93 protein-coding genes are annotated in these 107,514 nt (G+C 44.5%); 36 read left to right on the top strand and 57 right to left on the bottom strand.

What is annotated here, in order from left to right; genetic code table 11:
• Positions 1 to 64 precede the first annotated feature (64 nt).
• Both menA and RTJ53_RS09780 read right to left on the bottom strand, forming a co-directional pair.
• Positions 65 to 997 carry a 1,4-dihydroxy-2-naphthoate octaprenyltransferase gene (gene menA, locus RTJ53_RS09785; RefSeq protein ID WP_312276791.1) on the bottom strand — a complete coding sequence of 311 codons (933 nt, stop codon included), beginning with the start codon at positions 995 to 997 and terminating at the stop codon, positions 65 to 67.
• Positions 998 to 1,081: 84 nt separating this feature from the next.
• Positions 1,082 to 3,631, bottom strand: a complete 2,550-nt coding sequence (locus RTJ53_RS09780; protein WP_312276790.1) for a Tex family protein — start codon at positions 3,629 to 3,631, stop codon at positions 1,082 to 1,084.
• Positions 3,632 to 4,197: 566 nt separating this feature from the next.
• On the opposite strand from RTJ53_RS09780, the gene ompR reads away from it, so the two are divergent.
• Together ompR and RTJ53_RS09770 are read left to right on the top strand one after the other, a co-directional pair.
• Positions 4,198 to 4,971 carry an osmolarity response regulator transcription factor OmpR gene (gene ompR, locus RTJ53_RS09775; protein ID WP_007117331.1) on the top strand — a complete coding sequence of 258 codons (774 nt, stop codon included), beginning with the start codon at positions 4,198 to 4,200 and terminating at the stop codon, positions 4,969 to 4,971.
• A gap of 86 nt (positions 4,972 to 5,057) precedes the next feature.
• Complete coding sequence (locus tag RTJ53_RS09770) at positions 5,058 to 6,140, top strand: CobW family GTP-binding protein (RefSeq protein ID WP_312276789.1); 1,083 nt, start codon at positions 5,058 to 5,060, stop codon at positions 6,138 to 6,140.
• Positions 6,141 to 6,208: 68 nt separating this feature from the next.
• On the opposite strand, the gene RTJ53_RS09765 is transcribed toward RTJ53_RS09770, so the two are convergent.
• Positions 6,209 to 7,006, bottom strand: coding sequence for an NRDE family protein (locus RTJ53_RS09765; RefSeq protein WP_312276788.1), 798 nt, complete (start codon positions 7,004 to 7,006; stop codon positions 6,209 to 6,211).
• A 184-nt stretch (positions 7,007 to 7,190) separates the two neighbouring features.
• Here RTJ53_RS09765 and RTJ53_RS09760 point away from each other — a divergent pair, with 184 nt between their 5' ends.
• Positions 7,191 to 7,925 carry a glycosyltransferase gene (locus tag RTJ53_RS09760; RefSeq protein ID WP_312276787.1) on the top strand — a complete coding sequence of 245 codons (735 nt, stop codon included), beginning with the start codon at positions 7,191 to 7,193 and terminating at the stop codon, positions 7,923 to 7,925.
• Positions 7,926 to 7,977: 52 nt separating this feature from the next.
• On the opposite strand, the gene RTJ53_RS09755 is transcribed toward RTJ53_RS09760, so the two are convergent.
• Entirely contained in the window at positions 7,978 to 8,799 is an 822-nt protein-coding gene (locus RTJ53_RS09755) for an enoyl-CoA hydratase/isomerase family protein (protein WP_312276786.1), read from the bottom strand.
• Positions 8,800 to 9,053: 254 nt separating this feature from the next.
• Between RTJ53_RS09755 and RTJ53_RS09750 the strand changes: the two genes are divergently transcribed.
• From RTJ53_RS09750 to RTJ53_RS09720, 7 genes are all read left to right on the top strand, one after another.
• Positions 9,054 to 9,572 carry a GbsR/MarR family transcriptional regulator gene (locus RTJ53_RS09750; RefSeq protein WP_312276785.1) on the top strand — a complete coding sequence of 173 codons (519 nt, stop codon included), beginning with the start codon at positions 9,054 to 9,056 and terminating at the stop codon, positions 9,570 to 9,572.
• A gap of 22 nt (positions 9,573 to 9,594) precedes the next feature.
• A complete protein-coding gene (locus RTJ53_RS09745; protein WP_312276784.1) occupies positions 9,595 to 10,059 on the top strand; it encodes a hypothetical protein in 465 nt (154 codons plus the stop codon).
• Between the two features lie 45 nt (positions 10,060 to 10,104).
• Positions 10,105 to 11,055, top strand: a complete 951-nt coding sequence (locus tag RTJ53_RS09740) for a TIGR01777 family oxidoreductase (RefSeq protein ID WP_312276783.1) — start codon at positions 10,105 to 10,107, stop codon at positions 11,053 to 11,055.
• A gap of 18 nt (positions 11,056 to 11,073) precedes the next feature.
• Entirely contained in the window at positions 11,074 to 11,505 is a 432-nt protein-coding gene (locus RTJ53_RS09735) for a thiol-disulfide oxidoreductase DCC family protein (protein WP_309594169.1), read from the top strand.
• A gap of 4 nt (positions 11,506 to 11,509) precedes the next feature.
• Entirely contained in the window at positions 11,510 to 11,914 is a 405-nt protein-coding gene (locus RTJ53_RS09730) for a thiol-disulfide oxidoreductase DCC family protein (protein WP_312276782.1), read from the top strand.
• 491 nt (positions 11,915 to 12,405) lie between these two features.
• Positions 12,406 to 12,726 (top strand): DUF485 domain-containing protein, encoded by a 321-nt coding sequence (locus RTJ53_RS09725; RefSeq protein ID WP_312276781.1) that lies wholly within the window; start codon positions 12,406 to 12,408, stop codon positions 12,724 to 12,726.
• 187 nt (positions 12,727 to 12,913) lie between these two features.
• Positions 12,914 to 14,566: a cation acetate symporter gene (locus tag RTJ53_RS09720; protein WP_312276795.1), complete on the top strand. Its 1,653-nt coding sequence runs from the start codon at positions 12,914 to 12,916 to the stop codon at positions 14,564 to 14,566.
• A gap of 77 nt (positions 14,567 to 14,643) precedes the next feature.
• Here the strand turns inward: RTJ53_RS09720 and RTJ53_RS09715 are convergent, their stop codons facing one another.
• Positions 14,644 to 15,663: a 5'-nucleotidase gene (locus tag RTJ53_RS09715; RefSeq protein WP_312276780.1), complete on the bottom strand. Its 1,020-nt coding sequence runs from the start codon at positions 15,661 to 15,663 to the stop codon at positions 14,644 to 14,646.
• A gap of 465 nt (positions 15,664 to 16,128) precedes the next feature.
• Between RTJ53_RS09715 and thrS the strand changes: the two genes are divergently transcribed.
• Both thrS and infC read left to right on the top strand, forming a co-directional pair.
• Entirely contained in the window at positions 16,129 to 18,057 is a 1,929-nt protein-coding gene (gene thrS, locus RTJ53_RS09710) for a threonine--tRNA ligase (protein WP_312276779.1), read from the top strand.
• Between the two features lie 35 nt (positions 18,058 to 18,092).
• Positions 18,093 to 18,590, top strand: coding sequence for a translation initiation factor IF-3 (gene infC, locus RTJ53_RS09705; RefSeq protein WP_172460503.1), 498 nt, complete (start codon positions 18,093 to 18,095; stop codon positions 18,588 to 18,590).
• Positions 18,591 to 18,669: 79 nt separating this feature from the next.
• On the opposite strand, the gene RTJ53_RS09700 is transcribed toward infC, so the two are convergent.
• The gene (locus RTJ53_RS09700) at positions 18,670 to 18,954 is read right to left on the bottom strand and encodes a GNAT family N-acetyltransferase (protein WP_128680523.1); all 285 of its coding nucleotides are present in this window, start codon (positions 18,952 to 18,954) and stop codon (positions 18,670 to 18,672) included.
• 286 nt (positions 18,955 to 19,240) lie between these two features.
• Here RTJ53_RS09700 and ettA point away from each other — a divergent pair, with 286 nt between their 5' ends.
• Positions 19,241 to 20,902: an energy-dependent translational throttle protein EttA gene (gene ettA, locus RTJ53_RS09695; protein ID WP_312276778.1), complete on the top strand. Its 1,662-nt coding sequence runs from the start codon at positions 19,241 to 19,243 to the stop codon at positions 20,900 to 20,902.
• 202 nt (positions 20,903 to 21,104) lie between these two features.
• On the opposite strand, the gene RTJ53_RS09690 is transcribed toward ettA, so the two are convergent.
• The 3 genes from RTJ53_RS09690 to serA all read right to left on the bottom strand — a co-directional run bounded on the left by RTJ53_RS09690 (position 21,105) and on the right by serA (position 23,214).
• Entirely contained in the window at positions 21,105 to 21,638 is a 534-nt protein-coding gene (locus tag RTJ53_RS09690; RefSeq protein ID WP_312276777.1) for a hypothetical protein, read from the bottom strand.
• Between the two features lie 23 nt (positions 21,639 to 21,661).
• Positions 21,662 to 21,796 carry an HAD hydrolase family protein gene (locus RTJ53_RS09685; protein ID WP_409418157.1) on the bottom strand — a complete coding sequence of 45 codons (135 nt, stop codon included), beginning with the start codon at positions 21,794 to 21,796 and terminating at the stop codon, positions 21,662 to 21,664.
• Positions 21,797 to 21,981: 185 nt separating this feature from the next.
• The gene (gene serA, locus RTJ53_RS09680) at positions 21,982 to 23,214 is read right to left on the bottom strand and encodes a phosphoglycerate dehydrogenase (RefSeq protein WP_312276775.1); all 1,233 of its coding nucleotides are present in this window, start codon (positions 23,212 to 23,214) and stop codon (positions 21,982 to 21,984) included.
• A 218-nt stretch (positions 23,215 to 23,432) separates the two neighbouring features.
• Here serA and RTJ53_RS09675 point away from each other — a divergent pair, with 218 nt between their 5' ends.
• The gene (locus RTJ53_RS09675; RefSeq protein ID WP_260856488.1) at positions 23,433 to 24,842 is read left to right on the top strand and encodes an FAD-binding oxidoreductase; all 1,410 of its coding nucleotides are present in this window, start codon (positions 23,433 to 23,435) and stop codon (positions 24,840 to 24,842) included.
• Between the two features lie 70 nt (positions 24,843 to 24,912).
• Here RTJ53_RS09675 and RTJ53_RS09670 read toward each other — a convergent pair whose 3' ends face one another.
• From RTJ53_RS09670 to purL, 9 genes are all read right to left on the bottom strand, one after another.
• Positions 24,913 to 25,563 carry an LOG family protein gene (locus RTJ53_RS09670; protein WP_312276774.1) on the bottom strand — a complete coding sequence of 217 codons (651 nt, stop codon included), beginning with the start codon at positions 25,561 to 25,563 and terminating at the stop codon, positions 24,913 to 24,915.
• 255 nt (positions 25,564 to 25,818) lie between these two features.
• Entirely contained in the window at positions 25,819 to 27,078 is a 1,260-nt protein-coding gene (locus tag RTJ53_RS09665) for a tetratricopeptide repeat protein (protein WP_312276773.1), read from the bottom strand.
• A 50-nt stretch (positions 27,079 to 27,128) separates the two neighbouring features.
• On the bottom strand, positions 27,129 to 29,519 hold the full coding sequence (locus tag RTJ53_RS09660) for an ATP-binding protein (RefSeq protein ID WP_312276772.1): 2,391 nt from the start codon (positions 29,517 to 29,519) through the stop codon (positions 27,129 to 27,131).
• Positions 29,520 to 29,850: 331 nt separating this feature from the next.
• The gene (locus RTJ53_RS09655) at positions 29,851 to 30,444 is read right to left on the bottom strand and encodes a TPM domain-containing protein (protein WP_409418155.1); all 594 of its coding nucleotides are present in this window, start codon (positions 30,442 to 30,444) and stop codon (positions 29,851 to 29,853) included.
• Positions 30,445 to 30,549: 105 nt separating this feature from the next.
• On the bottom strand, positions 30,550 to 31,848 hold the full coding sequence (locus RTJ53_RS09650; protein ID WP_312276771.1) for a TPM domain-containing protein: 1,299 nt from the start codon (positions 31,846 to 31,848) through the stop codon (positions 30,550 to 30,552).
• Positions 31,849 to 32,039: 191 nt separating this feature from the next.
• On the bottom strand, positions 32,040 to 32,765 hold the full coding sequence (locus RTJ53_RS09645) for a LemA family protein (RefSeq protein WP_312177173.1): 726 nt from the start codon (positions 32,763 to 32,765) through the stop codon (positions 32,040 to 32,042).
• A 243-nt stretch (positions 32,766 to 33,008) separates the two neighbouring features.
• Complete coding sequence (locus RTJ53_RS09640) at positions 33,009 to 33,659, bottom strand: YceI family protein (protein WP_312276770.1); 651 nt, start codon at positions 33,657 to 33,659, stop codon at positions 33,009 to 33,011.
• 178 nt (positions 33,660 to 33,837) lie between these two features.
• Complete coding sequence (locus tag RTJ53_RS09635) at positions 33,838 to 34,533, bottom strand: YceI family protein (protein ID WP_239741363.1); 696 nt, start codon at positions 34,531 to 34,533, stop codon at positions 33,838 to 33,840.
• 263 nt (positions 34,534 to 34,796) lie between these two features.
• Positions 34,797 to 38,792 carry a phosphoribosylformylglycinamidine synthase gene (gene purL, locus RTJ53_RS09630; RefSeq protein ID WP_312276769.1) on the bottom strand — a complete coding sequence of 1,332 codons (3,996 nt, stop codon included), beginning with the start codon at positions 38,790 to 38,792 and terminating at the stop codon, positions 34,797 to 34,799.
• 349 nt (positions 38,793 to 39,141) lie between these two features.
• Here purL and RTJ53_RS09625 point away from each other — a divergent pair, with 349 nt between their 5' ends.
• Positions 39,142 to 39,648, top strand: coding sequence for a pyridoxamine 5'-phosphate oxidase family protein (locus tag RTJ53_RS09625; RefSeq protein ID WP_312276768.1), 507 nt, complete (start codon positions 39,142 to 39,144; stop codon positions 39,646 to 39,648).
• Positions 39,649 to 39,773: 125 nt separating this feature from the next.
• On the opposite strand, the gene pgsA is transcribed toward RTJ53_RS09625, so the two are convergent.
• On the bottom strand, positions 39,774 to 40,448 hold the full coding sequence (pgsA, locus tag RTJ53_RS09620) for a CDP-diacylglycerol--glycerol-3-phosphate 3-phosphatidyltransferase (protein ID WP_312276767.1): 675 nt from the start codon (positions 40,446 to 40,448) through the stop codon (positions 39,774 to 39,776).
• Between the two features lie 802 nt (positions 40,449 to 41,250).
• Here pgsA and RTJ53_RS09615 point away from each other — a divergent pair.
• The 5 genes from RTJ53_RS09615 to RTJ53_RS09595 are packed head-to-tail and all read left to right on the top strand — an operon-like array spanning position 41,251 to position 45,579.
• Positions 41,251 to 42,060 carry an ABC transporter substrate-binding protein gene (locus RTJ53_RS09615; RefSeq protein ID WP_312276766.1) on the top strand — a complete coding sequence of 270 codons (810 nt, stop codon included), beginning with the start codon at positions 41,251 to 41,253 and terminating at the stop codon, positions 42,058 to 42,060.
• A 53-nt stretch (positions 42,061 to 42,113) separates the two neighbouring features.
• Positions 42,114 to 44,237 (top strand): ATP-binding protein, encoded by a 2,124-nt coding sequence (locus RTJ53_RS09610; RefSeq protein WP_312276765.1) that lies wholly within the window; start codon positions 42,114 to 42,116, stop codon positions 44,235 to 44,237.
• Positions 44,238 to 44,280: 43 nt separating this feature from the next.
• Complete coding sequence (locus RTJ53_RS09605) at positions 44,281 to 44,643, top strand: response regulator (protein ID WP_224053192.1); 363 nt, start codon at positions 44,281 to 44,283, stop codon at positions 44,641 to 44,643.
• Between the two features lies 1 nt (position 44,644).
• Positions 44,645 to 45,091 (top strand): chemotaxis protein CheX, encoded by a 447-nt coding sequence (locus tag RTJ53_RS09600; RefSeq protein ID WP_312276764.1) that lies wholly within the window; start codon positions 44,645 to 44,647, stop codon positions 45,089 to 45,091.
• A gap of 41 nt (positions 45,092 to 45,132) precedes the next feature.
• Positions 45,133 to 45,579: a chemotaxis protein CheX gene (locus tag RTJ53_RS09595; protein WP_224053191.1), complete on the top strand. Its 447-nt coding sequence runs from the start codon at positions 45,133 to 45,135 to the stop codon at positions 45,577 to 45,579.
• A gap of 259 nt (positions 45,580 to 45,838) precedes the next feature.
• Here the strand turns inward: RTJ53_RS09595 and RTJ53_RS09590 are convergent, their stop codons facing one another.
• The 11 genes from RTJ53_RS09590 to RTJ53_RS09540 form a co-directional block, all read right to left on the bottom strand.
• The gene (locus RTJ53_RS09590) at positions 45,839 to 46,576 is read right to left on the bottom strand and encodes a sulfite exporter TauE/SafE family protein (protein WP_312276763.1); all 738 of its coding nucleotides are present in this window, start codon (positions 46,574 to 46,576) and stop codon (positions 45,839 to 45,841) included.
• A gap of 42 nt (positions 46,577 to 46,618) precedes the next feature.
• On the bottom strand, positions 46,619 to 47,110 hold the full coding sequence (locus RTJ53_RS09585) for a molybdenum cofactor biosynthesis protein MoaE (RefSeq protein ID WP_312276762.1): 492 nt from the start codon (positions 47,108 to 47,110) through the stop codon (positions 46,619 to 46,621).
• A 37-nt stretch (positions 47,111 to 47,147) separates the two neighbouring features.
• The gene (moaD, locus tag RTJ53_RS09580) at positions 47,148 to 47,411 is read right to left on the bottom strand and encodes a molybdopterin converting factor subunit 1 (protein ID WP_050325208.1); all 264 of its coding nucleotides are present in this window, start codon (positions 47,409 to 47,411) and stop codon (positions 47,148 to 47,150) included.
• Entirely contained in the window at positions 47,398 to 47,895 is a 498-nt protein-coding gene (gene moaC, locus RTJ53_RS09575; RefSeq protein ID WP_312276761.1) for a cyclic pyranopterin monophosphate synthase MoaC, read from the bottom strand. Before moaC ends, moaD begins: the two co-directional genes overlap by 14 nt.
• 128 nt (positions 47,896 to 48,023) lie before the next feature.
• Entirely contained in the window at positions 48,024 to 49,028 is a 1,005-nt protein-coding gene (gene moaA, locus RTJ53_RS09570; RefSeq protein ID WP_312276760.1) for a GTP 3',8-cyclase MoaA, read from the bottom strand.
• A gap of 2 nt (positions 49,029 to 49,030) precedes the next feature.
• Positions 49,031 to 50,317 carry a molybdopterin molybdotransferase MoeA gene (locus RTJ53_RS09565; protein WP_312276794.1) on the bottom strand — a complete coding sequence of 429 codons (1,287 nt, stop codon included), beginning with the start codon at positions 50,315 to 50,317 and terminating at the stop codon, positions 49,031 to 49,033.
• 7 nt (positions 50,318 to 50,324) lie between these two features.
• Positions 50,325 to 51,014, bottom strand: a complete 690-nt coding sequence (locus RTJ53_RS09560) for a nucleotidyltransferase family protein (protein WP_312276759.1) — start codon at positions 51,012 to 51,014, stop codon at positions 50,325 to 50,327.
• Positions 50,998 to 52,092 carry an XdhC family protein gene (locus RTJ53_RS09555; RefSeq protein WP_312276758.1) on the bottom strand — a complete coding sequence of 365 codons (1,095 nt, stop codon included), beginning with the start codon at positions 52,090 to 52,092 and terminating at the stop codon, positions 50,998 to 51,000. The genes RTJ53_RS09560 and RTJ53_RS09555 overlap by 17 nt, the downstream gene beginning before the upstream one ends.
• Before the next feature lie 21 nt (positions 52,093 to 52,113).
• A complete protein-coding gene (locus RTJ53_RS09550; protein ID WP_312276757.1) occupies positions 52,114 to 54,537 on the bottom strand; it encodes a molybdopterin cofactor-binding domain-containing protein in 2,424 nt (807 codons plus the stop codon).
• Complete coding sequence (locus RTJ53_RS09545) at positions 54,534 to 55,577, bottom strand: FAD binding domain-containing protein (RefSeq protein ID WP_312276756.1); 1,044 nt, start codon at positions 55,575 to 55,577, stop codon at positions 54,534 to 54,536. The genes RTJ53_RS09550 and RTJ53_RS09545 overlap by 4 nt, the downstream gene beginning before the upstream one ends.
• Positions 55,574 to 56,179, bottom strand: coding sequence for a 2Fe-2S iron-sulfur cluster-binding protein (locus RTJ53_RS09540; RefSeq protein WP_312276755.1), 606 nt, complete (start codon positions 56,177 to 56,179; stop codon positions 55,574 to 55,576). The genes RTJ53_RS09545 and RTJ53_RS09540 overlap by 4 nt, the downstream gene beginning before the upstream one ends.
• 792 nt (positions 56,180 to 56,971) lie before the next feature.
• Here RTJ53_RS09540 and RTJ53_RS09535 point away from each other — a divergent pair.
• The 3 genes from RTJ53_RS09535 to RTJ53_RS09525 all read left to right on the top strand — a co-directional run bounded on the left by RTJ53_RS09535 (position 56,972) and on the right by RTJ53_RS09525 (position 60,611).
• Positions 56,972 to 58,336, top strand: coding sequence for a diaminobutyrate--2-oxoglutarate transaminase (locus tag RTJ53_RS09535; protein WP_144918652.1), 1,365 nt, complete (start codon positions 56,972 to 56,974; stop codon positions 58,334 to 58,336).
• A gap of 83 nt (positions 58,337 to 58,419) precedes the next feature.
• Complete coding sequence (locus tag RTJ53_RS09530) at positions 58,420 to 58,989, top strand: nucleotidyltransferase family protein (protein ID WP_312276754.1); 570 nt, start codon at positions 58,420 to 58,422, stop codon at positions 58,987 to 58,989.
• Positions 58,990 to 59,066: 77 nt separating this feature from the next.
• Positions 59,067 to 60,611, top strand: a complete 1,545-nt coding sequence (locus tag RTJ53_RS09525) for a pyridoxal phosphate-dependent decarboxylase family protein (RefSeq protein ID WP_312276753.1) — start codon at positions 59,067 to 59,069, stop codon at positions 60,609 to 60,611.
• 51 nt (positions 60,612 to 60,662) lie between these two features.
• Here RTJ53_RS09525 and RTJ53_RS09520 read toward each other — a convergent pair whose 3' ends face one another.
• From RTJ53_RS09520 to RTJ53_RS09500, 5 genes are all read right to left on the bottom strand, one after another.
• Positions 60,663 to 62,108 (bottom strand): L-serine ammonia-lyase, encoded by a 1,446-nt coding sequence (locus RTJ53_RS09520; RefSeq protein ID WP_312276752.1) that lies wholly within the window; start codon positions 62,106 to 62,108, stop codon positions 60,663 to 60,665.
• Between the two features lie 193 nt (positions 62,109 to 62,301).
• The gene (locus RTJ53_RS09515) at positions 62,302 to 63,489 is read right to left on the bottom strand and encodes an ABC transporter permease (RefSeq protein WP_312276751.1); all 1,188 of its coding nucleotides are present in this window, start codon (positions 63,487 to 63,489) and stop codon (positions 62,302 to 62,304) included.
• Positions 63,489 to 64,913, bottom strand: coding sequence for an ABC transporter permease (locus RTJ53_RS09510; RefSeq protein ID WP_312276750.1), 1,425 nt, complete (start codon positions 64,911 to 64,913; stop codon positions 63,489 to 63,491). Before RTJ53_RS09510 ends, RTJ53_RS09515 begins: the two co-directional genes overlap by 1 nt.
• Positions 64,914 to 64,921: 8 nt before the next feature.
• Positions 64,922 to 66,133 carry an HlyD family secretion protein gene (locus RTJ53_RS09505; RefSeq protein WP_312276749.1) on the bottom strand — a complete coding sequence of 404 codons (1,212 nt, stop codon included), beginning with the start codon at positions 66,131 to 66,133 and terminating at the stop codon, positions 64,922 to 64,924.
• A 46-nt stretch (positions 66,134 to 66,179) separates the two neighbouring features.
• Entirely contained in the window at positions 66,180 to 68,177 is a 1,998-nt protein-coding gene (locus RTJ53_RS09500) for a TolC family protein (protein ID WP_312276748.1), read from the bottom strand.
• A gap of 554 nt (positions 68,178 to 68,731) precedes the next feature.
• On the opposite strand from RTJ53_RS09500, the gene RTJ53_RS09495 reads away from it, so the two are divergent.
• Positions 68,732 to 70,015 (top strand): replication-associated recombination protein A, encoded by a 1,284-nt coding sequence (locus RTJ53_RS09495; RefSeq protein ID WP_312276793.1) that lies wholly within the window; start codon positions 68,732 to 68,734, stop codon positions 70,013 to 70,015.
• 24 nt (positions 70,016 to 70,039) lie between these two features.
• Here RTJ53_RS09495 and RTJ53_RS09490 read toward each other — a convergent pair whose 3' ends face one another.
• Complete coding sequence (locus tag RTJ53_RS09490; protein WP_312276747.1) at positions 70,040 to 70,693, bottom strand: BLUF domain-containing protein; 654 nt, start codon at positions 70,691 to 70,693, stop codon at positions 70,040 to 70,042.
• Positions 70,694 to 71,139: 446 nt separating this feature from the next.
• Here RTJ53_RS09490 and ribBA point away from each other — a divergent pair, with 446 nt between their 5' ends.
• On the top strand, positions 71,140 to 72,252 hold the full coding sequence (gene ribBA / locus RTJ53_RS09485; protein ID WP_309594135.1) for a bifunctional 3,4-dihydroxy-2-butanone-4-phosphate synthase/GTP cyclohydrolase II: 1,113 nt from the start codon (positions 71,140 to 71,142) through the stop codon (positions 72,250 to 72,252).
• A gap of 84 nt (positions 72,253 to 72,336) precedes the next feature.
• Here ribBA and RTJ53_RS09480 read toward each other — a convergent pair whose 3' ends face one another.
• On the bottom strand, positions 72,337 to 72,810 hold the full coding sequence (locus RTJ53_RS09480; protein WP_312276746.1) for an acyl-CoA thioesterase: 474 nt from the start codon (positions 72,808 to 72,810) through the stop codon (positions 72,337 to 72,339).
• A gap of 51 nt (positions 72,811 to 72,861) precedes the next feature.
• A complete protein-coding gene (locus tag RTJ53_RS09475) occupies positions 72,862 to 73,839 on the bottom strand; it encodes an acyl-CoA thioesterase (RefSeq protein ID WP_312276745.1) in 978 nt (325 codons plus the stop codon).
• Between the two features lie 184 nt (positions 73,840 to 74,023).
• On the opposite strand from RTJ53_RS09475, the gene plsB reads away from it, so the two are divergent.
• Entirely contained in the window at positions 74,024 to 76,759 is a 2,736-nt protein-coding gene (gene plsB / locus RTJ53_RS09470) for a glycerol-3-phosphate 1-O-acyltransferase PlsB (protein ID WP_312276744.1), read from the top strand.
• A gap of 60 nt (positions 76,760 to 76,819) precedes the next feature.
• On the opposite strand, the gene RTJ53_RS09465 is transcribed toward plsB, so the two are convergent.
• Positions 76,820 to 77,545, bottom strand: coding sequence for an SPOR domain-containing protein (locus tag RTJ53_RS09465; protein ID WP_312276743.1), 726 nt, complete (start codon positions 77,543 to 77,545; stop codon positions 76,820 to 76,822).
• A gap of 62 nt (positions 77,546 to 77,607) precedes the next feature.
• A complete protein-coding gene (gene argS, locus RTJ53_RS09460) occupies positions 77,608 to 79,425 on the bottom strand; it encodes an arginine--tRNA ligase (protein WP_312276742.1) in 1,818 nt (605 codons plus the stop codon).
• A gap of 266 nt (positions 79,426 to 79,691) precedes the next feature.
• Here argS and RTJ53_RS09455 point away from each other — a divergent pair, with 266 nt between their 5' ends.
• Positions 79,692 to 79,910, top strand: a complete 219-nt coding sequence (locus RTJ53_RS09455) for a DUF2788 domain-containing protein (protein WP_007117392.1) — start codon at positions 79,692 to 79,694, stop codon at positions 79,908 to 79,910.
• Between the two features lie 79 nt (positions 79,911 to 79,989).
• Here RTJ53_RS09455 and cmoB read toward each other — a convergent pair whose 3' ends face one another.
• Together cmoB and cmoA are read right to left on the bottom strand one after the other, a co-directional pair.
• Positions 79,990 to 81,042, bottom strand: coding sequence for a tRNA 5-methoxyuridine(34)/uridine 5-oxyacetic acid(34) synthase CmoB (gene cmoB, locus RTJ53_RS09450; protein ID WP_312276741.1), 1,053 nt, complete (start codon positions 81,040 to 81,042; stop codon positions 79,990 to 79,992).
• Between the two features lie 48 nt (positions 81,043 to 81,090).
• On the bottom strand, positions 81,091 to 81,864 hold the full coding sequence (gene cmoA, locus RTJ53_RS09445; protein ID WP_312276740.1) for a carboxy-S-adenosyl-L-methionine synthase CmoA: 774 nt from the start codon (positions 81,862 to 81,864) through the stop codon (positions 81,091 to 81,093).
• Positions 81,865 to 82,118: 254 nt separating this feature from the next.
• On the opposite strand from cmoA, the gene msrA reads away from it, so the two are divergent.
• Both msrA and RTJ53_RS09435 read left to right on the top strand, forming a co-directional pair.
• A complete protein-coding gene (gene msrA / locus RTJ53_RS09440; RefSeq protein ID WP_312276739.1) occupies positions 82,119 to 82,649 on the top strand; it encodes a peptide-methionine (S)-S-oxide reductase MsrA in 531 nt (176 codons plus the stop codon).
• A 267-nt stretch (positions 82,650 to 82,916) separates the two neighbouring features.
• Positions 82,917 to 84,302: a lytic murein transglycosylase gene (locus tag RTJ53_RS09435; RefSeq protein WP_312276738.1), complete on the top strand. Its 1,386-nt coding sequence runs from the start codon at positions 82,917 to 82,919 to the stop codon at positions 84,300 to 84,302.
• Positions 84,303 to 84,417: 115 nt separating this feature from the next.
• Here RTJ53_RS09435 and RTJ53_RS09430 read toward each other — a convergent pair whose 3' ends face one another.
• From RTJ53_RS09430 to RTJ53_RS09415, 4 genes are all read right to left on the bottom strand, one after another.
• Positions 84,418 to 84,678, bottom strand: a complete 261-nt coding sequence (locus RTJ53_RS09430) for a hypothetical protein (protein ID WP_007115866.1) — start codon at positions 84,676 to 84,678, stop codon at positions 84,418 to 84,420.
• A 186-nt stretch (positions 84,679 to 84,864) separates the two neighbouring features.
• Positions 84,865 to 85,872 carry a DUF4062 domain-containing protein gene (locus RTJ53_RS09425; RefSeq protein ID WP_312276737.1) on the bottom strand — a complete coding sequence of 336 codons (1,008 nt, stop codon included), beginning with the start codon at positions 85,870 to 85,872 and terminating at the stop codon, positions 84,865 to 84,867.
• Positions 85,873 to 86,000: 128 nt separating this feature from the next.
• The gene (murI, locus tag RTJ53_RS09420) at positions 86,001 to 86,870 is read right to left on the bottom strand and encodes a glutamate racemase (protein ID WP_312276736.1); all 870 of its coding nucleotides are present in this window, start codon (positions 86,868 to 86,870) and stop codon (positions 86,001 to 86,003) included.
• Between the two features lie 189 nt (positions 86,871 to 87,059).
• A complete protein-coding gene (locus RTJ53_RS09415; protein ID WP_312276735.1) occupies positions 87,060 to 87,773 on the bottom strand; it encodes a DUF1285 domain-containing protein in 714 nt (237 codons plus the stop codon).
• 551 nt (positions 87,774 to 88,324) lie between these two features.
• On the opposite strand from RTJ53_RS09415, the gene RTJ53_RS09410 reads away from it, so the two are divergent.
• Positions 88,325 to 89,986, top strand: a complete 1,662-nt coding sequence (locus RTJ53_RS09410) for an electron transfer flavoprotein-ubiquinone oxidoreductase (protein ID WP_312276734.1) — start codon at positions 88,325 to 88,327, stop codon at positions 89,984 to 89,986.
• A gap of 60 nt (positions 89,987 to 90,046) precedes the next feature.
• Here the strand turns inward: RTJ53_RS09410 and RTJ53_RS09405 are convergent, their stop codons facing one another.
• From RTJ53_RS09405 to recG, 3 genes are all read right to left on the bottom strand, one after another.
• Positions 90,047 to 91,864, bottom strand: coding sequence for an alkaline phosphatase D family protein (locus tag RTJ53_RS09405; RefSeq protein WP_312276733.1), 1,818 nt, complete (start codon positions 91,862 to 91,864; stop codon positions 90,047 to 90,049).
• A gap of 265 nt (positions 91,865 to 92,129) precedes the next feature.
• Positions 92,130 to 92,309 carry a hypothetical protein gene (locus RTJ53_RS09400; protein WP_036592470.1) on the bottom strand — a complete coding sequence of 60 codons (180 nt, stop codon included), beginning with the start codon at positions 92,307 to 92,309 and terminating at the stop codon, positions 92,130 to 92,132.
• Positions 92,310 to 92,529: 220 nt separating this feature from the next.
• The gene (gene recG / locus RTJ53_RS09395) at positions 92,530 to 94,698 is read right to left on the bottom strand and encodes an ATP-dependent DNA helicase RecG (protein ID WP_312276732.1); all 2,169 of its coding nucleotides are present in this window, start codon (positions 94,696 to 94,698) and stop codon (positions 92,530 to 92,532) included.
• Positions 94,699 to 94,964: 266 nt separating this feature from the next.
• On the opposite strand from recG, the gene vapB reads away from it, so the two are divergent.
• Genes vapB through RTJ53_RS09380 form a run of 3 tightly spaced genes read left to right on the top strand, consistent with a single transcriptional unit; the run spans position 94,965 to position 96,508 of the window.
• Positions 94,965 to 95,201: a type II toxin-antitoxin system VapB family antitoxin gene (gene vapB, locus RTJ53_RS09390; protein ID WP_312276731.1), complete on the top strand. Its 237-nt coding sequence runs from the start codon at positions 94,965 to 94,967 to the stop codon at positions 95,199 to 95,201.
• Positions 95,202 to 95,218: 17 nt separating this feature from the next.
• Positions 95,219 to 95,620 (top strand): type II toxin-antitoxin system tRNA(fMet)-specific endonuclease VapC, encoded by a 402-nt coding sequence (vapC, locus tag RTJ53_RS09385; RefSeq protein ID WP_312276730.1) that lies wholly within the window; start codon positions 95,219 to 95,221, stop codon positions 95,618 to 95,620.
• Positions 95,621 to 95,623: 3 nt separating this feature from the next.
• Complete coding sequence (locus RTJ53_RS09380; RefSeq protein ID WP_312276729.1) at positions 95,624 to 96,508, top strand: patatin-like phospholipase family protein; 885 nt, start codon at positions 95,624 to 95,626, stop codon at positions 96,506 to 96,508.
• A 95-nt stretch (positions 96,509 to 96,603) separates the two neighbouring features.
• On the opposite strand, the gene RTJ53_RS09375 is transcribed toward RTJ53_RS09380, so the two are convergent.
• On the bottom strand, positions 96,604 to 97,137 hold the full coding sequence (locus RTJ53_RS09375; protein WP_312276728.1) for a hypothetical protein: 534 nt from the start codon (positions 97,135 to 97,137) through the stop codon (positions 96,604 to 96,606).
• A gap of 501 nt (positions 97,138 to 97,638) precedes the next feature.
• Between RTJ53_RS09375 and argA the strand changes: the two genes are divergently transcribed.
• Entirely contained in the window at positions 97,639 to 98,997 is a 1,359-nt protein-coding gene (argA, locus tag RTJ53_RS09370) for an amino-acid N-acetyltransferase (RefSeq protein ID WP_312276792.1), read from the top strand.
• A gap of 94 nt (positions 98,998 to 99,091) precedes the next feature.
• On the opposite strand, the gene RTJ53_RS09365 is transcribed toward argA, so the two are convergent.
• From RTJ53_RS09365 to RTJ53_RS09335, 7 genes are all read right to left on the bottom strand, one after another.
• Complete coding sequence (locus RTJ53_RS09365) at positions 99,092 to 99,835, bottom strand: BamJ family beta-barrel-assembly machinery protein (RefSeq protein WP_409418156.1); 744 nt, start codon at positions 99,833 to 99,835, stop codon at positions 99,092 to 99,094.
• A 151-nt stretch (positions 99,836 to 99,986) separates the two neighbouring features.
• Positions 99,987 to 100,832, bottom strand: a complete 846-nt coding sequence (locus RTJ53_RS09360) for a BamJ family beta-barrel-assembly machinery protein (protein WP_312276726.1) — start codon at positions 100,830 to 100,832, stop codon at positions 99,987 to 99,989.
• A 362-nt stretch (positions 100,833 to 101,194) separates the two neighbouring features.
• Positions 101,195 to 101,830 carry a lysophospholipid acyltransferase family protein gene (locus RTJ53_RS09355; protein WP_312276725.1) on the bottom strand — a complete coding sequence of 212 codons (636 nt, stop codon included), beginning with the start codon at positions 101,828 to 101,830 and terminating at the stop codon, positions 101,195 to 101,197.
• Positions 101,831 to 101,931: 101 nt separating this feature from the next.
• Positions 101,932 to 102,270, bottom strand: coding sequence for a YnfA family protein (locus tag RTJ53_RS09350; protein WP_312276724.1), 339 nt, complete (start codon positions 102,268 to 102,270; stop codon positions 101,932 to 101,934).
• Between the two features lie 27 nt (positions 102,271 to 102,297).
• Entirely contained in the window at positions 102,298 to 103,254 is a 957-nt protein-coding gene (locus RTJ53_RS09345) for a hypothetical protein (protein ID WP_312276723.1), read from the bottom strand.
• 3 nt (positions 103,255 to 103,257) lie between these two features.
• The gene (parE, locus tag RTJ53_RS09340) at positions 103,258 to 105,147 is read right to left on the bottom strand and encodes a DNA topoisomerase IV subunit B (RefSeq protein WP_312276722.1); all 1,890 of its coding nucleotides are present in this window, start codon (positions 105,145 to 105,147) and stop codon (positions 103,258 to 103,260) included.
• Between the two features lie 119 nt (positions 105,148 to 105,266).
• Positions 105,267 to 105,896, bottom strand: a complete 630-nt coding sequence (locus RTJ53_RS09335) for a YqiA/YcfP family alpha/beta fold hydrolase (RefSeq protein WP_312276721.1) — start codon at positions 105,894 to 105,896, stop codon at positions 105,267 to 105,269.
• Positions 105,897 to 106,130: 234 nt separating this feature from the next.
• On the opposite strand from RTJ53_RS09335, the gene RTJ53_RS09330 reads away from it, so the two are divergent.
• Positions 106,131 to 106,442: a DUF1289 domain-containing protein gene (locus RTJ53_RS09330; RefSeq protein ID WP_312276720.1), complete on the top strand. Its 312-nt coding sequence runs from the start codon at positions 106,131 to 106,133 to the stop codon at positions 106,440 to 106,442.
• A gap of 46 nt (positions 106,443 to 106,488) precedes the next feature.
• A complete protein-coding gene (locus RTJ53_RS09325; RefSeq protein WP_312276719.1) occupies positions 106,489 to 107,475 on the top strand; it encodes a putative bifunctional lysylphosphatidylglycerol flippase/synthetase in 987 nt (328 codons plus the stop codon).
• Positions 107,476 to 107,514: the final 39 nt, after the last annotated feature.

The raw sequence follows: 107,514 nt of genomic DNA, 5'->3' as shown, positions 1-107,514 counted from the left end.
GTGCGTATTATACGCTTTTCTTTCCCCCTGTCAATACTAATGGGAAAAGTTTTTTCATTTATTTTCAAATTATTTTTTTATAGTTAAAGATAAGAATGCTTAAACTCATCAACACACTGGTCGCTAGGGTAATTAAGATAATTTTGGCTAGCTCTGGCGCTAGTGCGTTTGAGGGGATATTTTCATCACTATAATGACGAACCATTTTAAGATGTTTGGCAATCGGAGAGACTAGAACAAGTAGGCTTAATAGATAAAAATTTTGTCGCAAGGTCACAAAGGTAATGAGTAAAAAGTAAGCACCCAACAACATGAACCGATACAGATGGCTCATGCTTTCTTTACCTAAGGTGGTAGCAAGGGTATTTTTACCAGCGCCTGTATCCGTGTCAAAATCCCGCATATTGTTAATCATCAATACGCAAGTGCATAGCAGGCCGATCACCACCGCAGCAATAATATCCATCACGCGGATAAATTGTGTTTGTAGGTACACGCCCCCTAGTACATTAACTAAGCCGAAGAATAAAAATACTACTATTTCGCCTTTCGCATTGTACCCATAGGGGTTTTTACCCATGGTATAGGTCACTGCGGCGATAATGGCGATGATGCCCAATGCTAAGAAGGTAAAAAAATCAGTCAGACTGTTAAAGCTCAGCCAAAGTAAGCCAATACCGCAGCCAAAAATAAACAGTGCCCAACTTATTATTAATTTCTTGAGTGTCTTGGGGTTGATTGTCCCTTGAGCAGTCTGTCTGTCGAGTCGATGGGCATCCGTACCCCGTATACCATCGCCATAGTCGTTGGCTAAATTGGATAAAATCTGTAAGCCTAAGGCAACCCATATACTTAGCAAAAAGATTTGCCAGTTTTTGCTGTTGAAGCTACCAATACGCGAGTATGCCAACGCATTGGCTACTATAATGCCAGCCACCGCTAATGGATAAGTGCGTGGGCGAGTCGCTTGCCAAAATGCTTGTAAAAAATTGACCATCACTCACTCGAAACCTTGTATCACCAATCCCAACATCTAAATGGATTTAGCCATTTAGATGCACGTTTACCAATGATGCGGGGTTTATGTTGATTTTTTTAGACCTGCTTGCGCCAACAACGCACCTAAGCTACCGATTTTTTGCGGTTTGTCGGCTGTTTGGTTTCGCGGCTTAGCGGCTTTATCACTACGTTGGGCTTTGCCCGAATGTTTGGCTGATTTACCGCCGCGCTCGGTAGGGTCTGCGTGTTTTTTCGCCGTACCATCCACTGATTGGTTGGTATTTTTTGCTTTACTAGCGGGTGCTTTTTCAGCAGGTTTGGCTGCCATTGGGGTGTCTGACTTCATGCTAAAGCCCACGCGTTTACGCTCTGCATCCACTGAAATCACGCGAACGGTGACGATATCACCTGGTTTAACATGATTTAACGGATCGGCGATAAATTCGTTACCCATCTCTGAGATATGTACCAAGCCATCTTGATGGACGCCAACATCAACAAAACAACCAAAACTTGTCACATTGGTGACCACGCCTTCAAGCGTCATGCCTTCGGTTAAATCGTTGATGCTATTGACATCGTCACGGAACTTTGCTGTTTTAAAGCTCGGTCTTGGATCGTGTGCTGGTTTGGCTAATTCTTGTTTGATGGCAGCGGCTTTCAGCGTTGCTTGCTCGGCATCGTTAACCTCATCGTTTGCGGCAGCGATAAGTGAAGCGATCAGATTGTTAAGCGCTGACTCGTCGCCTAGCACATCGTTGAGGTTGTTGTCGGTTGACGCCAGCCATTGTTTGACCATCTCGTAGTTTTCTGGGTGTAACCCTGTCGCATCTAACGGCTCATCACCGCCACGAATGCGTAAAAAACCTGCCGCTTGTTCAAAAGTTTTGGCACCCAATCTTGGCACGTTTTTGAGCTGTTCACGGTTGGCAAAGGCGCCATGTTCGTTCCGGTAATTGACAATTTGCTGTGCTACATTGACATTGAGACCTGCGATATAAGACAAAATTGCAGGACTTGCGGTATTGACATCTACGCCCACCGCATTCACACAGTCTTGCGTGACTTTGGTTAAACTATCAGCCAGCTGCGTTTGGTTGACGTCATGCTGATATTGCCCCACGCCAATGGCTTTGGGATCGACTTTAACCAGCTCAGACAAGGGATCTTGCAAACGACGTGCAATCGATACCGCCCCACGAATGGATACATCGAGCTCTTGTAATTCTTGCGATGCCAGTTCGCTGGCTGAGTACACAGACGCACCAGATTCATTGACCACCACAGGCACGGCTTTGATATCCCCGTTTCCTTGAGCGCTGTTTTCTGCCAAAATTTCTTTGATTAAGGCATCTGTCTCACGGCTAGCAGTACCATTACCAATGGCGATTAAATGCACATGGTGGTTTTTGAGTAAATCTGCAATGGTTTGTTTGGCTTCATCGACCTTATTGTCTGGGGCAAATGGATACACTGTTGCAATCGCAAAACTATCATCGCTGTTTTTGGCAACATGACCTAGGCTATCAACCACAGCCATTTTGACCCCATGACGGATACCCGGATCGACGCCTAAAATCGTTTTTTGACCCGCTGGCGCTGCCATTAATAAATGCTGTAAATTGTTTGCAAATACGTCAATTGCTGCGGATTCAGCCGTTAAGCGTTTTTCTGTGAGCAAACGATGCTCAATATGCGGACGCCATTTGTCCAACCACAGTTTTTTGCCCAGTGACAATAAAAACTGTTGACGGTCACTAGGCTCGGCTGCCGTTAAGTTAAATGCGTGATTAATTTGCTGGGTAAATGGTGCATCATCGCCTTCAATCGCAATTGTCAGTACGTTGTCTTGGCGACCGCGTAGCATCGCTAATAATCGATGATTGGGTAGACGCGCCAAGCTTTCAGCATGGTCAAAATAGTCTTTGTATTTTTCGCCGACTTCCCGCTTTTCTTCGCCTACTAGACGGCTATGAATTTGGGCGATTTTCCCAAAGCCGACGCGCAGTTTGTCTAGTAGATCAAGCTGCTGTGTCCACTCATCGATAATAATGGCACCAATACCTGATAGCTGTTTTTCTTTATCTTCAAAAATTGACGCTTCGGCTTCGCCGTTGTCATCCTGTACAGGCACTGGCGCTTGATAATCTGATAATGCTGAGGCTGGGCTTACCGACTCATTTAAAACCGCCAAGGCAATTGGCTCAAGTCCTGCTTCACGCGCTTGGGTTGCCAATGAGCGGCGGCGCGGACGATACGGCAAATAAATGTCTTCTAGCTCAAGTTTGGATGCCGCTTGATTGATGCGTTCATTCAATTCATCGGTCAGCTTATTTTGTGAGGTCAACAGCTCAATGATTTTTTGGCGGCGAATGGCCATATCTCGTTCATAGCTGAGCGATTTTTCCAGACTACGCAACTGTACATCATCGAGCCCGCCGGTTTGGTCTTTACGATAGCGTGCAATAAACGGAATCGTCGCCCCATCATCGTAGAGTTTGACGAATGCCATCATTTGGTTGAGTTTGATACCAAGATTGGCAGCTAATTTTTGATAAATGGCTTGCTGGACTTGCTCAGAGAGTACATCTACCGCTGGATTAGCCGCAATGGCAGTAACGTTTGTAGTCATATTTTTGCCTAACACTTATAAGGATGAACTCAAAACTTCAGAGTTCACGCATTATAACAAAACAATACAAAAAGATAATAGGTAAACGCTATTTTAACAAAAATCTTTAGTGAATTTTTACCTTGCCAACCCTAGCACTGTCGTTAGACTAAAATTTTGCTAACTGATGACTATATAATAGGTGGTTACCCTATAAGCTAACGTCGTATTTTTAGCAAAATCACTACAACAACCGACACATTTTTTTGCTTTAATAACCGCATAACCAAGCAAACTTGGCTGAATAATAAGATTGATAATGCTTGCAAGTTGTAACCAATCGTTTCAAAATACCCTTATCAGTCCCTAATAAAAATTTTTATACCCATATATTTTATAGCATTGCCTGTCCTACCGATTAATTATAAGGTTCAGTTCAGCACGCTAATGAAACGTATTTAGCGGTTATAAAAACAATTGGGTATTTATAAAAACTGTGTAACGAAAATAATGTAGCGAAAACAACATTCGAGTGAAAATAACATTGGTGATAGGAATATCGACGATAAAAATGAGGAAAATAATCAATGAGTGATGACATTAACCCCACTGTAGAATCTACCCCCAATCAATCAGCCGCCGGCGATATGAATCAGCGCATTTTGGTCGTTGATGATGATGCGCGTCTTCGTACTTTGTTACAACGTTTCTTAGAAGACGATGGTTATATTGTACGTACTGCGCATGATGGTAGCCAAATGGACAAACTGATGCAGCGCGAGTTATTTTCGCTGATTGTGCTTGATTTGATGTTACCTAACGAAGACGGTATCAGTATTTGCCATCGCTTACGCGCAGAAAACTCCGATATTCCGATTATTATGTTGACCGCTAAAGGTTCCGATGCCGATCGTATCGCAGGACTTGAAGCAGGCGCAGATGATTATCTGCCAAAACCCTTTAACCCCAAAGAATTATTGGCACGTATTAAAGCCGTATTGCGTCGGCAAACGCGTGAATTGCCAGGCGCACCCAGTCAGCAAATGGAAGTGGTCGAATTTGGGTCATGGACATTAGACTTATCAACGCGTACCCTAAAGCGTGATGGTAACATCGTGACCTTAACCACAGGTGAATTTAGTGTATTAAAGGCTTTGGTACAACATCCCCGTGAGCCATTAACCCGTGATAAACTGATGAATCTGGCACGCGGTCGTGAATGGGGCGCAATGGAGCGCTCAATCGATGTGCAAGTATCGCGTTTACGCCGTCTTATCGAAGATAACCCTTCGCAAGCGCGCTATATCCAAACCGTTTGGGGCGTGGGTTATGTGTTTGTACCCGATGGGGCAGAAAGCTAAACAACCGCTATTTAAAAGAGCGAATTAAAAAAGCCAATTAGAAGAGCGGATTAAAAAAGCTAGGTTAACAGAGTTAAGAAATTGTTATGATAAAACCGTTGATTGTAAATACAGCCTGTCACCTGGTGATGGGCTTTTTAGGTTCTGGAAAAACCAGTTTTATCAATGCCTGTATCGCGCATTTTCAACACCAAGAAAAGTGGGCGATTTTGGTCAATGAAGCAGGTCAAATAGGTATTGATGAAAAGCTATTGACGGGTAATGCTGACCATGATTTAGCGATTCGCCAAGTATCTGGTGGCTGTATCTGCTGTACGTCGCAACTGCCGCTACAGATTGTGCTCGCTCGCTTGACTTCTGAGTATAGACCTGACCGATTATGGATTGAGCCGACAGGGCTTGCACACCCGCGCGAGCTGATTGAGCAACTATCTGCACCGCATTGGCAAACTGCGCTGTCGCTAAAATCTGCCATCAGTATCGTCAATGCGCGTCATTGGCAAGATGCACGTTATCGTGACAATGAAGGCTACCAAGCGCATGTGCGATTTTGTGATGTGGTGGTGATTAATCGATTTCATGGGTTGGATGACACCCAAAAAACCCAGCTAACCGCATGGGTAAAAGGCTTAAACCCTAAAGCAAAATTGATTTGGCAAACAGAACAAACGCTGAGCGAAGACAATCTGCGGCAATTGCAACAAACGCTCAAGCAATCAAGTCAAGTGCTTGCCGAGCGTAGCCACTACCAACAAATTAGCTTAACGAGCTTTGCTCAGTACCACGCTCCATCCACCACCCAAGCTGACACCACCCAATCACCAACAGCTACCAATGATGACTTGCCATTTCGCTATCATGATGTGCAAAACGGCTATCAAATCATCGGATGGCGGGTATCAGCCGACTGGACAATTGATATGACTGTGCTGATGGAATGGTTGTTAGCACTGCCCAACTGGCAACGTATCAAATCGGTGGTTCATATCAAACATACGCACGATGAGGCATGGCAAACCATGAATTTTACCCCAGATTCGCTCGATTTGGTGGCCTGTGAGCCACAAACCGATAACCGTATTGAAGTGATTTTTTTGGATAACACTATCGAATTAGATTTTAATAGGCTCGATACTGAGCTGATGATGATGTTTGGGCATATCCGTTAAGCTTACGGTTGATGGATAGCCGATTTTATTGTCTATTTTTTTGATTTTGCGGCTATTTTTTTCATTGATTATGTGGCGTTAACATCGGGCGTGATACGGATGATAGTGTCGTTTTCAAGGTTTTTTTCTTGCATATCAAACCCTGTATGAGTGATGGTGAGCAAGCTACTCACGCGCGTCCCATAGCTACTTCCCAACAGCTTATCGAGGCGATTGGCAGGGATAAAGATGGAAGACAACGCCAACTCTCTCTCCATACCTAACCCTGTATCAGGTAGCTGGGCGATAGGCGCTTGTTCACTGTCTTGCAATATCTCAAATGCCAGCGCTTGCCAATCCTCGTGCTCAGCAAGCAGGGGCAACAACTCTTGTCGTACTCGCCTGCGCAGTTTTTCCGTTTTAAACCATGCCTTATTTGGTTGACCATTGGATAACACGTATAAGCCTTTTGCCAATACCTCGATGCCATACCCTTTATTATTGAGCAGCACCGCTTGCTGCCGATCGCCGATGACTAGATTAAACCCATCATAGCAGGGCAAATCAATTTGCCTTGCAAAAGCTAGCGGCGACCACTCACCACTTAAATAATCAAGGATTAGCTGACCGCGGGAGGTGGCAAAGACAGGCTTATCTTTGATAATCTCTCGGTAGTTTAGAATCACCCCCCAGCGCCCATGCTCAGGATCGATACCCAACCAAGTGCCCCCTGCTTGCGCATCTTGCCCCGCGATGATTTTTTGTCCATTTGGCAACTGCCATTCACGCAGTGCGCGTGTAGGACGCTGCAAAAATTCATCCCGATTGGATAATAGCACCAAGGGCTTATCCTCAAACAGCTGCCAAGCCAACGCCACAATGCACATACTTCATTCCTTCTAACTGATTACCATGCTATCGCCCATTGAATTCTGCATCAGCTCGATTACTCATTCCATAGGTTAGCAGCCAAAACTTTTTTGGCAATCACCAAATCGTCATATTGTTCATTTATGATAAAAAAGCTAAAAATTGCAGTTTTAAACGATTGTTGCCCTTGTGAATGAGCTTATGACGCCAATTAGCATTGTGATTATTACCCTAAACGAAGCCGAACGTATCGGTAATATTTTGCGTGACTTAGCCCAACAAAGCTACCAAAATTTTGAAGTCATCGTGGTGGATTCCAACAGCGAAGATGACACCTGTCAAATTGCAGCCAGTTTTCGCCATCAATTGCCGGCGATAAGCGTCCATAAAATGTCAAAGCGTGGCGTCAGCTTGGGTCGTAATACAGGGGCAAACCTAGCCAAAAATGAACGGATACTGTTTTTAGATGCCGATGTGCGGTTGGCTGCAGACTTTTTGCAAAAAGCCAGTCAATTATTGGATAAAAAATCCTTGAAAGTAGCCGGTGTATACATGAATGCTGACCACCTAAAACCTTGGTTTACAGTGGGTTATCTGCTATTTAACATAGGTATTTTTGTTAGCCAATTTTTATCGCCAACGGCGGTCGGTGCGTGTATTTTTTCCAGTAAATCCGTGCATGACCAATTGGGTGGGTTTGATGAGTCTATCACCTTGTGTGAAGATTGTGACTATGTCAATCGTGCCAAAAAAATCACCCGTTATCAGATGCTACCGCTCACCTTTCGCTTTGACCCGCGCCGCTTGCAGCAAGATGGCTACTTTAATACGGGCTGGAAATACCTGCATGCCAATTTATATCGTTTCTTTGTTGGCGAAATCCGTGATAACAAAATCCGTTACCAGTTTGGGCATTATCACACCCCAAAAAAATAGCGTCGGTGGTGACGCTATTTTTTGCAGGGTTTTTAGGTAAATGCACTCGGCTTTATCGTCCTTTAAACTCAGCAGGACGTTTTTGCATAAATGCCGACACACCTTCTTTAAAATCGTCCGTGGTTGCCATCTGCATTTGGTAAATTACCTCTTGGTCTAGCGCGATATCTAGTCCTGCAAATGCGACTTGATTAATCGATTGCTTCATTGCCGCCAGTGCCAAGGTTGGCAAGCTTGTGAGACGGTCGGTCAGTTTTTTCACTGCCGCATCAAGCGCATCTTGACTCACCAGCGCATTCACCAGTCCCAAATCTTCTGCCTTTTGCGCGGTGATTTGCTCACCCAACATCACAAGCTCAGTGGTTTTGGCGGCACCAATCAACTGCGATAACAGATAAATACCACCACCATCAGGCACTAGCCCGATATTGACAAAGGCTTGTAAAAATTTAGCATTGTCACTGGCGACGCGAAAATCACACGCTAACGCGATATTCATGCCTGCGCCCGCACACGCGCCATTGATACGCGCGATAATCGGTTTGCTGATTTTGCGGATACGGCGCGTGATGTCAGCAATCCCAATGGTCAGACTATGCGACATTTTCAGTAGGTTTTCGCGGTTATCTGCGCCGGATAGCATCTCGCGAATATCACCACCGCTAGAAAATCCCTTGCCCGCGCCTGTGATGACAATCACTTTGGCGGCTGTGTCGTATTGGGCGTAATCAAGGGCTTGATAAAGCTCGGATTTCATCACGCTATTGAGCGCATTGAGTGATGCTGGATCATTGAGGGTAATCGTCGCAACGCTATCTGCAACATCATACGTGACTTTTTGAAAGGTGGGTTGTTGTGTTTGGGTTGCCGTCATGGGTCATCCTTATACCAAAGAAATAAATACCAAAAAACTAAATATCAAAAAAAAAGATACAATGAACCACTTCATCTTACCGAAATTATTTTTTTTTGGGAAATAAAACGCGACTTGTAAGGTCAACAATCCAAACCCAACCACAAAATTTTTACAATTTTCAAAATTTCTGTATTGACAGAAATATATAAAAAGCTCAAACTAATTAAAAATTGATTGATTTATATCCATTGACTTACACACAGGGCTAAAAAGTGCAACTCACATCGACCATGGAAAAATTTGTCTTACATTGGGGCGAAATGGGCAATAAATGGGGCGTAAACCGTACCGTTGCTCAGATTCATGCCTTGTTATTTTTGGCAGGCAAGCCGATGAATGCCGAAGAAATCCAAGAGACCTTAGGCGTGGCGCGTTCAAATGTGAGCAATAGTATCAAGGAATTGCAGAGCTTAAATCTGGTACAAACAGTACATACGCTTGGTGATAGACGCGATTATTTCACCACGGGCACGGATGTGTGGGAATTGGCTAAGGTGATTGTCGAAGAACGCTATCGCCGAGAGCTTGCGCCGACGGTTGGATTCTTGGCGGATTTAATCAATGAGCCAGAATTTGCCACAGAAAGTAAAGACGTACAACAACGTATCAAAGACACTCACCAATTTGTCGATACGCTGACGAGTTGGGCGAACGAGATGCTAAAACTTTCGTCTACTACGCTCAATCGTATCTTAAAACTTGGCGCGACGATTCAGAAGTTTTTGAAATGATGGGAAATGCTGGATTGGGACAATGACTGCAACATATCCGACTGGCAAAGTTTTAACCTGTTATGCTCTATTTGGCGGTGGGATTGGCGGTCTGATACATTTGATGGGTGTGATGCTTTTTCCAATGAACGAGACCATTAGCCACCATAGCTGGCAACACGTTGGACTCAATAACTTTTTTCTGGCTATGTTAGCCGCCATAGCTTTTGGCACTTTATTCGGATTTATTCCTTCAATAGTAACGAGCATTATCATAGTTTTGAGAAAAATAGTACTTTCTAGCGTTTGGCAATATTTTAGATTATATGTTATTGGCTGTTTTGTGACATTTTTTATCTTTGTAATAGCCTTTCATGATATTAATAGATTATTTACTTCTAATACTCTAGTAACATGGTTAGGCATCTTGGTGTTTAACGGCAGACTTGCGATAGTTGGCGGTTTAAGTAGTGTAATCGTTGGCAAATTGGTTTTACCAAAAAGCTAAAAATTTTACTCATAAATTTCAGTTTTGACAGAAAAAAGGAAAGAAATGATGAAAATACTTATCACAGGCGGTTCAGGATTTTTAGGCACAGCGTTAACACAATCGTTAAAAACCCATGGCGTAAAAGGTGACACTGCGTCAGTCACTTGGGTATCTCGTTCTGTAGAAAAAGAGAAAACCAAAAATATCGCAGACGACGTTATTAGCTATGACGATCTTGCCAGCACCAATGAGACGTATGATGTCATCATCAATCTAGCGGGTGCGGGTATTGCCGACAGCCGTTGGACGGATGCACGTAAGCAAGAATTGTTTGATAGTCGACTAAAACCTACACAAGCGGTAATTGACTATATTGAGCGAATCGGCAACAAGCCAAAACTATTGATTAGCGGCTCAGCCATCGGTTGGTACGGTATCCAAAAGGAAAACGACCCAACCGCGCTTGATGAAACCAGCCCCATGACAAAAACCGACTTCGCTCACGAAATTTGTCAGAAATGGGAGCAGCTAGCTTTGACTGCCCAAGATGCTGTAAAAGATACTGTAACAGACGCTGTGCCAGTTGCGATTGTGCGTACAGGGGTGGTGATTGCGCCCGAGGGGGGTATGGTTGGGCGACTGATTACCCCATTTAAAATGGGCACCGGTGGTAAGCTTGGCAATGGTCAGCAAATCATGAGCTGGATTAGCCGTACTGATTGGGTGCGTGCGGTGATTTTTATCATTGAACAAAACCTGACTCACACCCTGCCCACTCAGCAAATTTACAATTTGACCAATCCAACGCCTATTAGCAATGCTGCATTTACCGATGCGATGGGCACTTGGTTGCACCGCCCTACCGTGATGACCCTGCCCGCCTTTGTGGTCAAGACCATGTTTGGTGAAATGTCGACGTTACTGTTGGATGGGCAACGCGTTGTGCCAAAATCGCTTTTAGCTAAAAGGTTTGAGTTTAAAGATTTGACCGTATTAGATGCATTACAAGACTAAGCTTAGGAGAATATTAACATGATTACCATGTATTACGATGAAACTTGCCTACTTTGTACAACCAACGCCCAAACCATGCAAGCCAAAAACCCTAGTCAAATCAATATTGTGCCAGTCAGCCATGCTGAAGCGATATTGGCAAACGCAGGGATAAGCATGGTAGATGCCATGACTTATGTGGTAGTAGAAGACGAGCAAGGCAACATGCATAAAGGCATGGATGCTGTCCGCTTACTCTACAGTACCGCTAGCGTGCCATTCGCTCCGCTTTTAGGCTTACCGATTGTTAAACAAATCGGTGATTTTGCTTATCCGTTTATTGCTCGCAATCGTTACTATTTTCCGAAATGGATCATAAAACTTATGTATGGAAAATTAGCAAAAATGCCCACTTGCGAGAATGGCGTGTGCCAAATACCCCCTGCTAAACGTATTCAAACAAAAGGATAATGCTATGATTACCATGTACTATGATGATACCTGCCCTGTCTGCCGTACTGAAGCCTTGCATATGGCAGAGAAAAAACCTGACGCCATTCGCATAGTTCCGATTGATGACGCTCGGGACGAACTTGCCAAATTTGGTATTAGCGAAAATGAGGCGATGACTTATCTGTGTGTGCAAGATAAACAGGGGAACATGCAAAAAGGCATGGATGCTGTACGACTGCTATACAAAACCGCACAATTGCCATTTGCAACCGTGTTTGAATGGCCTGTGGTGAAACAAGCCAGTAATGTGATTTATCCTATTTTTGCGCGACATCGCAACCGTGTACCCAACTGGATGACCCAACTTGCCTATGGTAAAGTCGCAGAAGACTGCAAAGACGGTATGTGTAGAACTCGAGGTAAATAAATGCCATTTGGTTTGAATGGCGGTAGGTACGCTCAATGATTTATCTATCCTCAATGATTCATCCATTATGGATAGCTTGATAATTTTTAATGGTCATTGGGCGTTACAGTTATGAATAAGTGCAATCATAATTAGGCACAATGACTATTAGTCACGATTACGAGTATCAAGTTATGTCTAATAATAATTTTGGGTACGTTGATAACCTTGTCACTAATTTTCAACTAACATTCTACAATTTTTTTACAGTTTGAGAAAAAACAGCTAGATTTTTTAACAATTTTCATTTAATAATAGCAACTAATCAGGAAGATGAGATTGTTTGTATCATTTAAGACAATCTATTACGTTTAGCATAGCGGACTTGCTTCACCATATTTTGTCTACTGTTATTGTCACCCAATCGCTATCTTCCTTGTCGGTTTTGACACTGATTGTTGAATCAATCATCAATGAGTTGTCTTTTTCATTCATTTACAAGGAGCGTTACCATGGATGATGCACAAATTCAGCGAATTATTAATCATTCTGAATTCCAAAGCATGGCAAAGAAAAAAACAAGCCTAGGGCTTATTTTTTCTATTATTACCTTAATTGTGTGGTTTGGTTATCTGTTACTCGTCGGTTTTGATCCTGAAATGTTTGCTGCACCACTGTCAGCAGGCTCGACTGTCCCTGTTGGCTTTTACATTGTTGTTGCCATTATGATTTTTGTACCAGTCATCACTTGGGTATATGTCAGCAAAGCAAACGGTGAATTTGACACGATGACTCGTAAAGTCATCGATGATATCAACAGTGGTAAAGTATAACCCCACAGGGATTGTGTTGGGTTTTCAATTATAAGATTGTGGTGCTGATAATCATTTTGACATCAGTTCTAACATCAGTTTTGACACCATGGAGGGTGGCATGTTACAACAACAGTATAACAGCGTGACTGTTAAAGGCTTGGGCAAGCGTATCGGCAAAGTTTCAACCGCCGCAAGCTTGACGCTAATGGGTCTAATGGCACAGATGCCAGCATGGGCAGCTGGCGCCCTTGAAGGCGAAGTAAAAAAACAACCGCTGAATATCTCAGCTATTATCATGTTCTTAATTTTCGTTTTGGCAACACTCGGTATTACTTACTGGGCGTCAAAACAAAACAAGACCGCTAGCGACTTCTATACCGCCGGCGGTGGTATCTCAGGTACCAAAAACGGGATCGCCATTGCCGGGGACTATATGTCAGCGGTAACCTTTTTGGGGTTATCGAGTATGGTTTTTACCGTCGGTTATGATGGCATGATTTATACGCTAGCCTTCTTGATTGGCTGGCCAATTATTTTATTCTTAATCGCTGAGCGGCTACGTAACTTGGGTAAATTTACCTTCGCAGATGTGGCATCTTATCGTTTTTCCCAAACCCCAGTACGTATTTTTGCGGCATCCGGTACCTTGGTCGTCGTTGCGCTATACTTGGTTGCGCAGATGGTTGGTGCGGGTAAATTGGTTCAATTATTATTTGGATTAGATTATATTTACGCAGTAATCATCGTTGGTGTGTTAATGATGGTTTACGTATTGTTTGGCGGTATGCTAGCCACCACTTGGGTGCAGATTATCAAAGCTATTTTATTGATGTCAGGTGCGACTTTCATGGCCCTTATGGTAATGAACCATGTTGGCTTTAGTTTTGAAAATTTATTCAAGTCAGCCGTCGCTGCCCATAGCAAACACGAATCAATTTTGTCGCCTGGTAAATTGGTTAATAATCCCATTGAATCTATCTCATTAGGTTTGGGTCTATTGTTTGGTACAGCAGGTTTACCACACGTATTGATGCGTTTCTTTACGGTGCCAGATGCCAAAGCTGCGCGTAAATCAGTGTTGGTGGCTGCAAGCTGTATTTCATACGTATTCTTCTTAATTGTTCTTATTGGCTTGGGTGCCATCGTTATCCTAGCTGAACATCCAGATTATTTCACGACAGTAGTTAAAGATGGCGTAAGCTCACAAGCACTCATCGGTGGTGCCAACATGGCAGCAATTCACTTGTCCCATGCCGTGGGTGGTAACTTATTCTTAGGCTTTATTTCGGCGGTTGCTTTCGCGACTATCCTAGCGGTTGTGGCAGGTTTGACTTTATCAGGCGCCTCAGCGGTCAGCCATGACTTGTATGCTAGTGTTATCAGAAAAGGTCAAGCGAGACCTGAAGAAGAGATGCGTGCATCAAAAATTACTGTGGTTGCGTTAAGTTTATTGTCAATCGTGACCGGTATTATCTTTGAAAACCAAAACCTTGCGTTCATTGCAAGCTTGGTATTTGCGGTCGCGGCATCTGCTAACTTCCCGATTCTTTTCTTAGCGATGTTCTGGCGTGGTCTAACCACTCGTGGTGCGGTAATCGGTGGGTTTGCAGGCTTAGCAGTTGCAGTGTTACTGATTATCTTAGGACCTGCGGTTTGGGTAGATATCTTGAAACACGAATCACCCGCTTTCCCCTACAAAAACGTGGCATTATTTAGTATGCCTGTGACCTTCATTCTAGCGTGGATCGCATCTATCACTGACAACTCACCACGCGCTGAGTTAGATAGAAAAGGCTTTGATGCACAGTATGTACGTTCATTAACCGGTATCGGTGCGTCAGGTGCATCTGACCACTAATCCAATGTTCAATAACAAATACCGCTTACGATAAGCGGTATTTTTTTATATGGAATTTTTTATAAAACCTACGAATTTTATCCTTGATGAATCTCAAGAAGGTTTTGGGTTGTCGTGGCATCAGCTTGTTTGACATACAATTTTGATTTTGAGCTATAAGGCACTAGCCCTGAAGGTACTACGCCTTTAGCAGATTCGTAATTATGAATGGAGTCATCGAAGAAAATATGCGGAGCAAAGGTTTGCAGTACATGGCGTTTATCCAAGCCACCTAAAAAGAATGCCAAATCTACATTGACGCCCCAATCACGCAATGTCTTAATCGCGCGCAAATCAGCAGGCGCATTGCGCGCGGTCACCAGTGCAATTTGAATGGGTGGATGCTTGATTTTAGCAGGCAGGCGTTTTTGTAGTTTAGAGAGTTTAATTAAAAAATCCGCATACGGGCCTTTATTCATCGGCACATTACTCATTTTGGCTTCATAATCATGAAACGCTTTGAGTCCTTGCTGGCGCGACAATAGCTCCCCTGCTTCATCAAATAATACGGCATCGCCATCAAATGCAATGCGTAACTGATTGGTGTCTAGCTCTTTCATATTAATAGGCGGCGCATCCAAAATCGCGCAGGCACACACGCCTGCATCGGTGACTTGCTGGGCATCGTCATGATTGGTGGTCAAAAACAAATCCACCTTAAAATCTGCCACATAATCCGCCACCCCTTCGCCTGAGGTAAATGCCGAGCGACTAATCGGTAGTCCATGACTACGCAGCGCATTTAATACTTGAATACCGGTATCTGGGCTGTTTTTTGACATAATCACCACTTCAACCATGGGCGCAGCGATGCCCTCACCCTTGTCATCGGCTGCACAATGGTGATTGAGATTGAGTAAGGCTTTGATAAGCGGATAACCCGTCCCAGTTTGCAATGGGTCATTTTCGCGTTCAATCATATAGCTGCGAAATTTATCAATCGCCGTTTCTGGATCTTCGGTTAACGCTTGTTGAAAAAACCGCTCAGACTCCGATAGGTCAAACAATGCCGTGGCAGAGACCGCCACAATTAATGTATTGGAAAAATCAACTGACATAAAAATGCCCTTAATCAATCGTATTGTTATGAAGCATAGCACTCACTATCCTGTAGTTATATAAGTTTTGCCACGGGTAATCTAGATTATTCCTGTAACTTGTTCGGGTAAAGATCCACAGCTTAGTCTCAAGACACCCAGTCAAATTAAAGATACCCAGCCAAATTGTAGATACCAAGCATTGGCTGTCGTCTATTACAGTGTTTTTTTACATGGATATCATGAGCTGCCTAATTTTCTGCCATAACTGCAAGCAATTCAATCAGCAAGTTGGTTTCATCACCGCAATTTGCTATAATATCTTGTTTACGCTTTTTGCAAAGCGACGAATTCATGGGATTGTAATGCCTACCTAGACACGGTAAGTCTGGATGAGCAGAGTTTTTCCCTTTTTTTATTCCCATCTCTCACGGTTACATGACCGATAGTAACGGTCATCACTGCCAAAGGACAACAGGAGCAATTATGGTAGCCATTACCTTACCAAACGGCGATATTAAACAATTTGATGGACAAACGTCAGTCATGGAAGTGGCGCAAAGCATCGGCGCAGGGCTTGCCAAAGCCACCGTTGCAGGACGTGTCAACGGTAAATTAGTTGATGCGTGTGACCCGATTAGCGAAGATGCCAGCGTTCAAATCATCACGCCAAAAGACGAGGAAGGTGTGGAAATCATTCGCCACTCGACCGCTCACCTACTGGGTCATGCTGTCAAACAGCTGTATCCTGAGGTGAAGATGGTTATCGGTCCTGTGATTGAAGAGGGTTTTTATTACGATATCTACAGCGAGCGCCCGTTTACGCCAGAAGACATGGAAAAAATCGAAGCGCGCATGACGCAATTGATTAACCAAGATTACGATGTTATCAAAAAAATGACACCGCGTGACGAGGTTATCAAAGTATTCCAAGACCGTGGCGAGACTTATAAATTACGTCTTATCGAAGATATGCCGAATGAAACTCAAATGGGTTTATACTATCATCAAGAATATGTTGATATGTGCCGTGGACCTCACGTGCCCAATACCCGTTTCTTAAAAGCCTTTAAACTCACCAAAATGAGTGGTGCCTACTGGCGCGGTGATGCCAAAAATGAGCAGCTTCAACGTATCTACGGTACCGCTTGGGCAGATAAAAAAGACCTAAAAGCTTATATCCAGCGTATCGAAGAAGCGGAAAAACGCGACCATCGTAAAATCGGTAAAGCGCTTGATTTATTTCATATGCAAGAAGAAGCGCCTGGTATGGTGTTTTGGCATCCCAATGGCTGGACGATGTGGCAAGTACTTGAGCAGTATATGCGCAAAGTACAAAAAGATAACGGCTATCTTGAAATCAAAACCCCGCAAATCGTCGATAGAAGCCTATGGGAAAAATCAGGTCACTGGGAAAATTATGGTGACATGATGTTCACCACCCACAGTGAAAAACGTGACTATGCGATTAAGCCGATGAACTGCCCGTGTCACGTGCAAGTGTTCAATCAAGGGTTAAAATCCTACCGTGACTTGCCATTGCGTCTTGCTGAGTTTGGCTCATGCCACCGTAATGAGCCGTCAGGTTCGCTCCATGGCATCATGCGGGTGCGTGGCTTTACCCAAGATGACGCCCATATTTTTTGTAGTAATGAGCAAATCAAACAAGAAGCCCAAGACTTTATCAAGCTTACCCTTGATGTGTATAAAGACTTTGGTTTTGATGACGTGCAAATGAAACTCTCGACTCGCCCAGAAAAACGGGTCGGTGCTGACGAACTGTGGGACTTGGCAGAAAAAGACTTAGCGGACGCATTGGATAATGCAGGGCTTGACTGGCAGTATCTGCCAGGGGAAGGCGCATTTTATGGACCCAAAATCGAGTTTAGCCTCAAAGACTGTCTTGGCCGCGTATGGCAATGCGGTACACTGCAGCTTGACTTTAACTTGCCAGAGCGACTAAGTGCGGAGTTTGTCAATGAGCAAGGCGAACGTGAGCGCCCTGTGATGCTCCACCGTGCGATTTTGGGGTCATTTGAACGCTTTATCGGTATGCTTATTGAGCATTACGCCGGCTGGATGCCAGTCTGGCTTGCACCGCAGCAAGTTGTGGTGATGAATATTACCGACAACCAAGCGGCAGCCTGCCAAAAAGTCGCCGAACAATTGAATCAAGCCGGACTTCGTGTCATCACCGATTTGCGTAATGAGAAAATTGGCTTTAAAATTAGAGAACGCACCCTTGAACGTATTCCTTATATGATTGTCATGGGTGATAAAGAAGTAGAAAGCAACCAAGTTAACGTGCGTACTCGTGAAGGTGACAACCTTGGCGTGATGAGTATCGATGCCTTTATTGACTTGGTTAACCAAGCGACCGCCCAAAAAGGGCGCGTCAAATCAAAAACAGCGTAGGAGTAAGTATTATTAAGAGTTCAAACCGATTAGACATCAACGAGGAAATTCGTGCCAAAGAGGTACGCTTAGTCAAAGAAGACGGCGAACAAGTTGGTGTTGTGGATATAAAAACGGCTTTGCAGGCCGCCCGTGATGCTGAGTTGGATTTGGTCGAGATAGTACCAGACGCTCAGCCTCCTGTTGCCAAAGTGATGGACTACAGAAAATATCTGTACGACCAAAAACAAAAAGCCAAAGAAGCCAAAAAGAACCAAAAACAAACGCAGCTTAAAGAAATCAAATTGCGTCCTGGCACGGAAGAAGCCGACTATCAAGTCAAACTTCGTAAAATTCGTGAGTTTTTGGAAGACCAAGACAAAGTCAAAGTCACCATTCGCTTCCGTGGTCGTGAGATGGCTCACCAACAAATTGGCTTGCAGCAGCTTGAAAAAGTCATTGCCGATACGACCGATGTTGCCAATGTTGAACAACAACCAAAAGTTGAAGGTCGGCAAATGGGTATGCTACTTGGACCTACCAAGAAAAAATAATCAGTAAACCCTAATCTATAAAAAAACCACATTAAACTATGTGGTTTTTTTATTGGCGTGTTGAGACATTGATAAAAGTTTAAGCTTTTAAATCACTATATTCAGGGTGTTTCTGTAGATAGCTTGCCACATAAGAGCAGGCTGGGACTACTTTTTTACCTTGCTCACGGGCATAGTCTAGCGCGTGCTTGGTGAGCTCCCCTGCAATGCCGCGCCCGCCAATCGCGTCTGGCACAATGGTATGGTCATATACGATGACATCACCATTATCCACATAGCTGATGTAAGCAGTAGTGCCGTCAACGGTGGTTTCAAAGCGTTGTGATTGTTCGTTATGGTGGATCGATAATTGTAAATCCGACATGGTTGTCTCCTTGTGTATTTTTTTGTCTACTATGCTATCTGTGACTTAGTTATTTGTCGCTTGGTTATTTGCCGTTTGATAGTAGCACAGCCACTGTCCATGACTTGTAAAAGTTTTTGCCTATTCGGTATGGGGTTTGCAAATGATTTTTCGCTAGGCTTTTGCCTTGCCCCACCTTGTTAACAATGCGATAATAAGCGGTTAAATCTTACCATTTTTCAAATTTTTTGGCGTGTACGATACGCCTTACCTTCACTTGCTATTAGCTAACTTAAACAGGAAAAACATGGCTCAATATATTTATACCATGAACAAGGTATCAAAAATTGTTCCACCCAAACGGGAAATCCTAAAAGACATCAGCCTGTCTTTTTTCCCTGGTGCAAAAATCGGTGTGCTGGGCCTCAACGGCGCCGGTAAATCAACCTTGCTTAAAATCATGGCAGGTGTGGACACCGAGTATAACGGTGAAGCGCGTGCGCAAGCGGGTATCAAGATTGGCTACCTTGCCCAAGAACCTCAGCTAGACCCTGCCAAAGACGTGCGCGGCAATGTAGAAGACGGTGTGCGTGAAGCCCTAGACGCATTGGCGCGTCTTGATGAAATCTATGGCGAATATGCGCTACCCGATGCTGACTTTGACAAACTTGCCTCCGAGCAAGGCAAAATGGAAGACATCATCCAAGCGTGGGATGCCCATAACCTAAACAACCAACTAGAAAAAGCCGCCGATGCCTTACGTCTGCCACCGTGGGATGCCGACGTGAGCAAATTATCGGGTGGTGAAAAACGCCGCGTTGCCCTGTGCCGTCTATTGCTATCAAAACCTGACATGCTGCTTCTTGACGAACCGACCAACCACTTGGATGCCGAATCAGTCGCTTGGCTTGAGCATTTCTTAAAAGATTATAGCGGCACCATTGTAGCGATTACCCATGATCGCTATTTCCTTGATAACGTTGCCGAATGGATTTTGGAGCTTGACCGTGGCTATGGCTACCCTTACCAAGGTAACTATACCGAGTGGCTTGAGCAAAAAAATAAACGCCTAGAGCAAGAACAAAAGCAAGAAGAAGCCTTTGCCAAAGCGCTGAAACAAGAGCTTGAATGGGTGCGTAAAAACCAAAAAGGCCAGCAAGCCAAATCAAAATCTCGCTTGCAACGTTTTGAGGAATTAAACTCCAAAGAATTCCAACAGCGTAACGAAACCGCTGAAATCTACATTCCACCAGGACCACGTCTTGGCAACAAAGTGATTGAAGTCAACAATATCTCAAAATCATTTGGTGACCGTTTGCTATACGAAAACCTATCCTTCACTGTGCCACCGATGGCGATTGTGGGGATTATCGGACCCAATGGTGCAGGTAAAACAACCTTGTTCAACATGATTACAGGCAAAGACAAGCCAGACACGGGCACAGTTGAAGTCGGTGAATCAGTGAAAGTGGCGTATGTGGGACAGGTACGCGATGAGCTGGACGACAAAAAAACTGTGTGGGAAGAAGTCTCCGACGGTCTTGACATGATTACCGTGGGCGAATACACCACGCCTAGCCGTGCCTATATCGGACGCTTTAACTTTAAAGGTCAAGACCAACAAAAACTGGTCGGCAGCCTGTCAGGTGGTGAGCGTAACCGTCTGCAACTTGCCAAAACCTTAAAACAAGGGGCAAATGTGCTGTTACTCGATGAGCCATCGAATGACCTTGATGTTGAGACGTTGCGCGCACTTGAAGATGCGGTGGAAGTGTTCCCTGGTACGGTGATGGTGGTGTCGCATGACCGCTGGTTCTTAGACCGTATTGCCACGCATATTTTGGCGTTTGAGGATGAAGGTCCGATTTGGTTTGATGGTAACTACTCAGAGTTTGAAACATATCGCAAAAAACAGTTGGGCGCGGATGCGGAACCGAAACGCATGAAATATAAAAAGATTGCGAAATGATGTAATGGCTAAACTTTGTTAAAATAGCCCATCGTGACCTAAGTTGCGGTGGGTTTTTTATGGGGGAAGTTAATGGGCTATAATTTTGGTTTTATCAGCGATGAGGATATTTTTAATCCACCAAATTTTTTCTCAATCAACACCCAAAATAGCTATCCTCATAATACGGCAATAATACTAGCTATAATTTGATTATGTCCAATTAATACCCATCGAAAAAATGTTGTTTAATGGGATTTAAATAAATTACTTGATGGGCTTTATTTTTATAATTATCAAATACTTGATTGATAACGTCTTCTATTTGTCTAGTATTAACCGCCTGATTGTTAATCTGTAAAAATCCAATTGGTATGGCAGGGTGCTTTTCAAATAACTTGCTGTTATGGCGTTCAAATACAATGCGCGGATGGCGGTCATGGCTAATATGAATTGCTTCAATATCTTGGTACGCTATCATGATATCCTCCTTGAACCATTGCGTTATACTGATATGCTGTTTGTTCAAAGTAAAAAGTGGTTTTTTATCAATCAATTGCTTTAATAATATTACACCCCAACCGATACAAAATATGATAATGATAATTTTAATAAGTTTAGGCAATTCACCCCGATGTGTGTCTATTGGATAAATTAGGTCATAACCAAAAAATACTAAGCCAATCATGCAAAAAATAGCAGAAAAAACCAGCATACGAGGTTGCTGATAAAACTTAATCGGTAATGCTAATTCCATTATCGCTTGATGTCGCGTCAAAATTATACCAACTCTAACCGTATTAAACTCTGATAAATCCTACCACCCCACTCATTGGGGCATACATAATCTGCAACCGCTTTTAGGTCGGAATACGCATTATTCATTGCCATGCCAACGCCTGCTTTCTGTAATATTTCATATTACAGACTCACCGTCAAATGCTATTGTATATTTAAATGTCAGCCTAAATTTATCTAATAAGTATGTAACGCCCCATGTTGTAGTAAAACCATGGCATGAGTGGAATGTAAAATATACTCTACGTTTGACAGAAAAAAACCAACTTATCAAAGTTGGTTTTTTTACTCAGATTTAAAAATTAAAACAACACCCGCACCCGAATGGTTTCTGGGATGTTTTTAAGCGCTTCAACCGCTTGCGCAGAATCGCCGCTACCCACATCCATCACCAAATAGCCCACATCTTCTTCCGTCATCAGGCTTTGGGCAAAGATATTGATATTGGCATCGGCAAATGATTTGTTAATCTGTGACAACACGCCAGGCACGTTTTGGTGGATGTGGAGCAAACGATGTGTGCCTTCTTTTTGTGGCATACTAACATTTGGGAAGTTCACAGACGTTGCGGTATCACCCATATCAGAGTAACGCACAAATTTTTCTGCCACTTCAAGACCAATATTGGCTTGGGCTTCTTGGGTTGAGCCACCGATATGCGGTGTCAAAATCACATTGTCAAACGCGCGCAGTGGTGATTCAAATTCTTCATCCGCTGATTTTGGCTCTTTGGGGAACACGTCAATCGCCGCGCCCAAGATATGACCGCTTTGTAGGGCTGCTGCTAGCGCATCAATATCCACACATTTACCACGCGCCGCATTAATAAGATGCGCGCCTGGCTTCATAGCAGCCAATTCTGTGGCGGTAATCATGTTACGCGTGCTTGGCAAATCTGGTACATGCAAGGTGACCACATCGGCTTTACCTAGCAGTTCTTCTAGGCTGCCCACTTGGGTGGCGTTGCCCAGTGGCAATTTGGTGACCACATCATGATAGATGACTTTCATACCAAGGCTTTCAGCAAGTACCGATAACTGGGTGCCAATAGAGCCATAACCCACGATACCTAAAGTTTTGACGCGCACTTCATAGCTGTCTTTGGCAGATTTGTTCCAGCCGCCACGATGTACCACTGCATTTTTTTCAGGGATACCGCGCATCAGCATAATGATTTCGGCAAGGACAAGCTCCGCGACAGAGCGGGTGTTAGAGTAAGGGGCATTAAAGACAGGGATACCCAGTTCACGGGCAGCTTCCAAGTCCACTTGGTTGGTGCCAATACAAAAACAGCCAATGGCGATGAGCTTTTCGGCTTTTTCTAAAATATCGCGGGTCAAATGGGTGCGAGAACGAATACCGATAAAATGGGCGTCTTTGATTTTTTCGATAAGTTCTTCGGGGTCTAAGGCGGTTTTGATGTTCTCAACATTGTGATAGCCCGCCTCTGACAGCACTTTAAAGGCATTGTCATGCAAGCCTTCAAGCATCAAAAAGCGGATTTTGTCTTTCTCAAGTGATAGATTTTGTGCCATAACAACCCCTAGTCAGTATTTTTAGTCAATTATCCTATCACACTTGCTGGGTTTTTTGTGGTGAAATTCCAGCAAGATGGCATGATTTTTTTGTCGCATGGGTAAAAAATTCTTCATCAGTCGCCAGCGTTTTTGTCAAAATTTACGCTGTTAGTTATGCTATGATAGAGCCTCAAAAACCTTTTCAATCTGTATAAAATATGGGTAAAAGCCAAGCCATGACTGCTAATCAGACCGCCATCAATACGCTCATTGAACAACTACGCCAGCAAGGATTTGACGAACACCAAATCAAAACCGATGCGGACAGTTTGGGCTTTTGGGGCAAAGATTGGACCAAGCATTTTGAACCCAATGCCAGCGCCATTGTCTTCCCAAAATCCACCCAGCAAGTGCAAGCCATCGTCAAGCTATGTAATGAGCTTAACATCGTCATCACCCCAAGCGGTGGACGGACGGGGCTATCGGCAGGGGCAGTTGCGGCCAATGGCGAAGTCGTGATTAGCCTTGATAAAATGCACCAAGTATTGGGCTTCTACCCTGCTGACCGTATGGTGGAAGTGGAGGCCGGCATCGTCACCAAAGCGCTGCAAGACTTTGCCCAGCAGCAAGGGTTATACTATCCCGTGGACTTTGCATCAGCTGGTTCTAGCCAGCTTGGCGGCAATATTGGCACCAATGCCGGCGGTATCAAAGTCATCAAATACGGCATGACCCGCAACTGGATTTTGGGCATGACCGTGGTGACAGGCAAAGGCGATATTTTGCACCTTAATAAAGGCATGATAAAAAATGCCACCGGTTATGACTTGCGTCATTTGTTTATTGGGGCAGAAGGTACGCTTGGGATTGTCACTGAAGTGCAAGTCAAGCTAGAGCGTCAGCCAAAAAACCTAACCGTCATGGTGCTTGGCGTACCAGAGTTTGCCAATATCATGCAAATCTTGTCAGCGTTTCAGTCCAAAATGGATTTGACCGCGTTTGAATTTTTTGATGATGTCGCCGTTGACAAGTTACTTGCCACAGGGCATGTACAAAAACCGTTTGAAACCGATGCGCCATTTTATGCGTTACTAGAATTTGAAGCGCCCTACGAGCCGATTATGGACATGGCGATGCAGATTTTTGAGGACTGTATGAGCGAAGGCTGGGTGCTTGATGGGGTGATGAGCCAATCGATTCACCAAGCCCAAGAGTTATGGAAACTGCGCGAGTATATCTCTGAAACCATCTCGGTATTTACTCCGTACAAAAATGACATCTCCGTACTCATCAGCCGCGTGCCAGAGTTTATCGCGGATATCGATGCCATTGTTAGCCAAAACTATCCGGATTTTCAAGTTTGCTGGTTTGGGCATATCGGCGATGGTAATTTACACTTAAATATTTTAAAGCCAGAGAACCTTAGCAAAGACGAATTTTTTGAAAAATGCCAAGTGGTCAACAAGTATGTGTTTGAAACGGTGCAGAAATACAACGGCTCTATCTCAGCCGAGCATGGTGTGGGCATGACCAAAAAACCGTATCTTAATTACACCCGTCCTGACGAAGAAATTGATTATTTGCGCGCCATCAAGCAAGTCTTTGATCCCAATGGGATTATGAATCGTGGTAAGATTTTCGACTAGATAACATTGATGCAAAAAAAGGATACAAAAAAAGACCTTTAACTGAGGTCTTTTTTTGTCGCTCACATGGTTAGATTTTATTCACATTCATTGTGTCTGGCATGTTAACAATCGGTTTGAGTAGTTCAATGGCATCGGCGACAGTATTACAAACGATTAATCGATGTAAATCTTCTGGCTTCATAAAGCCTTGCTCAGCGGTAAATTGTAGATGTTCAACCAATTTGTCATAAAAACCATTGATATTGAGAATAATCATCGGTTTTTCATGTTGATATAGCTGTCGCCAAGTGGCAATTTCCATGATTTCCTCAAGCGTGCCAAGCCCACCTGGCAAGGTGATAAAGGCACTGGCATACTCTGCCATGATGGCTTTACGGGTATGCATGGTATCGGTCAAATGCAAACGCGTCAGCCCGCCATGCGCCACTTCTCTATCCATCATAAATTCAGGAATCACACCTACGGCAATACCGTTTTTTTCAATCACACCATCGGCAACCGCGCCCATACAGCCAATCACCGCACCGCCATATACCAGACCTAATCCCGCTTCAACCAATGCCCTACCCAGTTCATGCGCCGATTGGACATAGACAGGGTCATTGCCTTTGCGAGAGCCGCAATACACAGCGACTAAGGGAACATCAATATCATGAAGTTTGACAATTTGTGCAATATCGCTCATTTCTTTACTAGTAATAATATCTACGGGTATCATGCTTTTTCCTTTTAATGTGTTGTCATTATAGGTCAATCATCCTACAAATTCGTGAACGCATCCTAGGCGCAGCGTATCTCATTTTGGCTACATTTGGCGCATAGGCATTATAATTGGTGCAGTTGGCGAAAAATAAAGCAATGGCTGTTAAAAAGCCATCAATGAAAGGCTGCATAAGATAGCTTCGATAAGAAAGGCTTGATAATAAAAGTAGGCTATCAAAAACTATCAAGGAGACCACCTAGGTATGATGACCTAAGTCTGATGATAGGTATTGTGGGCATCGGCAGTCTCTGGCACAGATGGGCGTAACTCAGTGAGCGCTGCAGCATAACCATGTTTGCCAGATTGCTTCAGCCAAGCGCTTGCTTTATCGGCATCGGCAGCGACGCCATTGCCACTGGCATAGATGTTGGCAAGAAAATATTGGGCTTGTGCGTGTCCAAGCTCGCTCGCCATTTCGTATTGGCTGATGGCATTGTCACAATCGACAATGATAGTTTCACCGATGTCATCACTACTGTCATTGAGATACGGATTGCCACCTTGGTACAGCCAGCCTAACGCAAGATAGGCTGGGCGAAAACTTTGATTGGCGGATTTTTCTAGCCATTCCAGTGCCGTTTCAGTACAAATATGATTGCCACCGAGTCCATATAAAAAAGCCAATCCCATATTGTATTCGGCTTTGGCATGACCGAGTAGTGCCGCTTGCTCAAAAAAGTTAAAGGCGCGTTTTAAGTCCGCCTGAATAATCGCAACACCTCGCGCAAAAATCGCGTCACTATCAGGATGGACGGGCACATCATCGTCATCAAAATTGATGGGCTGGCTTTGGGGAGTGAATACATCGTCAATAGTAAAGGCAGGCGTCGTATCTGATGCCGCTTGATGCGCTAAATTATCGCCTACTCTGTAATTCTCTGGCATTGTGCTAGCTGGCGTGGTATTAGGTATCGGCTTTTGGGCAAATTTATCTGCCGCTAAGCGTGCCATCGCTTGTGGATGGTTTTGATAAGCCGCTTGGTGGTACCAAAAGTGTGCCAAATCATCATTGTGCTTGAGCCCGCCAAGTCCTCTCTCATAAGCGATACCCAAATTGTACTGGGCAACCGCTTCGCCCTGTTCTGCTGCTTGGATAAACAGTAAAATCGCCTTTTTGCTATCCTGCGCTAAGCCTTTGCCTGTCAAATACAGCATCGCCAAACGTACTTTGGCTTCGGTAAAACCCAATTCGCTAGCGGTTTGGTAGCAATGGATGGCTTTATTCAAATCTTGCTGGTAGCCCAAGCCTTGTTCAAACAATAGCCCCAGATAAGTTTGCGCCGCATGATGTGACTGCTTGGCAGCATTGAGCCAATAAAACCCCGCGCTGCGGTAATTTTGTGCCACGCCGATACCTTGGGCATAATAAAGCCCAGTCTGATATTGCGCTTCGGCATCGCCTGTCTGCGCCAATTGATAAGACTGTGAAAACGCTTGGGCTTGCTGTTCGTATTCAGACGTTGGGGTCATACCGTATTCCGCGAAATTTGATGGGGTCAAAAGGTTTATATTGCGTCTGTTTATAGCGGCTGATACAACACGCCGACCAACAACACCGTGATATCCTTCGCTGCTGGGGCAATCTGTACAGTATCAAGTGCTATTGACTGGGCATAATACGTGCTTGCCAAGCTGTCGATTTGGCTTTGTAACTGCTGCCCAATGCTGTCTAACTCCTGCTGCAGCTGCTGACGAATCGTATCAAGCTCTGCGACGGTTTGTTTGTTGGCATTGATATCGCCCACCGAGTTCATGGCACGTTTGACGTTATTGATATTGGTCTGTGACAACGCTTTGCGCCCCATAAACGCCCCTAAGACCGCAGAGCCAATACTGACCCCTGCATCCAGCCAGCCTTTGCTCGACTCAGCGGCTTGTTGTTGGTATTTTTCATTGGCGGCTTGCAGTTTTTTGGCTAGCGCGTCTTGTTTTTTAGCAAAGCTATCACGCAGCTGGGCAATGGCGATATCACGCTGTTCATGCAGCGGTACGATGAGCCGATTGCGGAAGGCTTCTTCGCTCTCTGCCACTTCGCTATACAGCTTTAAACTATCGACATACCACAAATTTAACACTTGCTGCTGACGGATGGCTTCTTTCACCGCTTTTTCCCAAATTTTCCATGATGCCTTGTCAAGTGCTTGGGTAGGCAGTTGTTTGAGCACAGCAGGTTGGTGCGGAGCGGATTGTAACTGCTCAAAGGTCAAATCACTTAAAATCGCTTGATGCCAATCTACCACCAACGGCGGCTCACCAAATGCTGTGGTTAATAATAGCTGCTGCTGACTTTGGGCGCCTGATTTTTTGTCATTAAAAAATACCCGCGCATAGGCAAAGGCAGTAGGCTCATAGAAGGTTTGCCCATCGCCCGCCATGTCTTTGGGGGCATAATACAAGCCCACATCTTTGGGCAAGGCCGGCGGCTGCCTCATGGTGCTTGCTAATGGATTGATGGCAGGCGTGGTGGCTTGCGTTTGCGCTGGGTCGGTAGGGGTGGCTTGGCTATTGGCTTTGAGCTGTGCTATGGCTTGTTTGCTAAGCGGTCCTGATAAGTAGTTGAGCGTGAAGCGGGTGCTAAAAATCACAGGGCTGGTGTCATGCACATTGTGCAGCAAAAATTGGCGTTTACCGAGTTTATCAAACCACGCATTGAGCGCCGCTTTATCCAGTCCACTGCTGCCGCTGGCAGAGAGCAAGCCATCCATCACTCGTTCACGGTCTTGGGCAGTCTGCAACCGTCCGATAAACCAAGTACCCGCGTTGGATAATGCTTTGTAGTCCAAATCCACTGGGTTTTGGGTTGATAACACAATCCCCAGACCAAATGCACGCGCTTGTTTTAGTAGGGTCAACAGCAATACTTTGGTCGGTGGATTGCCAATCGGCGGTAGATAGCCAAACACTTCATCCATGTACAAAATTGCCCGCAAGGTTGATGTGCCTTGCTGACGGCGCATCCAGCCCAATAAATTGGTGAGTAACAAGGTGACAAAAAATAGACGCTCATCATCGGATAGATGCGCAATATTGAGCACACTGGTTTGCGCTTTGCCGTTTTTATCATAAAACAGTGCGCCAGCATCCAGCGGCATGCCTTTGAGCCAGCTGGCAAAACTCGGTGATGCCAAAAGCGTATTAAGCTTCATCGCCAGTGCGCTACGGTCTTTATCCGCAAATACTTGTGACAGCGGCAGGATGCCGATTTTGTCAAACGGTGGCGTTTGGATTTGGGTAATCAAATCCACCAAGGTTAAAGTTTGGTTATTGTCCCAAGCGTTTTTAAGTAGCTGTGCCAAAAACACATGCTCTGGAGCAAGTTTATCCCCATCGACTTTTAATAGCACCAACAGTGCCGACACTGTCGCATCGATATACTCCGCATAACTTTCGCCATCATTTTTGACACTATCGGGCGGCGGGACGAGATTGCCAAGTAGGGCAATCGGTAAGCCATTCTCGCTACCTGGGGTATAGACACTGACACGATTGGCGGCTTTGAGTGCTTGCACACGCTCCGGGGTTTGAAAACTTTTGCCAAGCCCTTGTTGCCAGTTTTCTGCGGTTTGCTTGGCAAACTCTGCTACACTCATACCCGCTTGATTTGCCATGCCGCTATCAATCCACGGCTCAAAGTCACTGGCTGCCAAATTTGGGAACGTCAATGCCAAATTACCCAAATCACCTTTGGGGTCAATCGCAATCACCGGAATATTATCAAGCGCGGCTTCTTCAAGTAAAGTAATCCCCAAACCCGTCTTACCCGAGCCCGTCATCCCGATAATCACGGCATGGGTTGTTAAGTCAGCTGCATCATATAGGGTTGCTTGACATTGTGTAAGCTCTGGGTACACGTCTTGACCGAGATAAAACTGACCGATACTATCAGCAATATTATTGGTGAGCGTTGGCATGGGATTCCCTAAAAATTTTTATAAGTAATGATTGATCGCCAACATGACGACTGGTCTAATTGCTTAATTGTTTAACAACCTGAGTGGCGGTATGTCGGTTTCATTATATGTAAAATTTTATCATTTCGCCTAGCAAAATTTGTCGATTCTTTTGTCGATCCTTAACGCAATTTTTTAGCGCCAAAAAGATAATCCTTAATAATTTTTGATACCAAATTTTGAAGTTTACCCGTTTACTGTTGGGCATTAAAAGCTGAGCAATAAAAAAAGCGATGGGTGACATCGCTTTTGGTAGGATTGCATCATCGCACTATGCTAATTAAGTTTAAAACTACTTTATAAAAATCATCTTGTCAGCGATTTCGTTGCCGCTTGGGTCATTGTCTAATTGGTAATATTGACGAAGCAATTGCCCCACATCGCCCAATAGCGCAACCAAGCTATCAATGTGTCGATTGGCTTTAATACCTTCGATAGCCTTGTCGCACATCGCTTGCCACATGGTTGGCATCACATGGCTATTGATGCCTCTATCGGCCACAATCTCCAGACGCCGCTCACAGATATTAAGATACACCAACACCCCAGTATTATCCTGCGTATCCCAGACGCGATAATCCCCAAAAACTTCGATTGCTCTGTCTCGGCTGTTTTGTAGCCGTGCGGACGAAATAGGCAAATGATTCTCAATCACTAGCACCACTTCGCCGCGATGCCCTTGCTCAGCTTCGGTAATTGCTTGATTTAGCTGTTGTTGGGCAGTAGGCGTTAACCAGCGATTGTGCAGGCTAGGTATAAACGCAACTTGACGCCACCATCTAGCCCAACTTGGCACAGTGGAAGTGACTGTCGCCATCGGCGAGGTGTAAGCAATGGTTTCTTCGTTGGCACCATTCGTTGTAGTTATTGGGTCATTTGTGCTCATGAAAATTCCATAAAAAATAATGAAGTATATAGTTGATGATAAGGAGTAAAGTTAACAAAATTTTTTAACTGATGTTTCAATAACTAGCCGATTACTGACTACTGATTACCAATCGCCACCAGCACCGCCGCCGCCAAAGCCGCCACCGCCGCCACTAAATCCACCACCGCCAAAGCCGCCACCACCAAATCCACCGCCGCCAAAGCCGCCACCCGGTAGGAAGACAACCCCACCACCGCCTCTGCCACCGCGACCACCACCGCCACCTCGAAATAGCAAGAATAAAAAGACAATAAATGCCACAAATATACTACTCAGCAAGCCTGCACCAAAGATTGTACCAAGCGTTACAATGCCACCTGCTGTAGCGATAGAACCAAAAAAACGCCCTAATATACTGGTCAAAATCATGCCAGCGACAAAGCCAAAAAAGCCTAGGAAAATAAGCGGTATGCCGCCCTCTTGATTTGGCTGGGTATTGCTATTGGCATTGGTATTGACTCGATTGGCATCCGCTTGCTTTAAAATAGCAGGATCGGTCGTCAAGCGTTCTTCAATGCGATTAATTCCCGCGGTGATACCCCCGGCATAATCGCCTTGTTTAAATCTTGGGGTTATGTCATCGTTAATAATCCGTTTAGCCACGGCATCAGGCAGGGTACCTTCAAGACCATAGCCTGTTAAAATGTACATTTTACGGTCATTGACAGCAACAACCATCAACAGACCTTGATCGGTGTCTTTTTTGCCCAGTTTCCAGCGATCAGCGACCTTCATTGAATAGTCAAAAATATCCTCGCCATTGGTGGTTGGTACAATGACGACGGCTGCTTGCGCCAAGCCGCGGTCATTAAGACTACGCAGTTTGGTTTCAATCGCTTGTTTATCACTGGCAGATAGAATTCTTGCTTCATCAATGACAGGGTTATTTAGGATTAGTTTATCAGCGGCAACAGGAGCTTGGGTTGATTGCTTGGATGTAGTAGTCGTTTGGGCATTGGCGGTAGCTGTTGCCTGATTGCTATTTGTCTGATTGCCAGTTGCTTGAGTATTGACCCCTGGTATCGGCAGTGCATCATTGCCTAACGTCTCTTTAATTGCATCATTATTGAGTACAGCATCATTGAGCGCTTCATTGGTTTGTGCGGTTTTGGCAATCGCAACCATGTCCTCAACACTATGATCTTGTAGTGTGGGCTTAGCGGTAACGGTTGCGGAATTGGCTGTCGCCGTGGCAGTTTCTGCAACGGCAGCCGCCATAGGCATCACAAGCCCAATGCTCATGGACAGTACAGTAAACGTACTTACTACCAACCGCTTAGCTAAAAAACGAGACGACAATTTTTGCGGCTGTTTATGGGAGCGCTGTAAATTGGGCTGTGTCTGTGCAATATTCAATGACACCTGTGTTTCCTCAAAGTATGCAATTTTTTTATTATGATGTAGTCAATTCAACAACTATTTTAAAAAATTAAAAAATCAGTCTGACAATTTGTGCAAATCTTATCCACTGAGCCTGCCACCGACTTATAGCAGACTATTTAAAAAAATCTTCTTCGCTGTTAACCTTTAACCATACAGTTCACAATAGTGAATTAGGGTTTCGCTGTCGCGGTAGCCGAATTATTTACAGGCTGACCACCGGCATTGGCAGTGTTCCCATTGTTTTGCACTGGCTGACCGCCCGCATTTGCGGTGTTGGTATTGTTATTGCCAAAATCAACGGTTGGTGCAGTGGAGATTTGCGCCTCATTAGCAACAGTAAAGTTTGGACGGGTGTGCATACCAAACACTTTTGCGGTGACATTGGTTGGGAATTGACGTACGGTAGTGTTATAAGTTTGAACGTCTTGGATATAACGACCCCGTGCCACGGTAATGCGGTTTTCGGTACCTTCAAGCTGTGCTTGCAATTCTTGGAATTGTTTATCCGCTTTTAGGTCGGGATAGCGCTCTGACACTGCCATTAGGCGCGACAATGCACCGCCCAATTGATCTTGCGCTTGTTGATAGCGTTGGAAAGCCGCTGGGTCATTGAGTACATCGGCACTCACATTGATAGTCGTTGCTTGTGAACGCGCTTGTGTTACTTGGGTTAAGGTTGCTTGTTCGTGCTGGGCATAACGCTCAACGACTTTGACTAAGTTTGGAATCAAGTCAGCACGGCGCTGGTATTGGTTGACTACTTCTGACCATGAGGCGTTGATTTGCTCATCTTGCGCTTGCATAGAGTTATAGCCACAACCGGTCAAATTGGCAGAACCCACCACCAACGCTGCGGCTAATAAGGTGTTTTTTACTGTGGTATTGAATGGTTTCATAAGTTTTCCTCAAAAATAAATTAAATAAAGTGATGTCTAGGTTTTTGAAAATTATGAAGCTATGTGCAGATACTGTAAATTTACGTTTTGTATAGTGCTGTATGGTTTTGTATCAAACTGCAGCCCAATGAAACCGCGCTTATAAACCCCGCTTGGCTTGGTTGAAAGATGCCCTATCAGCGTCCCATAAAAAAGACCAGCCAACGCTGATCTTTTTGCTTACCTTCATTATCTACTAAAAAATTATTGCTGGGCAGCTTCAATTTGAATGACTAATTTCACCTTTTTACTCACACCCATTTTGACATAACCATCAATCCCCCAATCGGTACGGTCAATCGTGGTTTCAAAATCACCACCGTACACATATGCCATTAGCAAAGGACTGGCATAGCCATTAAATTTGCTCGCTGTCAAAGTGATAGGTCGAGTTTTTTTGAGCAAAGTTAGATTGCCTTTAATTTGGTGTAGTTTACCCTTTTTAAAGATAAATTTGGTAGAGGTAAATTGGGCAGTTGGATATTTATTGGCATTAAAAAAATCTTTACTTTTTAAGTCTTCATCAAATTTCTTATGACCTGTTTGCAATTTTTCCAACGGAATATCAAGGTTGATTTGTCCTGTTTGATTGTCAGGGTCAAATACCATGTCACCTTCTAAGCCATAAAACCCACCATGATTGGTTGAGGTACCAAAATGGTCAATGCTAAATCGCACATTGGTGTGCATCGGGTCGAGTTTATAGTTGATTGAATCAGATTTGACAATTTTTTTACTTACTGCTTTTGCGCCTAGACTGAAAGTTTTAGCCAAGGCTTTTTTGGTCAAAATGGCAGTGGTCGCCACGCCTGCAAGTTTGGCAAGTGTTCCTAAGTTGTTAGTTTTATCTGTCATAAACTTTCCTTTTATTATGAGTCGTTAAAAATGGCATTGGTTTGAATATTTTAACTTATCAATTGAATCAAGCTGTGCAAAGAGTGTTGGCAAAGTTCAGTATTTGTGAAATTAACTATCGTAAAAACGTAAAAAAGCCAATGCGTTAACATTGGCTTTTGGGTAACGCTAAGCAAGCTTATTGCTGTACGGCTTCAACTTGGATGTTGAGTTTCACGTCTTTAGCAAAACCCATTTTGACATAGGTATCCATGCCCCATTTGGTGCGGTCAATGGTAGTCTCAAAATCACCGCCACATACTTGCGCATTTTTCAGCATTGGGCTGTTGTAGCAGTTAAATTTAGTGGCTTTTAAGCTAACTGGGTTGGTTTTGCCCAATAGCGTCAAGTTACCGTCAACTTTCGTTACTTTGCCATTTTTGAAATGGAATTTGGTTGATTTAAAATTAGCCGTTGGGTATTTTTCAGCGTTAAAGAATTCAGCTGATTTTAAATGGTTGGTAAAATGTTCGTTACCCGTGTCAAGACTATTGACAGGAATATCAACATTGATGCTGCCTGTATTTTTGGCTGGGTTGTAGTTCAGGTCACCTGTTACGCCGTAGAAACCACCTTGGTTGGTTGTTGTACCGAAGTGATCAATCGCAAAACGTACATTGGCGTGGTTTGGGTCTAGTTTGTAGCTGGTGCTGTTGCTTGGCTTAACTTTTTCTACTTTGGCGGTTTTAGGCGCTTTTGTGACCGCTGCAGGTTGAGCCGCGGTTTCACCAACTTTTTGCGTTTCACCATTTTGCGAGATAACCAATTCAGCATTGGCAAATTGTGTGGCTAACAACGCTGTGATAGCGGCAGTGGCTAAAAGTTTGCTATTCATGGGATTTTCCTCGATATATTATAAGAACTGTATGGGCTTACAAGACATTGTTAATGAAACTTAACTTAGTCTATTTAGGGTTAAGTTATTATAACATATACTTTTCCCTTGTTATCGTGTATTGTTTGTAAATTGTTGCTAGTTTTTGACCGAGCCAAGACTTTTATCGTAACAGTCTTTATTGCCTTAGTCTGGTTAAGTTACGTTATTAAAAAAGGACAGCTTTTGCCATCCTTTTATAAAAAAATCATCTATATTAACTTTTATCTTAAGAATGCCCGAGCATTTCTAAACATCCGCATCCACGCCCCGTCATTGTCCCAAGCTTCAGGCTTCCAGCTGTGGTTATACGCCATCAAATTGCGCTCTGGGTGTGGCATCATCAAAGTCACACGCCCATCGGTGCTACAAATACCTGTCACCCCTTGCGGTGAGCCATTTGGATTGAGCGGATAATGCTCGGTTGGTGTGCCGAGACTGTCCACATAACGCATTACAATTTGCCCATGTGCGCTCATCCCTGCGATATCGGCATCACTCAACGTCGCAAAGCCTTCGCCATGTGCCACCGCAATCGGTAGAATGCTCTCTTGCATACCTTTTAATAGCACCGACTTGGTACGTTCAATTTTCACATTCACCGTACGCGCTTCAAACCGTGCCGATTTATTGGCGATAAAACGGGGGAAATTCTCTGCGCCTGGTATCAAGTCTTTAAGCTGGCTCATCATCTGACAGCCGTTACACACGCCAAGCGAGAAGGTTTCTGGTCGGGTAAAGAATCGCACAAATTGCATGCGTAATTCGTCATGGAACAGTACCGATTTTGCCCAGCCAGCACCAGCGCCAAGCACATCGCCATAACTAAAGCCGCCGCAAGCCACGAGCCCATCAAAGTCACGCAAGTTGACACGCCCTTTGAGCAAGTCACTCATATGCACATCGACCGCTTCTAGTCCTGCCCGTTTAAAGCCTGCCGCCATTTCTAGCTGACCATTCACGCCTTGCTCACGCAAAATGGCGACTTTAGGCTGTGCGCTGCGGCTATTGATGTAGGGGGCTTCAATCGCTTGGTTGAGATCATAATTGGCTTGCGCGATTAAGCCTTGATGGGATTTATCACCAATCAAATCAAAGGCCTGTTGTACGCATTCGGGGTTGTCACGGTCTTTGGCGATATGGTAGCTGACTTTGCTCCATTCTTGCTCAAGCTCGCTACGCTCAAAACGTAAATTTTGCGTGGCTGTTTGGATGAGTAAACTGTCTTCATCGGTGCTTTGACCGACTAGGCTTAACAACTCGCTGACGCCTGTTTTTTCGGCTAATTCAAGCAATTCGGCAACCTTATCGGACTTGACTTGAATCACCGCACCGAGTTCCTCAGCAAACAATTGACCGAGTAAATTGTCATCAGTTAACACCAATTTTACGCCTTGGCGACTGGTGAATTGCATCTCAGCAATGGCGGCAAGCAAACCGCCATCACCAATGTCATGATATGCGGTGATTAAGCCTTGGTTGTTAGCTTGTTGGATAAAGTTAAAAAAGTTGATTAAATCTTGCGGATTATCCAGGTCTGGGCAAGTATCACCCAGTTGGCTTAGGGTTTGGGCAAGGATTGAGCCACCCAAGCGGAACTGACCTTTTGATAAGTCTAAACGATAAAAAGCGGTTTCGCCAAGCGCTGAGCTGGTTAGCAATTCTGGGGTTAAGGTCTTGGTGACATCTTGCACAGGGGCAAAGGCAGTGATAATGAGCGACATGGGTGACACCACAGACTTGTTTGCTTGCTCATCTGACCAATTCGCCCGCATCGACAAGCTGTCTTTACCCACAGGAATGGCAATGCCAAGTGCCGGACAAAGCGTTTCGCCCACAGCATATACCGCATCAAACAACGCTTGGTCTTCTTTGTCCTCACCACAGGCTGCCATCCAGTTCGCCGACAAGGTAATGTCTGATAGCTTGGCGATATTCGCCCCTGCGATATTGGTAATGGCTTCGGCAACGGCAAGGCGCGCAGATGCGGCAGGATTAATCAAAGCAACTGGGGTACGCTCGCCCATACTCATGGCCTCGCCTGTCATCGGTTTGCCATCGACAGGAATAAGGGCAGAAGCGGTAACAGCACAGTCCGCCACTGGCACTTGGTAACGTCCAACATATTGGTCACGTACTACCATACCCGTGATGGAACGATCGCCAATGCTAATTAAGAAAGATTTACTGGCAACCGTGGGGTGACGCAGCACGTCTTTGACCGCTTCAGCCAAATCGACTTTATCAAGATTTAACGCTGTCAAATCTGGCGTGCTACGACTAAAGCTACGCTGCATTTTTGGCGTGCCACCGAGTAGCACTTGTAGTGGCATATCGACAGGCTGTTGGTCACCTTTGGTGTTCAGTAGTGGGTCATTGACCACCAACTCACGCACGTCAGTCGCTTCACCCAAAATCGCATACGGGCAACGCTCGCGCTCACAGATACTATCAAATAGTTCACGGCTCTGTGGACGGATTGCCAACACATAGCGCTCTTGGGCTTCATTTGACCAAATCGCCATTGGCGACATGCCATGCTCAAGCGACGGCACTTTACGCAAGTTTAACACCGCACCAAGTTCATGGTCATTCACAAGCTCAGGCATGGCGTTTGACAAACCCCCTGCCCCCACGTCATGAATCGACACAATCGGATTGTTATCTTCATCTGGCTGGTTTCCTGCCATCGCCCAACAGCGGTCAATGACTTCTTGACAGCGGCGTTCCATCTCGGCATTGTCACGTTGCACTGACGCAAAATCCAAGCCTTCATCAAGCTCACCACTATCCACCGAACTTGCCGCGCCACCGCCCAAGCCGATTTGCATGGCAGGACCCCCTAGCACAATCAGCAAATCACCTTGCTGAATCGGATTTTTTTCCACCAAATTGCGTTTGATATTACCGTAACCACCGGCAATCATAATGGGTTTGTGATAGCCACGCATTTGGCTGCCATCTTGATCTTTTGAGGTATCCAATTGGAATGAGCGAAAATAACCGACCAGATTTGGACGACCAAATTCATTGGAAAACGCCGCACTACCAAGCGGCGCTTGGGTCATGATTTCTAATGCGGACGCCATACGCGCTGGCTTGCCGTAGTCAGCAGTCGAGACTTTTCCGCTGTGCTCCCACTTTTCTGGCATATCAGGTAGCTGCAAATGCGACACATGGAATCCTGCCAAGCCAGCTTTGGGTTTACCGCCACGACCTGTCGCGCCCTCGTCACGGATTTCGCCGCCAGAGCCTGTTGCCGCTCCTGCGTACGGTGCAATCGCCGTTGGGTGATTGTGGGTTTCTACTTTCATCAAGATATCAATCGGCTCTTGGTGAAAATCGTATGCTAAATGATTGTTGTCGCTGTTTAATAGCGGATAAAAACGCTGTCCTTCATGCCCTTTTACCACCGCGGCATTGTCTTTATAGGCGGATAAAATATCGTTGGGATTTTGCTCGAAGGTATTTTTAATCATACCAAACAGAGATTTTGGCTGTACTTCCCCATCAATCGTCCATTGCGCATTAAAAATCTTGTGGCGGCAATGCTCGGAGTTGGCTTGGGCAAACATCATGAGCTCAACATCGGTCGGATTGCGCTTCAGCGCATTAACGTAAGCATCCATCAAGTAGTCAATATCTTGGCTCGATAACGCAAAACCAAACTCACGGTTCGCCGACTCTAACGCTTCACGCCCTTTGCCCATCACATCGACATGGTTGAGCGGTGCTGGCTCGTGGTCATCGAATAAGTGCTGAGCCTTTGCCAAATTATAAAATAGGCTTTGGGTCATGCGGTCGTACAACATCATCTCGATATCATGCGGGAGCTTTTCAGGCAAGTTTTCGCCGATGAGCGTATACACCACCAAGCGCTCAACACGCTCAATCGCTATCTCACAATTGTTAAAAATATCCGTCGCTTTACTTGCCCAAGGGCTAATCGTACCAAAACGTGGGCTGACGATGATTTGCAGCGTCTCTTTATTTTCATTTTGGTTTTCATGTTGGCTTGCTTGATTGAGCGCGATTTCGTCACCATGATTGAGCAAATCCACTGCTTTCTTATAATCGTGTTCTGCCAAATCCTTAGAAAAAATATAAACTTGCTGGCTTTTTAAGTGAGTGATTTTGAGATTGGTTTTTTGGCTAAGGGAATTTAGCAGTTTGGTGGTTTGAAAATCGGTTAAAAATGGGTGTCCAGCGATGATAGTCATAGAAAGTTCCGCTTGCTTTGGGAAAAGTTGGGAAAATAACAGAAAAGTTTCCGGCTATTATAGCATTAAACCCACGGGCTTATCACTTGTCTTGATGGTGATAGACTGTGATTTCACCCTGTGTTTTTTCTAAATAGCATGCTAACTGCGTAACCTTGCGATAACATCGTTAACGGTTTTATACCAATTATTTGCAGCTTTTCGACAGACTTAAACAACCAAAGCCGATAATATTGTCCAAGTTAACGACTTTAACCCAGTTTTAACGTAGCTTTCTATAAATTAGCAATAAATTTTTTAGCATTAACTTTGAGACGTATAATAACCATATAATAACAAGGACATTCTCATGGCAGATCTCACCAAAGAGCAACACATTGAAAATATTAAGAAAGTGATTGAAGGCGTCAAATATGCAATGATGACCACCATTACTGCAGACGAAAAACATTTACATGCGTGCCCAATGACCACCAATAAAAATGAATTAGAAAATGGTAAAATTTGGTTCATCGGTGATCGCAAGTCAGAAACTATTAAGGACCTTGAAACCAACCCACAAGTCAATTTATCTTATACCTCAAGCGACCAAAAAGACTTTGTGTCAATCAATGGTACCGCTAAACTGGTTAATGACAAAGCCAAACTAGCTGAGCTTTGGAGTCCAGTCTATGCAGCGTTCTATGAAAAAGGTAAAGAAGATCCTAATGTGCAAGTGATTTGTATTGAATGTAACGGTGCGCAGTATTGGCTAAGCGGTAATAGAGTGGTGGATATGTTTAAGATGGTATCCGCGGCTGTCCAAGAAGGTAAAACTGCAGAAAATATGGGTGAAAATCATTCAGTGACCTTTTAATTATTGGCTTTAAAAAAATATCACCCCAGTTTTTTAACTGGGGTTTTTTATGGTGAATTCTGAACTAAAATTTTTTTAAAATAATCCATTTTTTTAACGTCATCAGCTTTTTTTAAAGTTATCAATTAAGGCTGTTTTAGATAGGGCCATGCCGCTTTCAGATAAATAAACATTGACCATAACGTCAACACCACTGAAATGATCAATAGTAAATACCCCGTCATCTCAAGCGATTCCCAATTAAGTAGTAACACCGTGATTGCCACCATCTGAAAAGTGGTTTTCATCTTGCCCACATATGACACTGCAACGCTGGTACGATTGCCCAGCTCTGCCATCCACTCACGCAGGGCTGAGACGGCAATCTCGCGTGAGATGATAACAATCGCTGAAATCGCCATGACAATATCAGGATGCCACTGCACCAAAATAATTAGCGCGGCAGCAACCATCAGTTTATCCGCCACAGGGTCAAGAAACCGCCCAAATGCCGATGTCATATTGAGCTTGCGAGCAAAGTAGCCATCTAACCAATCGGTAATTGCCGCCAAAATAAATACAGCCGTCAATAAAAAGTGGCGTAGTAGACTATCACTAAACTGATACATACCGATGTTGGCAATCACATTGTCACTAATGGCGCTCTGCCCAATCCCCATCGCAGGCGGCCAATAGGCAATCGCCACAAACAGCGGAATCATCACGATGCGCGCAATGGTCAAGTTGTTGGGCAAGTTAAAAATACTGCCCGAGGCAACAGGAGGATTGGCTGTGTCGTCGGTCACTAGCTTATCGGTCATGGGATTTTCGTTCATTCTTGTTGTAGGGCGCGGTGTAACGCTAATTTTAGTTGAAATAATTATAACGGTTATCAAAGTAATGTCATTATTTTTTGCCCATAATGCTAGTTTTTGTCATATTTTTCAACAATTAAGCCACTTTACCGTATTGATTTTATGGTATTTTTTACTAAATATGTCATTGTATAAAAAACACTTCAAAAGTAACAAGGTGTAATTAGACAGTCAAAAATTTAGACTTTTATTGCTATGATAACGTCCGACAACGAAATAATAATAATAAGAATTATTTCGCTATTAGCAAATTTTGCTGTTGTCAGGTTTATTGAAATTTGAATACTTTGTACCCAATTAATCACTCATAACATATTAATTTGCGAATTTTTTTATCAATTTTTTATCAATATAGTGATTGGACAATTTTGATAAACCGCGTTTATTGTCAAAAATTTTCAGACTTTTAACATTTACTTTTGCTTTTCCTCAGCCCATTGCTCACCTCCTGCAATGGGTTTTTTTTACGGTCCAAGCGGTGGAATGAGTGAATGCTGCAATTCATCCCGTCTTTTTGGTTACCATCTTGTCTAACACTTTACCGAGCATTGGATAACATTACTCAGATAATGCTAGGCTGTATCTTTAAATATATATTCCATTAAATTCAAAAATTTTTATAGCATGCTATATAAATTTTTTGAATATTAATATAGAATTTCGAAATTTTTAACACTATGTTGATATTTGTATATTTTTTGTAAATATTCAATTAATGTTATCTTCAGAATTATGGAGTATATCGAAGATGCAGACACTTTTTTTCAAAAAAAATCTATTTATGGTATTGGGTGCATTGAGCTTTATATTAACAGGTTGCGATGATAAACAGGCAGCGCAAAACTTGGATAAGTCTAAGGCAGAAAGTCAATCACAAGGAAAAATTTACAAAGTAGCAGTCACTAGTACCACGCCACCCTTTGCATTTATGGATGAAAAAGGGACTTCAATCGGTATGGATATCGATATTTTAAATGAAATCGCCAAAGTTGAAGGATTCAAAGTACAGTACTTTTCAACCTCATGGGACGGTATGTTTGAAAGTATTGATAAAAAAGATGCCGATATTGCCGTTTCAGGTATTTCCTATAAAGATGAGCGAAAAGCGAAATATGGGCTATCCAATTCTTACTACTTCAATCCGTCAGCCATGGTTTACCTCACCGATAAGAACAATTACCAAACTATTGCTGATTTAACAGGTAAAAAAGTCGCCGGTAGATTAAGCGCTAACGGTAAGTCTTTTTTATACGCCAAAAAAATATCGGGCGATCAAGCAGTATTTGACAAAACGCCCTACCTTATTTTTAGGGCAGTAATCAAAGAAAATGCAGATGCCGCCATTTATGACCAACCTGTACTACGCTATATTGCTAAAAAGTTCCCACAATACAAGGTGAATGTTGTCCCGTTAGAAAAAGAAGACGACCCTACGACACAGACAGTGATAGTTACTTCAAAATCTAATCCAGAATTATTAAATAAAATTAATGAGGGTATTCAAAAGCTACAGCAACAAAATAAGCTCGCTGAAATCGAGAAGAAATGGATTAATTAGTGCTTGTCAAATAACTATCACTTTCTAAAATTTTATTCATAGGAAACGCATCAATGTCTTCACCGATTAATGAACAAAATACCGATAAACGCTATCAAAGCTTAATTATCTCTATCGGTCTATTCCTAACACTGATTGGCGCTTTATTGGCTTTCACTTTTTATACCTCAAGTATTCTACAAAAAAATACCCGTACCATCGCCCTATCCAACCAAATAGCCAATGATGCGCAAGCGGTTATCAAAGACTTATTTGACATGCAAAATAGCTATGGGGAAGAAATCACCTCGCCGCACGTTACCACAGTATTAAAAAGGCTCAAAGATAACAGTGCCCGTATCGAAACATCATTGACCACCCTTGAAAAAGGCGGCGTAGTCGCTGATAAATCTGGTAAACAATACACGCTGCCTACTATTGAAGACACACAAATTCTAAAAAATGTGCAGCAAACCCGTCAGGAGTGGAACCAACTTAAACCTAAAGTAGATGATTATTTAGGTGTTGCCGGAGACATTGAAAAAGACTCTTTAACAAGCTTATCGATGGCAGGTGAACAAGCTAAAACATCAAGCCTTGCCATGAATGATTCGTTGGACAAACTTACCACATCCGTATTTAACAACGCAGAATCTCAAGCAAATATCATCCGACTGATTCAAGCGGTTGGTATCGCTATCATTCTTGGTTATTTTGCCATCTTTATTTTCTTCTTTGTTCGTCGTCTGCGTGATGCCGATGCGTTAGCGCTTGCTGCTCAAAAAGAAACACAAGATATCATGAGTAACGTCAATACAGGCTTATTTTTGTTAGACAACGATCTCAATATTGGGCAACAGTACTCTGCTCACCTTGAAAACATCATTGGCGAAAAAGACATTGGCGGCAAAAACCTCTCTACCCTACTACAAAATAAAGTCTCGGCTAAAGACCTAGAAACCACCCAAGGGTTTGTGAAGCAGCTTTATAATCCGAGAGTGAAAGAAAAGCTTATTGATGATTTAAATCCCCTCAAAAAAATCATGCTCAGCAATCAAAAAAACCAAAACCGATTTTTGGATTTTAAATTCTCTCGTGTTTATCATCAAAAGGCCATCGATAAAATTTTGGTGAACGTGCAGGATATTACCAATCAAGTACGTCTTGAACAGCGTCTTGAGCAAGAACGCGCACAAAATGATTTGCAAATTGAAATGCTAACCACAATTTTAAATGTCAGCCCAAAAATTATTACTGAGTTTATTACCAATACTCGACAAAATATCAATGATATCAATGAAGTTCTTAAAACCCCAGGTAGTAGCCAATCAGAGCTACAAGAAAAACTGAACCGTATGTACCGTGTGATGCACAGCTTAAAAGGTGAAGCCTCATCGCTCAGCCTGCATAGTTTTACGGTGATAGCGACAAACTTTGAGGAAAAACTAAAAGGGTTACAATATAAGGGCGACCTGGTTGGTAACGACTTTTTGCCATTGACCATTCACTTAGAAGAGTTATTAAATCTGTCTAATACCATTGACGCCTTGGGTCGTCGTATTAATCATAGTAGCGCTGATACGAATGCTGTGAAAAATGGTACGGGTGCAGAGACAACTCATCCCAGTCCTGCTAGCAAAGGCATGAATGAGTTTTACCAGCAATACGCCGATAATATTGCTACACGCCAAGGCAAACAAGTTGCTTTAAAAGCAACGGGTTTTAATGACCTTCACTTATCGCGTGACATAGAAAGCAGTTTGAAAAAAATTGTCATTCAATTAATACGCAATGCCGTGGTTCATGGTATTGAAACGCCCGATGCGCGTGTTGCAGCAGGTAAGTCTAACTTAGGCAATATCAACCTATCTTTATTAGATTTGGCAGAGTCTTATAAATTAACTATTGAGGATGATGGCGCAGGCATTAATTTTCCTGCAATCAAAGAAAAAGCCATTCAAATGGGTTATAGCCCAGAGGATGTCAATGGCTGGTCAGAACAAAAACTCATTACATTACTATTTAAATCAGGTTTTAGCACCAAGGACACCACAGATGAAGATGCGGGACGTGGCGTTGGTTTAGATATCATCAAAGAAGATATTCAGCTATTACAAGGTCAATTAAATGTCGATACTAAAAGGGGGCAATTTACACGCTTTACCATTCGATTGCCAAAAAACCCTACAGCCGAGTAATAACTTTAACCCTTTTATCTTATTAATCATGTAGGAAAAAAATATGTATCGCTTAATGATTGTCGATGATTCCAATATCATACGAAACCGCATTCAACGCCTTTACAACTCTGATACATTTTCGTTGGTTGCTACGGCAACCAACGGTGATGATGCGGTAGAAAAATTCAAGTTATATAAACCAGAAGTTATCACTATGGATTTGACTATGCCACAAATGGACGGGCTTGAATGTATAGAAAAGCTTGTTGAATTAGACCCTGGGGTAAGAATTCTTGTGGTATCTGCACTATCAGATAAAGCAACTGGGATTAAAGCACTTGAATTAGGGGCTAGTGGGTTTTTATGTAAACCCTTCTCAGAGGAAGAACTTGTTGAAGCGTTGGATGAATTGGTGAGTGACTAATATGGTTGAAAAAGATATTCAGATATTTATCGATAGCGTCACCCATTATTTTAACCAACTAAAAAACGGTGACATAACCATTGACACGCCTTATCTCAATGTCAATCATAGCCCAATTATTAGTGACTATACAGGGGTGATTGGCATTAGTGGCAACAATCAAGGCTTGGTGTATTTTACGGCATCCAAGTTGCTGCTTGAACAGATACTACAAAGTATGGGAGAGACTGACCGTAATGACAGTAACCTGTTTGACTTAGTTGGCGAGGTTGCTAATACAATTGCTGGTAATGCGCGTAACCATTTTGGTCCAGCATTTAATATTTCAGTCCCTTTTGTTTTTAGCGGACAACCTAACGCGGTACTATTGCCGAAAAATAATCATTCATTGATTATTTCAATAAACTGGCATGATCAACAAGCCGCGATTGTGGTTTATTTGCAGTAAAATTTTATAAAACGCGTATATTTAGATAAGTTGAATTATTTATGAAAGCTGAAAAACTACAGGTATTTATTGATTCAGTCATTAATTTTTTTAAACAAATTAATACCGATGCTGCTGAAGTAGATACCCCCTATATTAATGGCAACGATAACCCACTTGCTTATGACTTTAGCGGTATTATTAATATCACAGGCCCCATGGAAGGTATTGTCTATGTAAGCTCAGAGACACCCATGTTACGTAATATTCTACATATTATGGGTGAGCCCGATACCTCTATTACATTGCTTAAAGACTTAGTAGGTGAAATCGCCAACACCGTGTCAGGTAATGCACGCCGCGAGTTTGGATCAGAATTTATTATCTCACCACCCATCATTGTAGAAGGTGCGCCCTCGCAAAATTATTTACCCAAAGGTAGACGCTCTTATATTATTCCTGTAAGTTGGGACAAATATAAAACCATCATTGGGATTTCTTTGAATTGATTGATAAATTATATGATTGATCGACATTCCCGCTTGAACACTCAACTAGCTTGTTTCATCAGAACACTTGCGAGTTGAACAATAAATACCGTTTAGATAAGGTTGGCTGAGAATTGACGTGAATTTGCATGATTTCACCTAATATAGTAGGCTAAAAAAAGCGTTTAAGTGTCGGGGCTTGGTTCAAATTAACTGAGCCCCATCTCGCATTTTTTAGGTTGGTACTAACTAGAGTCAGCCGTTGGGGTCTACCTAAGCGTTAAAAATTTGCCAGCATTTTCAGCCCTGCAATGACTAATACAAGAGATAATAATTTATTAAGCATGGGGTCAGCAAGGCGTTTGCTACCATAAGTTGCGCCAATAAAACCCCCTACACACACCGCCACAAGCCAAATTGGTAGTTGATTTGGCAATTTTGCCCCTGTCGATAACACGCCAAACAAGCCTGAAATTGAATTCACCAAAATAAACCCGGACGCTACGCCCGCGACAACTTTAGGGCTTGCCCAACGGTTAAATAATAAAATTGGACTTAAAAAAACACCACCGCCCACCCCAGTCAATCCCGACAGCAACCCCAAAACCGCCCCCACGATTGCCAAAAGCCATTTTGACACCTGTTTTAATGGTTGCTCGCTGGTGAGTTTTTTGGCAAAGATAAATGAATAAATAGCCGAAAAAATCAGTACCATCCCAACAATCGGCTTATATAAATGACTGGGTAAATGGGTCATTCCCCCGATAAACGCCATCGGCACCGCGGTAATAGCAAGGGGAATAAAAATTTGCCAAGAAAAGTTTTTTGCAGAATAAAATCGCCAAAACGCAATGATTGACACCAAAATATTGAGACATAATGCGGTGGGTTTCATCATACTTGGCGCAACGCCGACTAACCCCATCATCGCAAGATAACCTGATGCGCCGCCATGCCCGACTGATGAATAGAGCAAGGCAGAAATAAAAAACAGCACACTTAATACGGTAGTTGTCATTGCTTATTCACTATTACTCTTATTCACCATTACTAGAATGTATTAACCATTATTAGAAAGCCAAAGACTCTCAGTACTGTCGGCATAAAATTCTTGTTTCCACACAGGGATATCCGCTTTAATGGCATCCAGTAGCCAACGACACGCATCAAACGCAGGATAACGGTGGGCAGCCACTACCCCAATCCACACCGCCATCTCACCAATCGCAAGGTCACCAACACGGTGTATGGCAATGGCGTTTTCGATGTCAAACTGGGCTTTGGCTTGTTCAACCAGTTTTTTGCCTTGATTGAGTGCCAGTTGCTCGTAGCCATAATAAGTGAGTTTGCTAACAGGGCGAGCGTTATTGTGGTTACGTACCCAGCCTTCAAATGTCGCTAACGCCCCACAAGTATCGCTCATTAAGGCGTGTTTAAGCCGTCTATCGTCAATGGCTCGGTCAGTCAATGCAAAGCCGCTAGTAATCACGGTTTGGTAGGCTTGGTCTTCACTGATGCTAATGGTGGATGAGCCTTTATGCAATGCATTCATGGTTTTCTCTATATTTTTTAAAGGGCGTATGCGATATTCAACCGCCTGCTACAGGCGGAATAAAGGCGACGATATCGCCATCTTGTAGCGGCGTTTGCCAGTTGGTAATATGGTGATTGATTGCCACGGCAAGTTTGGTTTGGGCGAGTTTAAAACCGTAGTGTGCGCTTAACGTTTGGTAAAGCTCGGTCAAGTTATCACCGTCAAAGCGGATTGTTTCTTCGTCTTTTCCTGCTTGTTCAGCAAGGCTTGCAAAGTATAAGATGGCTAAATTTTTCTCAGACGCGCTAGGTGTTGGCATAGTCGGATTTGCCCCCTGTTTTGGTGAGTAGCTTGATATCTCTGATGGTGATGTCGTGAGATAATGCTTTGGTCATGTCGTAAATCGTTAGGCAAGCCACCGACACAGCGGTTAAGGCTTCCATTTCCACGCCTGTTTTGTGGGTGACTTTGACGGTGGCAGTGACGTGGATTGAGCAGTTGTTATCATCATACTCAAAGCCGATTTTTACCCCGTCGAGTGGCAGCTGGTGGCAAAGCGGAATCAGCTCGTGGGTGCGTTTGCTTGCCATGACCCCTGCGATGTGCGCGGTCTGGGTGATTGAGCCTTTTTTGGTGATGCCGTCGGCGGATTTGATCACTTGGTAACTGTCGCTAGGGAAAATGACTTGCCCTACGGCGGTGGCGGTGCGTTGGGTTATCGCTTTGCCGGACACATCGACCATGGCGATATCGCCGCGTGCGTCTAAATGCGACAGCGCTAAGGAAGTTAATTGTGTTGTCATGTTTTGGATTTTCACCCCTCAAATGTGGCACAAAATTACATCAATATATACGCTTATTAAGCTGCGCTTAAATGAGTAAATTTTTCTTAAATTTGCCTATTTTATATTTTAAAAAAACCCGCCATTGATTAACCACCAATCATCGACAAATTCGCCATGATACCACTGTCATTTTGCTTGAGTAAATGATGCTCGGGCTTAATCGGCATTAAGCTTTGCAAGGCATGAACCAATCCATCGACATCGCCATTTGCCAAAAACGCTCGCACATCATAACTGCCATTATCAAACAAACACAAATGTACTTTGCCTTGGCTACTCACTCGCAGGCGATTGCAACTGTCGCAGAACTGCGGGGCATAAGGCTCAATGAGCCCAATGCCACCGACATAATCGGCATGGCGATATTCAATCGCAGGGCCTGCATCGCTTGCTCGACGTTGGGATTGCCAACCATTTTGTAATAAAAAATCTTTGATACGCTGACCACTGCTATGTTGGGCAAAAAACAAAGCTTTATTATCTGAGGTTTGCATAAACTCAATAAAACGGTAAGTGACAGGGCAATTTTTGACAAAACTTAACACGGATTGCAAGTTATCAAAGGCGGTGTCTGCCATCAAAATACCGTTGAGTTTTAGCTTAATATCGGTGGTTGCTAGCAATGTATCGATGTCTTTTAACAGCGTTGGCAATATATCAAAGCCGGTGATTTGTTTAAAAATGGCGGGGTCAAAGCTGTCGATACTGATGTTAAGCTGATTTAGCCCTGCCATTTGCCAGTCGGATAAATGCTTGGCAAGCCGATAGCCATTGGAGCTAACCGCCACTGTTTGGATGCCTTGGGTGTGTTTAGCAAGTTCGATGATGCGCGGTAAATCTTGTCGAATCGATGGCTCACCCCCCGTCAGCCGCACTTTGGTGGTACCTAGTTTGGCAAAGGCTTGTATTAAAACATCGATTTCGGATACAGAAAGCTCGTTGTCAGGGCGTTTACCCGCGTTGGCAGTATAGCCATCGGGCAGACAGTAATGACAGCGAAAGTTGCAAAAATCGGTAATCGACAGGCGTAAATAGCTTAACTGGCGATGAAAATTGTCCACCAAATTTAATGAAGAATGTTGCGGAGTCATCGTTAGCTAAAATTCCAACTAAACGGCTGCACTGTCACTATTTCGCCTGCTTTTACCCCTGCATTGTCTTGGGGCAATACAAGCAAGCAATTGGCGTGGCTAAGCTGTTTTACACGGTGAGAGTCTTGGGCAGATAAAGGCGTTACGCTAAAACTGCCGTCTTCATTTTGGCAAAAAACCGCTCGCTGATAATCTTGGCGTCCTGCTCGCTTGTTGATGTCGTGGGTGGTTTTAGCAAACAGTTGCAGCGGTTTTGGGATATCTGATTGTATCACGCCCGATAGTTGCCACAGCGCAGGTTTAACAAAATTAAGGCAGCATACCACGGTAGATAGCGGATTGCCGGGTAACCCAAAATACATGACCGTTTTTTTATCTTGCTCAAATTCCCCAAATATAAAAGGTTTACCTGGTTTCATCGCCACTTTGTAATGGTGAATTTTGCCAACCGCCTGAATGACTTGGGTTAAAAAATCATAATCGCCCACCGATACGCCCGCCGTGGAAATAATCACATCACATTCGGCTATCGCGTGCTGAACAGTGCGGCGGGTGATTTCAAGGTTGTCAGGGACAATGCCATAGTCTTGAATGGCAATTGGCAACTGCTTTAATAACGCTTTTAGCGTGGGCGTGTTTGAATTATAAATTTGGGCAAGCGTTGCCAGCGGCTGCCCCACGTCGACCAGCTCATCACCGGTGGCAATAATGCCAACCGTGAGTGGCTGAAATACCTGCACGCTATCCACGCCCAAATTGGCAAGTAAGCTGATATCGGTGGGGTTTAGGCGTTTACCAATCGTTAAAACGGTTTCGCCTGCTTGCACTTCCTCGCCTTGGCTACGAATATTTGCGCCCACTTTAGCGGTTTGGGTCAAGCGAATGTGATAGGCTTGGCTGTTATCCAAACTGTGCTGAATGTCGCCAAGGTTGGTGTCTTCTTGCATCACTACCGTGTCGCAGTCATTTGGCACCACCGCGCCAGTAAAAATTCGCACGCCCTGATTGGGTTTTAAACGACCGTTAAAAGGCTTGCCTGCCCCCGATTCACCGATGATTTCAAGTTGGCTATCGTTATCAAGATAGCTACCCATAGCAATCGCAAAACCGTCCATGGATGATAGATTTTGGCGGGGAATATCAAAGGATGCGGCAATATCTTGGGCTAAAATGTGGTTTTGCGCCTCCAATAAACCCACTGTTATCGTCTTTATTTCGCCCAGAGGCGACGTTAAATAGTTCTCTAGGCGCTCATTAATCGCTTGTTTTAGTTCATTGACAGAAATCATCATTATCTCAATTAAAATGTTGGGTCGGCGCTAAAAGGTGATAGGCTGTTTTTAGCTGTTCAAATTGTTCTAAGGTATCAATATCTTGGCTTAAATGTGGCAGCGGTATCGGATAAAACTGATAAACCGTACCGTCGGTGGGCGAAACGATAGCGGTTTGATGTTGCCATAACGCCCGAAAACCTTTATCACCTTGCAACTGATGCCCAAATTGTTGCAAAAAACCCCAAGGTAAATTGACGGGAATCCCCCAAATTGGTTTATTGTTATCACCATATTCACTCACAATCAGCTGATGGTCCTCAACATTTTGGCTTAATAGCATCAAATCATCGAGGGTTATCGCCACTTGGTCAACAGTCAAGAACAAAATCCGCATCGTAGCATTTACTGACTGTTGTTGTAATGTTGTCATTGCATACTGAATTGATTGCGCCATACCTGTTTGCGGCGTTGGATTATCAACGACTGTGACGGCAAATGGTGAAACTTCGTTGTATAACGCTTTAGATATTGGGTTATCAAGTTTTGGCAAAACCACCAATACTTGATAAGGCTGCAATTGGCGTGCCAGTTGAATTTTTCCAGCCAGCAAGGTTTGATGATTTTTTACAATCAGCTGCTTGGCAAAACCAAGACGCTGGCTCAATCCTGCCGCCAAAATCACCACGGTTAAATTGCTAGGAGTGACGCTCATGATATACCTGTTGAATTTGGGCAGTGATAGATAATGCCACTGATTCGGGCGTATCCCCACCGAGCGCTAAACCCACAGGATAGAAAAAATTAGCAGATTTCACCAGTTGATAACCATCGTCAATCTCACTAAGCAACTGCTCAGTGCGATATTTCGGCCCTAATTGCCCAATAAAAAAAGGCGAATTTTGTGCTTTAAAGGCTTGGCTGAGCCATACTCTGTCTTGACTCAGACTATGGGTCATTATCACCACAGCGGTCGGCTGCGGTGACTCAAAAAAAGTCTGCACAGACTTAGCCTCATCAAGGGCAATCTGCACAAAATTGGCGTGAGCCTGCCCGCGATAACGGGCAATCACATCCAAACGACTATCAATCACCGTCACCTGCCAGCCTTGTAAATTTGCCATGGTCATCAAGGGTAAACAATCCTGCCCCGCGCCAAAAATTAATAATTGTAGCGGTGGTTGTAGCGTTTCTACAAAGATGCTCAGTTGTTGCGATTGTTTTTGATAAACATGCAGCATAAAGCGACTTTTACGGCTGGCAGCGACTTGACTAACCAATTGCCAATCTTGTTGACCCAATTGCCACAACTGTGTCAAAGGCAGATGCTGTCCAACCACAAACTCATCTGAGTTTGTGGTGATAACTGTAGCCAGTGTTTGTGGCTGTTTTGTCTGTTTTAATCGCTGAAAACAGGCAAATAATACAGATTGCTCATTCAAAACCAAACGTTCAAATAATACTTGAATGACGCCTTGACAGCCAAGCCCAAAGCCTTCTTGCTCATCATTGTCATCGGCTACCTCATCTTCTGATAACTGGCTATCGATTGCAGTATGATAGGTTTTGAGCGTTGCCCCATCTCGCGTTAGCCAAAAGGCTCGCTGTACCAAGTGCTTTTCAAGACAACCGCCACTCACCATGCCTATGGATTGACCATCGGCTAAAATCAACATTCTAGCGCCAGGTTGCCGATAGGCTGACCCTTCGACACTCACCACTGTGGCTAGTACCGCTTCACTGTTGGGCGGCAACTGCTCAAGGGTATCAAAGATATCAAACAAATGGTTCATAGCAAATGACAGTGTACCCGATTACAGTAATGGCAACTGGTATAGCAGTTTGTCCAAGGTAATGGGATAGTCTCGTACTCTAACCCCTGTGGCATTAAAGATCGCATTGGCAATGGCTGCCCCTGCCCCTGATAATGCCAATTCGCCTATGCCTTTGCTGTGGAGCGGGTTGGCATAGGGGTCAGTTTCGGGTAACATTATTACCTGTAAGTCAGGCACATCGGCATTCACACACACTTGATATTCGGCTAAATCGTGATTACATAGACGACCGTCACGTTTGTCATGGTGAATTTGCTCCATCAAGGCAGCCCCTATACCAAACACCATACCACCAAAGCACTGCGAGCGTGCCGTTTTTTCATTTAAGATACGCCCTGCGGCAAATGTGCCTTGCATACGGCGGACCCGAATTTCACCCGTTACCCGGTGTACCGCGACTTCAGCGAACTGTGCGCCATAGCCTGCATGACGGTACTCTTTTTTGGTTTTACCAGGTTCGATTTCACCATTAGCTACTAAGCCATGAGGGGCATATTGCTGCAAAAAAATGCTCAGCGGTAACTGGGTATCGACTTGTTCCCAATCGAGTACATTATCTTGGTGGTCCACAGAGACCTCAGAATTAAACCCGGTTTTTTCTGCTAGTTTATCCAACGTATCTGTTAACGTATGGTTAATTTTTTCGCCAATTTTTTCAGCTAGGCTAGGGTCATGCTCAAATTGTCTATATAGATTGCCTTGTTTAAAGCCAATGCTATCGGCATGCAGTCCCACACTCTGGGCAATCTTTTCTCGTAGCGCTTCACACGCCAGATAAATAGAACTACCAGCGCTTGAAGCGCCCCAGCTACCACCTGAGCCTGCAGCAGGCGGCAGATCGGTATCGCCAAGTTTGACCTCGACATGGTCAATCGGTAAGCCCAGCATATCGGCAACCACTTGTGCAAAAATAGTATAGCTACCTGTACCGATGTCGGTCATGTCAGTTTCGATACGAGCCAAGATCCCAAGCGGTTTATCAGAGGGCAACAGGCTCACACGGGCTTGCGAGGGTTTTAATTCGTTGCTACGCGCGGCACATGCCATCCCATAGCCAATCAGCCAATCACCATCGAGGCGACTCACGGGCGTTTGTGGGCGTTTATCCCACCCAAAGGCTTTTGCCCCTTGCTCCATACACGCCAGCAATTTTCGGGTGCTGTAGGGAATTTTTTTGCTTGGGTCTTCGCTAGGTTCATTGCGTTTTCGCAGTTCGATTGGGCACAGCTTTAGTGCATGCGCCAGTTCGTCCATAGCACATTCGAGTGCCAACTGACCCACCGCTTCGCCAGGGGCACGCATAGAACCTGTTAAGGTAAAATTCATGCGCGCCATTTCGTATTTGATTTGGCGATTGTCACCGCCATACAAAAAGTGGGTAGAGACCGCCACTGGCTCAAAAAACGTTTCTGAAGGTAAATTGGTGACAATGCTATTATGAATAATAGTATGGATTTTACCATCTTTATCCGCCCCCAATGCCACCCGTTGCTCGGTGTTGGTGCGTCTCACGGTAGTTTCCATGACTTGCGGTCGGGTCATGTTCACCAGTACGGGGCGCTTTAAGTCTTTAGCCGCAATAGCTGCCATCACCGATTCTGGAGAAATACCCAGTTTTGAGCCAAACCCGCCACCAACATATGGCGATAGCAAACGGACATCGTCTTCCGGTATATCTAAGGCTTTGGCAAGTTGTATTTTGGAAGAGGCAAGCATTTGGTTAGAAGTATGAAGGGTTAGCTTACCCTCAAACCAACGCGCCAACGAACTGTGCGGTTCCATCGGCATATTACTTTGGCTTGGCGTGGTATAAGTCACATCGACTTTCACCTCTGCTTGCTCAAGCGTTTTTTCAGGTTTGCCAATGTCATCACTTTTATCGGTTACCCAATCGATAAACTGGGTATGCTTTTTTTGCTTGTTAAAGTCAAAATGCCCGTGTTTTTCATCATTCTCATAATCAATCTGTAACGCCTTCGCGCCTTCTTGAGCCGCTTCTAGGGTTTCTGCGACCACCAAGGCAATCGGCTGTCCATGATAAAAAACCTCACTTGCCCCTTGCACAGGTGCCATTTTGACACCCCCTTGTTGCGGGTTGCGTAAAAACAGCGGGTCATGAAACACCCCAATCACACCTGCAACTTGTAAGGCGGTATCTTTATGTACTTTTTTTACCTTGCCTTTACCGATGGTAGCGCCGACCATGACACCGTGACACAAGTCGTCAAATTGGTGTTCAGCAGTATAGGTGGCTTTGCCTGCGACTTTTAGGTGTCCTTCGATACGGCTCAGTGGTTTGCCAACGAGTTTGCTATCGGTTGTATCTAGCCGTGACTCGACAGGCTTGTCCATGGTTAGTTTTTTTTCAAGGGGCGATTCGCCAAAAATTTGTGTTAGGCTCATGCACTCACTCCACTACTTAAAGGACTTGATTGATTGGGTTGTTGTAACGCCCGCTGCACAACATGGTGTAAAAGACGCTGTACTAGCACGGTCTTGTACTCGGTTTGTTCATCGGTTTTTGCTTCTTTGAATAGGGTCGCCACCGCAAGCTCAATACTCACCGCATCGCCCGTGCTACCGATCAGTATTTTTTCAATGTCGGTATTTCGCCACGGCTGACTACCAATACCGCCAAATGCTAGTCGCACATTGGTGAGTGTATCATTATCATGCTCAATCACGGCAGCGACGGACACCAAAGCAAAGGCATAGGACGCACGGTCACGCACTTTGTCATAGCTATGCACGCCTTTTAAGGGTGGCGGTAGAATAATATGGGTAATCAAATCACCTAGATTTAAGCAAGTTTCAATATGGGGGGTTTGCTCAGGTAAGCGATAAAATTCAGCGATAGGCACTTGGCGGGTTTGTCCATCGGCTTGCTGGATAACAATGACGGCATCGAGTAACCGCATTGCCACCGCCATGTCTGATGGATGGGTGGCAATACACTGCTCGCTCGTGCCTAAAATTGCTAAGTTCTGATGAAGACCTGCTTTTGCCCCGCAGCCAGAATTAGGCTCACGCTTATTACACGGACTATCGGGCTGATAAAAATAGTAACAACGGGTGCGCTGTAGCAGATTGCCACCGGTACTGGCTTTGTTACGCAGTTGCGGCGATGCACCCGACAACAAGGCACGAGCAAGCACGGCATAATCTTGACGAATAACAGGGTGAGCCGCTAATTCACTATTACTGACCATAGCGCCAATTTTTAACCCACCTTCTGGCGTGGCTTCAATTGTATTAAGCGGCAAGCGTGAAATATCAATCAGTTGTGTTGGCTGTTCGATTTCGAGTTTCATCAAGTCAAGTAAATTGGTACCCCCAGCGATAAAAAACGGACGCTGCGCTTCAGCTAAATGCCCCTCAGTTAATGTGGCTATTTTGATGGCGTCATCCACCGAGTTGGCGCGCTGATAATCAAAAGTTTTCATAGCGACACTCCTGTAGCCTGAGTAGCTGCTGTCTGAGTGGTTACGTTATCTGTCTCTGCCGAAAAACCTGTTTCTTGTAATACCTGTTTAATAGCTCGCACGATGTTGGGGTATGCCGAGCAGCGACAGATATTGCCACTCATACGCTCAGAGATTTCTTTGTCTAATTGTTGTTTAAATTGTGCTGTATCGCTTGATAAAGGTTGCATCAAATCCGCCGACACATGACTTGCCCAGTTTTGGCGTAGCTCTTCAATCATCGCTTTGGTGGAGCAAATCTGCCCAGGGGTACAATAGCCACATTGAAAGGCATCATGTTCCAAAAACGCTTGTTGAATCGGGTCAAGCGCCTCAGGTGAGCCAATACCTTCAATGGTTTCGATGCTATCGCCTTCGTGCATGACTGCCAGGGTCAGACAGCTGTTGACCCGCTGACCGTTAATCAGCATGGTACACGCGCCACACTGACCATGGTCACAGCCTTTTTTGCTGCCTGTCAAGCCAAGATGATTGCGACAGACATCCAGCACCGTGGTGCGTACATCTAGATCCGTCAACGTGTGTTGTTGCTGATTGATAGTAAGTGTTAAGGATTGTGGCATAAAGTTGCTTCTCGTCTAGTTGTTATGGGTTTATTTTAAGTGTGTTATCTAGGATTGACGCCTGTTATTAAAATAGTTTCTAAAAATTCGCTACGCTTTGCCTATGCAAGCATGCTGGTAACATTAGGAGGGTTTGTCATTTTTGCGTATGTACCCATCCCGTTTTTTTGGCAGTTTATTTTGGTAATTTCTTTACTAGTTTTTTGCCAGATAATCGATTATATTTTTTTAATCAGCTTTTGTATGTTTATTCGTGTAAAGCTCTCAATCAGCAGTATTTAGCTTTTATAAAATTTTGATGGTGTAAGCTTGGATATTATTAGGCGTGCTGACACTTGACTATTTTGTAGCAAATAATTCATTAACATGGTATTAACTAAGTAATTTTTTATTGAGATAGTGATTGAATCGTTTTGATAAACTGCATTGACTGTCAACGATTGTTAGAATTTCTACATTGCTTCGTAGTTTTGTGCCGCTCATTGCTCACCGCTTGCCATGATTTTTTGCCTCTGTCATCGCAAAATACGCCGCTGTGTTATCACTTTGGAGGATTCATGCGATTTTTTGCAAAAAAGACTTTATTTTTCACAAAAAAAGGGTATTATGCCCCCATAAATTTTGAACGTTATATTGTTAGGTCTTGGGTGCAGTGTCATGGCATTTTGGGGTTTTGCGGTATAACGTTTTTGTTTTGGTGTCAGTCATCCTGACTGATATTTTATTCACAAGTTCGAGAAAGATAGCCACAAGCAAATTTTCTTAAACCCTTATCTGAGATGGTAATCCGATATGAGCGTTCACACCCCTGTACACCCTATTTCTCATGCCACTAACGAATATTACTTAACTCGTCAAAACACGATGGAATCTAATGTTCGTAGTTATCCCCGCAAACTACCGCTAGCTATTGCTAAAGCCCAAGGTATTTGGGTCACCGATGTTGAAGGCAATGATTACCTTGATTGCCTAGCCGGTGCTGGTACATTAGCCTTGGGTCACAATCACCCAGCCGTCAAACAAGCCTTATACGATGTGTTAGAAAGTGGTCTGCCCCTGCACACTCTAGATATCACCACCCCTGTCAAAGATGCATTTACCGAATCATTGCTGTCTTTTTTTCCAAAAGATTTTGTATTGCAATTTTGCGGTCCGACTGGTGCTGACGGTACAGAAGCGGCGATTAAATTAGCAAAAACTTATACAGGGCGTGACAACGTTATCGCATTTAGCGGTGGTTATCACGGTATGACCCATGGCGCGCTTGCCATGACTGGCAATTTGTCTGCCAAAGAGAAAGTGGGCAATTTGATGCCAGGGGTACAGTTTATGCCCTATCCGCATGAATACCGCTGCCCACTTGGGCTTGGTGGTGAAGCGGGCGTGGATGCGCTGACTTACTACTTTGAAAACTTTATTGAAGATGTTGAAAGCGGTGTGGTCAAACCTGCAGCGGTCATCCTAGAAGCGATTCAAGGGGAAGGCGGTGTCGTCCCTGCGCCCAAAAAATGGCTACAAAAAATCCGTGAAGTGACCGCTAAGCACGATATCGTATTGATTTTGGATGAAGTGCAAGCTGGGTTTGCGCGCTCAGGCAAAATGTTTGCCTTCGAACATGCCGACATCGTGCCTGACGTGGTGGTGATGAGTAAAGCGGTCGGGGGTGGTTTGCCTCTATGCGTACTTGCCATCAACAAAAAATTCGACGCATGGGCGCCAGCCGGTCACACTGGTACTTTCCGTGGCAATCAGCTAGCGATGGCGGCATCGATTCAAGTATTGGATGAAATCCGCAGCAAAAACTTGGCAGAAAATGCGCGTATCCGTGGTGAATTCTTGCGCGATGAACTCAAAAAAATCGCCCAAGAATTTCCTTGTATCGGTAACGTGCGCGGTCGCGGCTTGATGACGGGTATTGAGATTGTCGATGAGCGTAAACCTGCTGACCGTATCGGCTCGTATCCTGCTGATATTGACATGGCAAATGCGATTCAAAGAGCGTGTTTTGACAATAAGTTACTGCTGGAAAAAGGCGGTCGTGGTGGTACAGTGATTCGCTTGCTTTGCCCGATTAACATCACTCAAGAAGAATGTGATGCGGTGCTTGAACGCTTTAAAAAGGCAGTGGCTGAAGCCGTGCAAAAAGTACGTGGGTAATTGATTATTGCCTATCAAGACGGTAAAGTTACTGACGTGGCTTTGCCGTTTTTATTATCTGTTTATTTTATTTTGAGTAAAATATGGAAACCAATATCGCCAAGACCGAACGCCTGATTCGAGAAATCAATCGGATTCATGGTGAGTATTCGCAAGATTATTTTGAAACAGGCAAGGTACAAAAAATCAATCTATCACATACGCTCAAAACCGTCCCTATTGAGCCTATTTTGTCATATCGGCTTAATTTGCATGAAGCGATCAATGATTATTTGGCATTTGCCGATACCCAAAATATCGATTTTTTTTACCGTGTTAAAACGGCTGAAAGTATCTATGACAAAGTCAATCGCTATTTGGCACGAGAAAACCAGTACCCAGTCAATAATATCTTAAATGATATTTTTGGTGCTCGGATAATTTTGCCATCGGCTGATGTGACAGACATCATGGAAAAACTGGATGATTGGAAAACAGATTACAGTTTAAAAAATTGGTATTTACGTGATATCGACGGGTATATCGGTGTGCATGTGTATTTTAAAAATGCGAGCAATTTTTATTATCCGTGGGAATTGCAAATTTGGGATAAAAACGATGCCAAAGCCAATATTGTAAATCATCAACTGTATAAGCGTAGTTTTGTAAAATAAACTAACCATTTGCTCATATCACTCTGTTTAATGACAATTTATATTTAACTCTATCTTAAAGAATGCAAGGACTTACCATGTCAAACTTATCACAGCACCGCCAAGCGTTATTTTGTAATGACAGCCAATCCATTGCCGATTACCAAAAAAACATGAACACCGCTATACAAGCCGTCACCGATTGGCTTAAAAATGACAAAATGTATACCGGCGGTAGTATCAAGCAGCTGCGCGCTGAGATTGCTTTTCAACCTTCTAAAGAAGGTTTAGGCTTAGAAGAAGCATTAAAACGTTCAGTCGAATTATTCCTTAATAAAAGCTTAAAGGTGCATCACCCCCATTCGCTCGCTCACTTACACTGCCCAACGATGGTGACCAGTCAAATCGCCGAAGTGCTGATAAATGCCACCAACCAATCGATGGACTCTTGGGATCAAAGCCCAGCAGGCTCACTGATGGAAGTACAGCTTATCGACTGGCTACGTCAAAAAGTCGGTTTTGGTAGTGGACAAGCGGGCGTATTCACCTCAGGGGGCACCCAATCCAACTTGATGGGCGTGTTACTCGCCCGTGATTGGTGTATCGCTAAAAACTATAAAAATGACGATGGGTCTGAATGGTCAGTACAGCGTGACGGTATCCCAGCCGATGCCATGCAAAAAGTGAAAGTCATCTGCTCAGAAAACGCGCATTTTAGCGTGCAAAAAAACATGGCAATGATGGGCATGGGTTTCCAATCGGTGGTCACTGTGCCAGTCAATGACCAAGCGCAGATGGATGTTGACGCACTTGCACGAACCATGGCGCAATTGAAAGCCGAAGGCAAAATCATCGCCTGTGTGGTCGCTACTGCAGGCACCACCGACGCGGGCGCGATTGACCCAATCCCTGCGATTCGTAAGCTTACTCATGAGTACGGTGCATGGCTTCATATTGATGCCGCTTGGGGCGGTGCGCTGATCTTATCGAATAACTACCGCGATAAACTTGCAGGCATTGAGCAAGCCGACTCTATCACCCTCGACTTCCACAAACATTATTTCCAAAGCATCTCTTGCGGGGCATTTTTGCTCAAAGATGAAGCCAACTATCGCTTCATGCATTATGAAGCTGAGTATTTAAACTCTGCATATGACGAAGAACATGGCGTACCTAACCTAGTCTCTAAGTCGCTACAGACCACGCGCCGTTTTGATGCGCTAAAATTATGGCTGACGGTGGAAGCCTTGGGCGAAGAATTATACGGCTCGATGATTGACCATGGCGTTGATTTGACCCGCGAAGTCGCTGATTACATCAAAGCGACTGATGGACTTGAATTGTTGGTAGAGCCACAGTTTGCCTCCGTGCTATTTCGCGTGGTACCCAAAGACTACCCTGCTGAGTTAATTGATAGCTTAAACCAAAATGTCGCCGATGAGCTATTTGCCAAAGGTGAAGCCAATATCGGCGTGACGCGTGTGATTGATGCTCACCAAGATGTGCAATCGCTTAAAATGACTACGTTAAGCCCCATCGCCACGCTTGACAATGTCAAAGCCTTATTGGCTCAAGTGTTGGCGCAAGCCGATGACATCAAAGGCCGTATTCTCACAGGGGATTATCAGCCTGCGATTGATTGATAAGCACAAAAAAACCGATTCCTTGGCGAATCGGTTTTTTTTATTGTAGCACTAACACTGACTGTAATTGACCGTTACATCCAGCGTCGGAATCAGATTTGACTGGGTGGCAAAATCCTCATCTAGGACATTGATAGCAAGCCCGCCCATTGCGGTTTCTTTATATTTTGACATCATATCTCTGCCTGTCTCTTTCATGGTTTTGATGGCTTTATCAAGCGATACCACATGCTGCCCATTGCCTTTAAGCGCAAGCCTTGAGGCATTAATCGCTTTTACTGCCGCCATGGCATTGCGTTCGATACAAGGCACTTGCACCAACCCCGCAATCGGGTCACACGTCATGCCAAGGTGATGTTCGATGCCAATTTCGGCAGCATTGGCACATTGCGCAGGACTACCGCCAAGCACATAGGTTAACCCTGCCGCCGCCATCGCACACGCCGATCCGACTTCCCCTTGACAGCCCACTTCTGCGCCTGAGATGCTGGCATTTTCTTTGATAATGATACCAATCGCCGCAGCGGTTAGCAGAAAATCATGTAAACCTTGCAGCGTATAACTTGGACAAAAATCTCGATAATAATGCATGACCGCAGGTATCACGCCTGCCGCACCATTGGTGGGTGCAGTCACCACACGTCCGCCACTGGCGTTTTCTTCATTAACTGCCAACGCATACAGATTCACCCAATCCATCACGGCAAGGGCATCATTAAATGCTTTTCGGCTATCGGCAGCGGATAACTGCTGATAAATCGCCTTGGCGCGGCGCTGTACTTGTAAGCCCCCTGGCAAAATACCATCGTGGCGACAACCATCATTGACACAGTCTTGCATGACTTGCCAAATGTCATTAAGTCCACCCACCAGCTCATCTTCACTCAAGTTAGCAAGTTCATTGGCTCGAACGACTTGGGCGATTGAGAGTTGATGGTGTTGGCAAATTTGTAATAATTCTTTGGCATTGTTAAAGGGATAAGGTACCGGTTTTTTGACGCTTTCAATTACCGGTTCTTTTGCTTGGGCTTCTTGCTCGGTCTGCACAAACCCGCCGCCGATTGAATAATAAGTATTTTGGTAAACAATTTCATTCCCTGTAAAAGCAGTGATAGTCAAAGCATTGGGATGATGGGGCAGCGATACCCTACCATTTAGGATTAAATCTTTGTCAGCAACAAAGTTAATCTCATGCTGCTGATTTAGACACAGCGTGTTTTGCGCTTGGATATCGGCAATTTTTTGTGAAATAGCGGCGACATCCGTCGTCTGTGGCTGTTCTCCCATCAAACCTAGCATCACCGCTATATCACTACCGTGCCCTTTACCGGTCGCACCGAGCGAACCAAACAGCTCGACTTGCACCCTTTCCACTTGCGTTAGTAGCTGCTGCTGTGATAATGCGCTAACGAACAGATTCGCCGCTTTCATCGGTCCGACCGTATGCGAACTTGAAGGTCCAATCCCAATCTTAAATAAATCAAAAATACTGATCACTGATAAATCCTATATGCCAATCAGTTGAAAAATTCAATTATGTTGTATTCATTGTGCTAGATAACCACGGATTGCCCATCTGTGTCAATGTGCTATCGAAAAGTTTATCAAATGATAGATGATGGATGCTTGCTACACGCATCGCAAATTTGGCAAATAACCGCATGATGAAGAAAATAACCGTTGGCAAGGATTAATCTGCTAACGATTCACTTTCTTTACTCGCTAATAAAAGTAGCAACAATAAACAAACCAAGAAAATCATCATGAGTGCCATGAGATACACGTTGACATACGCCAGTGGCACGCCCATTTGGTTCAGCATCACAGATGCATTCATCCCAGAGGTGCTAGGCAACACCCAGCGTATATACTGCAGTGGCTCAGGCAGCATTTGATACGGCCATGAAATCCCTGAGACAAATAGCATCGGCATTGAACTTGCGACCAAGATTTGCATCGCCCGTTCTCGCGCCCCAAACCACACCCCAAGTAGACAGCCCAGTGCCGTTACCGCGGGGAAAAACAGGGCAAGCAGTACCAGTGAACCCGTCAGATTTTGGTTACGGATATAATCATTGTTGGAAAATACCCAGCCATAATAAAAACAGCCGAGCACAAAACCAAAACACGCTAAGCCCAATATTCGCGCAAGCCACGTTTTCATCGAAGCGCGGTGCATGTCTTGCTCTGCCCAAGTACCCACTAGCATTGCTGTGCCCATCAAAAACATCTGCTGCAGAATCAATATCGCAACCGCAGGGACAATGTAGCTGCCATAGCCTTCGGTACGGTTGTATAAGGGATTAATCGTCAGCGCAACAGGGGAAATATTGTTTTTGGCAACCGTGATATCTTGCCCGATGGCGACATTTTTTTGTACTTTCGCCCCGGCGGACACGGTGCCGATGACTTCTAAAAACCCAGATTGTACTTGTTTGTTGAGTAAAAAATAGTTACCGTTGGCAAGGATACTCACCTTAGCAGGTTGTCCTGTGGTCACTTTTTGATACAGTCCCGAGGGTATCACCATGTAGCCTGCAATTTTGCCTTGCCACATCAGCTGCTTGGCACTGTTTTCATCGTTTACAATGGTACTTTGGATGCGCGGATTAGCTTGGGCGTAGCTGATTATGGTTTGCGATAGACTTGAATGGTCATAATCCACCACTGCCACAGGGACATGACGCACCACTTCTTTTGAATACGGCCACGGATAAAAAAAGCCATAAATAACCGGGGCAATCAGTAGCATACTAAGCACCCCTTTGTCTTGAAACACGCTGCGCCATACATGCAAAACTTGCAGCAAAAAACCGCGCTCCCAAATGTTTGGGGCTTTGCTTACGTCGACTTTGCCGGGCGTTGTCTGGGTGGGCATCAGCGTTGCCCCCATTTTTCAGGCTTCAGCAATGCCTTTTTGGTCAACAACGCGGCTAACAACAAGGTAATCATGACGGCAATAAAAAATCCCATAAAGCTGCTATAGGCAAACGATGGCGGTGCGCCCATTTGTAATTGGGCGGTCTGCAAGTTGAGATAATGGGTTAATGGCAGGGCATTTGCCCAACGCTGTGCGGCAGGACTCATCGCCAAAAATGGAAACGTCACCCCTGAAAAAGCAAATGACGGCGCTGAGATAAAGCCGGTAAATGACAAGCCTTGACGATACGAAAACGTGCCTACTGTGACAATCACCCCAAGCCAGAACGACACCATCATAAACATTAAAAATATCAGATAGGTAATCGCCACCGACGCCAAACGAATGGGGAAAATTTGCATCACCAAGGTCAATGCCACCGCTGCCCAAAGCGTATAGGCAAACATCGCCCAAATTAATTTGCCATTGAGCCCTGCGATAATCAGCGATAGTTTGGGTTTTTCGTGCCCCAGTGTCACAGGTTGGTTAGGGTTAAAGGGGCGGTTAAAGGCATAGTTACTGGCAAATTTGGGGGATTTTAGCGACTGGTACCACTCACCTAGCGTTTTGTCAACCAGCTCTCGCCCGACAGTTGACGCCCCAATCACCATTGACAAAATATGTAGCAAGGCTGGTACCACAGTGACCGCCAAAAATTGCTGATAATTATTGGCGGTATTAAACAATGCCACACTTTGCGATTGTATCGGTGCATAACTGGTTTTGGTCACAGTGACATCTTCGCCAATGGCGACTCGCCGCTGCATCTCTGCGCCTGCTGAAAAGGTACTAACTGCTGTCTGTACCGCTTTTTGTATCATACCTGAATGCGTGCCATACTGGGCATTGACATTGAGCAGCAAGCGCGAGGTTTTGCCTGCCAGTAGATTGGTTGAAAAATTCTCTGGAATTTCAACCACCGCCATGACATCGGTAGTCTCGATGGCTTGCTGAGCGGCGGCGGCACTATGAAGACTTTTGACCACTGCCACTTCAGGCGTTGCATCAATATAACGGATAATCGTCGCAGATTGCGCGGAGTGGTCATTGTCTATGACTGCAATCGGAATCCCGACTGCCATGCCTTTGCTAAAAATCCACCAGACCAAAAATATCAGCACAATGGGCATCCAAAACATCAAGGAAAAATCCCAGCGATTTTGCACCAAAAAATCCCATTCACGGCGCGCACTGTACCAAAACGCCGCAAAGAATTGCACAAAGCCTGAACGCTTATCAAACTGCGCATACACTTGATGGTCATGGTCATTGTCACTAGCCCTAGCACTGACACTGCCACTAGCATTTGGCACAGCGGACGATGTCGTTGACGGTTTAGAGCGCTTGTTTGATGTCAGTTTTGATGTCAGTTTTGATATCATGGTTGACTTCATTGTGTTTGGGTTGGCTGCTGGCTTGCCGGTATATCAACCAATACGGTCATGCCCTGTCTTAGGCGTGTATCTGACTGGCTCGGGCGCGCACGAATCTCAAAGGTACGCATATCAAAGCCGTCTTTGCTGTTGGTCGGGCGCCACGTGGCAAAATCTGATAGTACGGAACTTGCGTACACTTTAAACACTTGGCGGTAAGGCTGATTGTTGACCGATAATGCAGGAACAGTACCGCTAAATTCACTACCGACTGCAAAATGGTTTAGGTTATTTTCGGTGACGTTAAGCACGACCCATTGGTCTTTGGGGTCGACAATGGTCATCAGTGGTACGCCCTGTCCAACCACTTGACCTGGTTTGACAATCACATTGTCCACGATACCGGCAATCGGGCTTTTAAGATTGGCTTCTTCTTTGGCAACCATCGCTTCTTTAAGCTTGCCTTCTACTTGGCTGACTTGCGCTTGCGCGGCGGTTTTATCTTCACTGCGCGCGCCCGTTTTGGCTAACTCATATTGCGCTTTGGCGATTTTGGCTTTATCGACACTGGCGACATAGTTGGTATAGGCTTCGTCACGTTTTTGCCGCGACATCAAGCCTTCTGCCGCTAGGCGGTTGATACGCTCATAGGTGACTTTGGCAAGGTCAGCAGCGGATTGGGCAGCATCGTACTGGTATTTTGCCATTTCAATCTCTTGCGGTCTTGCGCCATTGTTGGCTTTGTCCAGTTGGCTTTGGGCTAATTCTTTGCCTGCTTGTGCTTCTTCCACCTTGGCATTGATTTCCGGGCTATCCATATCAATCAGGCGTGTGCCGACGCTAATTTCATCGCCTTCTTTGACATAAATATTGGCAATACGACCGGCAACTTTGGCAGCGACAGGCGTTTGCTCTACTTCTATATGCCCTTGGATGGTCACAGGCTCGCTGCGCGTTTCGCGCTTGTCTTTGATTAGCCCCCATGCGACCAGTCCAATCAGCCCAAGGATAATCAAGGCTATAATGATGGTGCGAATTTTACTGGGTTTTTTGTTGGGCGGCACGTAACGGCTATCCGTCGTAGCGGCTGACAGGCTGTCCTGTGCGTGCGGCTCATCAGCAGCTTGGGCGTTCATCGCTGCATTAGGATTATCCGCAGCGCTGTCCAAAGTGTTGTCTTTAGCGTTGTCCATCGCATTGTCTGGTGTTGGGTTTTGTGGATCAGCCATACGGTAAGCCTACTGGTGAAATAAAGACAAGGGTTAAAATAATTGATTAGTTTTTACGATGCTCAAAATAAATCGCGGGTAGCTTGACATCCGCTGCCTGCATATAACGGTTAAACTCTAGCGGCGTACCGCAGCTTTGCATCAAGTCTGCCATTGCCTGCACATAATCATTTGCCGCTTTGGCTTGCTCGGTTTTGGCTTTTTCCAAATTGGCTTCGGCTTGCATCACTTCTACGGCCGTATTGACGCCTTCTTTAAAGCCAAGCTGACGAAAGCGCAGCATCTCACTGGCGAGTTCAATATTGGTATTTAAGGCAATGAAATTATCGCGTGCATTGTTGACTGTTTGCCAATTTTTTTCTACCAATAACATAATATTATCATTGACATCCACTTGGCTAAATTCGGCTTGGTGCAGCTTGGCAAGGCTAGATTGGGTACTGGTGCGGCGATCTACCCCACCCCACAATTTCCAGTTGGCAGACACCCCGGCAATCCAATTTGGGTCAGCGTCGATTTCAGAGCGACCAAAGACGGTGACATTGGGTTTGTAGGCGGATTCACTAAATTCATGCAGCGCTTTGGCTTGGTTGTACTTGGCGGCGACCTTATCAAACCCTGGGTGATGCATTTTAGCCTGCTGCTGAAAATAACTCAGTGGCGGCAACGGCTTGGTGGATACAAATAAAGGCGATGTCGGTTTGATAAAATACGGCGTCCGCAGTAACCGCTGTAGCGCGGTCATGGCAAGCTCAGCATCGTTCAGCGCTTTGCTATTTTCGTATTCGGCATCCGCTAAGGCTTTTTTGGCTTCCAAACGCTCGACTTTTGAAATCAGCCCCACATCCAGTGCGCGCTGAGCGGCATGGTCGGTGGCACGAATCGCATTGAGCGCATCGGCGCGTAGATACGCTGCCATGATGGCAAGCTGGGTTTGAAAATAGCGTTTGGTAAGCGTGGTGTATTGTTCATCCAGTGACAAATCAGCATCGGCACGGCTTTCATCCGTCATACCATTAAGCAAACTGGTCACTGCTTCGGTTTTGTGTCCGTTATAGGCAGACCATAGCACGGTGACATTTGCACCTGTTCTATTTTTATCGACATTGACAGGGATGCTATTGGGAATCGGATCGGTGATTAAGCCACCGATATCGACAGGGGTGCTAGGCAGTGGCAAGGTGATGGGTAAATTGCCAATATTGTTATTGACTGCGTTGTCAATGGCATTGGCTAGGTTGTTTTTAATGCCCGTGGTATCTATATTGTCATCCACATGTACATGCGTGGCACTGGCACCCAGATACACAATCGGTTTGTTCAAGCCTTTGGTTGACTCAGCTCGCAGCTCATTACTCACGATTGCCGCATTGTCTGCCGCGACTTTGGGTGATACTTTGACTAGGTACTGCTGCGCTTGTGCCAGTGTCAAATTACTGGGCACATCCAAGCCATAACTTGGCGGATAAGGCACCCCATTATTGATAGTAGGATCGTAGCTGAGCCCAGCCGCTTTGCCCCCTTTGACTTCATTGGAGTGGGTCGCGGTTTTTTTCGATGGCGTGTCTGCTGATGGTGCGTCCGTGACAGGGCTAGCATTGAGCACAGGCTCAGGGTTGGGCGGGGTATTGATTACCGGCGTAAACTCTGCGGTGTCGCCACTGGTACTAGGCTGCAATCTGCTAGTGGGCTTTGTAGTTGCCGCTGCTGGTGTGGTTTTAGCCGATGTTTTAACAGAATTTTTAGCCGATATTTTAGCTGATGTTTTAACAGGCGGCTTGTTAGCATTTTTAGGGGGGGTACTGGTCGTTTTGGTGGTTTTTGTTGTGGTCGTGGTGGTGGTTTTTGTTGTAGTTTTTGTCGGGGTCGTTTTGGTAGTGCTGGGTTTGGTGACCGTGGTCGCAGCAGTCGCAGCCAAAGATAAAGACAAATTCAACGAAACCATTGCCACCGTAAACGCAGACAGGGTAAGCACGCGTGATAGTGGCTGCAGATGATGGCTTACTGGGTAAGTCGATGGCTTGATGGATTGATGTAATTTCATACGACTCGCTAATAACTTGCCTATGGCTTTGCCGCAACATAACAACCCCGCAAGCCGTCAATTACCCTAGTAATTGATGCGGTCGCCGTTATGATGCCCGTATTACCAAAAAACTGTCTTATAAAAAACTGTCTTATTAAAAAACTGTCTTATTAAATACTAATGAAATACCAAAGTGAGCACTAACTGTCAGTTTGAATATTAACTAAAGTATGAGATTGTAAAAAGAAAAAAATGACCCGTCAATCTACACTTGTCATATTAACAATATTGTAGTTTTTTTTAAAATATGGCTCATTAAGCCTCGCATCATGACTGTTTATTTTTATTTAACAAAGTAAAAATATTTCTCAATCCAAGTAGTCACACAAATCAAACAAGTTAGCTTACCGCTGTCATTTAGGCATGCTAAAATTCTTAAAAAACCCTCGTTGTTTTTGATGCAGTTACTTTTACCAAATAAGTACCGCACTTAGCTGTAATCCCAATTTAAAAAATAGTGAAATCGCTGAAGACCTTCGACTAAGTAATCCAATTAAACTTATACCTTAATGATGAATCAACTCGCTCAAATCCCCCTTGCCCAACGTGTCCGCCCAAAGTCGCTTGACGAGGTAATCGGACAAACCCATTTGCTCGGTGCCAATGCACCGATTCGCCGTATTGTTGAGCAAGGTTACTTGCCATCGATTATTTTGCATGGGGAAGCAGGCATTGGCAAAACCACCCTAGCCATGCTATTAGCCGATGCAGTGGGTCGTCCTTTTCGCCCGCTCTCGGCTATCAATGCAGGGGTCAAAGAGCTGCGTGAAGTGCTGGCAAAAGATGATGGCTTGTTTGGCGAGCCACCGGTGGTATTTGTTGACGAGATTCATCGGTTTAACAAAGCCCAGCAAGATGCACTCCTCGGTGCAGTTGAGTCAGGGGATATTACTTTAATTGGTGCGACCACCGAAAACCCCTCGTTTAGTGTCAACAATGCGCTATTGTCTCGTTGCCAAGTATATCGGCTCAACCCCTTGAGCGAAGGTGAAATCAGTCAAGTACTACAACGTGCCATTGACGATGATGCAGTTTTTCAACAATTTAAGATTGAAATACAATCAAGCCAAGCGATTTTTGCGCTATCGCAAGGCGATGCGCGTAAGGCGTTAAATTTACTTGAACTCGCCATTCAATCAAGCCCCAATTTTAAGCAAGGCAGCCAATCACCGATTGTGGTGACTGATGACAATGTGATCGCGGTGGCAGGTGCAAGCTTGGTACGCTACGACAAATCAGGTGATGGTCATTATGACCTAGTGTCAGCGATGATTAAATCAGTCCGCGGTAGCGACCCTGATGCGGCACTGTATTGGATGGCGCGGATGCTGACAGCGGGCGAAGACCCTGCCTTTATTGCGCGGCGGTTGGTGATTTTGGCAAGTGAGGATATCGGACTTGCCAATCCCAATGCGTTACTACTTGCCGATACCGCCCTGCGAAGTGTGCAGAGCATCGGTATGCCTGAAGCGCGGATTATTTTGGGGCAAGTGGTGGTGTATTTGGCGACATCGCCGAAGTCCAATTCTAGTTATCAAGCCATCAATAAGGCGATGCGACTGGCTGAAAATGACCAATCGCCTGTACCGCTACACTTGCGTAATGGCGTCACCAAGCTGATGCGCGCCGAAGGTTATGGCGCCAATTATATCTATCCGCATGACTACCCCAACCATTACCACCCACAGCAGTATCTGCCTGATAATTTGATGGGCACACGGTTGTTTGACTTTGCTGATAATGCCAAAGAACAGCAAACCTATGCCTTTATACAGTGGTTAAAGAGCAGTGGCTAAAGGGTAATCATTGAAGAGCGATGATTAAAGCGCGGCGGCTAAAAAACCCGTCAAAGCAGACAATGGATGATTTAGCGCAGCCAAATGAACCCTATTCTGTAATACCCAGTATATCACCAGCAATAAAAACACCAACAAAAATCCAAGCTGAATCCACAAAAAATAGCGATGCTTAAAGCCCAATCGACGCAGCTTGGCATGGCTATAACTGCCCTTATCAAAGTTAGTATGTTGATGCCTTTGCCATTTGCCCGAACGATAATAGTTTTCTACATCTGCAAGTAACCTTGGCACACTGGCGCTATCAAATTGCCCAGTTTCAAAATAGTCTAGCAGGGGGCTAATATCATCGACATCATCCATATCATTGACGCTATCTAAATTGATGCAGTGCATTTTCCAATGCCCAAACAGCGCATTGGGCGCTTGTCCCTGTTCAATAACGTGAATATTTTTGTGTCTTTTATCGGCTTTGATTTTGTCAAATAGCTGGGTGATAGTGTGCTCACTACCTTCCATATATTGTAGAAAATTGCCTTGCTTGAGAAATAGTACGCTATTGACATTTGCCTGAGTGTTGCGCGCGACTGACTGACGATAGATATCAGGCAACGTCATCGTATGCAAACTTGCTTGTAAGGTAATTTTGCTCGTGTAGATAAGATAAAAGACTGACATCACAGGATCCTTAGATAAATAAATCGGTTAGACGTCTATGACTTTTTAATAGCGTTTTCTTCAAACGTATTAAGAATGTAATTTTTATTAATTATTAAGTAATAATATACCAGTTTTTTTTAATTTTTGCTCAAAAATTATACAAAATCACCAATTTTTGTTAAATTTTTCAACTAATTTACCCTAGTCTTATATCTGCGTGCGCTACCAGCGCGTATGGCTATCAATATTTCGCTGCTTAGACTCACTGAGTTAATGCTATAATAGCGCGCAAATAAGAAATGGGCGCGCATACTAGCTTCACCCAGTTTGATGAGGTGATTGTTAAGGTTAATTTGGACAATATTTTGAACAATACTAGCTGATAGCGCTTATTTTCTGTCCCTATTTTTCAATCAGTTTTTTAATCAATGTTATTCCAATAAATAGCTAACAAAGGCACTTTTATGGCATTTAATACAACGGCAGAAATTATCGATGACATCCGTGCAGGCAAAATGGTCGTTTTGATGGATGATGAAGACCGTGAGAACGAAGGCGACTTGGTGATGGCAGCCACCCATGTACGCCCAGAAGATATTAACTTTATGATTACCCATGCGCGTGGCTTGGTGTGTTTGACCATCACCGCTGACCGCAGTGAACAGCTCAATCTACCGCTTATGTCGGATAAAAATGGCGCTAAATTTAGCACCAACTTCACGGTATCAATCGAAGCGGCAGAAGGGGTCACCACAGGGATCTCAGCAGCGGATCGCGCCAGAACCATCCAAACAGCGGTGTCTTCGACTGCCAAGCCAGAAGACATCGTACAACCGGGGCATGTATTCCCAATCGTGGCACAAAATGGCGGTGTGCTACATCGTGCCGGTCATACTGAAGCCGGCTGTGACCTAACACGCTTGGCAGGACTTGAACCTGCCGCAGTGATTTGTGAAATTATCAAAGAAGATGGCGAAATGGCGCGCCGTGATGACCTAGAGATTTTTGCCAAAGAACATGGCTTAAAAATCGGTACCATCGCTGATTTGATTAATTACCGTATTGCTAACGAGCAAACGGTCGAAATGGTTGCGACCTATCCTATGCAAACTGAGTTTGGTGAGTTTACGGCCTATCGTTTTAAAGAAAAAAATTCAGAGGATACCCATTTGGCACTGGTCAAGGGCAACCCTCAAGAAGGCGTGAGCACTGTGCGGGTGCATAGCTTCCAGCCATTGCGCGATTTATTCACCGTGCAGTTACCCAACAGCGGTAAGAGTAACTGGGATATTCATGCCTCACTCAAAGAAATCAGCCAATCAGAGCGTGGCGTGTTTGTCTGGATTGGGCATCAGCAAGCAATTGATATGGGCGAAGCGCTCGATAACTTTGTCGCTGACAAACCCAACTCACCGCTTAAACACCAACCCTACCGCAGCATTGGGGTTGGCTCACAGATTTTACGTTATCTGGGCGTGCGTGATATGCGTTTACTGTCATCACCGCTCAAATTCAACGCGTTATCAGGGTTTGACCTAAACTTGGTCGAAACCGTTGCCAATCCAGACCACAAATAGTGATTCATCAGATAGCCATTTATCAGCCAAAAAGAGCCACGAGCATTGCAGCTTGTGGCTTTTTTTTAACGATTTTAGTAACAGTTAAGCCGTATGACTTTCTAACTCGGCAAGTTGTTGGCGTTGACCATCAGAAATCGGTTGTTTGTTTTTACCGGTTTGGTCAAAAAATACAATGACGGATGACACAGTGGCGACGACTTTTTGCTGGGCCGTGCTAAAGTAAACATAGTCATGCGTCAGACTGGTATTGCCTATTTTTTTGGCACGAATGCCAATCCAAAGCACATCGGGGAAAGTGACCGAATTTAAATACTGGCAAGATGACGAAGCGAGCACGGTATAAGTTTGTAAGTTAAACATATCGACTTGTTCAAGGTAGTGGATACGTGCGCGCTGGGCATAGTTGTAATACACCACGTTATTGACATGATTGAACGCATCCATATCACCCCATTCGACTTTTTGCTCATAGATAACAGCAAAGCCTTTTAATGGGTGATTGTCTTGTTGGGCGATGTCCTGGCGGGCGGCATCACTCATTGGGGGATTGGACATATTTTTCTCTCATACGGCTACTATTTAATATAAGGTAAAATTATTGAATCACTAGCGCAGGCGCATTAGCCCTTGCTGCTGGGTTGTGGCGACCAATTTGCCATTTTGCCAAAATTGACCGTGGTTTAGGCTTTTTGACTGTGACGTGGTATCACACCACATGTTATAGAGTAACCAATCATTCATATCAAATGGGCGGTGAAAATGCATACTATGGTCGATACTTGCCGCTTGCAACCCTTTAGTCATAAAGCTAATCCCGTGTGGCATCAGCCCCGTACCAATCAAATAAAAATCAGAAGAAAATGCGAGCAGTGCCTGTTGCACTTGAATTGACTGTTTACCCAGCTGCGGAATACGTAGCCAGTTGGCTTGGCTAGGGTCCATGATTTTTGGATGAATGGGGTCACGCGGCTGTACTGGCTTGATTTCGATATGACGCTGGCGCATAAAGCGCGCTTTTAGGGCATCGGGGATTTTGCCTACCACTTGGTCTTTGAGCTGCTGCTCGGTCAGCAACACATCTGGCGCAGGATACGTTGGCATCGCTTGTTGATACTCAAGCCCTTCTTCAAAGGGTGAAAAAGACGCCATCATGGTAAAAATTATGCTCGGTTGGTTATCGTCATCATATTGGCGTGCTGTCACTTGACGTGAGGCAAGGCTACGACCATCACGTAATTTCTCGACTTGGTAATATACAGGCTTATTGATATCGCCACCGCGCAAAAAATAGCCATGAAATGAGTGACAAGGTTTTGAATGCTCCACGGTATGGCTGGCGGCCATCAATGCTTGTCCCAGTACTTGCCCACCAAAAATACGCGCACCCACATAGTCGTGGCTTTGCCCAATAAATACACTGTCTTGATATGGCACGAGGGTTAAGGTTTCTAATAACTGCGTGACTAATTGCTGCCAACTCGCTTGCTGCTCAAACTGCTGCTGCGTTACAGCTGTTACGGGCACCTGTGGTTGGTGAGTGATATCAATCGTATGGGTATGGTTTATATCTTGCTGGCTTGCCATAGACGCTCTTATGATTAACGTTATTTTGGGTAGATAAAATGGATTAAAGTCACCCATTATACAAGAATTTTTGAGTGATAAGGTTTAGAAATTCATCAATCTATGGCATGATAAGACATATTTTAAACCTTGTATTTATCTTTAAAAAACTTACGAAAAAACTCACGCAATCACTAGGCATACTATGAATCACGTAGGGAAAAATTCAGGCACTACCCAAGCGAACAACAAAGGTACCCATCCTGCTGCGACCCCGCTGTTAAAAAATCTATACCGACAAGTCTCTGGCAAATTATTGGGGCTCGCCGTCAAATCCAAACTTATCGGCGACATCCCTAATATTAGCCAAGCTAGCACCGATGTTAGCGATGATAATTTATCGCCAGCAAGCGATAGCGATCCCTCAAGCCAGCGACTCACCTTTTATGTGCTCAAAGAGTATTCTCGTAGCAACAGTATTTTAATTGACCTAGAAACCAAACAATACGACCTACCCCCTGCCTTAGCCAATGTCATCGATCGGGCGCATGGTATTGATGAAAATACCGCAATGATTTTTTTGCATCACCATAAAACAGAAAAACTGTCTCATGACAGCGCCGTATTCTCACCTCGCCTATTACGCTTGATTGAAGCCGTCGAGCAATACCCAACGCTACACATTGATTTTATCCCTGTCACTATCTTGTGGGGGCGCGCACCAGAAAAAGAAGATTCGCTGTTTAATCTACTCACGGCTGATGAATGGCAAGTGCCCACCATCAGTAAACAGCTATTTAATATCGGGGTCAAAGGGCGGGATACCTATGTACAGTTTCACCCACCCAAAGATTTGCGTGGCATTATCGAAGATGAGATCAGCAAAAACCCTGCGCTGCAAGCCGATAGCGTGGCACCCACTGATGCTGCTAGTGAAGACCGCCATCATTTACACACCATCACTGCACGGGTACAGCAGCGTTTAGAAGGTTATCTGGATAAACAACAAGAAGCCATCTTAGGTCCTGACTTATCAGACCGTCGCAATGTGGTGGATAAAATTCTGTATACACCTGCCATTCAGCATGCCGTGAATGTCGATAGCAAAGAAAACTCGCGTGAACTCGCCAAAAGCCGAAAATTGGCACGTGGCTATTTGAACGAGATTGCCAGTGATTACTCGTCTGCAACCGTGCGCTTTTTTGACCGCTTTTTGACCTGGCTGTGGACACAGTTGTATGACGGGGTTGAGGTGGCGCACTTTGAGCGGGTACGCGAACTGGCATCCGACCATGAAATCATCTATGTGCCTTGCCACCGCAGTCACATGGACTATCTGCTGCTGTCATACGTGATTTATAAACGTGGGTTACGGGTGCCTTACGTTGCCGCAGGCGAGAATCTAAACATCCCCGTCCTAGGTCAAATATTACGCAATGGCGGTGCTTTCTTTATGCGTCGCAGTTTTAAAGGCAATCCGCTGTACTCTGCGGTGTTTCGTGAATACGTGCATAGTATGTTGATGCGTAACACGCCGATTGAGTACTTCATTGAAGGCGGTCGCTCGCGCTCAGGTCGCTTGTTACCGCCCAAAAAAGGAATGCTAGCGATGACGGTACAAAGCCATCTGCGCCAAGCGGGCAAACCGATTGTCTTTATCCCGACCTACATCGGTTATGAACGTATTATGGAAGGCGGCACTTATGTGGGTGAGCTTAAAGGTAAACCCAAAGAATCTGAGTCGCTATTGGGTTTGTTAAAAGCCAGCCGAAAAATTGAGCGCATCTTCGGTCATGTGCACGTCAGTTTTGGTCAGCCGCTGTATCTAGCTGATTTTATGAAAAAATTTGACGTTGCCCCAAATACCCTACCCAAAGACCGTACTGATAGTGATATGCCTGCCAATGTCAGCCACATGATTGACAATTTGGGTATCAAAATCATGCAGCGTATCAACCGCTCTGCGGTGCTTAACCCAGTCACTTTGCTATCTTTGGTACTGCTCGACACGCCCCATGGCGCACTCGATGAGCAAAGCTGTCGTGAACAGTTGGCACTGTATCAACGTATCGCAGAAAAAATCCCGTATGATGATGATGTGTCAATCACCCAGCAAAGCCCAGAATCCATTATTAACTATGGCGTCAAGCTTAAACTCATCGAGCGCACCCCACATGTGCTCGGTGACTTAATTCGTATTGCGGACGGTCAAGCGCCGCTACTGAGCTATTTTCGCAACAATATTTTGCATATTTATATCATCGCGTCACTGTGTGCATCACTGATACAGCGTAATGGCACCATGAGCCTAAGCACCATTGAGCGGGTGGTAGGTATCATGTATCCATTCTTGCAAGCAGAGTTGTTTTTGAAATATCCACTACGCACCTTAAATGATACTTTGCGTGAGCATATCGATACTTTGGTCGAAGAAAACATCATCGTGGACAAAGGGGTGAATGCGGACGGTCATCGCATACTGACCACACCAGAGCCGAATACCCGTAGCTATCAGCAGTTAACAGTGCTTGCCAACTCAGTTGAGCAAAGTCTAGAGCGCTACTTTATGGTACTTGCGCTGCTGAGTCAGCAAGGCTCAGGCAAACTTACCAAAGATCAAGTGATTGATTTGGGTCATCTGCTCGGTCAGCGTCTATCCGTGCTATACGAAGATGACATGCCAGATTTTTTTGACCGTGCCTTGTTTACTAGCTTTATGGATGCGCTAGAGCGTCTAGGCTATATTACGGTGTCGGCTAGTGGGGTGATTGAGTTCGATGCTCGCATTCATACCATGGCAAAAAGCGCGCGATTTATCCTTAATATGGATGTGATGCATATCTTGCAGCAAATTTCACAACTGACTGATGAGGAAATCAAACGTACCTTGACTGAACTGCAAAACAAAAAGCAACGCAAATTTAGTCGTAAAAAAGCTTAATTCCACCGAACAATAAAAAACCGTGTTATCACAACACGGTTTTTTTGCCTGCAAATCAGCCTAGCGACGCTGCTCGACAATCAATGAATCAATACGGCTATTTTGTAGTTGGCGCTGGGCTTGTGCCGCCATTTCTGGGCTACTCATGGCGCGAGAGATGACTTGATAGACAGTTTGGTCATTGTTTAAGCGTTTTTTGACGATTTGGGCATCCACCCCCGCCATTAGCACTTCAGCACGGCGTTTATCGGCATCATCGGCATTATCAAAACTATTGATTTGCAAGATATAAGTCCGCGTAGGCTCTTCATTGCCAATCACAATGGCATCGGCACTGCTTTTGTCATCGGCAGCGGTGCTGGTGTCTATCGTGCTATTGTTGGCTGAAGCGCGTGGCTTGGTACCATTATCATCAGACAACAAGGGATTATCAACCACGCTGACATTCGCTGATTTGGGCGCACTGGTGCTGTCAGCTTGGGTCAACACCACATCCGGCTGAGCCGAGACTGGCTGACTGGCAGCGGCCTCGTCGGGGACTGCACTGACCTGTTGTTCTTTGAGTAAGTCATAGAACTCGTAGTTATTGGTTTTGGGTTTGTCTTGCACCTTTGGCTGCACCATCGGCGCTTCGTCGCTGCTCGTGGTTTTGCCTTGGTTAAATGGATTCCACAAATAAACAAACAGACCAATCCCCACGGTCAATATCATGCCCACCAACATGGCAGCAAAAAACGACATCGTGCTTGGCGCTTTACGCGGGGTCGCTCCTTTGGGTCTTGCCATCATCATCTCCTACGACATCGGATACGGTAATATTACAGCGTTTTTAGCGTATCTTAATCATATCACATACTGGTTGGTGCCGTTAATCCCAACAAAATTAAGCCGTTTTGAATCACTTGGCGTACCGACTTTGATAACCGCAGACGCGCTTGCATCAAGTCAAGCTCGTCTTGGGTCGGGGTTTCGCCATCTTTGGGTAAGATACGGTTGTCGTTGTACCAACCGTGGAACAAGCTTGCCAAATCTTTGAGGTAATTGGTCAATAAATGCGGCTCATAGTTGACTGCAGCACGGCGTAACACTTCAGGGTAAGAAGCCAGTACGCTCAATAAATCCGTTTCAACAGGTTGGGTCAACAGATGTTGGTGTGCTTTGCCGGCTTTGTCATCGACTTTAATACCGCGCTCTTCAGTACGCTCAAGCACCCGGCAAATACGCGCATGCGCATATTGAATATAATACACTGCATTATCTTTGGTATGCGATTTAGCAAGTTCTAAGTCAAAGTCGATGTGCTGTTCTGGTTTACGCGCGACATAATAAAAGCGCGCGGCATCATTGCCGACTTCTTGACGCAGTTCACGTAAGGTCACAAACTGACCTGAGCGTGATGACATCTGGATTTGCTCTGTACCGCGCCACAGCGTGACAAACTGCACCAAAATTACATCCATACGCTGGGCATCGTAGCCCATCGCCGTCAACGCCGCTTTCACGCGTTTGATGTAGCCGTGGTGGTCTGAGCCCCACACATCAATAATTTTGTCATAGCCGCGGTCAAGCTTATCTTTGTGGTAGGCGATATCCGAGGCAAAATAAGTAAATTGACCATTGGCACGGCGGACGACACGGTCTTTTTCATCACCAAATTCGGTGGATTTAAACCACAAGTTGCCGTCTTTTTGGTATAAAAACCCCCGCTGCTCTAATAATTCCAAAGCAGGCACAATGGCATCTTGGATTGATTTTTCGCTAAACCATTGGTCAAAATGGACGTTAAAATCTGCCAAATCATCTTGGATATCTGCCAAGATGGTACTAAGTGCGGCTTCATGAAAAATCTGATAGTTATCACTCAAATTGGCTTTGGCATTGGCAATCAGCCCGTCAATATGGGCTTCTTTATCACCTGAGACACATACTTTTTCGCCGTTGGCATCAATTTGGTAATCGGCATCGGCAGGTACATTGAGTAGCATATGTTCCCAAGCGGTTTTTAGGCTATCGCCATGCTGTTTTTTGATGGGTTTGGCAATATCTTTGACATAATCGCCTTGGTACGCATTGGTGGGAAATACAATTGGCTCACCGCACAGCTCAAGGTAGCGCAAATAGGTACTGGTTGCCAAAATATCCATCTGACGACCCGCATCATTGACATAATACTCCCGCCCGACTTGATAGCCGACGGCTTCTAGTAAATTGGCCACACTCATGCCAAACGCAGCGCCGCGACCGTGACCCACATGCAGGCTTGAGGTTGGGTTGGCAGAGACAAACTCAACTTGGATTTTTTGACCGGCAAATTCTTCGGATGTACCGAAGTCGCCTTTTTGCTCCATAATGGTGTCTAAGATAGCAAAACGCGCGTTATCATCTAAGAAAAAGTTAATAAACCCCGGTCCTGCAATCTCAACTTTGCTAATCATATCCGAGGCAGGCAACATCGCCACGATGGTTTGTGCCAGTTCACGCGGGTTTTTCTTGGCAGTCTTGGCAGCTATCATCGCAAGGTTACTGGCAAAATCGCCGTGCGCTTGGTCTTTAGTGCGGCTGATGGTACTGTTATCAACCCAATCGATTGGCAAAATTTGCTGTTGTTTTAGTGATTCCACCACTAATGCTAAGGCTTGCGAAATGACGGGTTGTTGTTCTGACATGGAAATTCTCTTTGTTGGCTCACAGGTTTTGTTGCAGGATTGGTAGCTAAAAAAGCACGATAAATCAATGAATCACCATTGATTTGAGGCTATCACTCGCTCACAATCGATAGGCATGGATTTTGGCGTTCAATATACCAATTTTTGATGGTTTTTTCATTATAATCCTGTCAAAAGATACATGCCATTACAAGGAAACGCGGTTTTTTGGCGTATAATATGCGCTAAAATTTTGTAATGTCCGATGACAATAATAGGATAATAACATGTTTGTTTTAGTCTCTAGTGAGTTAATCACCAAACTTGGCATGTATGTGCTGCTGCCTATCTTTATCGCGTTTTTATTTTTTATCATGTACGATATTTCCAAGAAAAACAATGCCGGCAAGCAAGGCACATTTTGGATTTTTTTGGCATTGGGCGGCGGTTTTTTTGGATTTCTTATCAAAATGGTCTTGGAGTGGTATTTTAGTAGGACGCTTTAAACTACCCTACGCTAAACCTCATTAGCCTAAAAAGCCATTACCCCAAACTGCATTATCCATGTTACTTGTTCATGTATTGTTACGGTCGTTTGGCTATCATCACCGCACGAGTCGGGCGTTGATAGCCCTCGATGGTTTTGCTGCTATCATTGGGGTCAAGAAAATCGCTTAAAGATTGATAATCCATCCAGTCGGTTTTGCGTTGTTCATCCGTCGATGTCACATCCACATCGACACAGCGCACATCCACAAAGCCTACTTTGTACAGCCACAGCGACAGTGCCGCAACAGATGGGATAAAATACACGTTATTCATCTGTGCATAGCGCTCGCTTGGCACTAGCACGGATGTTGCATCCCCTTCAATCACCAGCGTTTCTAGTACCAATTCTCCGCCTTTTGCTAGCTGATTGTATAATTGCTCAAGATGCTCAAACGGAGACGCGCGGTGATACAGGACGCCCATACTAAACACGGTATGAAATAGACCTGCTTGCCCGCTAGTCAAGCTAGGATTGGGCAAGGCTTCAAGCGGTACGGGCACATAGTGCACCGTGTTGCGTCCAAAATCGTTACGGTCAGCGTCTCTGACGAAATGCCGAATCGCCATAAACTGGTGATAAAACAGACACGATGGGTCAATCACAATCACCGTGCTTGCCCCTGCGCCCGCCATACGCCAGCCGTGATAACCAGAACCGCCACCCACGTCTAGCACGCGTTTGCCGTGAAGTGGGCTGATATGCGGCAATACCCTATCCCATTTCCAATCACTGCGCCATTCGGTATCAATATGGATTTGCAGGTCACCTCGACCCAGTAAAAAACCGCCTTTGCGCCAAGGCATCAAACGTTTGAGTAGCGCATGGGTTTGCTTGTATTCATTGTCTTGCCAATCAAAAGCTGCGGTGATACAGTGTTGATTTAAGTCTACTTGCGCGGTGTCAACCACGGGCAAGCGCTCAATGAGCGATTGATAAAAGGGCGCATGGGCGTAGCGTGATTTATCTTTGATAGTAGCCAGCCAGTTGGGCAACTGGGCAAGCCATGCATTGGCAACTGGGTATTTTTCCGCCAATTGCAGCAAGGTAAGATAGACGTCGGTTTCGGCAGTTTTGATGGTAGCATTCATGGTGGACTCTTTTAGGATTGACAGGTTTTCATTGTTTAAGGGCAATCATCACTTAAACGCAATAATCGAAGCAAAGTTTAAAAACTGAAACCACGTCAAATGGCGGTCAAACCCCACCGTTGCTAAACGCTGATGATGAAAATCGAGGGTATCGGTGACAAGTACATTCTCCAGCGCATTGCGTTTACCACTGATTTCCATTTCACTATAGCCATTGGCGCGTTTAAAATCATAATACCGCTCAACACGCCACGCATCGTCCGCTTCATCGAGCAAATGGGTTTTTTCGGTCAAAATCAAAATACCGCCTTCAACCAACGCATCATAACAGCGTTTGAGTAACTGCTCGCGCTTGTCAGGAGATAAAAACTGCAAGGTTAAATTGAGCACAATCATATCGCACCGCTCAAACGTCACCTCACACACATCGGCACAAATCAGCTCGATATCATGCTCAGGATAATGCTGCATCAGTACACTTTGCGCTTTGGCGATCATCGGCTCTGAGATGTCAATGGCTTTGATTTGCAGATCTTGCGGCGCAAACTCGCCTGCGAGCGCAAAACTCACCGCCCCGAGTGAACAGCCCAAATCATAGACGCGGCTGACTTTATTGCCGTCGCTATTGGTTTGGCGAAACTGGCAATGACGTTTGGCAAAAATCGGCAACATGGCGAGCATCTGTCCGTACCCAGGCACACTACGGCGAATCATATCGGGAAAACAAGCCACCACTTGCTCATCAAAGCTAAACCGCGCATTGGCATCTAGCGGCGTGGTAAATAAGGTATCGTGGGGTGGTTTGGCTTGGGGCTGACTCATGCGGCTGACTCACTATGGCTGATTTAGCGTTACTAAGACTTAGTATCGCTGACAGTTTTATGCTCGCTTCAACAATGACACAATTAAGAAACGCTTAAACTGTCAGGTTTTTAGATAGCGGAAACTTGGTTTACATTGCCTAACTTGAATGACGAGTAAACTTTGCTATTCTAACATTTTCACCGGTTTTACTTTTAATAATTTATTTTAACCCTTATATCAAACCAATGAGATAACCATAAAAAGGTACTATTATGCAAACGATTATTTTAGGCGGTGGCTGTTTTTGGTGTACCGAATCCGTATTTAGCCATGTCAAAGGTGTGACCGATGTCACATCAGGGTATATGGGCGGTGATGAAGTAAGCGCCAACTACAAAGCCGTCTGTGGCGGTGATACCGGTCATATCGAAGTGATTAAAGTCGATTTTGATGACAGCATTATTCCGCTTGAGACGGTATTGGATATTTTCTTTGCCACCCATGATCCAACAACACAAGACCGTCAAGGTAATGATGTCGGCAGACAATATGCCTCTGTGGTGTTTTACACCGATGAAGAGCAGCAAAAACCGACCATTGACCGTGTGATTGGTGAGCTTCGTGATGAGCAAGGCATCAAGGTGGTGACCGAAGTGCATCCTGCTGCGCAGTTTTTCCCTGCCGAGGACTACCACCAAGATTATTACGCCAACAACCCGACCCAAAGCTATTGCAACTTTGTGATTCCGCCCAAGCTTGCCAAGCTCAAACAATATTTTAGCGGTTTTATGATTGAACAATAACCCGTATCCATACAGTATTAATACTTTGTTGGCACTGTATTAATGCTTTCAAAAATTGGGCTTTATACTGTTAATGCCCAATTTTTTCGCGTTAAATAATTGGACTTACCGCAACCGTGCAAAAATTAACGCTTTATCACCCAATGTGAAAAAATGTAATTAAATGCATTTACTCCTTTCACTAAGCAAGCTTTTTTTATACCCTTGAATTAGTCAAAATTCACACCGTTTGTTGATGTCTTTATCTGTCACTATTCAAGGTTTGTTATGCGTTTACTTCCGATTTTTATGGCGCTGGCAGGCGTGGCGATGATTAGCCAAGCCAATGCCGCACCGACACCGCCTAATCTTAGCAATGCCCAGTTTCAACGGTGTTTATCCAATCTCAAAAACAGTAGCACCTTTCGCGGTGTAGCCAGCACTTTAGAACAATATCGCCCAACTGAGCCTGACCCTAGTGTGATTGTCTCGCTCAACTATCAACCTGAGTTTCAAAAAGAAGTGTGGGACTATCTCTCAGGTCTGGTCGATGAAGAGCGTGTGCAAGACGGTATCAATGCAAAAAACCAACTGCAAAGCACGTTAAGTCGCATCGAGCAGCGCTATGGCGTGAAAGGGACGGATGTACTCGGCGTCTGGGGGGTAGAGTCGAACTTTGGTAAGCAGCTGGGTAAAAAAGACTTAATCCAGTCATTAGCGACCTTGTCTTGTTTTGACCGTCGTCAGTCGTACTTTCGCACGGAATACGCCAATGCGCTGCGTATCTTGCAAAATGGTGACATCCGCCGTGGTGATATGACTGGCTCATGGGCAGGGGCGTTTGGGCAAACCCAGTTTATGCCAAGTACCTTCTTACGCTTGGCGCAAGATTTTGATGGTGATGGACGTAAAGATTTGGTCAACAGCCAAGCTGATGCGCTCGCATCAACGGCCAATTTCTTGGATAAAGCAGGTTATCGCACGGGCGAGCCTTGGGGGTTTGAGGTCAAGTTGCCCGCAGGGTTCTGGGCAGATAGCAACCGCAAAGCCAAAAAACCGATGAGCTACTGGCGCAGTCAAGGCCTGACTCTTGCCAATGGTCAGCCGCTACCCTCTAGCCTTGATAGTGCAGGTTTGCTATTACCTGCAGGTATTAAAGGCCCTGCGTTCTTAGTGGGTAAAAACTTCGATGCGTTTTATAGTTATAATGCGTCAGAGAACTACGCGCTAGCGATTGCGCATTTGTCCGATATGATTAGCCAAAACCGTACTAGCAATGTCGGCTTTGTCACCCCTTGGCCAACGGATGATGCCGGTATTAGCCGCCGTCAAGCCCGTGAAATCCAGCAAGCACTGCTTAATCGTGGGTATGATATTGGTCAAGTCGATGGCATGATTGGCGATAAATCACGCTATGCCATTCAAGACTTTCAGCGTCAGCAAAATGTCAACCCTGATGGTCGCGCGGGTATGAAACTCTACCGTATGCTAATGACTCAGCCAACAGGCAATGCTCAGTACCCAACCCAATACCCGACCCAAACGCCCGTTCGATACCAGTCTGTACCGAATTCAACGGTTACTGCCACGCCGACTAAAGTGATACGCGACGCCAATGGGCGCACGAGTTACTATCGTATTGACAATGGACAAGGTGGGGTGACAACGCCTTAGTGTTTCCTGTTAATCATACCTTTCTAATCGCCCAATAAAAAACCCTTAATGTTGACATTAAGGGTTTTTTGTTGATAGTGATACGGTTTTGTTAATATCCGCGCATGGTACAACCTTATACAATAGGTGGTGGAGTGGGCTCTTCACCATCATCCATTTGGATCGGTTTGACTTCGCCTTTTGAATTGCTGCCCCAATTGTCCTCTTCGTCTTCATCCCATTTTTTGAAGTTATCACGTGGGTTAATGCCACGGCGTTTCATGTCTTCGACTTGCTCTTCAAGGGTGCGAAACTGCTGGGCTTCGTGCATGGTATCTTCAAGTTGATTGATGTTGTTTTCAAGATCGTCTGCTTGTTGGGTCACATGATTGCTCATAATTTTATCCTCTTTTTATTCTCGTTATCGTTATGTATGTTGTGAGATTATCATAACACAAACAAATGTGACGCTAGTTAGCAGGTCTGTATAACATTATCATGACATGAGTAAATCATGGCTTGGTGAAAGCTGGTATAAAATTCTTGCATAAAACACTAAAAAAGGTGTGTGAAAAACGATGGATTAAGCTTGTACAATGATGTTAATCTGCCACAGCTCGCGGATACTTCGCTCTTCTTTGACCGAGACCAACCATTGTTTTTTCACCAGTTGGCTTTTGATCCATTGATAATCGATATTACTGATTTGACAGCGAGAGACGGCATGGATTTTGGGTGAGATTTTGAGCGCCTCTGCCATCGCAGCATCTTTGAGGGCATCATTAATTTGGGTCAGCATCATATTACTGGTAAACGGCTGCGGTAGTGCTTGTAGCATTTGCACAATATCGCCCCAGCTAAATGTATAAGCCGCGCTGATTTCTTGCAAGTTGCCGCCTTCAAACGCGTGTGCGGTGTAGTTGACCAATAACGCTTCATTGAGCTCTTTTGGCGTGACTTGGGTCGGTCTGACTTCAAGTTCAGGCGGCTTTTGATCGCGCTCTAGACTACTGGCAGTTAAGGTGGGTTCCACGCTATTACGGATATGAAATCTATCCGAGACAAAAACCGACTTTAAATCACTACTAGCGTCTGTCGGTAGCGTCCTCAATGGATGGGTGTCTTTGACCCAACCTGACCGCGGAAACTTCTCTTTGATTTCCTCAAGCATTCGAACACAGTCTGGCACACCATCATGCGTCTGATCGAAATGAATGGCGCGCGAACCTTGTTCTTTAATCACCAAATTAAACAGATCCAACCGTTGACGTAATAGCTCATGTTGGCTCGGCTGGGTATTGACTAACGCAATCATCGGCACACGTTTTGAAGACGCGTAGATATAAGATAAGTGCAGATAACTGACACCGGATAGGCTTAAATGACCGTAATCATTGCCCAAAATAAAAATCATATAATCACATTGGTCGATTTGCTGGCGGCTGTACTCAACAAAATTGGTATGGGTCGCAAGCAAATCCCAAGTCAAAAAATAATCTGTCGATAGCGCATACTCTAGCGCGTTCTCTAAGTTGACATTTTCATTTCTCACCAAAGAGATATGAATATGATAACGTTTCTTTTGAGACATGCTATCTTCTCCATAACGCTCTAATGAACGCAATTAATTAAAAAAGTAAAGGGTTAAAAGCTGAATCGTTAGAAGTTAAATCGTTAAAAGCTAAAAGGGTAAAAAGCCATGCTAACTAACCAACAAGCTCAATTCACTGCGCTATGTTGAGTCACACACAAGGTAAAAAAATCAATCCCCAACTCGGGCAAAAACCGCTGCAACAGACGGGTTGCTGCCTGCTCAGTAGTGGGTAAGTTGGCGGTGGCATAAAACTGTAACCGTGGTTGCTCTTTATGAGAGGCAAACTGATTGGTTTGCTCAAGCAAATCATGCACCCGTTTGGCAATGGCATCCCCTGAATCAATCAATGCCACTTGCCCCATAGCTTGATCGGTCATCAGCTCGTCGATACGCTGTGCCAAATAGGCTTTAAAAAAAGGAAAATGGGTACAGCCCAGTACCAATTGGTCTACCTTTTTAGCCTGTAACTCACTTAGCAAGTGATCTAAATCAGTCACCGCTGGGTGATGGCTTGGCATACCCAATTCTACCCAAGGCACTAGGCTGTTAAAGCTATATTTGTGGACAGTCACTTGCTGCGGTTTGGCAACTTGTTCAATGACTTCATTGAGTAAATACCCGTGCAAGGTCGCCGGGGTTGCCAACACCGCGACTTGCTTGGTCGCCGACTGCATCACCGCAGGTTTTAATGCAGGGACTAAGCCGACAATCGGCACTTGAGGATACTGCCGCCTTGCCGCCTGTAATCCATGCGCAGAAGCACTATTGCAAGCTATCACAATAAGTTTACAGCCTTGCGAGTGTAGCCATGCCACTGCCTGCAAGGTAAGTTCACGAATCTCTGCTTCACTGCGTGAGCCATAGGGTACATGCAGGGTATCGGCGAGATAGATATAACGTTCAAAAGGCAAGCGTCGCTGCAAATGGGTCAATACTGACAATCCGCCCAACCCAGAATCAAATACGCCTATCGGCGCGCTTGCTAACTCTACCATAGCCTAATCAGTCCAACTCGCAGGGTGTTGCTATTTTAAACCGCAAAATAATCGCCTACCCATAAAATAGACCACTATCTTATACCAATTTTTAGACGCTCACTACAAAAAAATGCAGTTGCCGAATTTGACAGCAAATTCGTCACTTCGCTGGTTCACAAGCTATCAAAATTTGACTAAAGCAGCTAGTTAGGGGGTCATCGTCAAGGTAAAAGTGCTATCACCACTGTGCAAAATCAATGACGTACCTTCTTCGCCCTCTACCAACTCACCCAGTTCAATCAAATGGTAAAACACATTGCGATGAATGAGTCCGTATAGCGCTGAGTCACCATTTTGGCGCACCAACAGATAAGGTTGGCTGGCTTGTTTTTGCTGTAAGCCAGCATCATGCTGGCTAGCATGGGTAAATGGCAGACCCAAACGGATCGGATGCTGCTCGTCAGCAATCACCACATCGCCTTGCGTGGTAGTGAACTGCAACACCGGTTTGGTAGTATCACCAAATTGCTCGTTAATGACATCCACTTGATTCACTAGCAGTGGCGCGTCTTCTACTTGGATTTGCCATTTTTCAACAGGGGTTTTTAAAAAATACTCAACGTGATGGTTGTCATCAACCTCTGACCACAACACTTTGGCAAACAGATCAATGAGTAGTGGACGGGTGATTTGACTGCCTTCATGCCACCACTCACCATTGGCTTTGACCACCACATCCATCGTACCGCTGAGTTTGGGTTGCCATTTTTCAAGCGGTGGAATCTGGCGTGTCGGATGATTTGCGGTTGCTAACGCTTGCAAAGCGACCGATTGCTCGATTTGTTGGCTTAGCTCGCCTATATCAAAGCTAGTATCAAAGTTAGGTTTAAATGCGACATTATTAGTATCAGTATTAGTCATTTTTTGGCTCATATTATGCTAGTTTTTATTTAGATTAGGATTTAGAGTATTGTATGGGTTTATGAATGCCATGATGCGCTGTGTTGACATCACTTTGTGGTACATAGTAGTCAATTCAACGCTGGGTTTCAAATAGTCGCTGTTAGTAGCTGTGTCGATTTATTGTATATAAAGGTGATAGATAGCATAAGACAAGCCAGATTGGATACGATAAATTAAGTCCGGCAGTAATTTTCTCCTGCAAAAATATTAGGTGGTTAAACAGTTAATCTATTATACTAAGTAGTATTTTTTCTGAATTCATATAACGATTCATTATATGTTAAAATCAAGAAAACCATTGATAACATTGCCAGCCTGCGCCAGCAATTATTTAATGAACTGATAATCAAAGGCTAACCTTCTAGATCACTAGCCTTGCAAAAATCATCGTGATGCAACTTATGTTGATAAATTGTCAGATATAAGCTGAAGAAGCGCATTGTTTAACCCAATGCGCGCAAGGTTAAGTAAGTTGTCATCACTGAATTTTATTTTTCTAAGGAGTTTGTATGCAAGACATCGAACGCGAGCAAATGGAGTTTGACGTAGTTATCGTGGGTGGTGGACCTTCAGGTCTATCTGCGGCAATTCGTCTACGTCAACTTGCCATTGCTGCTGGCAATCCTGATTTTAGCGTGTGTATCGTTGAAAAAGGGTCAGAATTTGGTGCCCATATCTTATCAGGTGCAGTCATGGAGCCTAACGCACTGACTGAACTGATTCCTGATTGGAAAGAAAAAGGTGCGCCCGTTCGCGTGCAAACCAAAGGTGACCGCGTCTACATGCTCAAAAATGAGAACAAATACCGCGAATTGCCAGAAAAAATCGTCCCAAGCTTAATGCACAACCACGGCAACTATATTATCTCATTGGGTAACCTTGTGCGTTGGTTAGCTACCCAAGCCGAAGAGCTTGAAGTGATGATGTTCCCAGGTTTTTCTGCCGCTGAAATTCTCTACAACGAAGATGGTTCTGTTCGGGGCGTATTGACGGGTGACATGGGCGTCAATGCCGAAGGTCAACCAAAATCAGGCTATGAGCCAGGGTATGAGCTACTGGCAAAATACACCATTTTTGCTGAAGGCTGCCGTGGTCACTTAGGTAAACGTTTAATCAGCCGTTTTAACCTATCAGAAGGCAAAGACCCACAGCACTACGGTATTGGCTTAAAAGAGCTTTGGGAAATTGACCCTGCCAAACACCAAGAAGGCATGGTGCTACACGGTTCAGGTTGGCCACTTAGCGAGACGCATAGTAACGGTGGTTGGTGGTTATACTTTGATGAAAACAACCAAGTGTCATTTGGTATGGTGATTGACTTGTCTTATCACAACCCTTACCTATCGCCATTTGATGAGTTACAACGTCTAAAAACCCACCCGCTCATTCGCAATATTTTAGAAGGCGGTAAACGTTTATCTTACGGTGCGCGTGCCTTGACCAAAGGCGGTTTAAACTCATTACCAAAACTGTATTTTGCCGGTGGTGTGTTAGTGGGTGACGATGCAGGTTTCCTAAACCCAGCAAAAATCAAAGGTACTCATACCGCCATTAAATCAGGTATGTTAGCCGCTGAAGCCGTGTATGAAGCGATTGCTGCCGGTCGTCAACATGACGAAGTGCCAACTTATGAGCAAAAATTCAAAGCATCCTGGCTCTACAACGACATGTACCAAGCGCGTAACTTCGCAAATGCGATGCACCGCATGGGTATCTGGATGGGCGGTGCCTTCAACTTCCTAGAGCAAAATATATTTAAGGGTAAAATGCCACTGACTATTCGTGACAGAATGCCAGACTACGATGTGCTTGAGCGCGCAGACCACGCTTATATCCCTGAGTATCCAAAGCCCGATGGTAAGCTGACCTTTGATAAATTATCTTCCGTGTTTATCTCCAATACCAACCACGCTGAAGATCAACCTTGTCACCTAAAATTAACCGATCCAGACGTGCCAATTAAGCGTAACCTCAAAATCTTTGCTGAGCCCGCACAGCGTTACTGCCCAGCAGGGGTATATGAAGTGGTACAAAGTGACAGCGGCGCAAAATTTGTAATCAACTCACAAAACTGTGTGCACTGTAAAACTTGTGATATCAAAGACCCCTCACAAAATATCACGTGGGTCACGCCAGAAGGCGGTGGTGGTCCAAACTACCCAAATATGTAATGATGTATCAAAAAAAGCCGCTAAGTTAGCGGCTTTTTTATTGGGTTTTGTTAAAGTTATTTAAACCAAATAAGGCTCACCCACTTTGACACGCATGGTTTTACCAATACTGCTTGAATAAGTGGGCTTGGTGATATCGCTGACAAACACCCACTCGCTGGTGCATTGCTCAGGGGTCGCTGTCACAATCATATAACCGCGCTGAGAGGTATCACACCATTTTAACGTACCACCTTTGACCAGCATGGGTAAGCCCAGTGCTAACTGTTTCGGATCAACTGTCGCTAAGTATTCTTCAAAACCTGGCGACGTCACTGATTGTACCGCAAATTCCACCCCGACGGGTTCGCCTTTGACATTGACTAGATTATTTGCCCAAGCGTTATGGGTATCGCCTGCCAATACCACTAAGTTTTTTTGCATCGCGTTGGCAATACCATAAATCATCTCGCGTGCCACCGCATAACCATCCCATGCGTCTAGGTTATAAGGGATAAATGGGGCTTGCTGCAACTGTTGTACCATACTTTGCTCTTGCGGCGTCAAGGTCGTGGGCGCGGTTTGCGCTTTTTGCATTAGGGTCAGATAAGTGACGGCATCTACGCCCAAGGCAGGATTCATAAAGTTGAGTAGTACGGGGGCAGGAATAAACATCTGCCCCATCACCACTTGCTGACCCAAAACTTGCCAAGTCGACTTTGACGCTTGCAATTGACCTGCAAGCCAGTTTTGTTGCGGCAAACCGATCAATTGGCGGTTGGTATCTTGCATTGCTGCGGTGAATTTCGCGCCATCTAAAGTGAGCTGACCATTGGCGTCTTTAATTAAAAAATTATTGTAATCTAGCTGTTTGTCACGGGCAATGACACGGGTGTCTAGCATATGCAGACTGAGCAAATTACCAAAATCAAAACTACGATAAATTTGCGTCATCACACTATTACGCGTGGGCATCCATTCATGATAGGCTTTCATGGCGTCCATTTTGCGCTGATTCCAATCGCCTTCATTGGGTTGGTGGTTTTCAGCACCCGCTTTATAAGTATCATTACTAATCTCGTGGTCGTCCCATACCGCAATCATTGGCATGGCGGCATGTACAGCTTGCAAATCTTTATCGGTACGATATTGGGCATAGCGCAAGCGATAGCCAGTAATGGTGAGCAATTCTTCCACTGGAATGACTTCACGATTGAGCTGTGCGGCATGGCTTGAAGCATAGGCAGGCACCGTTTTACCTTGGTCATCGATGGTATGACGACCATATTCATAGATATAATCACCTAAGTGCAGCAGCACATCGACATCGCTGCGCTTGGCAATATCGGCATACGCATGAAAATAGCCTGCAGGATAGTTTGAACAGCTCACTACCGCAAGTTTCACTTGATTGACATTCGTGACAGGTAGGGTTTTGGTTTTGCCAATCGGACTGGTGACACCACCACATATAAATCGATAAAAATAAGGCGTATTCGGCTGTAAACCCGTGGCATCCACTTTGACCGTATAATCTTGCCCACCGTTTGTTTTGCTCGTGCCTTTATTGATGATGGTGTTAAACGTATTATCACTGGCAATTTGCCACTCGACATCAAGGCTACTACCACTGCTCACCGGTGTCACACGAGTCCATAAAATCACTTTGTCAGCAAGCGGGTCGCCACTGGCTACGCCATGTAAAAAGCTAACCTGCGCTGTGTTATCATTATCATCATTGTCATTATTACAGCCCGCTAGCATCATCGATGCACCTGCGACAGTCGCAAGCGAGGTAGATTGTAAAAAACGGCGACGGTTGATACTTGGGGTTGATGGCTGGGTGTCTTTAAGCAAATTGTGGATAGGAGAAGTTTGCTCAGCAGGCGGTTTGGTCATAGGGTTTCCTCTAGATAAGGCAAAGCAACAATATGAAAAGTCAAGTTGTGATAAGTCAAATTGTAATAAAAAGATACGCTATCGCTAGGAAACATTAGCTGACGAAGGTGACAACCGTATGACGATTGAATGAACAATTAATGGCAAATTTTAGCCAATAAAAAAGCTGACCGAAGTCAGCTTTTGTGCAGTCAAAAATCTATGTAATAAAACATACAGGGAATAAAACTAGGCATAGAACCTAGTCGCTTATCAAACCTACTAGCTAGATCCCTGCAGCCGCTTTGAATGCGGCTTCATCAAAGTCGTCACCATGGGTCACAACGATGGTGCCATTAGGGTTAATGTTGACAAATTTGACCCCTTTGATGTCTTCGGTTTTTTTGATGATTTCATCAGCAGCGGCTTGGTCTGCGATAGGTAAATCATATTTGGTTTGTGGCATAACAGGTATCCTTCATATTGATAATAAAATATTGATAACTCTATATTAATAACAGTGATATTGCGCAATGGATAAAAATTAATTAAAACCGATCGTTAGGTCAGTGTTAATTAATCAATAAGTGCATAGGGTATAACATAACAAAAAATTGGGGGTGTGAATAGTCGCTTTATCTGTAAAAATAACGCTCTATCAGAATTCAAGCGCCTACTATGCGCTATCACGCGTTAATGTATTTGATGGCATCGGGTGTCCAATGGCTGATATATTGCTGCACTTGTGATTTGCGATTTTCATCAGCAATTAGGTACTTAGCAATCGCTTGCGCCACGATTAGCAAGCTTTCATCTCTCGCTAGGTCACTGACATAGTAGCTATCAAATCCCGTCTGCCGTTTACCTAAAAGCTCGCCTGCACCGCGCAGTTCCAAATCTTTTTGCGCAATCACAAAGCCATCATTGCTATCTCGCAGCACATTGAGCCGCTCGATACCCGTTTCTGACAATGGCGTTTGATAAAGCAATACGCAAAAGCTTTTTTGGGTGCCACGTCCCACGCGTCCGCGTAGCTGGTGCAATTGCGATAACCCTAATCGCTCAGCATTTTCAATCACCATCAGCGAGGCATTGGGCACATCGACTCCGACTTCAATCACGGTGGTAGCCACCAGCAAAGCGGTTTTACCGGCTTTAAAATCCGCCATGACCGCTTGTTTGTCATTGGACTTCATTTTGCCATGCACCAAGCCAATGTTGAGATTGAGCCTATCATTCAAATCAGCATAGGTCGCTTCAGCGGCTTGCGCATCAAGCACTGTTGACTCTTCGACCAGTGGGCACACCCAGTAAGCTTGTTTGCCTTGCTCGCAGTTGGCAGCGATACGTTCAATCACTTCATCGCGTCGGTCACGGCTTATGGTGACGGTGGTGATGGGGGTGCGGTTGGGCGGCAGTTCATCAATAATCGACGTATCCATATCACCAAATGCACTCATGGCAAGGGTACGCGGTATGGGTGTGGCTGTCATAATCAGCTGATGCGGTGTGGTATGCGCCAAGCCTTTATCGAGCAGTGCCATTCGCTGCTCCACCCCAAAACGGTGCTGCTCATCAATAATCACCAAGCCCAACTTGGCAAAATTAACATGCTCTTGAAATAGCGCATGCGTACCGACCACGATTTGCACCTCGTTGTCTTGTACTTGTTGCAAGGATTTTTCACGCGCTTTGGCTGTTTGCTTACCCACCAGCCAACCCACACCGATGCCAAGCGGTTCAAACCAGCTTTTAAAGTTATTAAGATGTTGCTCCGCCAAAATCTCTGTCGGTGCCATCACCGCCACTTGCCAACCGCTATCAAGCGCATAACACGCCGCCAAAGCTGCTACCAAGGTTTTGCCTGCGCCAACATCGCCTTGCACGAGTCGCAGCATGGGCACTGACGTTGACAAATCTTTGACGATTTCCGCCACTACCCGATTTTGGGCATGGGTCGGGGTAAAAGGTAAATTAGCTAACAGCCGATTGGCAAGCGCGCTTGTGGCATCGCATCGCGGTGCTTTGTGCTGATAAAGTTGTTGTTTGCGGTACAGTAGACTTAGCTGGTGCGCGAGCATTTCTTCGATAATGAGCCGCTGACACGTCGGATGGGTGCGATTTTTTAACGCCTCTAATACAAACATTTGCTTGTTCAAATCGGTATAAATCGGTGGCTGATGAATAAAGCTAATGGCTTCTAGCAAGCTAAATTCCCCAAATGGGTTGTGGCTACCTGCTAGTAACGGAAACTGTTGGCTCAGCGCATTTTGTACGATTTGCCACTCAGCATCACTGATAATAGCCATCACAGGATTGGCTTGTTTGACCGTTTGCAGCGCAAGTCGAATCAAGCTACGCAGTTTATTTTGATGCAAGTTTTTGACCGTTGGATAAACAGGTATCAGCCCTGTATTGGTCAAAGGTTGATGTCCAGTAATAATTTCATATTCAGGGTGGCTAATTTGGGTGCCATACTTACTGATACTGATTTCGCCAAACACACGCAAGGTATTGCCCACCGCCATGGTATCGGTCAGTCCACGATAGACTTTGAAAAAGCGTAATGTTGTTTGCGCTGTCCTATCTTGCAATGTCACGCTCAGGCCCATCTTTTTGTTGTCTACGCGGACAACGGTGCCTTGTAGCAATGCCGATTGTCCATCGACGACATCACACATGTTGACCAGTCGGCTGCGATCTTCATAATCACGCGGCAAATGTAGCAACAAATCAAACACGCGTTCAATACCAAGCTGGTCAAGCTGTTCAGCGATTTTACTACCCACGCCAGCAAGCGCAGTAACAGGGAGATTAAAGATGTCAGTATTGGGTTGAATCATGGGGTTGGTCATGCAGTTCGTCATGCCTTAGACAGCTTGTTTTTATTGATTTTATTTTAATGAAAAAGGTGGTTTATTATGGCATTTTTTAACAGCATTTACAGGGTTTTGTTTTTAATATAGCGTAATTGTTAGCTACAAAAAAACCTACTAAAAGTAGGTTCTTCTATGCTTGTCTCCTAAACATAATAGGCAGAATTTTTACTACAAAATAGCGCAGATTGCTTTTTAAAATTTATGCTATATACTGATTATATATAGCATAAAAAGGATAATTTATGACCCAAGCTAGCGTATTTTTTAATAACCGCACCCAAGCTGTGCGCCTACCTGCAGATATGCGATTTGCTGATGACATAAAACATGTTCATATCCGCAAAGTCGGCAATGAACGTATTTTAACCCCTATCAATAACGTATGGGACAGCTTTTTTATTGCTAAAGACTCCGTCGCCGATGACTTTATGGCAGAGCGTAGCACTGCTCCTATCAGCCAACGCGAAAGCTTTGACTAACCTCTAGGAAGCGATGTATGCTGACCTTTATGCTAGACACCAATATCGCCATTCACGTCATCAAACAACGTCCGATTGCGGCTTTAAATAAATTCAACCAATATGCCGCTAGAATTTGTGTCAGTAGTATCACAGTAGCGGAATTGTATTTTGGCGCGGAAAACAGCCAAAACATTGCTAAAAACTTGGCACATGTGGATGATTTTTTATCACGTTTGGTTATCCTTGATTACAATAGCCAAGCAGCAAGTCATTACGGCAATATTTATGCTGACTTGACTAAAAAAGGTAACATCATTAGCGAAAATGACATGCATATCGCAGGTCATGCCCGTAGCCGCGGCTTAATTTTGGTGACCAATAACCTACGAGAGTTTGAGCGTGTCGAAGGATTACGGTTAGATAACTGGGTATCATAGATCATGAAAAAATTATTCACTTACCTGCTATTAACTTTCGCACTCCCCGCCTGCACCCAAACGCCAGTGATACCCACCCAACCTATAAAACTACCCGTTCAACCATCAGCAAAGCCCAAAATCGCCCTTGTATTAGGCGGTGGCGGTGCCAAAGGTTTTGCCCATGTCGGCGTCATCAAGGTACTGGAAAAAAATGGCATCACCCCTGACCTAATCGTCGGTACCAGTAGCGGCAGTCTAGTCGGTAGTTTATACGCCAGTGGCAAGTCTGCTAGCGAACTTGAAGACATCGCGACCCATGTTAGCAATAATGAATTACTCGATTATAGCTGGAGCAAACAAGGCTTTATCGAAGGCATCAAACTACAAAACTGGGTAAATACCCAAGTCGATAATCGACCGATTGAAAAACTCCCCATCCGTTTTGCCAGTGTCGCCACGGATTTAACCACCAAGCAAAAAGCCGTCTTTGATAAAGGTAATACCGGTCTTGCGGTGCGTGCATCCAGTAGCGTGTACGGTGTTTTTGTGCCGCCACGTATCAACAATAAACGCTATGGCGATGGCGGTCTGACAAGCCTTGTACCGGTGCAAACTGCCAAGCAAATGGGCGCAGATATTATCATCGCGGTAGATGTCTCAAGCCCGCCAAAAAACAGCCATCCACAAGATTTTTGGTCGCTACTGGATAAGACATTTGCCGTCATCCCCAATCAAGCAAATGCTGCTGAAATCAAATTAGCGGACGTGGTGATACGCCCAGCTGTGGGTGATATTGGCACGACCAATACCGTAGCCAGAGAGGCGACGATAAGAGCAGGGGAAATCGCAACCTTAGCAAAAATCAGCGATATCGAGCAAAAAATCGGCAAGTTTCAAAAATTGTAACTAAAAAAACCGCTCAATCATTGAGCGGTGCTACGCTTCGAGCGGTTTTATCCGTTGAGCCCTTCTAGGCATTGCTTCTAGGCATTGAGCGCTTATTATTTTACTTTTAAACGATATTTCACCATCGCTACTTCATTAAGACCCAAACCTGGTACATCCCACTGTATGGCTTTATAGTAAGCCATCGGTAGATTTTGTAGCACGCCATTCATATTGGTTTTTAGTGGCATATATTGAAAATTGGCACCGTCCATACTACCAAACGCGCGGGTTGGCTCCACATCACTCGTGCTCACTAATTCCATATTGGCTGGAATGTTCATGGTCACTTTCATGTTGCGGATACGGTCAGGGCTGTTATTGGTTAAGTAGCCGCGATATTCTACGACGTTGCCTGATGCAAGGCGCGTTTGTGCATTGACGGGGCTTAACACTTCTTGACCTTGTGGATCCTGACCAACAACAGAGGCTAAAATGCGGGTTTGAACTTGTCCAGCAACGGGCACTGAGATAGGTGCAGCTTGACTATTATCAACAGGGTCTAATGCCACCGTTGGTAGCACAGCCATTGCGGCGGCTGATGCCCCAAGTGAGGCGGTCATTAGCGCGAATACTGAAAGCTTTTGCATGAATATTCTCCATTAAATCATGATTTTCAAATGTTCAAAATTGTTGTGTCAGCCGGTGCTAGCATATTCTCTTTTTTCGGTAGGTTGGCATACACCGCTGATTGGGTGGTCAAATAGGTTAAGGCTCGACTATAGATTAGCATAACAAACTTTACAATTTAACTCACTAGCAAGTTGAAAGTTGCGCGATGAATTTACTAAATACAAACAGCGCAGCCAAAATCAGTAAGATTAGCTATTGTATTTTGTAAGGTTTATTGATAGCCTTATCGTTAGTCTCTTAGCGATGCGTCGCAATCACGCTGTTAAACTTACATGTATGTTTAATTAAAAGAGACAAAAACTTTATCGTATGCTATTTGTACGTCTACTTTTTTTATCATGTCTACTGTTATCATGCCAACTTCAACCGATACTTCAGCAAGTTTTACCCATGGCAATGCACCGCTTGCCGATGGCGAAACGATGACTGATAATAACCCTATACTTGCCTATCACGCTATGATTGATTTACCCAATACTGCCCAACAAAATGCCGCTGCCACAACCCCTGCTTATGTTACCCCGCCCTATGTATTATGGTTTCGTAACTTTGCGCCCTATATCAACACCCATCGTGGCAAGACCTTTGTCATTATGTTCAATGGCGAAGCGGTCAATCACGACAATTTTAGCCATTTGATTCATGATTTTGCGCTGCTGCATAGTCTTGGTATTAAGCTCGTACTCGTCCACGGTGCGCGTCCGCAAATTGATGCCAATCTTGCCGAGAACCATATCGAAACACCGATGGCAGATGATGTGCGCATCACTACAAAAGAAGCCATGCCGTACATCCTAAAAGCCGTTGGCTCAATTCGCCTGCAAATTGAAGCACAGCTATCGATGGGACTTGCCAATTCGCCGATGTATGGCTCTCGTATTGATGCCATCTCAGGCAACTTCGTCACCGCCCGCCCTTACGGTATCCGTAATGGCATCGATTATCAATTTACTGGGGAAGTGCGCGCGATTGATGCCGAAGCCATCCACAACAATTTAATCCATGACCATGTGGTGATTTTGGGTAGTATGGGCTATTCTGCGACCGGCGAAGTATTTAACCTGCTGGCTGAAGATGTGGCGCTACAAGCCGCAATTAGCCTAAAAGCGGATAAATTAATTTTCTTGGGTGAGCAAACAGGTATCTATAAAGATGGCAATCACCTGCTTAAAGAGATGATTCCGCATGAAGTGACACGCTTCTTACGAGATGTTCCTGAAAGCTCAGAAATCGCGCGTTTCTTACGGGCAGCCAGCGATGCTTGTCAATACGGTATCCACCGTACCCATATCATCTCCTATGCCAAAGATGGCGCATTGCTTGAAGAGCTATTCACGCGTGATGGTTCAGGGACGCTAATCTCCCATGACCCGTATGAAGAAATTCGCCGTGCCGATATCGACGATGTGGTAGGTTTGATTGAACTGCTAGAGCCACTCGAAGAACAAGGTATTTTGGTCCGTCGTTCCCGTGAGCGTTTAGAGAGCGATATCGAAAACTTTAGCGTGATTGAGCGTGATGGCATGGTATTAGGCTGCGCGGCTTTATACCCACTCAACGACCAAGCCGCGGAAGTGGCTTGTGTGGCTGTCCATCCCGATTATCGCAATGGTAGCCGTGGCGCAGATTTGATAGCATTCTTAGAGCAACAAGCGCGTAGCCGCGGCCTTCATGAACTCTATGTATTGACTACTCGCACCGCGCATTGGTTTGTCGAGCATGGATTTATGGAAGTCCCTGCTGAATCGCTACCGGCTGACCGCTATGCCTTTTATGACAATACCCGCAACTCTAAAGTATTAAAAAAGGTGCTTTAAAGGTACGCTTTTCAAGCCATTACAAAAAAACGCTCAATAGGAATATGAGCGTTTTTTATAGCCAACTGGGGAAAACTTTAAGATTGGAAAAAACTTAAAGTTTGACGGGTTGGGTCACAGGTGGATTGACTTGTAGCAGCTCAATATCAAAAATCAACACGCTATTGGGCTCGATATCGGCATTGCCTGCTTCGCCATACCCCAAATTAGCGGGGACAAACAGACGGTATTTACCCCCTTCTTTCATCAACTGTAGCCCTTCTGTCCAACCTTTAATCACTTGGTTGAGTGGGAAAGTCACAGGCTCACCACGTTTATAAGAGCTATCAAAAATCGTACCGTCAATCAAGCGACCTTCGTAGTGGACTTTGACCTTGTCCGTTGCTTTAGGCGATTTGCCTCTCCCTTGTGTTAGCACTTGGTATTGTAGACCCGACGCGGTAGTCATCACGCCTGATTTTTTGCCGTTTTCTAGCAAGAACTGTTTGCCTTTTGCTGCATTGCTAGCTGCTAACGCTTGTACTTCTTTGGCATAGGCAATTTCTTTGTTCTTTTGATAGTCTAGCAATACTTTTTGCATTTGTTTTTTGTCAAGATTGGGCGACTGCGCTGAGTATGCATCCCGAAATCCCTGAAAAAACGCATCAAGATTTAAGTCATCAATACTGTCTTTGTTGCTCTCACCCATCAGATAGCCAAAGCTATAGCCGACTTGTGCCAATGCTGGGCTAGTTGCCGTCACTGTTGATTTTGGTACATAAACAGAGGACGCAACTTTGCTTGTGCCAGTGCTGGCCGGTGCGGCATTTGCACTGATTGACGTAACTGCTAACAGCATGCCAGTAGCGATGCCAGTCACTAAACTTACTTTTTTATATCCTAAAATCATTGGGATGTTCCTTTGCCATCGTGCCGATGAGTAGGGCGAGCGAATTCGATAGTTGCGCTTGCCCAGCTGATTGAGATCACCTATCTGACGCCAACCCAACCTATTGAGTAGGTTGAGAAGCTGACTGCATGGATTCAATTTGTTGTTGTAATTGGGCTTGGATATCCGCTGCAGCAGGCTGTGCAGCATCAGCCGGTGGATTGACTTTTAGCAAATCAACATCAAAGATGAGCACACTATTTGGCTCAATACCACCTTGAGGGGCGCCTTGCTCACCGTAAGCAAGTTTTGATGGAATGTAGAAGCGATATTTGCCGCCTTCTTTCATCAATTGTAAGCCTTCAGTCCAACCCGGGATAACTTGGTTAAGCGGGAATACCGCAGGTTGACCGCCATGCTGTGCAGTGCTATCAAACACTTTACCGTCTAGCAATTTACCTTCATATTGTACTGCTACGATATCTGTAGCTTTTGGCTGTACGCCGCTACCTTCTTTGAGCACTTCATACTGTAAGCCAGACGCGGTAGTTTTGACCCCTGCTTTTTTAGCGTTTTGCGCTAGGAAAGCCTCGCCTTTGGCTTGGTTGTCTTGTAGGCGTTTTTGCATTTGGTTTTGCTCATAGGCTTGTACGGCTTTAATCATTTCTTCACGGGTCATGGTCGATTCTTTACCATTAAAACCGTCATTGATACCTTGATTGATATCAGCAGGATTGAGGTCTTTGGCGTCTTTTTTGACGTTTTGACCCATCATATAACCTAGGCTATAACCTACCTTTGCCACTTCACTGCTTTGGGCATTGATAGCGGCTGAATTACCCGCCAACTGACGGCTACCGATGGCGGCTACTTGTGGGTCATTGCCAAAACTTTTGATAAAAACGGGTGATAATGCCAAAGCACCTAACACAACTGCTGCCAATACGGGAACTGTATTATTGCTCATAAAATTTCCTATCTGATATGTCCAATTAAGGTCTAATAACTACTAAAAAATCGTCTCAAAATTGTATCTATCATAGCAGAAATAGTTTGTAAAACCTATGGCATCGTCAGGTTTAGGTTTTTTTGTGGGCAAATAGGGGCGATATCAAAACGGTCTTTAGATTTATACCCTTTTGTTGACCGTATCGTCAGCAAAAGGAATTTCATGGCGCATTTTTACCCTTCTCTTATCCTTTCAGCCCGTTAACGATGAATGGGATGAATGCGATAGCAGACTTGTTAAGCCCTTGACATAAAGCTACCTTAACTAAAAGTAGTTCAACGTATAAACAGCATAAGAAATTTATGGGGTAGCTAAGACAATTAGCTATGCAAATCTTGCAACAGCTGTGACATTTTTTCAAAATGCTTACCCAAAACGCCGCGATAGTTTTCTAAAATTTTGGGTAAATCGGCGTCATAGTCGCCCGTTGGGTAAAACAAGGGCATAAAGCGCATTTGCTTGGTGTTATAGTCCATCGCAATCGGTAAAATCGGTATGCCCGCCCCTACGGCAATATGATAAAACCCTGTTTTCCATTTTTCGGTATAACTGCGTGTCCCTTCAGGTGCCAACCCTAACCAAAGCTGATCTTGTTGGTTAAACTGCTCAATGGCGGCCTGCAAAGTTGAACCTTTTTTCTGACGGTTAATTGAAATCATCCCACCCCATTTTAAGAAAGACCCGATGAGGGGGAGACGAAACAGCTCTTTTTTACCCATCAATTTAAAATCAATGCCAACCGATAAAATGCCCATGACCGCATTCCAGCCATCTTCATTGGAGGTGTGCGGGGCAGCGAGCATCACCAGTTGTTTGACATCAGGTACGTCACCGACCACTTGCCAACCTGTTATTTGTAAGTATTTTGCGGCAAGTTTGGCAATTTTTGGGTCATGACGGCGCGGCACGTTAGACCCAAATTGGCTAGGGTCTACTGGCGTTTGGTTGATATCCATGAATATACTCTTTGAGATACTAGATTGAATTAAAATAGTAGGCTGAAATTTTCAGTTTACATTAGTTCACTGAAATTAGCAAATTTGTTGATTGGAGGAGTTTATAACAAACTTTTGGGCTGAAGGATGATAATACTTGCACCCAACAATATTACCAAACCGCCAATGCTGTCCCAGTGTGTCAGAGAAACCCCATCGACAAATTTTAGCCATACCAAAGCCGTCGCGATATAGATGCCACCATATGCGGCATACACTCGCCCTGTCGCTGTGGGATGAAGGGTCAATAACCATACGAACAGGGCAAGCGTGATGGTCATAGGTACAATGAGCCAAAGCGGTTTGTGCTGTTTGAGCATCAGATAGCCAAGATAACAACTGACAATCTCGGCTAAAGCGGTAATGATAAACAGTAAAAGGGTATTAAGAACTTGATTCATACATTTAAAAAATTTATAAAAAATTAATCAATCTTCATTAAAATATTTTTCTCTTTTATAATTACAGTAGCTACAAATTCCTTCCAATCCTAAATCTTCTGGACAAAGTCTATCACTACACATCTCACACTCTAAATTTGATTCAAATCCACATTCTGCACATACATTTTCTTCATAAAGATATGTTCCACTACACTCTGGACAAATTGCGATTGGAGAATCTCCCCCTTCTTTAATATGTAGATGTAAATCATAACTATAATAATTTTCAATACCGATTTCTACAATTTCTTTATACTTTATCTGATGATTGCAAGAACGACATGTATAAATATACACATCTTGAGCATTTTCATTCTCAACTTCTGGAACTATTAGCTCCGAGCCACAAGCAGGACAAATAGCATCTTCAAATATTTTTTCTAAAACTGGCGATAAATAATTTAGAGAAGCTATTGCGTCATCTCGTTCCGCTTTCTCTTTCTGATACACTTCATTAATCGCAAGCATCGTATCCCAAGACGATTTACATAGCAAATCTAAAGGATTTACCTCTAATTCAGTAACTATAAAATCTCTTATAACTAAAAAGCTGTTAGATATGAGCTGTTCAACTGATGATTTATTATAATTGCTATAATAGTGTTCAATATTATTTCTGTATTTTTGAATGCTTTCTAAAATTTTCCAATCAACAGAAATATTTAAATCATTGAAGCGTTTTTTAATATCTTGAAAATCTACAGTTTTATTACCACTGCCTACCCATTCTAAACAACCATTTGTTAAAATAGGCTTGATTGAAGTTTTAATAAGGACTTCATCACTATCTGGTGGGCTGAGTAAAACTAGCTTATATTTAAATAATAGTAAGATACCCGCGTATAAATTTCTCGTAGCAGATAACAATCTACGTTCTTCACCTGTATTATAATCTTCTAAGCCAATTTCAATCGAATCAATAGCATTCTTAAGTATACTCATTTATCAAACCCCAATTTCCGCCAAATCGCCTTTTTGCTCAAGCCATACTTTACGGTCGCTGGCGCGTTTTTTGGCAAGCAGCATATCCATCACGCTATCGGTTGCAATTGGGTCATCAAGGTCTAGCTGCACCAAACGTCGCGTATCAGGATTCATCGTGGTTTCACGTAGCTGTTCGGCACTCATCTCGCCCAACCCTTTAAATCGGGTAATTTGCGGCTTTTTATTTTTTGCCACTTTTTTCAAGATTTGCTCAAGCTCGTCATTATCAAGGGCGTACTCCACCTCTTTACCAATATCAATGCGGTATAGCGGTGGCATAGCGACATACAAATGCCCAGCATCAACGACTGCTTTAAAATGTTTGACAAACAGCGCACACAACAGCGTGGCAATATGCAGTCCATCCGAATCGGCATCTGCCAAAATACAGATTTTATCATAACGCAGTTCGCTCAAGTCGTCCGAATCAGGATCAACGCCAATGGCAATGGCAATATCATGGATTTCTTGATTTGCAAGTACAATATCAGAAGATACTTCCCAAGTATTTAAAGGTTTTCCTCGTAAAGACATAATCGCTTGGAAGTGACGGTCACGTGCCTGTTTTGCCGAGCCCCCTGCCGAGTCCCCTTCCACCAAAAACAGCTCTGCGCCATCTCGCAAATCGCCGCGACAATCTGCCAATTTGCCTGGCAGTGCCGGTCCTTGGGTGATTTTTTTACGCTCAACTTTTTTGGCAGATTTTAGCCGTTTGCCTGCTTTATTGATCGCCAATTCAGCGATTTGTTTGGCAATCTCTGAGTTTTGGTTGAGCCACAAGCTAAAGCCATCTTTGGCAAAGGCTTGCACCACGCCCGCCGCTTCTCGGCTCGATAAGCGCTCTTTGGTCTGTCCGCTGAACTGCGGTTCGGAGAATTTTAGCGATAAAATATAATTGACCCCATCCCACACGTCTTCGGGAGCGAGTTTGACGTTGCGCGGCAGTAGATTGTGCAGTTCACAAAATTCTTTTAACGCGTCAGTAATACCTGTGCGTAGTCCATTGACGTGCGTGCCACCTTGTGCTGTAGGAATCAGATTGACGTAGCTTTCTTGCACAGGCGTACCACCCTCGCTAAGCCAACAAATGGCAAAACTTAACCCTGCTCGCTCGCCTTTTTTGGCGTCGTAATTAAACACGAATGGCTGTTCTGGGAGGGTGATTTCTTCGACCAGTTGCTCGGTGAGATATTGCGATAGCCCATCGGTAAATTGCCAAACGTCTTTGTCGCCGTCAATTTCATTGATAAAAGTAATGGTCAGCCCTGCCGATAACACGGCTTTGGCTTTAAGATGATGTTTGAGTTGTTTGATGTTAAATTTTGGTGAATCAAAGTATGTTTCATTGACCCAAAACCGCACCAACGTACCGCGTTTTTTCTTGTTAGAAGACGGGGCAACCGCCAGCGGAGCAACCGCATTACCATCGGCAAATTGCATGGTGAATGCTTCGCCATTTCGCCACACAGTGACATCGACTTTGTGCGACAAGGCATTAACCACTGAAATCCCCACGCCATGCAGACCGCCTGAGACTTGGTAGTTGTCGGTAGAAAATTTACCGCCTGCGTGTAGGCGTGTCAGAATCAGTTCAATGCCCGATTGCTTAAATTCTGGGTGAATGTCGGTGGGCATGCCGCGTCCGTCATCTTCGACCGACAGCGAACCGTCGGTGTGTAGAATGACAGTAATGTTTTTGGCGTGACCTGCAAGGGCTTCGTCCACTGAGTTGTCGATAACTTCTTGGGCAAGGTGGTTGGGGCGGGTGGTGTCAGTATACATGCCAGGGCGACGGCGTACCGGGTCAAGACCTTCTAATACTTCAAGTGATGTGGATGTGTAACTACTCATAACAACCTTAATTTTTTAAAATTTTAAATGATTCATAACAAATACAAATAGTAGATATAGCTAGTGGTATGACGTAAACCCATTTTCTAGGCTAATGTCTAAACTTTTGACCAACATTTTTATTGAATCAGAGGCAAGCCAAACAAGAACAGTATAATTTGCGGTAGTTTGGTTTCAAAATCACTCATCACATGGTCACCACCCTCTTCCACAATGATATGACTTTGAGCAGTGCTTTCTTCCAAAGCGCTTTGACTAAAATAATTGACCGCATCTTGATAGTTGAGCAGCTCATCGCCTTTTTTCAAGATTACCAATAAATTTTGCGGATTGAGCGATTGTTGGGGGCGATTTGCTACCAGCCACTCAATATCTTTTTTGCTAATATGCCAGCCATCAGGCGTCACGTGACCGATATAATCATCGGGCAAACTGTCAAAATCTTCCCCAAAAAAACGCTTGAGACTTGTGCCACTGTGCACACTTGGATTGAGCAATACCGTTTTTTTACCTGTCAAATTTGCCAAAATATTGCCATAAAATCCACCGAGCGAACTACCGACCAAACCTGTATTTGGGTCTTTGGCAATAATTTCTTGGATTAAAGCAATCGACTCATTGGGTGAACGATTCAAATCGGGCGCAACAACCTTGATTTGTGGGAAATTTTTGGCACAAAAATCTTTGAGTTTTTGCGCTTTTTCGGCGTTTGGATTGCTATCAAGTCCGTGAATATACACAATTTGCATGGCTTTATCTCAAATTTTTAATTATAGTAAATTATCATATCAACTGTTGTTGGTTTGGCTAACATTTAATCTTAGCATTGCTTGGCTAAAATAGCCATGATGCGAGGTTTCAACACGTTAAAATTTGTCGTGTTAGTTAGATAGCCGTGTTTGGTGGTACGTTTTTGCCTGTGTTATTTGATTTTCCGCCCAGTTAACCCTATCTCTGCATAGGTGGATTACTCGTCCATTTGCATGGCGTCGTCAGGAGTTATCACCGCGATGGAGCAGCAAGAGCTATTTGATATTGCCAGTCCTTGTATTCAAGTCTGCGAGCTTGATAAACAGGGGTATTGTAAAGGCTGTTTGCGCAATCGCACCGAGCGTGACCTTTGGCTTATGATGAATGACTCACAAAAGCGGCAAGTACTTAAGCTATTGACTATCCGACGACTCAAACGACTGCGTGCCGAGCGTTTGGCGCACCAAACCCCCACCCAAACTGCGCAAGATGATGAGATAAATTTGACATTGTTTGAAGATAATGAAAATAATGTTGGCGACTAATTAATTAAATGATCGTAATGTCTACTAAAAAAATTAGGTTGAATGCATGAATAGTTCTTGGTTTAAGCAGGTTTGGCGACTTGCATTAACAGCGATTACGGTATTGATTTTTTTCATGGCAATTCGTGCGCTTTACCGTTTGACCAAAACTGTGCATTATCAAGACGTTCTAGACGCTATCGCGCATATTCCTACTTTCCATCTTTTTATCGCCGCCATCGTAGTGGCTTTTGGTTATTTAGTACTCACCATTTATGATTTTATTGCGCTACGCCAACTTGGCAAAAAACTTGATTACCCGCATGTCGCCCTCACCTCTTTTACCGCTTATGCCATTAGCCACACCATTGGACTCAATCTTGTTACCGCGAGTGGTATCCGTTATCGTAACTATCGCCGTTTTAATCTGACTCATAATGAAATTGCCAACATCGTCTGGATGGTGTCAATGGCATTTACCTTTGGTATTACCACGTTGATTGGGGCGTCTTTGACTAGCCATCCTGAGATTACCATTCAACTATTATCTGAACTGGATAAATCGCTTGGCATCTTTGAGCATACTTTCTATGTACGGATGCTTGGCATCATCATGTTAAGCGTTATTGCAGCGATTATTGTGTACGCTGGCAAGCTAGGCAAACATGTGGTAATTCGGGGTTGGCGTTTTGACTTACCGCCCGCCAAAATTGTGCTGCAACAGATTGCGATTGCGATTTTAGATTTAAGTACCGTGGCGTTAGTACTATACTTACTGTTACCGCCTTCTGAGCATATCAGCTATTGGGCGACCTTTTCTGCATTTATTCAATCAATGGCAATCGGTATTTTAAGTCATGTCCCTGGCGGTTTGGGGGTGTTTGAAGTGGTTATGATTACGGCTTTGCCCAAAGTCGATCGGACGCAGATGCTGGCGGTATTATTGATTTTTAGATTACTGTATTACATCATGCCATTTTTGGTTGCCTTAGTGGCATTGCTGGCATATGAGGCAAAGCTATATTTGAGTGAAAATTCTGACAAAAAAAAATAACCTTTTACATTTTTAACACTTTGCATCAAACAAACGTGT

It is taken from the genome of Moraxella sp. CTOTU46711 (genome assembly GCF_031975715.1).
Lineage (GTDB): Bacteria > Pseudomonadota > Gammaproteobacteria > Pseudomonadales > Moraxellaceae > Faucicola.
Note: the sequence above shows the minus strand (reverse complement) of the source record. Positions and strands in the feature narration are given on the sequence as shown.

Bases quoted from the DNA above. Each gene is read 5' to 3' on its own strand.
- menA (WP_312276791.1), bottom strand. From the start codon at position 997: ATGGTCAATTTTTTACAAGCATTTTGGCAAGCGACTCGCCCACGCACT.
- RTJ53_RS09780 (WP_312276790.1), bottom strand. From the start codon at position 3,631: ATGACTACAAACGTTACTGCCATTGCGGCTAATCCAGCGGTAGATGTA.
- ompR (WP_007117331.1), top strand. From the start codon at position 4,198: ATGAGTGATGACATTAACCCCACTGTAGAATCTACCCCCAATCAATCA.
- RTJ53_RS09770 (WP_312276789.1), top strand. From the start codon at position 5,058: ATGATAAAACCGTTGATTGTAAATACAGCCTGTCACCTGGTGATGGGC.
- RTJ53_RS09765 (WP_312276788.1), bottom strand. From the start codon at position 7,006: ATGTGCATTGTGGCGTTGGCTTGGCAGCTGTTTGAGGATAAGCCCTTG.
- RTJ53_RS09760 (WP_312276787.1), top strand. From the start codon at position 7,191: ATGACGCCAATTAGCATTGTGATTATTACCCTAAACGAAGCCGAACGT.
- RTJ53_RS09755 (WP_312276786.1), bottom strand. From the start codon at position 8,799: ATGACGGCAACCCAAACACAACAACCCACCTTTCAAAAAGTCACGTAT.
- RTJ53_RS09745 (WP_312276784.1), top strand. From the start codon at position 9,595: ATGACTGCAACATATCCGACTGGCAAAGTTTTAACCTGTTATGCTCTA.
- RTJ53_RS09740 (WP_312276783.1), top strand. From the start codon at position 10,105: ATGATGAAAATACTTATCACAGGCGGTTCAGGATTTTTAGGCACAGCG.
- RTJ53_RS09735 (WP_309594169.1), top strand. From the start codon at position 11,074: ATGATTACCATGTATTACGATGAAACTTGCCTACTTTGTACAACCAAC.
- RTJ53_RS09730 (WP_312276782.1), top strand. From the start codon at position 11,510: ATGATTACCATGTACTATGATGATACCTGCCCTGTCTGCCGTACTGAA.
- RTJ53_RS09725 (WP_312276781.1), top strand. From the start codon at position 12,406: ATGGATGATGCACAAATTCAGCGAATTATTAATCATTCTGAATTCCAA.
- RTJ53_RS09720 (WP_312276795.1), top strand. From the start codon at position 12,914: ATGGGTCTAATGGCACAGATGCCAGCATGGGCAGCTGGCGCCCTTGAA.
- RTJ53_RS09715 (WP_312276780.1), bottom strand. From the start codon at position 15,663: ATGTCAGTTGATTTTTCCAATACATTAATTGTGGCGGTCTCTGCCACG.
- thrS (WP_312276779.1), top strand. From the start codon at position 16,129: ATGGTAGCCATTACCTTACCAAACGGCGATATTAAACAATTTGATGGA.
- RTJ53_RS09700 (WP_128680523.1), bottom strand. From the start codon at position 18,954: ATGTCGGATTTACAATTATCGATCCACCATAACGAACAATCACAACGC.
- ettA (WP_312276778.1), top strand. From the start codon at position 19,241: ATGGCTCAATATATTTATACCATGAACAAGGTATCAAAAATTGTTCCA.
- RTJ53_RS09690 (WP_312276777.1), bottom strand. From the start codon at position 21,638: ATGGAATTAGCATTACCGATTAAGTTTTATCAGCAACCTCGTATGCTG.
- serA (WP_312276775.1), bottom strand. From the start codon at position 23,214: ATGGCACAAAATCTATCACTTGAGAAAGACAAAATCCGCTTTTTGATG.
- RTJ53_RS09675 (WP_260856488.1), top strand. From the start codon at position 23,433: ATGACTGCTAATCAGACCGCCATCAATACGCTCATTGAACAACTACGC.
- RTJ53_RS09670 (WP_312276774.1), bottom strand. From the start codon at position 25,563: ATGATACCCGTAGATATTATTACTAGTAAAGAAATGAGCGATATTGCA.
- RTJ53_RS09665 (WP_312276773.1), bottom strand. From the start codon at position 27,078: ATGACCCCAACGTCTGAATACGAACAGCAAGCCCAAGCGTTTTCACAG.
- RTJ53_RS09660 (WP_312276772.1), bottom strand. From the start codon at position 29,519: ATGCCAACGCTCACCAATAATATTGCTGATAGTATCGGTCAGTTTTAT.
- RTJ53_RS09655 (WP_409418155.1), bottom strand. From the start codon at position 30,444: ATGAGCACAAATGACCCAATAACTACAACGAATGGTGCCAACGAAGAA.
- RTJ53_RS09645 (WP_312177173.1), bottom strand. From the start codon at position 32,765: ATGAAACCATTCAATACCACAGTAAAAAACACCTTATTAGCCGCAGCG.
- RTJ53_RS09640 (WP_312276770.1), bottom strand. From the start codon at position 33,659: ATGACAGATAAAACTAACAACTTAGGAACACTTGCCAAACTTGCAGGC.
- RTJ53_RS09635 (WP_239741363.1), bottom strand. From the start codon at position 34,533: ATGAATAGCAAACTTTTAGCCACTGCCGCTATCACAGCGTTGTTAGCC.
- purL (WP_312276769.1), bottom strand. From the start codon at position 38,792: ATGACTATCATCGCTGGACACCCATTTTTAACCGATTTTCAAACCACC.
- RTJ53_RS09625 (WP_312276768.1), top strand. From the start codon at position 39,142: ATGGCAGATCTCACCAAAGAGCAACACATTGAAAATATTAAGAAAGTG.
- pgsA (WP_312276767.1), bottom strand. From the start codon at position 40,448: ATGACCGATAAGCTAGTGACCGACGACACAGCCAATCCTCCTGTTGCC.
- RTJ53_RS09615 (WP_312276766.1), top strand. From the start codon at position 41,251: ATGCAGACACTTTTTTTCAAAAAAAATCTATTTATGGTATTGGGTGCA.
- RTJ53_RS09610 (WP_312276765.1), top strand. From the start codon at position 42,114: ATGTCTTCACCGATTAATGAACAAAATACCGATAAACGCTATCAAAGC.
- RTJ53_RS09605 (WP_224053192.1), top strand. From the start codon at position 44,281: ATGTATCGCTTAATGATTGTCGATGATTCCAATATCATACGAAACCGC.
- RTJ53_RS09600 (WP_312276764.1), top strand. From the start codon at position 44,645: ATGGTTGAAAAAGATATTCAGATATTTATCGATAGCGTCACCCATTAT.
- RTJ53_RS09595 (WP_224053191.1), top strand. From the start codon at position 45,133: ATGAAAGCTGAAAAACTACAGGTATTTATTGATTCAGTCATTAATTTT.
- RTJ53_RS09590 (WP_312276763.1), bottom strand. From the start codon at position 46,576: ATGACAACTACCGTATTAAGTGTGCTGTTTTTTATTTCTGCCTTGCTC.
- RTJ53_RS09585 (WP_312276762.1), bottom strand. From the start codon at position 47,110: ATGAATGCATTGCATAAAGGCTCATCCACCATTAGCATCAGTGAAGAC.
- moaD (WP_050325208.1), bottom strand. From the start codon at position 47,411: ATGCCAACACCTAGCGCGTCTGAGAAAAATTTAGCCATCTTATACTTT.
- moaC (WP_312276761.1), bottom strand. From the start codon at position 47,895: ATGACAACACAATTAACTTCCTTAGCGCTGTCGCATTTAGACGCACGC.
- moaA (WP_312276760.1), bottom strand. From the start codon at position 49,028: ATGACTCCGCAACATTCTTCATTAAATTTGGTGGACAATTTTCATCGC.
- RTJ53_RS09565 (WP_312276794.1), bottom strand. From the start codon at position 50,317: ATGATTTCTGTCAATGAACTAAAACAAGCGATTAATGAGCGCCTAGAG.
- RTJ53_RS09560 (WP_312276759.1), bottom strand. From the start codon at position 51,014: ATGAGCGTCACTCCTAGCAATTTAACCGTGGTGATTTTGGCGGCAGGA.
- RTJ53_RS09555 (WP_312276758.1), bottom strand. From the start codon at position 52,092: ATGAACCATTTGTTTGATATCTTTGATACCCTTGAGCAGTTGCCGCCC.
- RTJ53_RS09550 (WP_312276757.1), bottom strand. From the start codon at position 54,537: ATGAGCCTAACACAAATTTTTGGCGAATCGCCCCTTGAAAAAAAACTA.
- RTJ53_RS09545 (WP_312276756.1), bottom strand. From the start codon at position 55,577: ATGAAAACTTTTGATTATCAGCGCGCCAACTCGGTGGATGACGCCATC.
- RTJ53_RS09540 (WP_312276755.1), bottom strand. From the start codon at position 56,179: ATGCCACAATCCTTAACACTTACTATCAATCAGCAACAACACACGTTG.
- RTJ53_RS09535 (WP_144918652.1), top strand. From the start codon at position 56,972: ATGAGCGTTCACACCCCTGTACACCCTATTTCTCATGCCACTAACGAA.
- RTJ53_RS09530 (WP_312276754.1), top strand. From the start codon at position 58,420: ATGGAAACCAATATCGCCAAGACCGAACGCCTGATTCGAGAAATCAAT.
- RTJ53_RS09525 (WP_312276753.1), top strand. From the start codon at position 59,067: ATGTCAAACTTATCACAGCACCGCCAAGCGTTATTTTGTAATGACAGC.
- RTJ53_RS09515 (WP_312276751.1), bottom strand. From the start codon at position 63,489: ATGCCCACCCAGACAACGCCCGGCAAAGTCGACGTAAGCAAAGCCCCA.
- RTJ53_RS09510 (WP_312276750.1), bottom strand. From the start codon at position 64,913: ATGATATCAAAACTGACATCAAAACTGACATCAAACAAGCGCTCTAAA.
- RTJ53_RS09505 (WP_312276749.1), bottom strand. From the start codon at position 66,133: ATGGCTGATCCACAAAACCCAACACCAGACAATGCGATGGACAACGCT.
- RTJ53_RS09500 (WP_312276748.1), bottom strand. From the start codon at position 68,177: ATGAAATTACATCAATCCATCAAGCCATCGACTTACCCAGTAAGCCAT.
- RTJ53_RS09495 (WP_312276793.1), top strand. From the start codon at position 68,732: ATGAATCAACTCGCTCAAATCCCCCTTGCCCAACGTGTCCGCCCAAAG.
- RTJ53_RS09490 (WP_312276747.1), bottom strand. From the start codon at position 70,693: ATGTCAGTCTTTTATCTTATCTACACGAGCAAAATTACCTTACAAGCA.
- ribBA (WP_309594135.1), top strand. From the start codon at position 71,140: ATGGCATTTAATACAACGGCAGAAATTATCGATGACATCCGTGCAGGC.
- RTJ53_RS09480 (WP_312276746.1), bottom strand. From the start codon at position 72,810: ATGTCCAATCCCCCAATGAGTGATGCCGCCCGCCAGGACATCGCCCAA.
- RTJ53_RS09475 (WP_312276745.1), bottom strand. From the start codon at position 73,839: ATGGCAAGCCAGCAAGATATAAACCATACCCATACGATTGATATCACT.
- plsB (WP_312276744.1), top strand. From the start codon at position 74,024: ATGAATCACGTAGGGAAAAATTCAGGCACTACCCAAGCGAACAACAAA.
- RTJ53_RS09465 (WP_312276743.1), bottom strand. From the start codon at position 77,545: ATGGCAAGACCCAAAGGAGCGACCCCGCGTAAAGCGCCAAGCACGATG.
- argS (WP_312276742.1), bottom strand. From the start codon at position 79,425: ATGTCAGAACAACAACCCGTCATTTCGCAAGCCTTAGCATTAGTGGTG.
- RTJ53_RS09455 (WP_007117392.1), top strand. From the start codon at position 79,692: ATGTTTGTTTTAGTCTCTAGTGAGTTAATCACCAAACTTGGCATGTAT.
- cmoB (WP_312276741.1), bottom strand. From the start codon at position 81,042: ATGAATGCTACCATCAAAACTGCCGAAACCGACGTCTATCTTACCTTG.
- cmoA (WP_312276740.1), bottom strand. From the start codon at position 81,864: ATGAGTCAGCCCCAAGCCAAACCACCCCACGATACCTTATTTACCACG.
- msrA (WP_312276739.1), top strand. From the start codon at position 82,119: ATGCAAACGATTATTTTAGGCGGTGGCTGTTTTTGGTGTACCGAATCC.
- RTJ53_RS09435 (WP_312276738.1), top strand. From the start codon at position 82,917: ATGCGTTTACTTCCGATTTTTATGGCGCTGGCAGGCGTGGCGATGATT.
- RTJ53_RS09430 (WP_007115866.1), bottom strand. From the start codon at position 84,678: ATGAGCAATCATGTGACCCAACAAGCAGACGATCTTGAAAACAACATC.
- RTJ53_RS09425 (WP_312276737.1), bottom strand. From the start codon at position 85,872: ATGTCTCAAAAGAAACGTTATCATATTCATATCTCTTTGGTGAGAAAT.
- murI (WP_312276736.1), bottom strand. From the start codon at position 86,870: ATGGTAGAGTTAGCAAGCGCGCCGATAGGCGTATTTGATTCTGGGTTG.
- RTJ53_RS09415 (WP_312276735.1), bottom strand. From the start codon at position 87,773: ATGACTAATACTGATACTAATAATGTCGCATTTAAACCTAACTTTGAT.
- RTJ53_RS09410 (WP_312276734.1), top strand. From the start codon at position 88,325: ATGCAAGACATCGAACGCGAGCAAATGGAGTTTGACGTAGTTATCGTG.
- RTJ53_RS09405 (WP_312276733.1), bottom strand. From the start codon at position 91,864: ATGACCAAACCGCCTGCTGAGCAAACTTCTCCTATCCACAATTTGCTT.
- RTJ53_RS09400 (WP_036592470.1), bottom strand. From the start codon at position 92,309: ATGCCACAAACCAAATATGATTTACCTATCGCAGACCAAGCCGCTGCT.
- recG (WP_312276732.1), bottom strand. From the start codon at position 94,698: ATGACCAACCCCATGATTCAACCCAATACTGACATCTTTAATCTCCCT.
- vapB (WP_312276731.1), top strand. From the start codon at position 94,965: ATGACCCAAGCTAGCGTATTTTTTAATAACCGCACCCAAGCTGTGCGC.
- vapC (WP_312276730.1), top strand. From the start codon at position 95,219: ATGCTGACCTTTATGCTAGACACCAATATCGCCATTCACGTCATCAAA.
- RTJ53_RS09380 (WP_312276729.1), top strand. From the start codon at position 95,624: ATGAAAAAATTATTCACTTACCTGCTATTAACTTTCGCACTCCCCGCC.
- RTJ53_RS09375 (WP_312276728.1), bottom strand. From the start codon at position 97,137: ATGCAAAAGCTTTCAGTATTCGCGCTAATGACCGCCTCACTTGGGGCA.
- argA (WP_312276792.1), top strand. From the start codon at position 97,639: ATGATTGATTTACCCAATACTGCCCAACAAAATGCCGCTGCCACAACC.
- RTJ53_RS09365 (WP_409418156.1), bottom strand. From the start codon at position 99,835: ATGCTGTTAGCAGTTACGTCAATCAGTGCAAATGCCGCACCGGCCAGC.
- RTJ53_RS09360 (WP_312276726.1), bottom strand. From the start codon at position 100,832: ATGAGCAATAATACAGTTCCCGTATTGGCAGCAGTTGTGTTAGGTGCT.
- RTJ53_RS09355 (WP_312276725.1), bottom strand. From the start codon at position 101,830: ATGGATATCAACCAAACGCCAGTAGACCCTAGCCAATTTGGGTCTAAC.
- RTJ53_RS09350 (WP_312276724.1), bottom strand. From the start codon at position 102,270: ATGAATCAAGTTCTTAATACCCTTTTACTGTTTATCATTACCGCTTTA.
- RTJ53_RS09345 (WP_312276723.1), bottom strand. From the start codon at position 103,254: ATGAGTATACTTAAGAATGCTATTGATTCGATTGAAATTGGCTTAGAA.
- parE (WP_312276722.1), bottom strand. From the start codon at position 105,147: ATGAGTAGTTACACATCCACATCACTTGAAGTATTAGAAGGTCTTGAC.
- RTJ53_RS09335 (WP_312276721.1), bottom strand. From the start codon at position 105,896: ATGCAAATTGTGTATATTCACGGACTTGATAGCAATCCAAACGCCGAA.
- RTJ53_RS09330 (WP_312276720.1), top strand. From the start codon at position 106,131: ATGGCGTCGTCAGGAGTTATCACCGCGATGGAGCAGCAAGAGCTATTT.
- RTJ53_RS09325 (WP_312276719.1), top strand. From the start codon at position 106,489: ATGAATAGTTCTTGGTTTAAGCAGGTTTGGCGACTTGCATTAACAGCG.